Genomic DNA, 115343 nt, shown 5'->3' with positions numbered 1-115343 from the left:
TATCACAAATACTTCTACATCTTCTTTAAACATACAACCTAATCCACCCAAAATTACAATTGCTCCTTCTGTTATTTCAGTCATCGGTGTTCATATGGAAAAAAATAAGTTGAAAGTAAGAACGGGACAAAGCACTGAGTTATCAGCTTCCGTTTTGCCAGTGCAAGCGACGAATACAGAACTTACTTGGACAAATATGAACGCTGATGTTATCACAATGTACCCAAAAGGGGATACGGTAACGATTACTGGAAAAAGTGCGGGAAGAGCAGTCGTAATTGTCACAACTGCTGAAGGAAAGTTCCGTGACCTATGCATGATTCATGTACAACCTTATATGACAAACCCAAAGTAAAAGAGTGGCCTCGTAGCCACTCTTTTACTTCACTTCAATGTGTGAATTTTTACTTGTAACGAGATTGATGAATTGTGCTTTATCTTTAGGAGAAATGATTTCTGTTTGATGCGCTCCGTAAACAATTTCAAGCCGATCAAATGATAAAGCATGAGCCGCAATTGGATTTTTCGTATTTGAAATTTGTTTTATATCTCGTATAAATATGCGGTTTTTAACGAGACCTGATCTAATTGTAATTGTTTCTTCTCCGACGATGTATTTTGTCGAAAACCAACTCCACATAAATAATATTGCTAATGGAATTGTAAAAAATAAAAGAAAATATTCTCTACCTGCAAATAGGGGAGCAAAACACGCTCCAATGACAACGAAAAAAATCGGATATAACCATACATCTTTTTTTGATGGGAATTCCATTTCCTCCCCCTTTCTATGCCCGTATTTTTATAAAACAAAAAGAGAAGTATTACAACTTCTCTTTTCTTCCCCTAATACTATAATTCCTGTGTATACGCCGGCTCGTTTACTACATTTTTTGCTGTTCGTTTTTGTTGCTGTAGTAAGAACACAGATACTCCAAACAATACGAGCATGCTACCGATAATTTGCATTGCATTTAGTCTTTCCCCGAGTAAGAAGAACGCTAGTATAGATGCTCCAACTGGTTCCCCTAAAATACTCATTGAAATTGTTGTTGCATTTACGTAGTTTAATAACCAATTATTAATGACGTGTGACACTGTCGGTACGACCGCAAGTAAAAGAAATACGGTCCAGTCCCACTTCGAATAACCTGTAAAAGGCACTTGCCATACTATATTATAAATTCCCATAAAGATACCTGCGAATGCAAAGACTGTAAAGCTGTAAATCCAATGTGATACTTTCTTTACTGTCGTTTGCCCGATAAATAAATAACCGACAACCGCTATTACACTTAAAAAGGATAATATATCTCCGTAAATTGCTTGTTCACTTAGCCCTAAATCTCCCCAACCAATACACATTACGCCTAATATCGCAATTCCCATTGTTGCAATAGCTGAGTATGTTGTTCTTTCTTTAAATAAGAAAAAACCTCCAATTAAAGATACGATTGGTTGAAGCGCTAAAATAATCGTCGAACTCGCAACTGTCGTATGCTTTAAAGATTCAAACCATAATAGAAAATGAAGTGCTAAAAAGAAACCAGATCCAATTAAAAATCCCCAATCTTTTATTTGAATCTTACTAAACTCATCCCGTTTTTTCCAAACGATAGGCAGCATAATAAGTACGATAATCCATAATCGATACATACTTAATATGGAAGATGGTGCTGAGGACATCTTTACAAAAACTGCTGCGAATGAAATGGCTATAATGGAAATAGCTAATGGTAGTGCGATTGATTTTTCTTGTTTCAAATTCCGTCTCCCCTCTCACCTGTCAAAAATCCCACTTCATTATATCCGTTTTCTTTCATAACTTAAATACTAATTTTTTAGATTCTTCGTACCATTATGGTAAAATAGAAATGAAGGCACCTATTAGTGGATATTTCTTTTTCACTACAAGCGTCGCTCTTACAATCATTACAGTAAATTTTTATTTAGGGGGATCCACATGAATCAAACAATAGGGAGAATTGAAGAAATTTCATTTTATAGCGCATCACTTCAAGAAGATGTTACACTTCTCGTTTACTTACCGGTAAATTACACACCACTGCACAAACATACAGTTGTCATTGCACAAGATGGTAGAGATTACTTTCAGCTTGGTAAAGCGCACCGTGTAATTGAGCGCCTTCGTGAAACTGAAGAAATTGACCGTACAATTATTGTCGGTATTCCATATAAAAATGTACACGATCGTAAAGAAAAATATTTCCCAAATGAAGTAAAAAACGCTGCTTATATTCGTTTCCTCGCTCATGAACTTGCACCATATATCGATGAAAACTATCCAACGTACCAAATGGGAAAAGGGCGTGTGTTAATTGGTGATTCTCTTGGTGGAACAGTTTCCTTCATGACTGCACTTATGTATCCGCATACATTCGGTAAAGTCGTTATGCAATCACCATTTGTGGACGAAACCGTGATGAATTTAGTAACAGAGTTCAAAAATCCGGAGGCGTTAGAACTTTATCACGTCATTGGAACAGAAGAAACAGCTGTAAAACGCACGGACGGACAAGTATCTGATTTCGTAGGGCCGAACCGTAATCTTAATACGCTTCTAACAGATAGAAACTTCATTACACATTACGAGGAGTTTGAAGGTAATCATACGTGGAAATATTGGCAAACTGATTTACCGAAAGCTTTCTCTCATATGCTATCAATGAAATAATAGAGAGCAGTATTCAGAATAATTTGATATAATAGATTAAGAGAGGTATTTTCTCAAAATCTAACTAGACTTACAAAGGGAGGAATTGGAACATGAAATTAGGTATTGTAATTTTTCCATCTAAAATGATTCAAGATAAAGCGAACGGATTGCGTAAACGTTATGATCCGCATTACGCATTAGTTCCGCCACATATTACATTGAAAACACCCTTTGAGACGCAAGATGAACAATTAGAATCGATTGTAAACGAGTTACATACAATCGCAAGTAAAACGAACCCTTTCACCCTTCATGTTGGGAAGGTTGGTTCATTCGCACCTGTTAATAATGTTCTTTATTTTAAAGTAGAAAAAACACCAGAACTTACTTTCTTAAATGAGGAAATGCATAACGGGTTCTTTACACAAGAACGCGAATACGCTTTCGTACCTCATTTAACAATTGGACAAGGCTTATCAGATGCAGAGCATGCTGACGTATTAGGTCGATTACGTATGAAAGATTTCTATTATGAACAACCAATTGATCGCTTCCATCTTCTATATCAATTAGAAAACGGAACATGGACTGTACACGAAACATTCCACCTTGGAAAGGGGAACAACTAATTTGCACGCACAGATCGTACAAACAGACGAACAACTAAGAGATGCATTCTCTGTACGTAAGCAAGTATTTGTGAATGAACAACAAGTTTCTGCCGAAGAAGAGTATGATGAGTTTGAAGAAACTTCTATACACGTTGTTATATATGATAATGATGTTCCTGTTGGTGCTGGACGTTTTCGCACCATTGATGGGATTGGAAAAATGGAACGTATTTGCGTACTAGCTTCCCATCGTAAAAAAGGTATTGGAAAAATTGTTATGGATGCACTTGAAGCATATGCGAAGGAAAACTCGCTACCAAAATTAAAGCTGCATGCTCAAACACATGCTGAAGATTTCTATAAGAAACTTGGATATGTAACGAACTCTGATGTATTCATGGAAGCAAATATTCCTCACATCGTTATGATAAAAGAATTGTAATTTGAAAACAGGAGGTGTCCCCTCCTGTTTTTTACATTGCTATTTTCTTTTTCTTCCGCTAAAGTTAAATGTTGATGCTATAGTTTTGAAGGTGAATATATGACACAAGAAAAATTTTCACAAAAATCATTAACGCACGCTGATATCCCGCGTGCAACATATCATATTCCGAAAACATCTACCCATTTAATTATGGAAGAAGATGCAGATGCAGCGTATTTCCGCGCTCTCGAACAGCAAAATGTCTTTTTAAACGAAAAACAATTAGAGGCCGTACGAACGACAGAAGGTCCTGTTCTTACATTAGCTGGTGCCGGAAGCGGGAAAACATCTGTTTTAACAACTCGTGTAGGTTATTTAGTAAATGTAAAACAAGTTCATCCGCGCAATATTTTATTGCTTACATTTACCCAAAAAGCGGCTGAAGAGATTCGAAATCGTGTAGCGAATTTACCCGGTATGAATCACGCAGCAAGTAGCTACGTTGTTGCTGGTACGTTCCACTCTGTCTTTTTAAAATTGCTTCGTAGTCAAGGATATAATCAGCAAATTTTAGCAAACGAAAAACATAAACAAATTATGATAAAGAAAATTTTAAAAGAATTACGCTTAAAAGACGATTATGATGCTGAAACGATGCTCGCGATGATTTCACTTGAGAAAAACAAATTGAATCGTCCGAAAGATGTAAAAGCAAAAACACCTGTTGAACAAGAATTTAAAGAAGTATACGAGCGTTTTGAAGAAGTGAAACAACGATATAATTATATCGATTTTGATGACATCTTATTAGAAACATATTATATGTTAGAAAATAATGCTCCTTTGCTTACCCAATTACAACAACGGTTCCACTATATTGAAGTAGATGAGTTTCAAGATACATCGTATGCACAATATGAAATTGTAAAATTGTTAGCCACGCCAAGAAATAATTTATTTATCGCAGGTGATGACGACCAAGCGATATACGGCTGGCGAGGAGCAAGTCACCAAATTATTTTATCTTTTCCAAAAGAGTTTGATAACACTACGATTATCGCCCTTAATACGAATTATCGATCCAATCCTTTTATCGTCGGACTTGGAAATGAAGTTATCAAACTAAATCAAGAACGGTTTGATAAAGAGCTATATTCTGTTCGTGAAGAAGGTGTACAACCTTTTTACGCAAGACCTGCTACGACTCTTGATGAAGCAAATCAAATTTTGCAGCTCATTCAAGAAAAAGTAGATAGTGGTGAACGAAATTATAAAGATTTTTGTTTGCTGTATCGCACACATTCTGTAAGCCGTTCATTACTGGATCAGCTTACCATTCACAAAATCCCGTTTATTAAGCACGGTGCGAGCCAATCATTTTATGAACATTCATTAATTAAGCCTGTATTGGATCATTTACGACTAGTGATTGAACCATTTCGATTAGAATCACTTTCAAACATATTGCCAACGATGTATATCGGGCGTGATGATTGTATTTCATTTATTGAACGTGAACAATGGAAATATGGTGAAGGTCGTTTCCCTTCTCTTCTTCATTTCTTATTATTAAATCCGAGCTTAAAACCTTTTCAAGTGAAAAAGGTAAATGAGCGTATCGATTTTATTAAATTTATAAAAGAATTAGAACCGAAAAAAGCATTAAAAGAAATTATTCATGGTAAAGGAAAGTATTTAGAGTACTTACAAAGTAACGATCGTTCTTCCTTTACGATGCATAAAGATATACAAGAAGAAATGTTAGAAGAATTAATGGAGTCGGCAAATCGCTTCACTGATATTCCAGCTTATTTACAATTCATTGATGAAGCAATTCAAGGTCAAAAGGAAATGGAAGCATTAAAAACAATGCCGCAAAAAGATGCTGTTTCACTTATGTCTATTCATAACGCAAAAGGCCTTGAATTTCCATGCGTCTTTTTACTTGGAGCGAGCGATGGTATTCTGCCCCATACTTCTTCTTTAAAAGATGCAAATGATCGTGTTACAGAGACTTCTGAAGCTTTAGAAGAAGAACGCCGACTACTTTATGTCGCAATTACACGTGCGAAAGAAGAATTGTACATTTCTTCTCCACAATTTTTTAGAGGAAAAAAATTAGATATATCTCGCTTTTTGTATACTGTACGAAAAGATTTACCTGAAAAGACATCCACTACATAAGGATGTCTTTTTTTCATATTGCATTATGTACATCCCTACTATATAAATTCCTTGTTTTTATCATAAGAATTAACGTAATATCAACCATATTCCGTTCATATTGTAATAGTGTATGTCAGAACTCACGATAAGGAGTGAACATAATGAGCTGCAATTGTAACGAAGACCATCATCATCATCATCACGATTGTGATTTCAACTGTGTATCAAATGTCGTTCGTTTTATACATGAACTACAAGAATGTGCAACGACAACATGCGGATCTGGTTGCGAAGTTCCATTTTTAGGAGCACATAATAGTGCATCTGTAGCAAATACACGCCCTTTTATTTTATACACAAAAACTGGAGAACCTTTTAAAGCATTTGCACCAACTGCAAGTCTTTCTAGCTGCCGATCTCCAATTTTCCGTGTGGAGAGTATAGATGATGATGATTGCGCTGTATTGCGTGTATTAACTGTAGTATTAGGTGATACTTCTCCTGTACCACCTGATAATGATCCGATTTGTACATTTTTAGCTGTACCAAATGCCAGATTAGTGTCAACCTCCGCTTGTCTTACTGTTGATTTAAGTTGCTTCTGTGCTATTCAATGCTTACGTGATGTTTCTATACAAAGCTAAATACTGATTTAAGCATGGATTGGGTGGCAGAATTTTCTGCCACCCAATCCATGCTTAAAAGGTATTATTATGTATTTTTTATAAAATTGGGAACTTGTCTAGAACATAGAACCTGTCCTTTTCATTAACTGAAAGTAGAAACAGATAAAGGAGTGAAAAACATGTTCTCTTCTGATTGCGAATTTACTAAAATCGATTGTGAGGCGAAACCAGCTAGTACACTACCTGCCTTCGGTTTTGCTTTCAACGCGTCTGCACCTCAGTTCGCTTCATTATTCACACCATTACTATTACCTAGCGTAAGTCCAAACCCAAATATTACTGTTCCAGTAATAAATGATACAGTAAGTGTCGGAGATGGCATTCGAATTCTACGAGCTGGTATTTATCAAATTAGTTATACATTAACGATTAGTCTTGATAACGTTCCTGTTGCACCAGAAGCTGGTCGTTTCTTCTTATCATTAGGTACGCCAGCTAACATTATTCCTGGATCAGGTACAGCAGTTCGTTCTAACGTTATCGGTACTGGTGAAGTAGACGTATCCAGTGGTGTTATTCTGATTAACTTAAACCCTGGCGATTTAATTCAAATTGTACCAGTTGAGTTAATTGGAACTGTAGACATCCGTGCTGCAGCATTAACAGTTGCACAAATTAGCTAGTAAAAAGCGGTATTTCTCCTTTGAAATACCGCTTTTTATATTTATAATAAAAAACACTCACAGTAACATGAGTGTTTCATTCTTCATAGTGTTTAATAGTATTCTTCTTTTTCCCGCAATTACATCCCTTTTTCTTCACAAATCCTTGTTGTTGCAATTGTTCTTGATATGCCTGTTGTTGCAATTGGTGTTGTTGCTGCATGTGATACCATTGCTGCAGGTCATATGAATTTTGCCTTGGATTATTGCTCACAGCAAACATCTCCTCTACTGTCAATTCTGTCTATTTACTATATGAACAACTCTTTATTTCCGTTCCCTCATTCTTTTAAACTCCGCTTTTTCTCGTATTATGAAAATATATTATTCTCCCATAAAGTATCCTGTAATCGTTTCAATGATTGCTGCTGCTCCTGCAATAGCTAATAATGCAAGTAACGGCTCTGCAACGATAGGGATCCAATTATATAAAACTAATAAAAAAGCACTAACCCATACACCTGTACACCAATAACAGCTTAATAATTCGCCAATCCACTTTCTTAATCCTTTACCTTTTACTTTTGTAAAAGTTGATACACTTCCATCTGGCTCTGTAATCTCTAATTCATCAATAAACGGTCTTCGCAAAAAAGCTGTAATTTTATCATACACAATTAAACGGGTGAGCCTAAAAGCTGCTAACGCGAAAATAAAAAATAAAAGCCAACTTGTAAACAGCATGATTCCACCTTCCCTTATTCTCTCTTTCGCCTATTTAAAAAAAAAGGTCTTGAGGTTGTGACCAAATCTCCTCAACTCCAATATCTTATTAATGTAAATACAAACAAGAAGATAAGGAGTGACATTAATGAGTTGTAACGAAAATAAACACCATAGCCCTTCTCATTGTGTAGTTGACGTTGTAAAATTCATCAATGAATTACAAGATTGTTCTACAACAACGTGTGGATCTGGTTGTGAAATCCCATTTTTAGGAGCACACAATAGTGCTTCAGTAGCTAATACACGCCCTTTTATTTTATACACAAAAACTGGAGAACCTTTTGAAGCATTTGCACCAACTGCAAGCCTTTCTAGCTGCCGATCTCCAATTTTCCGTGTGGAAAGTGTAGATGATGATAGCTGTGCTGTATTACGTGTATTAACTGTAGTATTAGGTGATACTTCTCCTGTACCACCTGATAATGATCCAATTTGTACGTTTTTAGCTGTACCAAATGCAAGATTAGTATCGACTAACACTTGTCTTACTGTTGATTTAAGCTGCTTCTGTGCGATTCAGTGCTTACGCGACGTTTCTATCTAATAAGTGAAGTAAACTAAAAAACTATTAGGGTGGTAGAAGATTTCTACCACCTTTACATATTTAAAATCCGGCCATACTAATCGATTGGATATCATCTATAGACAACTTAATATCTCTCATACTATTTTGCGGCATAATGGATACAATGCCATTACGATACGATATGATTGATCCAATATAAGAAACTGTAGCCGTTTTTATTCTGCACCTTACTTTCGGAATGTAATGAGGACGATTTAATAAAAAATGAATTTTTTCATCATTATTCATATCCTTAAATGATTTATTATATGGAACAGTTCTCACTGACTCTTGCTGCTCTTGTACTTGTTCCTCTTCTTCTATCGTTTCTTCTACTTGCTGCTCTTCTTGTTGTTGTTCTTGTTGTTCTTGTTGTTCTTGTTGTTCTATTACCTCTTCCACAGCACTACTTACAACATTTTCGTTTCTATTACTTTCCTCTTTTCGATCATCATTTTCAAAGTTTGTTAAAATAATTCTTTTTATTTTCGGTGCAGCAAGTTCTAAACTTACTTGTGCAATATATAACAACGGTTTTCCAACTGTTGAACTTTTATTTTTATTCTTCACACCCGTCCCTCCCACTTCCATACGTAGCTGAATAAATCGTGTACTATTATAGTTATATTCATAACGTGGTAAGAACTTTCGTTAAAAATCGTTCTTTCTAAGAACAAATAAAAAGGACAATCTCAACATGTAGAGATTGTCCTTTAAAAATTCATATTATATTTATCCTAGGATATGATATCCTGAATCAACGTGAATGTTTTCTCCTGTTACGCCGCGTGCTAAATCACTGAATAAGAATACGGCTGTATCCCCAACTTCTTCCGGAGTTGTTGTACGGCGAAGTGGTGCGCGCTCCTCAATTTCTCTTAAGATTGAGTTAAAGTCACCTACACCTTTTGCAGATAACGTACGAATTGGCCCTGCAGAAATCGCGTTAACGCGAATGCCATGTTGACCTAAATCGTTCGCTAAATATTTCACGCTCGCTTCTAATGAAGCTTTCGCAACACCCATAACGTTATAGTTTTTCACAACGCGCTCGCCACCAAGGTATGTTAACGTTAAAATATTTCCGCCTTCTGTCATTACTTTCTTCGCTTCTCTTGCTACAGCTGTTAAAGAGAATGCACTAATATTTTGTGCAAGTAAAAATCCATCGCGAGAAGTGTCTACAAATTCACCTTTTAAGTCGTCACGATTTGCAAAAGCAATACAGTGCGCTACACCGTGAATTGTACCAACTTCTTGCTTGATTGTTTCAAAGCAAGCTGTAAGTTCTTCATCATTTGTTACATCACAAGGTAATACAAGTGATTCTTGTCCTTCTAATGTGTCCGCTAATTCACGAACGTTTCTCTCTAAACGTTCTCCTGCATATGTGAAGATTAATTTTGCACCTGCATTATGCAAAGAGCGAGCAATTCCCCACGCAATACTTCTTTGGTTCGCAACGCCCATAACAACAAATGTTTTCCCTTGTAATAGTTCCATGATATATCCTCCCAGAATTACTTATACTTGTTATTAGTACCTGATACTATAATTATAGTACCATAAAACCTCTTAAAGGCAAACAAAAAAGTCATTAACTTAAATTTTGTTAATGACTTTTTGTTTCTATAAAAAACCGCTCTAATCCTTCTTCCCAAGAAGGCATTTGTAAAAAACCATTTAATCGTAGCATGTTATGTTGAAAAACAGAATATTTCGGTCTCGCTGCTGCCGCCCCAAATTCTTCCGTTGAAACAGGTAATACATTCACTTTCATATTTGCATATGAATATATTTTCTTTGCAAATTCAAACCAAGAGCATGATCCTCTATTTGATACATGATACGTACCGTATAAAGAAGTATGAATGAGCTTATTAATCATCACATTTAAATCCGCCACATAAGTAGGAGAACCAGTTTGATCTGCTACAACAGATACTTCTTCTCTTTCTTTCCCTAATCGCATCATCGTTTTCACGAAATTATTTCCATACTTACCATATAACCACGATGTGCGAACGATAAAATATTTATTATGTAACTCTTTGACGAATTGCTCTCCCGCATACTTAGAGGCTCCGTATATATTTATTGGCGCCGGATTATGAAATTCATCATACCCTTCCGGTCTGTCGCCCTGAAATACATAATCAGTACTAATATAAACTAATTTCGCCCCTACTAATTGTGAAGCCACCGCTACATTTCGAGCTCCTATTGCATTTATTCTATACGCAAGATCTTGTTCTTTCTCAGCATGATCAACCTTCGTATACGCTGCACAATGAATAATGATATGTGGCTTTATTTCTTGTACCACTTGCTGCATTCGGGATATATTTGTTATATCTAGTAACTTTTTATCAAATGGATATATGTCATATTCTTCAGGATTTAGCTCTTCTTGTAGTTGCTTTCCCAATTGACCGTTTGCTCCTGTTATGATAATCCGTTCTTTCATTTATATGCCCCTTACTTTTCTTTTAGTGGTTTCCACCATTCCTTATGATGTTCATACCATTCCACCGTTTCTTTCAGCCCTTGTTCAAATGTATACTGAGGCTCCCAATCTAGCTCATTCTTCATCTTTTGTGCATCAATCGCATAACGACGATCATGACCTAAACGGTCTGTAACATATTCAATATCTTTTTTCGTTTTTCCTAAAAGAGTGATAATTTGTTCCACAACATCTACATTTGTCTTTTCATTATTTCCACCTATATTATATACTTCTCCTACACGTCCCTTATGCAAAACAACGTCAATCGCACTACAATGATCCGTTACATGTAACCAATCTCTTACATTTAATCCATCGCCATATAACGGTAGCTTCTTTCCTTCTAGCGCATTCGTAACCATTAACGGAATTAATTTTTCCGGATATTGATACGGCCCATAGTTATTGGAGCAACGCGTTACTATAACTGGTAATTGATACGTTTTATAATAAGATAAGGCTATCATGTCAGCGCTCGCTTTGCTTGAAGAATACGGACTATTTGGAGCTAACGGGGTTTCCTCGGTAAATCGACCTATTTTCCCTAAAGAGCCGTACACCTCATCTGTTGATACTTGCACAAGTTTAATATGCGGATATTTTCTAACTAATTCTAATAAGGTGACTGTCCCAATTATATTTGTATCATAAAAAGGAATCGGATTTTCAATACTACGGTCCACATGTGATTCAGCTGCGAAATTGACAATTACTTGTACGTCACGTTCCTTAATAACATGCTCCACCAGCTCTCCATTTTGAATTTCCCCTTTTACAAAAGAGTAATTCGGATGATCTTGAAGAGACTTCACGTTATTTAAATTCCCGCTATATGTTAATGCATCGAAATTAATAATTTTATATGTTTCATAGCTTTGTAACATGTAATGAACAAAATTACTTCCAATAAATCCGGCCCCACCTGTTACTAATATATTCATAAACAACTCCCCTACTCAAAAGCTATCTTTACAGTCCTGAAGTGACGGTAATATTCTATCTTTGTCAGACAAAATAGGACTTGTTACTGGCCATGGAATTGCTAATTCTTTATCGCTCCAAAGTACCCCTGAGTCATGATCAGCACTATAATACTCATCTACTTTATACATAACAATCGTATGCGGAACAAGCGTACAAAATCCATGTGCAAATCCTTTTGGCACTAATAATTGCCGATGATTATCCGCACTTAAAATATATCCTCTCCACTGCCTAAACGTGGGTGAATCTTTTCGCAAATCAACGATAACATCATAGATTGCTCCTTGCATAACTTGAATAAGTTTCGTTTGTGCTTTCGGATTTTTTTGAAAGTGCAATCCCCGAATCGTTCCCGCTTCTGCTGAATACGAAACATTATCCTGTACAAATGAATACGTAATCCCTAATGTTTCTAGCACCTTCTTATTATAACTTTCAGTAAAAAAGCCACGCTCATCTCCAAATAACCTCGGTTCTAACAATTTTGCGTCGGTAAAGTTTGTTTCTACAACTTTCATATTCTCACCTATTCTCCGTTAAACTGTTTCCCAAAGTTTATATCACGCGCTAACGTATTCGCCTTTTGAAGAGAAACATGAGTTCCCGCATCCGTCCACCAACCGCTCATTTCATTGTAAGTAAGTACCCCTCGTTTTAAATACCAATTATTAATATCTGTAATTTCAAGTTCTCCCCTTGCGGAAGGTTTCAATTCTTTTATATAAGAAAAGACTTTTTGATCATACAAATAAATTCCCGTGACTGCATAAGAACTTTTCGGCTCTTTCGGCTTTTCTTCAATTTCAATTATTTTTCGGTTTTGAATATTTGCTACACCAAACCTCTCCGGATCATCTACAGATTGCAGCAGTACTTTCGCACCTTCTTTTTGATTTGCAAACTCTTCAACGTACGGACGAATGTCATCAGAAAAGATATTATCCCCTAATATAACTACCATACGATCTTTTCCGACGAAACTCTCACAAAGCCCTAACGCTTGCGCAATTCCGCCAGCCTTATCTTGCACACGATACGTAAAGGACACGCCAAACTCTTGACCGCTTCCTAAAAAACTAACAACATCTCCCATATGCTCTTTACCTGTAATAATCATAATATCTGTAATCTCGCATTGTTTTAGCTTATATACCGCATGATAAATCATTGGATAACGTCCAACAGGAAGCAAATGTTTATTCGTTACTTTCGTTATTGGATATAATCTCGATCCCGTTCCACCAGCTAAAATAATTCCTTTCATCCTGCATCTCTCCCTTATGATGGAGATAGTATATCTTTGTAATGTTCTACAAACACTTTCCGATATTTCTCATATGTATCCGCATCAAACTCATCCCCATTGTAGTGAATACACCATAAATTCGCTTGATTAGGGATACCAATTAAATAACCCGCCTTTTGAAACTCTAAAGACTGCGAAACATCATAAAAGTGAAATCCTTGAAACAAGTCTTCTCGCCACGGAATATCATATTGTGTGGCCATTAATAATCCATCAATTGCCTGAACTGACATAAATGATTGATTCCCATAAAACAGCTGGTCTAAATTTAATAATTGATAATTCTGTCTTCTGTACTCAATCACTTTCCCTACTAAATTTTTCCCTTCCCACCATATCCCGTTGCTCGGTAAAAACTGGGCTCCAGCTACGCCAATTAAACCGAGTTTTTCATTATCTTTAAAAAGAGAAATGAGTGTATAAAACATATCTCGATTAATAAGATACGTATCTTGATGTATATAAACCTTATACTTCGCGGGATATGAAAGTGCTCGGTTGTATGCACTTGCCATACTTTTCGCATCTCGTATCGGAAAAATTTGTACGACATAACCAGGGGGAACAAAAAGATTTCTTATTTGTCTCTCACATTGTTCAAACAGCTCTTCATTATTTATACAAACAACGACTAATATTGTATGATCTTTCATTTTGTAGCCCCTCTATTCGTCTTGATTTACATCTGACATATAGTGCTCCACAAATATCTTTCTATACTTATCATAGTTGGTCATATTCACATCAATATGATAGTGAATGCACCAAGCATCACGCTGTACAGGAACCCCAACTGTATAACCTGCTTTTCTAAATTCAAATGATTGAGACACATCATAATAATCAAACCCATCAAACAAATCTTCTCGCCACGGAATATCGTATTGCGTTGCCATTAATAATCCGTCAATACATTCAACGGGCATAAATGTTTTTGAGTCATGATACGGCTTTTCTTGACTAGCCATATAAAATAAATCATTCATATAACCAATTACTTTTCCAACAACTCCTCTGCCCACATTCCATATTCCATTTGGAGGAACATATTGGGCTCCAACCATACCAATCATTCCAAGATGTTCATGTTCTTGAAACAATTGCAGTAATCCATATAAAAATCCTACATTTACAATGAAAACATCTTGATGTATATACACTTTATATTTTGCTGGATGCGAAATTGCTTGATTATATCCGCTCGTCATACTTTTTGCATTCCGAATCGGCATAAACTGTACCGTGTATCCGGGAGGAACTGGCAATTGTAATATATGTCGCGCACATTGTGCATACAATTTCCGATCATTTATACACGTAACAAATAATATTGTTTTATCTGCCTCACTCATAATTGTGACTTTTCTGCTTCAATAATATATTGAAATACAACCGTCTCAGCCATGAAGCCACTTCCAAGACGATATTTTTTACAAATTCCATATAATTCCTCAATAAGCGGTTCATACATTTTATGATCAACATATACACGATCTACTTTACTAATCGAATAACCTGCTTTTAAAAACATTCGTAGCATTTCATTAAATGTAAAGAAGCGAATATGTGTTTTATCTAATAAACCATATTCTGTATACGTCCAATTTCCAGCGAGTAAAGGGGCTAATACTGAAATGTGCGAAACGTTCGGTATACTAGCCAAAATTACACCATTTTGCTTTATATATGGTTTTACTTTTTCTATTACAGCCCATGGATCAAATAAATGCTCTAATACGTCACCAAATATAACGCAATCAAATTGCTCCTCCTCATACGGCATATCCATTGTTTCAATATCGCCTAAAACAACATGATCTAGCTTTTCTTTTGCTTGTTCTGCCGCCTCTGGGAATGCCTCAATTCCTGATACACGTGTGCCATTTTCTTTTATGACAGCTCCTAATGCACCACTTGAACAACCGATATCAAGAACTTCTTTCCATTCTTTTTTTATATGCTTTAATAAATTCGGATTCACAGCATTATAATAATGTCCAGACTTTTCTTCATATAAAGAATTTTTTGGGGAATTCATTTCACACACTCCTTATGCAAATTGAATTTGAAATATAAACCTCATATGAAGTCTATAGATGTAACCAACACGAGTTATATTGCCGATACTTTACTATATAGCCAATCTATTAGAGTTAGAATCATGATAAATCATTTCTAAAAAACGCAACCTATAACGATTTATATTGTTTATCAAAAACACTTCGAAAATATTTGCGGTTATATTCAATTGCAGCATTATTCGGAACATAAGAAGCTGCCAATTCATTGTAATAATAAGCTTTATCTTGTTCTCCTAACTTGCTATAACAAATACACATTTGTAAATAAGGAATCCATGTGTAACTAGCTGGACTATGAAAAGGACTCTCTGTTGCCATTGTCACTTCTGTTGCAAGTTTAAACCAAAAAATTGCTTCATTGTATTTTTCTTGTTCCATATATATATATCCTATTCTTGTACAATTCTCTCCTCTAGGGAGATCATACCGAAATGACTTTACACACGATTCAACTGCCTTTTCCCACATTCCAATCTTTGCATAGCAATCTCCTAATTTACCACATGCATAAATTTTCTCTTCATACCAACCTTCGTCTTGATTAAGAAATGCTTCATATAATAGAACTGCATCATCATATTTTTGATTATCCATAGATTCATTCGCGTAATAAAACAAATCTCTCGGACTCAATTCTTCCCCAGCTGCTACAGCATCTTGAAAAATTTTCAAATTACGGTTCGTTACTTGCTTTTCTTTCTTATGTGTAATCGCAACATTACTATTAAAAATCTCACCAAAAATAGCTAAATACTCATGTACTTTTCCAAACCATTGAAATTGTTTTTCACGCTTTACAAGCCGATATCTTTTTGTACAATATAACGGTTTCCCGTTAGAATCCATTACAAGATGATAAGGCATCGAAACAGCATCAACATTAGGATCTAACTCTCTTTTTAATAGATTCAATGCCTCCTGCGCATCTTCTAATAACACATCATCGGCATCTAGCCATAATATATATTGTTGCGTTGCTTTCGAAAAAGAAAAATTTCTAGCTGCCGCAAAATCATTAATCCATGGAAAGTCATATATGTTAGAGGTATATTGAGCTACAATTTCTTTCGTTCGATCAATGGAACCTGTATCAACTATAATAATTTCATCAACAATTTTTTCTACTGCATCTAAACATCGACCAATTGTATTTTCCTCATCTCGAACAATCATACATAAACTAATTGTAATTCCTTGCTTGGTCAACATAATCACCCTCTTCCAAATCAATCATATGTTATACATACAATAAACTTTCCACTTTTTTAACTTGCACAAGCAGTTTAAGATTTCTTTTCAATAATTCAAATGTCCGTGTCATTTTCTTCTGGTTTTGCATCTACTATATAATGAACGCTTTATGGAGGTGAATTTATGTCAAATAATAATTATTCAGATGGATTAAATCCCGATGAATCTTTATCAGCTAGTGCATTTGACCCTAATCTTGTAGGACCAACATTACCACCAATACCACCGTTTACCCTTCCTACCGGGCCGACTGGACCGACTGGACCGACTGGGCCAACTGGGCCAACTGTACCGACTGGGCCGACTGGGCCAACTGGGCCAACTGGGCCAACTGGACCAACTGGGCCAACTGGCGACACTGGTGCTACTGGACCGACTGGGCCAACTGGTGACACTGGCGCTACTGGACCGACTGGGCCAACTGGCGACACTGGTGCTACTGGACCGACTGGGCCAACTGGCGACACTGGCGCTACTGGACCGACTGGGCCAACTGGCGACACTGGTGCTACTGGACCGACTGGGCCAACTGGCGACACTGGTGCTACTGGACCGACTGGGCCGACTGGGCCGACTGGGCCGACTGGGCCGACTGGACCATCTGGGCCGACTGGACCATCTGGATTAGGACTCCCAGCAGGATTGTATGCCTTTAACTCAGCTACAGTTTCTTTAGCTCTTGGAATTAATGATCCAGTACCATTTAATACTGTTGGATCTCAGTTTGGTACAGCAATTTCTCAAATGGATGCCGATACTTTCGTAATTAGTGAAACTGGGTTCTATAAAATTACTGTTATTGCTTATACAGCGGCAGTAAGTTTATTAGGAAGTCTTGCAATTCAAGTTAATGGCGTGACAGTACCGGGTGCGGGCACAAGTTTAATTTCACTTGGAGCTCCTATCGTTATTCAAGCCATTACACAAATTACGACAACACCATCACTCGTTGAAGCAGTTGTTACAGGAATTGGATTATCACTAGCTCTTGGTACAAGTGCATCAATTATTATTGAGAAAATCGCTTAATTTTGTACTTAGCAGTAAGACTGATATCAGTCTTACTGCTTTTTCATTTGTAAATTCAATCATTAAATCTTTCTTTTCTACATAGTCATAATGTTGTATGACATTCCGCAGGAGGCACTTATATGGAAAATAAATCTGCTGTTCAGCTTTATCTTGAATTATTAAAGAAAACAATTTTATTTGAAATATGGTTAGAATACGAACCGTACTTACCTGCTTCGTTACATATATCTAAAGAGCTATCATATGAACCAGTTACAGTTCCGCTTCCTTTATTTCTTAAGCAGTACGTAGAAAATCACAATTTAAAAATCGTTGATCCTAACGTTTCAAAAAGTGAGCGTCAAGGTGGTAAGGATTGGCCAAGAGCAGCACACAGTATGGTTGGCCGCAAACGTATGAATCAATTACATGAGGCTATGGAAACTGTTGTCCGTGAAAATATAGAAGGTGATTTTATTGAAACTGGTGTATGGCGCGGAGGATCTTGCATTTTTATGAATGGTTTTTTACAGGCAAACAATATTACAGATCGTACTGTGTGGGTTGCTGATTCGTTTGAAGGTTTGCCAGCACCTAACTTAGAACAATACCCGAAAGATTACGGTGATTATTTACACACATTCGATTACTTACGAGTTTCTTTAGAAACAGTGCAAGAAAACTTTAGAAAATACGATTTATTAAATGATCAAGTAAAATTTTTAAAGGGTTGGTTTAAAGATACATTACCTTCAGCACCAGTAGAAAAAATTGCAATTGCTCGCCTTGATGGTGATATGTATGAATCAACGATGGATAGTCTTGTAAACTTATACGATAAAGTTTCAACAGGTGGCTATATTATTATTGATGATTACGGATTAGTAACATGCGCAGAGGCTGTAACTGATTTCAGAAAGGAAAGAAACTTACAATCCCCTATTACTAAAATTGATGATTTCGGTATTTATTGGCGAAAAGAATAGAATATAACTTTATTTTTTGAGGGGTCCTATTACACTAATTATTTATAAAAACTAATTGTGTAAAGTTCCCCTCACTATAAATGATTAACTTATATACAAGAGAAATCCCCTACTTTACTACAAGGACGGAGTGAATGTATGAACGAAAATGAGAAAAAAATCACATTAATTCCACCCCCAGAACTCGTTCAATATGTAGGTGGTAATTTTGAAGAAGTTGGAAAAGAGTTTATGCAGTATTTTATTGAAATTGGCAATTTAAAATCAAATGAAACAGTGTTGGATGTAGGCTGCGGCATTGGCCGAATGGCGGTTCCATTAATGAACTATTTAAGCGATGATGGCACTTATTATGGATTTGACTTATTCAACGAAGGAATTGCATGGTGCAAAAATAACATTTCAACACGCCGTAACAATTTCCATTTTGAACATGTCGATATATATAATCAATTCTACAATCCATATGGAAAAGAAGATGCTTCCCAATACAAGTTTCCATATGAAGATGAATCATTCGATTTTATTTTTTTAACGTCTGTATTTACCCATCTCCTTCCGAAAGAATTAGAACATTACGTACGTGAGATTGCACGAGTTCTGAAAACAGATGGGAGATGTTTTATTACTTTCTTTTTAATTAATCCTGAATCATCCTATTACTTAAATGCAGGACTAAGTACGTTAGGTTTTTATCATCAAATTGACAATTGTTATGTTCTAAATAAAGATATCCCAAACTTCGCAGTTGCCTATCCTGAGGAAGATATTCGTACTCTATTAAATAAGTATGGGCTAGAAGTACAGACTCCCCCCCATTACGGTTCATGGTGTAGCAGAACTGAACACACAAGTTACCAAGATATTATTCTTACACAAAAAATTTCTGAAAGGTAGTTATATATGAATAATATAAAAAATCCGCCGCTCGTTTCCATCCTTATTCCCACCTATAACCGACCACATTATTTCAAAATTGCTCTAGAAAGTGCATTAGCACAAACATATTCAAATATTGAAATTATTGTAGGAGACGATAGCACAAATAATGAAACAGAAAAATTAATATACAGACATTATTTACATAAACATAAAAATATAACGTACATTCGAAATGCTTCTACTCTAGGACAATTTCATAATGCCCTTATGCTCTTAGAACAGTCAAATGGGGAGTACATAAATTTCTTAATGGACGATGATATATTTTATAATAATAAAATCGAAAAAATGATGTTTCATTTCCAACAAGACTTAAATAAAAATCTAGCGCTTATCACATCCTATCGTACTTGGATTGATGATAATGGAGATATAATGGAACAACATCCCTCGATGAAAAAATTATATGAGGAAGATACGCTACTAAATGGGAAAGATTTTGGAAACCGTATGCTTATGGCAGGACAAAATATTATCGGCGAGCCTACAATCGTACTCTTTAGAAAAAGCCTATTAACGGAACCTTTCGGCACTTTAAATGGCAGAAAATATGGTTGTAGTGTCGATATGGCCTCTTGGATAAGTTTACTTTCAAAAGGTGATGCAATGTATATAACTGAGCCCTTAAGTTCATTCCGCCTTCATACTGGACAGCAAGTACGTCACAAATTCCTTGAGGGCTGCGAAGATTTTTCTCAGCTCGTTTTAACCTCGAAAAGGTATGGTTTCTTACAAGACGCCAAGTATTATAAAAAAGGGTTGATAAGAGCTTACGGATGGTATAAAAATGCGACCAAATTTTACGATTTATTTCCAAACCTCATTCCAGATAAAAATACACATGCACGACTTTCTTATTGTTTAAATATTATTACAAAAGAACTTCGGGAAATATAGTCCATCACACGGTAGGTACTATTCCTTCCGTGTGATGTATGACTTCCCACAAATAGTGGAATAAATGTATGCATAGTCTGCTTGTATATTATTTTTATCATGACATGATCCATATACTTACTAGGCGATAGAAAGGAATACATACATTGAAAGATCCAAATTCTCAATATCAAATAGACTACGTATTACTATTCATCTTATTTGCCATTGGGACTGTTAGTTGCTTTGCAATTGCAAGTGCACAAGCCTCTTTACCACCATTTTTGCAAAATGTAAATTTTGTATTAAAGCAAATCCAATGGTACTTCATTGGATTTATAGCTATTGGTATGATTATGATTATTGATTTCGATCGTTATCAAAAAATTGCTTGGTATTTATATAGCTTTGCATTGATATTACTGATTGGACTGGAATTTCAAGTACCAGGTGCCGTTACAATAAAAGGCGCTACCGCTTGGTACAGGCTCCCAGGCATCGGAAATTTCCAGCCTTCTGAAATTATGAAATTGTTTTTAATTATCGTCACCGGACGAATTATTGCAAATCACAATGAGAAATATTTTTACAGAACAATACACGCTGATTTTTTATTACTCGGAAAAATATGCGCAACAAGTTTGCCACCCCTGCTCCTTATTGCAAAGGAACCTGATTTAGGAAACACGATGGTAATTTCAGCTATGCTCGCAGCGATGATACTAGTTTCTGGTATACGCTGGCGGTTTATTTTCGGATTAGTTTCCGGTATTTCTGCAGCTGGCGTTACATTAACGTATATTTTTTTTACGCATACAAAATTCTTTAAAGCACACATTTTACAAGAATACCAACTCAATCGCTTCTACGGCTGGTTAGCGCCATACAAATATGATGCGCAAGGCTATCAATTAAGACAAGCTTTCTTAGCTACTGGATCAGGAGAAATGCAAGGAAAAGGTTGGGAAAATGGACAAGTATACTTTCCAGAACCACATACAGATTTTATTTTCACCAATGTCGCTGAGCAATTCGGCTTTTTAGGCGCAAGTGTCATTATTGCACTTTTTTTCCTACTTATTTTCCGCATGATTCATATCGCTTTAGAAAGTAATGACCCTTTCGGTAGTTACATCTGCGCGGGCACAATTGGAATGTTTACTTTTCAAGTATTTCAAAATATCGGGATGACCATCGGATTACTGCCTATTACAGGAATCACATTACCCCTTATGAGCTACGGAGGAAGTTCCTTGCTCACATACATGATAGCGATTGGATTTGTTTTAAACGTTCGCTCAAGGACGAAAACCTTTATGTTTAACTGAAGCATAGAAACGATATATTTTTATCTCTATCCTTTTTTAGATATACTAATGAAAAATATGATGGAGGTTTAAATATGAAATATGACATTATAGGAGATATTCATGGATGCTTCCAAGAGTTTCAAGATTTAACGATGAAACTCGGATATAACTGGAATAATGACCTGCCGATTCATCCTGATCAACGCAAGCTTGCTTTTGTTGGTGATATTACAGATCGCGGTCCTCATTCATTACGTATGATTGAAATTGTGTGGGAACTTGTCATAAATAAAAAAGTAGCTTATTACGCTCCGGGAAATCACTGTAATAAACTATACCGATTTTTCCTTGGGCGCAACGTGACAATTGCTCATGGACTCGAAACAACTGTTGCTGAATATGAAGCACTGCCTTCTCATAAACAAAACATGATAAAAGAAAAATTCATCACACTTTACGAGCAATCCCCTTTCTATCACGTACTCGATGAAAAAAAGTTAATTGTTTGTCACGCTGGAATTCGGCAAGATTACATAGGAAGACAAGATAAAAAAGTACAAACTTTTGTATTATATGGCGATATTACAGGAGAAAAACATGCTGACGGCTCACCTGTCCGTCGCGACTGGGCGCAGGAATATAAAGGAACAGCTTGGATTGTATATGGACATACACCCGTAAAAGAACCTCGCTTTGTAAATCATACAGTTAATATTGACACTGGCGCTGTATTTGGTGGCAAACTAACCGGACTACGTTATCCTGAAATGGAGACCATTTCCGTTCCTTCTTCCCTGCCTTTTGTACCTGAAAAATTCCGCCCAATTTCATAACCCTTATTTAAAGTGTACGAGGGATTATCTTTTCATTTAGGCGGCTCTCATAAAAAACTAGGTAAAGTAATGAAAAAAAGATGCACGAAAGTGCATCTTTTTTTCATTACACGGCATATACTGTCGCAGGAGGTGACAGAATGAAGAAAAAATCTTCTAAACAAAAAAGAAAATGCCCGCCTTTTTATCTACCCATGTACGGAATTAACAACTGGTGCAGCATTCGAGCTGCAGCTTTAGAAGCACCGGAAGGACAAGAGGCTTCCACAAAAAACAAAGCTAAACCAAAATATGTCTCTTTAGAAAATGCTGTAATGAGCCGCATTATTAATAATAGAAAAACAAAGATGCAGCAAAAAAATAAACCTCTCTCTACTCACACTGAACAGATGGTGCCTTCTGAGCAAATAGAGAAAAATACAGAAGAAAACATCCCTGTAGCAATAAATAAAAAAGCGGAAGCAGAAATTCCAGCTGCTATTATCAATCAGGTGAAGAAAATAAAAGAAGCATTAGCACCGTCCAATACTATACAAACAGAAAAGACGATCATAATTCAAACCCCTACACCTGAAAATACAAAAGTAAAAAAAGAGGGACGGTATGCCTATGCAGAGGGGCTTCACTCTCACGCAGAGGGTACAGCTTCACATGCAGAAGGGCTTCTTACTCACGCAAAAGCCTCTTTCTCTCATGCAGAAGGATCGAAAACAAAAGCAACTGGACATAGTTCCCATAGTGAAGGAAGTGAAACGACAGCAGGCGGCTCTTATTCTCATGCGGAAGGTAAACATACAATCGCTTTAGGCGAAGCAGCACATGCAGAAGGAACCGCGACTATTGCTAACGGATTCTCTTCTCACGCGGAAGGTAATCATACATCAACGGCTCATTTTGCAGGTAGCCATATTATGGGGCGCTTCGGTACAGCAGAAGAATCTTATTCTTGGTTTATCGCAAACGGCACAAATGAAACTGACCATAATATCGGTGCAAAGTGGCTTGCTCATAACGGCGAAATGTATATTGATGGCGCTTCTTACAATGCAAGTGGAACTGATTTTGCACAAATGTTTGAAACAGCAGACAATACTCTTATTGATGTAGGTTATTTCGTTACATTTAGTAATGAAGAAAAAATTCGAATCGCTACTTCAAACGATTCATTCATCTTAGGTATATCTAGTGCAACCCCCGCTCTTATAGGAAATAGCGGTGCTTTAAGTTGGCAAAAACGCTATAAAACAGATACCTTCGGAAAACGTCAATATGTACGTACGGAATCGCAAGACATACAACCTCTTTTAAATACAGAATGGGATCCAGCTTGCAAATATATAGCAAGAAAAGATCGTACCGAATGGCTTCCTGTCGGATTAATTGGACAAATGTTAGTAAGGGATGACGGCACTTGCGAAACGCATGGATATTGTCGTCCAAATAACGATGGCATTGCTACCAAATCCGAAAGTGGCTTTTTCGTTATAAAGCGCACGGGTGAAAACCAAATTTTAATATTATTCCGCTAAGAAAAAAGGGAACAAAATTCTTCGTCACATAAGAATTTTGTTCCCTTTTTAAGTATGTCTTAATACCGCTTGCATATCGTTTGGAATCGGTGTAGTGAAAGACATTTCTTTCTCTAAAATAGGATGATAAAACGTCAAGGATGTACTATGAAGTGCTTGTCGTTTCATTTCATCCCTTTTTCCTCCATATAAATCATCGCCAAGTAGCGGATGTCCTATATGCGCCATATGTACACGAATTTGGTGCGTTCTCCCTGTATCAAGCTCGAGCGATACATGCGTCTTATGATTGGCGCTATCAACCACTCTAAAATGAGTAACTGCTCTTTGCCCCTCCTCACAAACGGTTCGCTCAATAATACTATCCGATTTTCGTCCAATCGGTGCGTCAATCGTTCCTTCTCGTTCTATCATCTCACCATGAACGAGCGCTTCATACGTTCTTTTCACAGCTTTTTGTTGATGCTGTTTCGATAAAAGATGATGTACGAAACGATTTTTTGCAATAAGCATAAGCCCTGAAGTATCACGATCTAACCTTGTTACGATGTGCACCGTACTTGCAAGATGCTGCTTATCATAATGAGATAAGAGCGCATTCGCAACACTTCCTGCCGGATGTTCTCTAGACGGAATCGTTGACATGTTCGCCTCTTTGTTTATGACAAGAACTGCATCATCTTCATATACAATACATAAAGGGATATCTTCTGCTATCATCCCTTCACTTCTTTCCTCCACTGGAAAAAAGACACGTATTTCCTCACCAGCTTGCAACTGATGACGAACGCTCGCATGTTGACCATTTACTTCAATAGCTCCGCCATGAAACTTTATATCCGTTAATGCGGCTTTAGAAATCCCTTTCGTTTTTAAAAATTCTCTAACTAAAGTTCCCTCTTCGGCCGATTCTATATCCCATTTCAATGTAAATCTGTTCAAATATATAAACCCTTTCTATTTATCTGCAACAAACGAGTCACGAACTCGTTTCCAGAACGGGAATGGACGGAAACGAACAAATCGTACTTTTTCGTTTGCAACGCGATACTGAATTGATTTCACATCTTGATGAACCATCGTTAAATGGTCCACCGTAATTTGTAAGTTCATTCCTGCAGCTGGCTTCAACACACATGTATGATGTTTCGGTAGTACGAGCGGCGAACCTACCGTACGAAACACACGGTTATTAATAGATGCCATTTCTGCAATTTGAATCGCTTCAATAGAAGGGTGAATAATTGCTCCGCCAAGCGCCTTATTATACGCAGTACTTCCCGAAGGAGTAGAAATACAAAGGCCATCTCCACGGAACGTTTCAAAGTACTCTCCGCGTATTTCCACTTCTGTGACTAATGTACCTTCTGCACTTTTCACAGTCGCTTCATTCATCGCTAAATACTGCGACTCTTTACTCCCATTCACATAGCGAATTATCACTTCTAAAAGCGGATATTCCACCACTTGGAATGGTGTTTTAGCAATTGCAATTACTAATTTCTCTACTTCTGTCGGTAACCAATCTGCATAGAAACCTAAATGACCTGTATGTACACCAACAAATGCCGTTTCAGCCAATCGATTATTATAGCGATGAAACGCATATAAAAGCGTTCCATCTCCCCCAACAGAAATTACAATATCGGGTTCCTTTTCATCCATTATAAATCCGAAATCTAGCAAGTATTCTTTCATCGTGCTTGCCAGTGCATCTGATGATTGATCTCCCTTTGACATAATTGTAAATTTCATCGCCCAACACCCTTTAGTTTATGATTCGGAATCTTTCGTTTCTTGCTTTCTTGAAAAAGCTTTCTGCGCTTCTTGAATTTCAAGACGGATAGAAGACATTTCTTCATCTAATAAAAATGCTGCTTCCGCTGCACGTTGCAAGCGTATTTTTATATCTTCAGGAAAACGTCCACTATATTTATAATTTAAAGAATGCTCAATTGTTGCCCAAAAGTTCATTGCTAGCGTGCGTATTTGGATTTCTACCAATACTTTTTTTTCACCCTGAATCGTTTGAACTGGGTAGCTAATGACAACGTGATAAGAACGATAACCACTATCTTTCTTTTGCGTGACATAATCACGTTCTTCCACAATTTCAAAGTCATTTCGTTTTCGAAGATATTCTACAACAGGCTTAATCTCATCAACAAATTGACACATCATACGAAGGCCTGCGATATCTTGCATATCTTCTCTTAGCCGGTCTAGCGGTACATTTCTCTTCTCCGCTTTATCAATAATACTTGCAACCGACTTTACCCTTCCTGTTACAAACTCAATTGGAGAATGCTCTGTTAACATTGCAAATTGAGTACGCATTCCTTTTAGTTTCACTTTCAGCTCTGCCACCGCTTGGTGGTAAGGTGCTAAAAATTCTTCCCAATTTCGATTCATTTCAACCACCACCAAAATCAATCCATTTGCTTATAGAAATACTTTTTCTACAGCAGTTACTAGTTCTTCTCCGTAATTTGCATTACCTTCAATATTTTCAACTAAATATTCTACTTCTTCTTTTAATCCTTCTAATTCCATTTCAATGTCATTCACGCGAACGAACATAACCACATCGTTATTCATCGCTTCATGCATTGCTTCCCAGCATGTGTGCGGAATACTTACATAAATGAAAGAAGATTCGTTTTCTAAGATATATAAAAATGATAAATTGTCTGAGTCTACAAGTACGTGATTACGTGCACTTAACTCCTTTACCGCTATTTCACTATTTTCCGCACAAAAAATAAGAGCATTCTCTCTCTTTTCTACGCTCTTAACTTGGATTTTATTTTGCATGCTCTAACTCCTCCATCTCAACTTCCTGTCTTACTTAACAGTATTATTGTATCATAACATGGACGCAAACAAATAAAACATTGAACCAAATTTGTGAAAAAGCGATAATGTGTAAAGAATTATTTTTCAAAAGGAGCGCATACAATGACACAAGAAATTGAAATTGAATTTAAAAATATTGTTACAGAAGAAGAATTCGGTACATTATGTAAATCATTCTCTATTGAAGTATTTACGAAACAGGTGAATCATTACTTTGAAACACCGAACTTCTCGTTAAAAGAAGCTGGCTCTGCACTTCGTATTCGTCATAAAGGAGAAACTTATACATTAACATTGAAACAACCTGCAGAAGTCGGCTTGTTAGAAACACATCAAGTCGTAACAGAAGACGAAGCAAAAATGATGATGGAAACAAACGTAATCATTCAAGGGGCTGTAATGGATCAACTACACAAATTACAAATTCCTGTTTCTGCTTTAACTTATATGGGTAGTTTAACAACTGAAAGAGCCGAAACGTTATTTGAAGGCGGAACGCTTGTCTTTGACCATAGTTTCTATTACAATCACGATGATTATGAAATTGAATTTGAAGTGCAAGATGAAAAAACAGGCAAAGCTGCATTTATGCATTTATTAAAGCAATACGACATACCAATCCGTCATACAAATAATAAAGTAAAACGCTTTTTCCTTGCCAAACAAAACAAAGCACGCTAAAGTGAAAATTCCACTAGTGAATACGTTCTACTAGTGGATACATCTCACTTTTTAAAAGGAAAAGTTTCATTTACATCTGTAGAAGAAGCAAAGGGCGTTATGAAGGCTATTTATTTGCCCTCCCTAACATTCCATTGCTACAATAGATATACATTTCATGGAAAAAGGAGTTTATAAAGGATGAGCAAGCAACCGATGACACCATTTGAAGCAATTGGCGGTGAACAATGCATTGCAATATTAGTAGATACATTTTATTCCTATGTCAGGAAGCACCCTGACCTATCTCCCATCTTCCCGGATGATTTAACAGAAACCGCTAGGAAGCAGAAACAATTTTTAACACAATATTTAGGTGGTCCTAATTTGTACACTGAAGAACATGGTCATCCTATGTTAAGAGCACGCCATCTCCCGTTTGAGATTACACCAAAACGAGCAGAGGCTTGGCTATCATGTATGGAGCAAGCAATGGATGACACAGGAGTACACGGTCATATAAGAGAGTTCGTTTTTGAACGTTTAGCATTAACTGCTCAGCATATGGTTAATACTCCAAACGAAACAGGTGAAATATAATGGATAAACAGGAAGCAAAGCATATCAATATGCCATCTCCTTCCGCATGTGAGCATAAGTCTGTAGAAGCATATTTATTTATTGATCCACTTTGTAAAGATTGCTGGGAAATTGAACCTTTTATTATTAAACTATGGCTGGAATACGGAAAATACTTCTCTATTCGTCATATCGTAACAGGAAAAGTGGACGGAACGAACGCTTCCTCACACAAATGGAATAAACCTGCTAATATTCGATTTGTGTGGGAAAAGACAACAAGTTTACAAGGGTTTTCATGTGATGGAAAAGTACATATGCAAGAGGCATCGTCAACACCATATTTAGTTTCGATGGCAATTAAGGCAGCGGAGTTGCAAGGCCGAAAAGCAGGTTCGAAATTTTTGCGAAAACTCCAAGAATACATTTTCCTTGAAAATGTATCAAATCCTGACTGCGAATTATTACTTGCATGCGCAAAAGATAGCGGTATTGATGTAGAAGAATTTAAAAAAGACCTATATTCCGCTAGCGCAAAAAAGGCTTTCCAATGTGACTTGAAATTCACAAATGAGATGCATATTACAGAAATACCTTCTCTCGTATTTTTTCATGCGAATTCAGATGAAGAAGGTATTAAAATCGCTGGAACGTATTCCTATGACGTGTACGTACAATTATTAAAAGAACTTGTAAAATGTGAAATTGAACCAGAACCATTACCGCCTTTAGAAGTGTTACTAGAAGCAACACAGTTTATATCTTCAAAAGAAGTAGCATTTATATATGACTGCTCGCAACAAGAGATCGAGCGTGAACTAAAAAAATTACAACTGAAACGAAAAGTACAAATGATTGACGTAAAATGTGAGCGTTATTGGAAATGGATAGCAAAAGAAAAAGACCTGGTGTAAACACCAGGTCTTTTTCTTTACGGCTTATAAAAATATTAAAGGGGATGGGAGAAATTTTCACGTTCAAACAAAGGGGTATATGTTTGTATGTGAATTCGTTCACGCTTATTATATTACAAGATTCGACGTCAGATGACAACCCCTTTTGTCGAATTTCACACTTTTGTCACATTCTAAACGTTTTCATTTTTGAATAAGCTATAAAAAAGCTATTTTGGAGGTGTTTTGTATGAAAAAAACGTATATTTTGCTTATCATTTTAGCTGTCATCGTTTCTTTTTTCTTGTACATCCTCTCTCTACTACAAGCTTTCCCTAAAATTATTGCTTTCCCTCTTTTATTTGGAGCCATTGTCATTGCTCTCTCTTATTTCAACCATAAAAAACGCTTTAAAGGGTTTTAATGAACTGTAAAACTGCCTTCTAATTTTAAAAAAAGAAGACAATTCGCTTTATTCTTTCGACAAATATCGACAAAATAACATACAGAAAAGACGAGGTAAATTCCTCGTCTTTTCTATTACTTCTCTTCAAATAATAATGCTTCTAATTCATTTAATTTCTCTTCAAATACTTGAAGCGCTTCTTTTACTGGTTCTGGAGATGCCATATCTACTCCAGCTTTTTTCAGCACTTCAATTGGGTAATCTGAGCTTCCTGCTTTTAAGAACTCATTAATGTAACGTTCTACTGCTGGTTGCCCTTCTTCTAAAATTTGTTTAGATAGAGCCGTTGCTGCACTAAATCCCGTTGCGTATTGGTATACGTAATAGTTGTAGTAGAAGTGCGGAATACGAGACCACTCTAAACCAATTTCTTCATCGATTACTAAAGCATCACCGAAATATTTCTTATTTAAATCATAGTAGCTCTCTGTTAGCATGTCTGGCGTAACCGCATGTCCCTCTTGTACTTTCTTATGAATAATATGCTCAAACTCTGCGAACATCGTTTGACGGAATACAGTACCACGGAATCCTTCTAAATAATGATTTAATAAATATAGACGTTCTTTCTTATCTTCTGTCGTTTTTAATAAATAATCGTTTAGAAGCGCTTCATTACAAGTTGATGCTACTTCCGCAACGAAGATTGAATAGTCACCGTATACGTGCGGCTGCGTTTTTCTTGTGTAGTAACTATGCACCGAATGACCAAACTCATGAGCAAGTGTAAATAAATTATTTACATTATCATGCCAGTTCATTAAAATATAAGGGTTTGTTCCATATGCACCAGATGAATATGCTCCGCTTCGTTTCCCTTTATTCTCATACACATCTACCCAGCGATTTTCATATGCTTCTTTTAAAATATCAACATACTCATCACCAAGTACATGTAAAGACTTTACTAACATGTCTTGTGCTTCTTCATACTTCACATTCATTTTCACTTCTGGTACAAGTGGTGTATATAAATCATACATATGAAGCTCATCAAGTCCTAGTGCACGCTTACGAATATCAATGTAACGATGTAGCAAGTGTAAATTATCATTTACAGATTCAACAAGTTGATCATACACCGCTTCAGGAATATTATTATTACTTAATGCAGCTTGACGTGCAGAATCGTATTTACGAACGCGCGCATTGAAATTATTACGCTTCACAGCTCCGCTTAACGTACTTGCAAATGTGTTCTTATATTTTCCGTACGTTTCATATACAGCTTTGAACGCATCTTCGCGTACACGACGATCATCACTTTCTAAAAACTGAATGTAACGACCATGTGTAATTTCTATTTCTTCTCCATCCTCGCCTTTAATAGATGGGAATTTCAAATCCGCATTATTCAACATACCAAATGTATTACTTGACGCGCTCATTACTTCAGATGCTTCTGCTAATAAAGCTTCTTCCGCTTCAGATAATACGTGCGGACGTTGACGCGTAATTTCTTCTAACGCATGCTCATATACACTTAAGTCTCTATTTTCTTTCAAGAATGTTTGTAGTGTATCTTCTGAAATCGATAAAATTTCAGGCACAATATACGCTGTGCTACTCGATACTTGTGAATATAAATTTGTTGCGCGGTCATTTAATGCTTGATACACAGAGTTTGTTGTATCTTGATCGTAACGCATATGTGCATATGTATATAACTTACCTAATCGCATTGAAATTTCATCTTCATATTGCAATGCTTCAAGTAAATTGTTCGCAGAGTCACCAAGTTTCCCTTTAAATTCAGTTAACTTCGGTAATAACTCTTTAATAGCTTGGAATTCTTTTTCCCATTCTGCATCTGTTTGGAAAATATCTTCTAATCGCCACGTACTTGATTCTTCAATTTCGTTGCGATTTGGTAATGTTTTTGCTGTGTTTTGTTCAGACATCCTTTAAGCCCTCCTTTAAATATCTCTACTTACATACAATTCGATTTTTCTTATGTAATTCCTTCACGATCAGTCTTTATTATATCCCCTTTTCCTTCTCTCATGTTGTACTTTGCCTCAAATAAAGACAAGGCATACGCTAAGCAAATTTCATCATATTTCATAACTTCCCCCTCTGTTTTTAATATAACGATTCCCCTTATTTTCCGGTACTTATAAATACCTACTCGCTGCAACACACCTACATAACATAAAAATGTCATATATTCAGTAACTGCTACTTTCCATATATGCTGTGAAAAGTACGGGAGCATACGCCTTTTCGTATACTTTTTTACATACATACACGCATACCCGAGGGAAATACAATCACCTACCGCAAGCTCGCCTATACACTTCATATATAGAAAGGCTTGCCATATAAATGGATTAGTTTGAAAAGCAAATGCGGACGGAAGCGGCACACCAATTTCAGAAGGGAAATTTGCTGGGGTACATTTACATTGATATAAGAGGCGTAATAGTGACTTATGATTGTAATTCCAAATTGGCAAAGCATTTTGCCGAAAGTAGCTCTTTCGTTTTCTCCATTCCTCTCCTAATGTTTCTTTTCGAAAAGGAACAGGAGAAAAGAGCATTTCAAAAGTAGTCGTTTCAGTTGGTAAGTATATAATATGTGAAAAAGAGACGCTTGTAGAAAATGAAGTGAGAAACGCGCATTTCATAAATGATTTTTGTTTCGAACAGAAGAAAATAAGAAGTGGCTGAGGATAAGATTGTAAGGAGAAAGCCATAAGTGAGGAGAATTTCATCCAATATGTAGCGTGCTTTTTTAATTGATTTCCACCAATAATCCAAATGACTTGTATACCAGCTCGCCAATATGAATAGGTTCGTTTGTACAACTGCTCTACGGAGAGATTCGAGCATTGATATTCAATCGCAATTTTTCTACCTGCCCTCTCTACAAAAATATCAGGTCGTTGCTGAATCTCTGGAAGATAATGCTCTATATCTACATGAAAATCTTGCCGTTTGAACCACCTATATAACAATTCTTTACCGTGCATATGATACATAGATTCTGCTTCATAAAAGGCAAGGCACATATCCATTTTCTTACGAGCAAAATGCCAGCTTTTTTGTTTCCCTAATTTCATTTGCACTTCCTTCCCGCAAGCTATGCAAAAGAAACTTTCCCTTTTACGCATACGGTGTAAAAGCTCTTCATCATGATGATAGAGTAGATGAATTTTTTCTCCGTTTTCTCTTTTGGCGATAAACATTGTAATCACACCCTTTCAGCTCCTTATATTCTACAATTTATTACAAATTCCTTTAAAAAAAGAGATGTCCCAATTTCGGACATCTCTTTTTATAATAAAGGCGATAATAATCGATACGTTGATTCAACAATTCGTCTATGAAGACGCCTTTTATGAAAACGATCAACATGAATTTCACTGGATTCTTCTATATCCTCTTTAAAATCTTGAACAAGTTTTCGAATGCTATCTGTATCATATAAAAAAGCATTTACTTCAAAGTTCAAATGAAAACTTCTCATATCCATATTAGCTGTCCCGATTGAAGCTAAATCAGAATCGACAATAACAACTTTACTATGAAGAAAACCTTTTTCATATTCATATATCTTTACCCCTGCATCTAAAAGCTCTGGGAAGTACGATCTCGATGCATAAAAGACAGTGCGCTTATCAGGCTTACTCGGCATTAACAAACGAACATCAATACCAGCAAGCGCAGCTACCTTTAAAGCGGATAAAATATCATCATCCGGAATGAAATACGGCGTCGCAATCCAAATGGATTTCCGCGCGGAAGCAATCATAGCAAAATATAAATGTTTAATTGTTTCCCATTTATTATCCGGTCCACCTGCAACGAGCTGCACGCCTCCCCAATGATCTCCCTCAACTGCTTTCGCTTGTAAATATTCAGGGGCTAGTACAGCCTCACCAGTCATATAAAACCAATCTTGAAGGAAAATAAGTTGCAAGCTTTGAACAGCTTCACCACGCAAATATAAATGCGTGTCTCGCCAAAAGCCGAAGTACTTATCCTTCCCTAAATATTCATCACCAATATTTAATCCACCTACAAATCCTTCATTTCCATCGATAATCACGATTTTTCGGTGGTTTCGATAATTAATCTTATCGTTTAAAATCGGAAAGCGCACAGGAAAGAACGGGATCATTTCGACACCTGCATCGTTTAATTCTTCAATATACGAATTCGATAATCTAAAGCTTCCAACCGCATCATATAAAAAACGAACGACTACGCCTTCTTTTGATTTTTGTATTAAAATATCTTTAATTTCAGTTCCAAGCTTATCATCACGTACAATGTAATATTCCATATGAATGTGATGTTTCGCTCGTTTTAATCCATCTAAAATAGACTGAAACGTTTCATCTCCATTTGTTAATGTTCTCGTTTCAGTTTGAAATGAAATATTTAAAGCGCCTAAACGATCCGCTAAACGAAATAACAGCTCTTGATGCTTATGATTGCGCAAAATCCGTTCCTCGTAATCTTCATGCCCCTTATATTGTAAAAACGCTTGTTCATCGAGCAACGCCTTCTTTTGGAACATTCTCTTCCTCCGAAAGTTCTGTCCGAATAATAAATAAGCGAAGAATCCAAATACCGGAAAAATCCCTAACACAATGAGCCATGTAAGTGTTTTAGACGGGTGACGGTTCTCTAAGAAAATAACGCAGCCAATTAAAAATGCAGATACCGTAAATAAAATACTAATAATACCTAAAATCGAAACATCTTTTATTCCGATTACATCCGAATAAAATGCTACGTCAATAAACATACGTAACGAAACAAATAATGCGAACAATAATAAAACAAAGAAAATCAACTTTAACGTATTTTTCATCTCTTACCTCCTTACTAAGAAAGCTTTCCTATTCTTCATATAAAAAGCCGATTTCATACTACAGAAATCGGCCTACGTTTTAGCAGGAAAATTATTGCGAATTGTTTCAAGCGCATGCTCTTTCACAATTTGTTTTCCATACTCACTTACACGATGAATTGTTAAAGTTGATTCTTCTCCGTATTCTAAAACAATACTTAATACGCGATCAATTTCTTCTTCATCATGTAGCACTTCATCGAATTCCACATATACATAATAGCGGTCCTCAAATGAATACAGCTCATCTTTTATATCTTCAAAGATAAGACGGTGGCTTAATGAAATGACATCTTCAAAATCATTAAACTTAATTAAAAAGCCAAACGTACCATCTTCGTTAAAGTTTGTTCCTGCTTGTTCTTCTACCTCTTCCACTAATTCTTGCTGGAATAATGATTCAATGCCTTCATCTAGCGGAATGTCTATAATTTTATCTACACCTATAGGTAGTTCTAACTTTTGTCCATCCTTTGAAAGCTCTGCTTTCGTTACAAGTACTTCAATCCCTTTATCGACTGCTTGCACTTGAATCCATAACGGTCCATCAATAAAGAAATCGTCATGATCACGAGCTTCGTCCATCATTTCCCAAAAGAGCTCTTCGCTTCTTTCGCGGTCGTACCAAATCTCCTCACGATTAAAGCCTCTGTCCTCTATATCAATGTACGTAATAAAAAATTTCATCGTATGGTCATTTATTCTTTCAATATCCAAAATACAACTCTCCCTTCCTGCTTAGAATTGTTATGAAGGGATTCCCCACTCATATGACAAATCAATAGATTCTTGTACTCTCATTTTATGATAAGATTCTCCAGAATGGAAATAAAATCGATTTATTTTACAAAAATAGTTATATGCCTATCTTCATTCGACGTTCTACATATATATATCATTATAGCGATTTCTGACTCATAAAAAATTTGGACATACATTTCCACCTTCCCCCGTACACTGTACTAAAGTGAAACTTTTATTAGAGAAGATGATTTAGTCTCTCACTTCATCACATACATATAGTTCGCTTATTAAAACATCATAAATGGAGGCAGACGAATGGACTTAGAGTTTTTAACATCTGTACTAATGATTGTCGGTATCGATGTTGTATTAGGTGGTGACAACGCAATCGTCATCGCACTAGCTAGCCGAAATTTACCTGAATCGAAACGAAATAAAGCCATTTTGATTGGTACTCTTTTAGCAATCGTACTAAGAATTGTCCTTACTATACTAGCTGTCTATTTACTCGACATTCCATTTCTGCAACTGATTGGCGGGATTTTACTTACATTAATTGCAGTAAATTTACTCACTGATAATAGCAACGATCTTTCTTCTATTCAAGGAAAAACAACTTTATTTCAAGCTGTTCGTACAATTGTATTCGCGGATCTTGTTATGGGATTTGACAACGTTATTGCCATTGCAGGGGCAGCTCACGGAAGATTTTTACTCGTAATAATCGGCTTACTCATTTCTATCCCGATTATTATTTGGGGCAGCAAACTCATTTTAATACTTATGGAACGCTTTCCATTCCTTATTTATTGCGGGGCAGCGATTCTCGCCTATACAGCAGGAAAAATGGTCACACATGAAGACAGACTTGCAACTTTTTTTCATAACAACCCAGGTTTCACTGCAAGCATTCCTTACTTATTTATTTTCACCATTTTATGCATCGGTATTATCGTTCAACAAGTTCGATTAAGAAATGTAAAACATTAAAAAAAACCTTCTACTATATAATAAGTAGAAGGTTTTCATATTATTATAATTAATTTACAAGACGCTGTGCTTCACGTAATTGGAACGTTCTTACTGTACGTGGTAAGAAACGGCGGATTTCGTCTTCATTGTAACCTACTTGAAGGCGTTTCTCGTCAATCATAATTGGACGACGTAAAATCCCTGGATAGTCACGAATCATCTTATATAAATCTTGAAGTGGTAAAGACTCTAAGTTTACATTTAATTCTTGGAAAACTTTCGAACGAGTAGAAATAATCTCATCCGTTCCGCTTTCTGTCATACGTAAAATCTCTTTAATTTCCTCAATCGTTAATGGATCTGAGAAAATATTACGTTCTGTATAAGGAATATGATTTTCCTCTAGCCATAATTTCGCCTTTCTACAAGACGTACAGCTTGGAGAACTATATAATGTTACCATACAAAGCTCACTCTCCTTAAAGAGTACAAATTCTGTACTAATTACAGTTTAAATTTCTAAATTCAGCACTTTTTTGCGATACCTTGTCTTATAATAAAGTGCAAAAAATCGCATTTCATGTAAGCAACAACATTTAGCAAACAACAATTACTTTTAATAAGTAACTTCTATAATCATTATACAATAGATTTTGCAAGAAATATACAGTAAATTTCCTTCTAATTGAGAAAACTCTTCCGTGTATTCCACTGCTATGTAACATGACTACAATCATCTCATCTGTTCTTTAACAATAACACTCAACCCTATTAACGCTTGCTTTTCATAGATTTTTCATATGATTTATAGTTATTTCCTCATAGTCTTTCCTATGAAAAAGAGAACGTTTTCTTACCTTTTCTTGATAAATCAATTATGGAATGTAAGACTATACAAGTGAGAATCAAAAAGAACGTTTGTTCTCATTTTAACAAACATCCCCATTCATGTCTATACGATTTGGAAAATATATTAAATATTTTTCTGACATTTCTTTCTTTTTTATCTTTTATCTCATACAATAAACATACAGACAGGCAAAGGGGGAATTTGCAAATGATTGCTTTTTTTATTGATTTTGTCACTGTTGCTGCCCTCATCATCGGAATAACAGCATTGATTGGTGTCATTACAAATAGCATTGGTGAAAAACTCTTTGGCGGAAAAGAAAAGATGAAGTTTGTTAATAAAAGTTTGGATGTACAATCCGGCTGGAACGATGTCGGCGGGAAAGGTATTTATAAGAAACGTACGTATTAAAAAAAGCAGGCAATCACCTGCTTTTTTCTTATTTCTCTACTGACGCCCATTTAAAGCTTAAATCGCCGCCATATTTATGGTTGTACATATTTTTAATTGATTCTCTTTGTATATATGCTCTACCACGTTGATATACTGGAACAATCGCAGCGTCATCAAGTAACATTTTCTCTGCTTCTAGTAAGTTTTTCCAACGGGCATTTACATCGCTTCCATCTTTCTTCGCTTTCATAATAATTTCATCATATTTTGGATTAGAGTATTTCATTTTATTTTGTGATCCGTCCGTTACGAACATATCAAGGTATGTAACTGGATCTGGGAAGTCTGCACTCCATCCAGAGAATGACATGACATAATCGCCTGCATCTTCTAATTTTAGTTTTTGCGCGAATGGTTGTTGTTTAATTTTCACTGTTAAACCTGGTAAATTCTTTTCTAACTCACCTTTTAAATATTCACCCGTTTTCTTCGATAATTCAACGTCTTCATTTAATAGCTCTAATTCGATTTCATTTTTACCAAGCTCTTTTTTACCGGCTTCCCAATATTTCTTCGCTTCTTTCACGTTTGGTTTTACAATATCTCCATTTACAGCACGGAAATCCTTTTTATCCGGTCCTTTAATGAAGTTATCAGGAATTAATCCTGTTGCTGGCTTAGAACCGTTATTTAATAATGTATCAACGAACGGCTTACGTTCAAAAGCAAGTGAAATTGCTTTACGAATATTTTTATTTGCTAAAGCTGGATCTTTTTGATTTAAACGAAGGAAGAATACAGATGTATCTTCTACTGTTTGGAAATCTGGTTTTCCTTTATATTTATCGATGAACTCTGCTAATAACGTCGCTCGATCGACTGCGTTTGTTTCATATAAATTAATCGGCGTAGACGTATCTTTAACAATATTAAAGTTTACTTCCTCAATCTTCACTTCTTTATTGTCCCAATATGACCCGCTCTTTGTCATTTTAAAGCTACGTTCATGTTGCCAATCACTTAATGTAAATGGCCCGTTATAAAGTGTTGTATTCGCTTCCAAACCAAACTTCGTACCTTGCTCTTTTACAAACTTTTCATTCACAGGATAGAAAATTGGATATACCATTAAATCTACAAGGTATGGAATTGAATTGTCTAATTCCACTTCTAATGTGTAATCATCAATCGCTTTTACCCCTAATTGATCCGGGCTCATCTCTTTTTTATTAATTTTCTCTGCATTTTTTATATCATACATAATGTACGCTGATTTCGCAGCCGTATCTGGGTTAATTGCTCTTTGCCATGCGTATACGAAATCTTTCGCTGTCACAGGCTCACCATTTGACCATTTTGCGTCTTCGCGTAATTTAAATGTATATTTTTTACCGTCTTCTGACTTCTTAAATTCCTTCGCTACACCAGGAACTAGCTTATCATCTTTCCCTAAACTGTATAAGCCTTCCATCGTATTAGTCATTACTCTTGAAGAAACTGCATCAGCTGATAACGCTGGATCCATCGTTGGAATTTCTTGTGTTTCAATTAAGTTAATAACTTGCTTCGCACCGCTTTTCCCGCTATCCCCTTTTGCGTTCGCTTGCGGCTCATCTTTTTGGTAGCTACATGCCCCTAACATCATGCTCATCGCTACTGTTGATACTACAAAAACTGGCATCTTTTTTTTCATACTTCCACCCTCCACAAAAATGTTAGCCCTTTCATTTTCAAACAAATAGAAATATATATATGTTCTAACAATTCATATTATACACACAAATATATTTTTTGTATATTTATATTTCTATTTTATTAAAATTTTCTGTTTAAAAATAAACCTTTGTAAACGTTTCATATTGCTGATTTTCCTTACTAAAGTGTTGAAAAATGATATTTTTATACTTTTCTAAATTATCAGAGAAAAATAAATTTTATATCTCATAATACTTTGTGCATAATTATCCTTTTCTTTTTATCATAAAATAGCGCCCCCTTCATAATAAAGATATGTAGGTTAAAATGAGTGCAAAGGATAAGAAAGTATGTTACGATACACCTTGCTAAAAATAGATATCGGTAAAGAGGGGACGGACATGACAGCAATTCAGGCAAAAAACGGGCCGGCAGAGAAATTAAGTTTATTCTTATTAACATGGCCTATTTTTCTAGAAGTTTTTCTTTTTATGTTGATGGGGATCGCTGATACTTTCATGTTAAGTGCATTATCAGACGATGCTGTATCTGGGGTTGGTGCAGCGAATCAATACCTCCATATCGCTATTTTGGTACTAGAAGTCATCGGGAACGGCGCTGCTATCGTCGTATCTCAATACCTCGGTTCCAAACGATTTATGGAAGCATCTAAAATATCAGCCTTGGCTGTTACATTAAATTTAGTGGTCGGACTCGTTATAAGCGCTGGTTTTCTTTTATTTTCAAAACATATGATGATGGCAATGAACTTACAAGGCGATGTACTCATGTATGCACAAAGCTATTTATCCATCGTCGGAGGAGCTATTTTCCTTCAAGCTATTATTAATTCATTAGCCGCAATTATCCGCGTACATGGCTTCACAAAGCAAGCGATGTTTATTTCACTTGGAATGAACATTATTCATATCGCTGGAAACTACGTACTTATTTTCGGGAAATTCGGTTTCCCAGAGCTCGGTGTACAAGGTGCTGCCATTTCTTCTGCTGTCAGCAGATTAATCGCACTTATCGTTTTCTTCTGGTTACTGTACCGCGTTATGGAATACCGTGTGAAATTACAATATTACTTCACCTTATCAAAAGAATACATCGGAAAAATTTTAAAGATCGGGATTCCATCTGCATTTGAGCAGGTTATGTATCAAGCTTGCCAAATTGTCTTCTTATACTATGCAACATACTTAGGAACAGAATCATTAGCAGCTCGACAATACGCTACGAACATTTCTATGTTCACTTATTTATTCGCTATTGCAATCGGTATGGGAACAGCCATTATTATCGGGCGCCTCGTTGGCGGTGGCGAAAAAGACGAAGCGTATGAACGAGTATGGAAAAGTGTAAAATGGGCAATTGGTGTCACTTTATGTATGGTCGCTCTCGTTATTACGTTCCGCACACAATTAATGGGATTATTTACAGACAATCCGCACATTATTGCGTTAGGCGCAAGCGTTCTTTTACTAAGTGTACTACTTGAAACAGGGCGTACGATGAACATCGTCATTATCAATTCACTTCGCGCAGCTGGCGATGCAAAGTATCCCGTTTTAATCGGCGCATTCTCTATGGTGTTAATGAGTTTACCACTCGGTTACTTTTTCGCCTTCCATTTAGATATGGGGCTCGTTGGTATTTGGTTAGCAATTGCTATTGATGAATGGACGCGTGCCATTATTATGTTCTTCCGCTGGAAAAGTAGAGCATGGGAGCGTTATGCACTCGTTAAACCTGAAGAACAAGAGGAGATTGTTTCTGTTCAGGTACAGTAATACTCGTTTAATTGAGATGCAGTCATTTGTAAATGAAATTTGTATTGGAAAAAAGCTGTTCTAACAAATTGTTGGAACAGCTTTTTTAATTATACTTTTCAATTTCTATCTTCAATTCGTCAATATTCTTATTAGAAATCGTATCCGATATTGTATGATCCAATTGATTTTTTAAAATATATGTTTGGTTATCTTGTTTCTTTTTAACACTCAATCTCTCTTCGTCTACATGTAATAAGTTTGACTGTAAATACGCTATATCATTTTCATCAAACATTATGGAAAATGGTTCAATTGCACCAAAGTAATGATTCATATTTTCATCTTTTTTCAAAAATAACATATATCTCTTCCCCATCTCCGGTTTTATATAAAGAGGGTCTTCATTTACAATACTATTCGAATCATCGATTTCAATTTGTTCTGCGTATCGATAATTAATTTTCACTCTATCTTGTAAGGGATCTCCTTTTAAAACTTCTTTTACGTTAAAATTGTATAGATGCCCCTCTACATAATTCTCCTGATCTTCTTGACTAATGTCTTGTGGATTACGCGCCATATTCCAAGTTGAATCAAAGCCATCATAATTGCCTATTGCAACTACATCGGCTTCCTTAACCATGTCTTCTAATCTACTTGTGGATGGAAAATCTTTAGTTATTAAAATTGTTTTATCTTCGACTTCTCCAAAATAAATACTATATCCCCCTATACATAAGAAAATTGCAAAAGGAACTGCCAACAAAATGAATTTCAATTTTTTATTCATTATATATCCCTCCTTACTTTCACTTATAAATTGCATTTACACCATTCACATCATCTTTTTGAGGAACATGCATTTTAGTACGATCTCTATCACTATTCATAATAGATGTCCCTCTATTATGATCGAGTCCTAATGCATGTCCTAATTCATGAACAGCCGTACTTTTTGCGACATTTGATTTCGTGATATTTGTATTACCTGCATTAATGTCTCCAGAAAACTTCGTAACAATTTTATTATTTAGTTGAACAATCATTCTTCCATAATATGTGGACGAGGATTCATACCACGAATTTAATGTGTGCCCCGAAGATCCGTGATAAAAGAATTTGGCATTAGCTGCACTATTTTGCCAAGATGAAATAGCATCCTGCCAACCACTCTTTATTACACTGCTTCCCGATAAACGGTCACCCCATTTAAAACTTTGGGTCTTTGTCGATAATTTGTATCCTGTCTTTTCATACGCATGTGACACATTCAAACTACTACCTACTATGAATACTATTCCAATAGCGACGAACATCGAAATAATTTTCTTCAGCAAATTACTTCCTCCCCATTATTTTTAATAGATACTCGTTCTCTTTCATAATTCTATAAATCTTTTAGTTTACTATACAAAAACGCTTCTATTTCAAAAACACATCATGATGTATATCTACATATTAGTACTATCTCTTTCACCAATCAAAATAATAAAATTAGCTTTTCCTACTAAAAAAAACACTTATTTTCTAGTCTCAAAATAGAAATAAACTTATAAAAAATTCATTTTTATAAGTTTAGATTAAGTAACAACTATTGAGATAAACTAATTTTAAAGCAAATCTATCCTGTCATCCCTTCCATCAATAAAAAAGCCAATCTTCCGTAAGGAAGATTGGCTTTTTCTTATTGATAAATCTCTTTATATTTCTTATATTCCGCTTCAGAACATAGTACGAAATGCCCTGGGCGAATTTCGCGCATTGTTGGTGCTTCACTACCATAATCATGCTGCGATGGATCGTATACGATACGTTTACGATTGCGCTCATAATCTGGATCTGGAAGTGGAATTGCTGATAATAGTGATTTTGTATATGGATGAATTGGATTCGCATATAACTCATCACTTGTTGTTAGCTCAACGATTTGACCACGGTACATTACGCCGATGCGGTCACTAATATATTTTACCATCGATAAATCATGGGCAATGAATAAGTATGTTAGGCCCTTTTCTTTTTGTAACTTTTTCAGTAAGTTTACAACTTGCGCCTGGATTGATACGTCAAGTGCTGAGATTGGCTCATCGGCAATGATAAATTCAGGTTCTACAGCAAGTGCGCGAGCGATACCGATACGTTGACGTTGTCCACCTGAGAATTCATGCGGGAAACGGTTTGCGTGCTCTTTATTTAAACCGACTGTGTTTAATAATTCATGAACACGGTCCATACGCTCTTTTTTGCCTTTTGCTAATCCGTGAATATCAATACCTTCTGCAATAATATCCCCTACTGTCATACGAGGGTTTAATGATGCATATGGATCTTGGAAAATCATTTGCATTTTACGGTTGAACTTCTTCAGCTCTGCACGTGATTTTTTACCATGTACATTTTCACCATCGAATAACACTTCACCAGCAGTTGCATCATATAAACGAATAATCGTTCTTCCAGTTGTCGATTTACCACAACCTGATTCTCCTACAAGACCAAATGTTTCTCCGCGGTAAATATCAAATGAAATATCATTAACCGCTTTGACAACACCACCACTCACGTCGAAGTGCTGCTTTACATTTTTTACTTCAATTAATTTCTCACGTTGTTTAGTCATGTTGTTCACCTGCTTTCATTTGAAGAATGCGTTTTTCAACGACTGCCGGCGGTCTTACTTCTGGAGCCTGCTCGTGAAGTAACCAAGTTGCCGCATAGTGTGTATCACTTACTTTAAATAAAGGTGGGTCCATTTCAAAATCAATTTTTAATGCTTGTGGGTTACGTGGTGCAAAAGCATCTCCCTTTGGTGGCTTCAGTAAATCTGGAGGCGTTCCAGGGATTGCATATAACTCTTCTTCTGAACCATCTAAACTTGGCATAGATGCGATTAAACCCCAAGTATATGGATGTTTTGGATTGTAGAAAATTTCATCTACAGTTCCGATTTCAACAACTTTACCAGCGTACATAACTGCTACGCGGTCCGCAACGTTCGCCACTACACCTAAGTCATGCGTAATGAAAATGATTGCTGCTTCTGTTTTTTGCTGAATGTCTTTCATAAGTTCTAAAATTTGCGCCTGAATTGTAACGTCTAACGCTGTTGTCGGCTCATCGGCAATCAATAATTTCGGGTTACAAGCTAACGCCATCGCAATAACTACACGCTGTCTCATACCACCTGAGAATTGGTGAGGATATTGTTTTAAGCGAGCTTCTGGATTTGGAATACCTACAAGGTCGATTAATTCTAAAGCAACTTTACGTGCATCTGCTTTACTCATCCCTTGGTGTTTAATAAGGCCTTCCATAATTTGATTTCCAATTGTCATCGTTGGGTTTAATGATGTCATTGGATCTTGGAAAATCATCGCGATATCTTTACCACGCACTTGTTGCATTTCTTTTTCTGTTAATTTCGTTAAGTCACGACCTTCAAATACGATTTCACCATTTTTAATACGTCCAGGAGGATTGGGAATTAATCCCATTAACGCTTTAGAAGTAACTGATTTCCCAGAACCAGATTCTCCTACAATCGCTAATGTTTCTCCTTTTTTCAAATCAAAAGTAACGCCGCGCACAGCTTGTACTTCACCTGCATGTGTATCAAAGGAGACTTGTAAATCTTTTACCTCTAACAATGTTTTCATCTTTGCCTCTCCCCTCTTTTACTTACGCATTTTTGGATCTAACGCGTCGCGTAATCCGTCTGCCATTAAGTTAAACGCTAAAATTAATATACTGATGACAACCGCAGGGATGAACATCATATGCGGATACGTTTGAATTGATTTATAACCGTCATTTACAAGAGAACCAAGTGATGCGAATGGTGGCTGGATACCTAAACCGATGAAGCTTAAGAACGCCTCACCAAACACCGCTGTTGGAATTGTAAACATTGTCATTACGATAATTGGTCCCATTACGTTCGGGATTAAGTGTTTTACAATTAATTGTGTATTTGTTGCACCTAATGTACGAGATGCTAATACGTATTCTTGGTTTTTTAATTTTAGGATTTGTCCACGAACGATACGCGACATCCCTATCCAACCTGTAATTGCCATTGCGAGTGTAATTGACCATATACCAGATCCCATAATGATTACCATTAAAATAACGATGATTAAGTATGGAATACCGTTAATAATCTCCATAATACGTTGCATAATGTTATCTACTCTACCGCCATAGAACGCTGAAATACCTCCATATGCAACCCCAATTACTAAGTCAATCGCTGCTGCTAAAAGAGCGATATATAATGATACACGCGTACCTTCCCATGTTCTTGTCCATAAATCGCGTCCAAGATCATCTGTACCAAACCAGAAATACTCTTTAATATCACGTTTTTCATATTGATCAACACCATATTGATCTGTACCGTCAAATGGTAGCCAATGAACATTTTCAATAACAGGAATTTTCGGTGGTAATTTCGCACGACCTAAGTCTTGCTCTTTATACGAGTGTTTGCTTACCATCGGTCCTAAAATTGCTAGTAATATAATAAGCGTTAATAAAACGAAACCGAACATTGCTCCTTTATGTTGGAACAAACGTCTTCTTACATCTTGCCAAAACGTTAAGCTTGGACGGGCAATGACTTCATTATCCACATTATTTTGATTGGCTTGTTGAAATAAATCTGGAGATAATTTTTGTACATCTTTCATCATTTTTTCCCTCCCGCTAAACGAATTCGAGGATCAATAATTCCGTATAAAATATCAACAATGAAAATAACTAAAATGAAGATTGCACTATAGAAAATTGTAGTTCCCATAATAACTGTATAGTCATTCACTGTAATAGATTTTACGAACTGTTCCCCTAGTCCAGGTACAGCATAAATTTGCTCAATAACTAATGTTCCTGTAATTAAACCTGCAACCATTGGTCCTAAAATTGTTACAACTGGAATTAACGCGTTACGAAGTGCGTGTTTAATAATAATAACGCCTTGGCTAATTCCTTTCGCTTTCGCTGTTAAAATGTAGTCAGCTTGCATAACCTCAATTAACTCCGCACGAGCGAAACGTGCAATTGTTGCGATAACTGCCATCGATAAAGCAATTGTAGGCATTACTGTAAACTCTGGTCCTTTCCAAAATGCTACTGGGAACCATCCAAGTTTTACCCCTACGAAATATTGTAGTAATGCGGCGAATACGAACGATGGTACCGACATCCCGAGTACGGAAATAATTGTCGCCCCATAATCGACCCACGTATTGTTACGAAGCGCCGCAACGATTCCTAAAATTAAACCGATAAATGTACCTAATATAATCGCTTGTAAACCAAGTTGTGCTGATGGTCCAATGCGATCCACAATCATATCTGTTACTGGACGGTTATCATATTGGAATGATACCCCTAAATCACCTTTTGCTAAGTTACCTAAGTAACGTGCATATTGAACTGGTACTGGATCATTTAAGCCATATTTTTCAAGAATGATTTCTTTTTGTGCCGGTGATAGCTTCTCCTGGTTTTTAAGCGGAGAACCCGGAAGTAATTTCATCAAAAAGAAAGTCAGTGTAGTAATTAAAAATAATGTCAAAGCCATGTACACGAAACGTTTTAATACATAACGTCCCATAGTCAAGCACCTCCCCGTTTTTCTCAAAAGCAATAAGATAGTTTAAAATATTCTTACTTTTATTTTTTTAAAATAAGAGCATATGCCCATCATAGGCATATACCCTTATTCATGATGGAAACCATTTTTAGTTTTTGAGTTCAACCCACTTATAGCTAAATTCCCCGCCATATTTATGTTCTAATAGGCCAGTAATTGAACCACGTTGTAAATATGCTTTTCCAGGTTGATATACTGGAGCAATCGCTGCATCTTCAAGCAATTGTTTTTCTGCTTGTAATAATGCATCCCAGCGAGCTTGTACATCAACTTCTGTTTTCGCTTTTTTAATTAAATCATCATACGCTGCATTTGCATAATTTACTTTGTTTTGCGCATTACCTGTCGTATACATTTCAAGGAATGACATTGGATCCATATAATCTGGACTCCATCCCGCATATGACATTGCATAATCTCCACTTGCTTCAAGTTTTAATTTTTGTGCAAATGGCTGCATTTTTGTTGGAACTGTTAAACCTGGTAAGTTCTTTTCGAATTGGCCTTTTAAATACTCTCCGATTTTTTTTGCATCATCAGTATCAAAGTTTAATAGCTCTAACTCTACTTTGTCTACACCAAGTTCTTTTTTACCAGCTTCCCAGTATTTTTGCGCTTCTTTAATATCCTCTTTTATAAGCTTTCCGTTTTCTTCACGGAAGTCTTTTCCATTCGGACCTTTTGCTAAGCCTTTCGGAACAAAACCATATATCCCCTCTGAACCATCGTTTAAGATCACTTTTCCGATATTTTCACGTTCAAAGGACATTGCAATTGCTTTTCGGATATTTTTATTTGCTAAAAATTTATTCTTTTCATTTAAGCGAATAAATTGTGTAGATGGTCTCTTAATCGTTTTAAAGTCAGCATCTGATTTGTATTTATCTACAAACTCTGATGTTAAGACTACACGATCAATTGCTTTCGTTTCATATAAATTTATAGCAGTTGAACGATCCTTAACAATATTGAAGTTTATTTCCTCAAGTTTTACTTCTTTATTTTCCCAATACGTTGGATTTTTCTTAAGTTGGAAACTTTGTTCATGTTTCCATTCATTTAATACGAATGGACCATTATAAAGTGTCGTATTGGATTCTAATCCAAATTTTGCTCCTTGTTCTGTTACAAACTTTTCATTCAAAGGATACAATGTTGGATAGACTGTTAAACTTACAAAATAAGGAACAGGGTTATCTAATTCCACTTCAAGTGTATGATCATCAATTGCCTTTACACCAAGTTCTTCAACTGGTAATTCTTTTTTGTTAACTTTCTCCGCATTTTTAACATCAAATAGTATGTAAGCAAACTTGGCACCCGTGTTTGAATCTACAGCTCTTCGCCAAGAATAAACGAAGTCTTTCGCTGTTACAGGTTCACCATTAGACCATTTCGCATCTTCACGTAACTTAAATACATACTTTTTGCCATCCTCTGATTTCTCATAAGATTTAGCGACACCTGGAACAAGTTTATCGTCTTTCCCCAGACGATATAATCCTTCCATTGTGTTATTCATGATGTTAGAAGATGTTGCATCTGTTGATAACGTCGTATCCATAGTTGGGATTTCAGCTGTCTCGGTTAGATTTAAAACTTGCTTGTTTGAGGATTTTTCTTTTGCGCCTGCTTTATTATCCTCTTTTTGGTAACTACAAGCTCCTAACATACTGACAGTCAACGTCGATGCAAGTAATAACGGTATCTTTTTCTTCATGTTGTGTTGCCTCCCCTAATTGCACTTCCTGCACCCTCACTTGTAAAAAAGTAGAATTGAAAGAATAATCTCCAAGTTTCTACAATTTTCATTATACATATAATATAACAATTGTGAATATAGTTTTTTGTTTTTTTGTTAAAATTTTTAATAAAATGTTTATATTTTTATTTTTTTGTAAAGGGATACGTTAACATTGCTACCATCATCTTGAAATCAGACCTTTAATTGCGTATAATTTTCAAAAAATTAATTATAGTACATATTATAGCTTTTATAGTATAATAATTCTAGTAATATTTTGACGGAGGGGAACATTTTGAATAAAGTTTTTTTTCATACTTGTATACTAATTTTCATGGCGATAATCGCTTCTAGTATTGGCGCATTCCTCGTTTCATCGCAGTTTTTGTTGAATTTTGTCAACATCTCGTTTTATATCGCACTATTTTTTATTCTTGTTGGCGGTTTTTTATTCATATTTCAAAATGGATTTTTCAATGTAACAATTTACGCCTTTCAAAGAGTGTTTGGTACGAACAAAAAAATTGAGTCCTTAATTGAAGAAGTAGAGGAACCTGTCGATAAGAAAGAACGTATTTATAAAACATATTCATTCAAATGGACGTATCCAATTTGCATTACCGGTATCGTTCTTGGGTTGTTCTCGACCCTCATTAGCTTTACTATTTTGATGTAGTTTGCAAACACTATCCCATATGATATAATAATCAGCAAAACATTTTGTTATAAAACTTTAGTTCTTTCATATTAAAAGAGCTCAAGTAACAATAAATAAATTTATATGTATGCGATGATAAAGAAGAGTACATATTGAGGCAATTTCAGAGAGCTTGTGGCTGGTGTGAACAAGTAATTGTACAGTATGGAATGGGCTTTTGAGCACCAAACCGAACCGAAAGTAGTAGGCTTTGGCGTTATATCCAAACGTTATGATGGATTAGAGAGATTTCACAGTAGTGAAATAATTAGGGTGGTACCGCGGTCCATTCGTCCCTATAGTTTTTTGGGATGAATGGGCTTTTTTGTTTGCCTTCTCTTCCCTATCACGCATTCAAATTTAGGAGGAATTACTTATGTCAGTTATCTTTTCTGGTATTCAGCCGAGTGGAACGATTACACTTGGAAACTATTTAGGAGCTATGAAGCAATTTACAGAGCTTCAAAATGAGCACGACTGTTATTTCTGCATTGTAAACCAACATGCGATTACAGTACCTCAAGATCCCGTACAACTTCGTAAAAACATCCGCAGTCTTGCTGCACTTTATGTAGCATGCGGCATCGATCCTGAAAAAGCTACTTTATTTGTACAGTCAGAAGTACCAGCACACGCTCAACTAGGATGGATTATGCAATCAGTTGCTTACGTTGGAGAATTAGAGCGTATGACGCAATATAAAGATAAAGCATCAGGTAGAGATTCCGTTCCAGCTGGATTACTTACGTATCCACCATTAATGGCTGCTGATATTTTACTTTACAACACTGAAATCGTACCTGTCGGTGATGATCAAAAACAACATATGGAACTAACACGTGACCTAGCAGAGCGTTTCAACAAACGCTTCCGTGAAGTGTTCACTGTTCCTGAAATCCGTATTCCAAAAGTAGGCGCTCGCGTTATGTCATTAACAGAGCCTACGAAGAAAATGAGTAAATCTGATCCGAATCCAAAATCAATGATCAGCATGCTTGATGAACCAAAAACAATTGAAAAGAAAATTAAGAGTGCTGTAACTGATTCTGAAGGTATTGTGAAATTCGATAAAGAAAACAAACCTGGCATCTCTAACTTATTGACAATCTACTCTTCATTCTCTGGAAAAACAGTAGAAGAAATCGAAGCAATGTACGAAGGAAAAGGATACGGCGACTTCAAAGGCGACCTAGCACAAGTAGTCGTAGAAGCAATTCGTCCAATCCAAGACAAATATAACGAACTAATCAACTCACCAGAACTAGACGAAATTCTAGACAAAGGTGCCGAAAAAGCAAACCGCGTTGCATTCAAACAACTACGCAAAGTAGAAAACGCTATGGGATTAAGTAGAAAACGTAGGTAACATATAAAGCGGCGGCAGCTCGTTCAGCTCTGACTGGCTAAGGTTCTTTCGCATAGAAGACGCTTTTTGTCTTCTTATGCGGAAGGTTCTTAGACACGAAGAGCTAGCTGCCGGAGCTGGATTTCATAAAAAGCGGAAGCGGCTCGCTTAGAATGTGAGGGGGATGGAGCTCCTGACGTAGAGGCGTTTTTTGCCTCGCAGGAAGGCGCGAAGCCACCGAACATTCTTGCCGCTGGAGCTGGATTACTATATAAAGCGGAGGCGACTGTTTAGCCCTGACGGCTAAGGTTCTTTCCCACAGAAGGTGCTTTTTACCTTCTCGTGCGGAAGGTTCTTAGACGCGAAGGGCTAGGAGCCCGAGCTAGATTTCATAAAAGCGGAAGCGGCTCGCTTAGAATGTGAGGGGGATGGAGCTCCTGACGTAGAGGCGTTTTTTGCCTCGCAGGAAGGCGCGAAGCCACCGAACATTCTTGCCGCTGGAGCTAAGCTACAACAAATTAAAAAAACCGCCAATTGGCGGTTTTTTTAATTTACCTTTTGCTCGTTTTCCATTTCCCATAACTTTTCAAAAAATGGCTGTCCTTTTACAAGACGCTCGCATAATTGTTCGTGCTTCTCAGACCAGCCTGTTTTCGCTTCATCATACAGTTTAGCCCAAATATCTTCAAATTCCATATGTTGTACCATTCCGTATGATGATGGATCCCACTCTGTGAACCAATAGCGAATTTCTGCTGTGTTTTTCGTTGTATGTAATTGATCTAACGCCATAAATAATAATTGTTTCAGCTGTCTTTCTTTACGAGTTAAGCCATTCATAATGAAAGGTGATGGTGATAAAATATGATGTTCTTTTTCCATTTCTTCTACTTGGAACTCATACTTTTCTGCTTGTACGTTTTCTACCATCTCATATACCATCTGCTCTTGGCGCGGTATAAGTCTGCTCTTTCGAATTGGCACATTGTAACCAATTGTGTCAATCGCAATAATTCCTTTTCCATCTGTAACTACAAAGCAATACTCTTGCTGCAAACGTTCATGATTTTTACGAATATAAGCCTTATGATGTACGTCTTCCAACAATTTTTGCGGAAGCTCTAACAATTCGTCCTCGATGTAATGATATAATGTGGAATCTACTTTTAATAATGGCACTTGATCTAATAGCTCAATCGTATCATCTTTTCGCCATTCGTAAAAATGACAAACGTTATACCCATTCTCTTCACCTTCAAACCAATTTACCCATACATCATGTAGATATAACATTCACTACCCCTCACTTCACTACTGTTTGTATCAATCATTATGTTCAATTTTTCTTAACTTTATTCCACCTAAGGAAATATATTCTAATTATTATTTTTTCTTCTATTAATACTAAAAAAAACAGGAAATAGAGCTCCTGTTTTTTTATATATGAAATGTATTTGCTTTATTTAATATTTCTTTCGCATCTATAGATAATAAAGAAATTGTATCTATAGATGCGGAAGTTACACAATCTTTGACAATATGAAATCCGAGTGCATAACCAAGCATCTTCGGATAAGAATGAAATCCATTTAATAAAATGTCATGCTCCCTTGTTCCTCGTTTTATACTTATCCTTTCATGTACAACGTTTTTCCAATAATAAATAGCCTCATCTTTTGAAAGATACGTCGTCCACGGTGCATTGTTTTTTTCTGAGTACCTTTCTGCTACTGCTTGCTCAGCTAGCCCTTCCATAATCATCGTATCAAGTAATGTGTATTCTGTTTCTTTCGTCTCAATTTGATGCAACCTGCATATGTGATGATATTCATGCGCCAATAACACTTTTAACTCTTCCACCGAATTCCGTCCACATACGAATAAGAAAATAACGTGACGCATAGATAATCCTGCCCTACCGTTATACTCTTCTTGTACAGTTCGATTATAGGGATCTGATAATAAAATAAAGACAGGGACATCTGGACCTTTTAACCAATCTTTCAGTTTCTCATACTCCGTACGAAGCTCTCTCCAAATCTCCTTTTTCTCTAACTCTTTAATTTCTTGTTCTCCTCGCATAACCGGGCGATACATACCTTTAGAAATTAAAAAGCGATACAACCTTTCTTTTGGCAGCGGGATATACTTCGTAAATTTCTCACAGAGCTTTTCTGGCCGTCCATAATATAGATGTAACCACTCAGCAGTTTCAACAATCCCCATCTTTATCCCTCCTTTTTCTTATGTATATGCAAAAGGAGAAAAAGGCGTAAAAATAAATAAGGAGTTTTTTCGCAATATATTGCGAAAAAACTCCTTATTCTATCTATTATTTATACGATTTAAATACTAATACTGCGTTATGACCACCGAATCCTAATGAGTTACTTAATACTGCATTTACTTCTTGTTGTCTCGCTTTATTCGGTACGTAATCTAAGTCACACTCTGGATCTGGTGTTTCATAGTTAATTGTTGGAGGAATTACTCCATCTGTAATTGATTTAATTGAGAAGATCGCTTCAACAGCACCAGCTGCTCCTAATAAGTGACCTGTCATTGACTTCGTTGAGCTAATCGCTACTTTATACGCGTGCTCACCGAACGTTTCTTTAATTGCCATCGTTTCATACTTTTCATTCGCATCCGTACTTGTACCGTGCGCATTAATGTAATCAATATCTTCTGGCTGTAGACCTGCATCTGCTAAAGCTTGACGCATTGCACGCACGCCGCCTTCACCGCCAGGAGCCGGCATTGTAATATGGAATGCATCACCAGTTGCACCGTAACCAGCGATTTCCGCATAAATGTGAGCACCACGAGCTAATGCGTGCTCTAATTCTTCAAGAATTAAAATACCTGAACCTTCACCCATTACGAAACCGCTACGGTTTTTATCAAATGGACGACAAGCTGTTGCTGGATCTTCATTGAATGTTAATGCTTTCGCTGAGCTAAATCCTGCAAATGCCATACTTGTTAACGGCGCCTCTGCTCCGCCTGTAATCATTGCGTCAGCATCACCGCGCTGAATCGCTTTAAATGCATCACCAATTGAGTTTGCACCAGATGCACAAGCTGTTACAGAACAAGTATTGATTCCCTTCGCCCCTGTTGCGATCGATACTTGACCTGCTGCCATATCTGGAATCATCATAGGTACAAAGAATGGGCTCACGCGGCGCGGGCCTTTCTCAGTAAAAATCTTAAATTGTTCTTCGTATGTTTCCATACCACCAATACCAGAACCAATCCACACACCAATTCGAGGTCCGTTTTCTTCTGTAATTTCAAGCTTTGCATCCTCAACTGCCATTTTCGCTGCTGCTACTGCATATTGTGTAAAGCGATCCATACGGCGCGCTTCTTTTTTATCAATATATTTCTCGACTTCAAAGTCGTTAATTTCTGCTGCTACTTTTGCTGGAAATAGTTCCGGATCAATTCGTGTAAGTCGTCCGATTCCAGATACACCCTTTTTAATGTTTTCCCACGCTGTTTCAACATCTGTTCCGATCGGTGTAACAGCTCCTAGTCCTGTAATTACGACCCTCTTTTTTTCCATACAAAATACACTCCTTTTTTTCTCTCAGTCCTTATTTACCCCAACGAAGAGCGACTGCTCCCCATGTTAATCCGCCGCCGAAACCAACAAGTATGATTAAATCTCCATCTTGAATACGTCCATTTTGCAATTCCTCGACCATTGCAATTGGAATAGAAGAAGCTGATGTATTACCAAACTTCTCAATTGTCATACTCATTTTTTCTTGTGGTAAATTTAATCTCTCTCTTGCAGATTCCATAATACGAATATTCGCTTGATGTGGTACTAAGAAATCCACATCCTCTTTTGTAAGACCAGCTTTATCCAGCACGCGAAGACAAGATTCACCCAGTTGACGAACAGCAAATTTAAAGACTTCTCTGCCATTCATCATAACATACTCGTCTTGATAAAGATGCTTACCGCCACTTCCGTCTGCTCCTAATTCGAAAGATAGAACTCCTCTTCCTTCTGAAACAGCTCCCATTACGATAGCACCAGCTCCGTCTCCAAATAATACTGCTGTATTGCGATCATTCCAGTCTACAATTTTAGATAGTTTATCACTACCAACTACTAATACATTTTTATAAGTTCCCGTTTGAATAAATTGCTGCGCTGTAATCATCCCGTACATAAAACCAGCACATGCTGCACCTACATCCATTGCAGCTGCATGTTTCGCTCCAATCGCTTCTTGAATGACACAAGCTACTGCCGGGAAAGCACGATCTGGCGTTACCGTCGCTACTAAAATAAGATCGATATCCTCTCCGCTAATTCCTGAATCTTCAAGCGCTTTTTTAGCAGCCTCTACGGCCATATATGAAGTATCTATTGTATCATCGGCAATGCGTCTTTCCGCAATCCCTGTTCTCGTACGAATCCATTCATCGGATGTATCCATTATTTTCTCTAAATCGTGATTTGTGACTACTTTTTCCGGCACATATCTTCCGATCCCTAAAATGCCCACGTTCACATCGCAGCCCTCCGTTTTATATCAATTATTATGACTTGGTACTAATTTTAAAACATAAATGTAATTTTGTCTAGAATATATTTCAGCTAAAACATAAAGCGAGCGCATTATTCACCTTATTATTTATGAAAAGAAACAGAAACATACCTTTCCCTGTTTCTTACGAAATATAAAAAGGCCCGAACCGCTTCTATCCGCGGCTCGAGCCCCTCTCCCATCTAAAAAGATGCTTTTATTCTTTGCTTTTATTCTTTTTCTGCTTTCCCAAGTTCATATGCTTCGTTCATAACTTTCATCAATAACTCTAATACTGGTTGTGCTTTCTCCATATCAAGCGCAATTCCATTATCGTCTAAAATGGCCTTTGCTTCTGGTAAATGCTTCATTGCGATTTGTAAAAATTGCATGCTTTTCTCATTCATATTACGTTCTTCCTCTCCATTAAAACTTTCACATACATAGTGTAACACGCTCGCTATCCTTCGTATAACTCTTTATATTTTTTCATATGTGCCAATTGTTTATTTAAACCGTATTCTAACGGAGTATTTCTTTTTATCGAAATCACCTCTACAGCTTCCTCTCTTTCTTCTTCATCCTCTTTATTTACTTTATCCTCTGCACGTAAAAGATTCATACCTTTTTTCCATAATGATTTTTTGCCACTAAGTAAATTGTATATACCGAGATACCCTTCGTTCATTCCATTTTCCCATAAGTATTCACATACATCTTCAACGTACAGTAGATCACTGGCGTTTTCCTCAGTCGCATAATGGCACTCTTTCTCACCCAGTTCTGATAAAATAAGCTGATGATACATCATAAAAGATGGTTGCCATGGACCGTATAATGTAGGAACTCGAAATACACTATATTGTACCTCTCCTTTTTTCAAGCCTTCTTCTACTTTCGAAAATAGACGTTTATTTTCGGACTCATCTGCGTTTCCTACTTCAATAGAAGAAATTAGATTTAATTTCACTTTATGTTCTTCACACAGTCGTATAATTCGCTTTAAATACTGTAATATAACTCTTTCATTCCGAAAGCCACTTTTTTGATTTGGCTCATATAAGCAAAAGTAAACTGTATCGAACGTCTCTTCTTCTACCGATCTCCACCCATCTTCATCTCTTATCGAGTAATACGTAAATAACGCATTTCGCCCAATTAACAATAACTTTTCTTCATTAATTTTTGTCATATTCTCGAATTCATCAAAATCAAGACCGTACACTTCTACTTCTTCTGCAATCATTTTATTCACAAGGTGATAACCTACAAACGTAAGTGCACCTATAATTAGCACGCGTTCCATACCACCAACCCTTTCTCCTTGAAACAAATAGCTCCTCATTTATGTATATGGGAGCCTCACAATTCTTCTTCATATTTTTTAAAGAAATCAGTCGTTTGCCTAACCATTTTATATTTCACATCTTGCAGATGGAATAAGACAGAAGTATCACATTGATTGAATTGCCTCATTTTCTCGTATTTACGTAACAACTGTTTTCTTCCTCTTTTTTCTTGTGTTGATACGAAAACTTTAACAGGTACACAAGATGGAAGAAGCGTAAATGATTTCTTATTTATTTTTGATTCCAATTCTTCTTCTTTGGAATCATACGCCAAACTTAATTCCTTCACGAGTCTCTTGTAAAAAAACTTATGCTCTTTCTCAAACTCCACATATTCTGGTAAATCTAAACATGGATTTAACATAATGACAGAGCGTATACATTCAGGGTATTTGTTCATCATTTCAAGTGCTACAAGTGCCCCCATACCATCCGCCATAATGTGCATTTTCGCATTCAATGTCTCTTTTCTCAAAACAACGTCATATAAGCGTTTTGCTAGACGAACAGATTGGTCGTTTCCCCAATGTCTTCCGTATAAATTAGAAGAAAAGACCGTGTAGCCTTTCTCAATAAGGCCATGTAAAAAATAAGATCTACCCGCATGCTGTGTCCATAAACTTGTACCATTCTCAATAAAGTAGTTGTAATCACCAAGAAGCATTACAGAAAATCCATTTGGCTTCTCCGGTAAATAAATGACACATGGTTCTTTTTCTAAGTAAAAAAAACGTTCCGTAATACTCATTTTTCCCCCGCCTTATTTTCTAAACGTATAAAAGTACTCTTTTATAATGTATGAACAGAATGCAAATTTGCGTTGAAAAATCTACAAATATTTTTCTATATTCTTTTTTCAATTGTGTTACAATAAGGACAGATTGAACGAATAGAGGTGTAAAATATGCGTTTCATTTGGGCATTAATTTGGTCGTTCTTGCTTGTACATATGATGAGCTACGTAATCGGCTCTATGACTGGCGGTACATACGATTTTAACCAAGCGTCTATTTTCTCAGTTGTTCTTGCGGTATTAGTACTAGCAATTTCAGCTGCAATTCCAAACGAGCCAGTAGAACAACACTAAAAAAAGAGTCCGGATTTTATCCGAACTCTTTTTTATTTTACTTTACATGCACGACTAATTCGTTATTTTCTACATCCACAACTACATGACTGTTATCAGTAATCGTTCCTGCAATTAATTCTCTCGCTAATTTCGTCTCAACTTGACGCTGTACATATCGTTTTAACGGACGAGCTCCGTACATCGGATCAAAGCCCGCTTCTACAACAAATTCTTTTGCTGCGTCTGTTAATTGTACTGTAATATGACGGTCAGCTAAACGACCTTGTAATTCTTTTACAATTTTATCAACAATACCTTTAATTTCATTCGTTGTAAGAGGTTTGAATAAAATAATCTCGTCGACACGGTTTAAAAACTCTGGTCGAAAATGTCCTCTTAATTGCCCCATTACAAGTTCTCTTGATTCTTCTTTAATGGAGCCATCTTCTTCTAATCCATCTAACAAATGAGCAGATCCAATATTTGACGTCATAATAATAACCGTATTTTTAAAGTCTACTGTACGTCCTTGCGAATCTGTAATGCGCCCGTCATCTAACATTTGTAATAAAATGTTGAATACTTCTGGATGTGCTTTTTCGATTTCGTCTAATAAAATAACGGAATACGGTTTACGTCTTACCGCTTCTGTTAATTGACCGCCCTCTTCATATCCAACATATCCAGGAGGCGCACCAATTAAGCGTGACACAGCGTGTTTCTCCATATACTCAGACATATCGATACGAATCATTTGCTCTTCACTATCGAATAAAGACTGCGCTAACGTTTTTGCAAGTTCTGTTTTACCAACACCTGTCGGTCCTAAAAAGATGAAGGAACCAATTGGACGGTTCGGGTCTTTAATACCAGCGCGTGCACGAAGAACTGCGTCTGATACTAGGCTTACCGCTTCCTCTTGTCCGATGACACGCTCTGATAAAATTTGCTCTAAGCGTAGTAATTTCTCACGTTCACCTTCAACGAGTTTCGCGACAGGAATACCAGTCCAACGTGAAACAATATCAGCAATCTCTTCTTCACTTACTTCCTCACGTAATAAACGATTTTCTTGTTTATTATGTGCGCCCATTTCTTCCGCTTCTTTTAACTCTTTTTCAATCGCAGGAATTTTCCCATGGCGAAGTTCCGCTGCTTTATTTAAATCGTAATTCCCTTCTGCCTCTTCTAATTCACGGCGCAGACGCTCTAAATGTTCACGTAAGTCACGAACCTTGTGAATATCTTCTTTTTCTTTCTCCCATTTCGCTCTCATACCAGTTGCAACTTCTTTTAAATCCGATAATTCACGTTGCAACGTTTTGAGGCGTTCTTGGCTACCAAAATCCTTCTCTTTTCCAAGAGCCGCTTCTTCAATTTCCAGCTGCATAATGCGGCGCGTTACTTCATCTAATTCTGTTGGCATAGAATCAATCTCTGTTCGAATCGTTGCACACGCTTCGTCAACAAGATCAATTGCTTTATCTGGTAAGAAACGATCCGAAATATATCGATCTGATAAAACAGATGCTGCTACAATCGCGCGGTCATGAATATTTACACCATGATAAATTTCAAAACGCTCTTTTAAACCACGTAAAATGGAAATTGTATCTTCAACAGTTGGTTCTTCTGCTAATACTTGTTGGAAACGTCTTTCTAACGCTGGATCTTTCTCAATATATTTACGATATTCATCGAGCGTCGTCGCTCCAATACAATGCAGTTCACCGCGAGCAAGCATCGGTTTTAACATATTCCCTGCGTCCATCGCACCTTCTGTTTTACCAGCGCCGACGATTGTATGAAGTTCATCAATAAATAATAAAATGCGGCCTTCACTCTTTTTAATTTCATTTAATACAGCTTGCAGGCGCTCTTCAAACTCACCACGGAATTTCGCTCCAGCTACAAGCGCACTCATATCTAATGCAAAGATGGTTCTATCTTTTAATCCTTCAGGTACATCCTTCTTCACAATACGCTGCGCTAATCCTTCAACGATTGCTGTTTTACCAACACCTGGCTCCCCAATTAAAACCGGGTTGTTTTTCGTTTTACGCGAAAGAATGCGAATTACACGGCGAATTTCACTATCTCGGCCGATTACAGGGTCAATTTTCCCCGCTCTTACTTCTGCCACTAAATCACGGCCATATTTTTCTAACGCTTCATAAGTTGCTTCTGGATTTTGACTAGTCACTCTTTGATTCCCCCGAACTGTCATTAAAGACTGTAATAAGTTATCTTTCGTAATATGAAATCTTGTGAATAATTGATTGATATCGCCTTTTTCTTCAGAAAAAGCAAGCAATACATGCTCAACTGAAATGTAGTCATCTTGCAATTTCTCTGCTTCTTTTCCTGCTCTTACAAGTAGTTGTTGCAGAGCACCTGTTATATATAATTTGCCTGCTTCTGCACCGCTTCCCGTTACAGAAGGCTTTTTCTTAATTAAACTTTCCGCGCCTTGTTTTAACGCTTCTATATCGACATTCATTTTTTGAAAAATACGTACTGCTAACCCATCTTGCTCTTCTAATAATGTAAACAAGAGATGAACAGTATCTACTTCTTGATGATGATGAGATACCGCTAAAGATTGGGCACTCATAATCGCCTCTTGTGTTTTTGTTGTCATTTGATTTAAGTCCATCTTTACAGTCCTCCAAATGTTTGACTTTCTTTGACCTTTGATTTGATTATACGCCAACTGACTTTTTTATACAATAATTTTGCTTATGTATTTTCAAACTTATTATTTGAAAAAGAAAAAGGGAACATTCATTGTACAATTGAAAAACATACGGTAAATGAAATTATAACGTGTAACGACAAAAAAGCCGCAATAATGATTGCGGCTTCTGTTACGGTTTTCTTTTATATGTCCACTGGCGATTATGATTCGTGTTATCTGGAAACTTCTCACCAGCAGTTAGTTTTACCATTTGCGGATCTTTCACCATACTTCCCGTTTCACCAATTTCTACGTAAATGCCATCATTCGGCGCTTTTTGTCCAGAACGAAACCTACGATTTTGTCCCATTTCCATTCTCCTTCCATGACTTCTTTGCCTCATTAGTATATCCATTTTAAAAGAAAGCTTTTCTGTCATGTTTAGGAAACAAGTACTATATTTCGCCCTTGTACATATACATGAATGACACAAGCTTAGGAAGGGATTTCTTTCCTATTTGTAGAAAAAAAAGAAACCAACCTACTATAGGCCAGTTTCAAAGGAGAGTCAAACATATACGAGAAGATTACATGTTCATTATAAGCCTCATCATGCGAGCGATGTAACCCTTTTCACAATTTGTCCATAATGAAAGAAACATTGTTTGAACTTTCTAAAAAGATGTTGACTTTTCTTAATTTCCAGCGAGAAATAGTAGACACCGCATCGCTTTGCGACGTAAGATGGATATATAGTGAAGTTTCCATCTTTGGTGGTCTCACCCAGATTAACCTCTTATTTCTGCATATTAAAACGGAAATACAGATAGAAACAAAAATACATTATTATAAGAGGTGAAATTATGAACAAACAACATTTAATCGCATTAGACTTAGACGGCACTTTATTAACAGACAACAAAATAATTTCCACTCGCACAAAACATACAATTGCAAAGGCAAAGGAACAAGGACATATTGTTGTCATTTCAACAGGACGTCCATTCCGCGCTAGTTTTGATTACTATAAAGAACTTGGTCTAAATACACCAATCGTAAACTTTAATGGCGCTTACGTACATCATCCTCTTGATTCAAAGTGGGGTACACATCACTCTCCTCTTGAGCTAGCAACAGCACAAGAAATTGTCCGAGCTTGCTTTGATTTTGGCGTAAAAAATATATACGCTGAAGTAATGGACGATGTGTATGTTCGTGAAATTGATGAAGATAAAAAACATATTTTCGAATTCGGTTCTCCAAAGATTTTTACAGGAGACTTATTAAATATTTTAAACGATCATCCAACTTGCTTATTAATTGACGCACATGACGAGCATTCCAGTGCAATACGTCAACATTTAACTGATATGCACGCTGAAGTAATCGACCATAGAAAATGGGGCGCACCTTGGCCAATTATTGAAATTGTAAAAAGCGGATTAAATAAAGCTGTTGGACTACAAAAAATTTCTAGCCATTACAACATTCCACAAGAGCGAATTATCGCTTTCGGTGATGAAGATAACGACTTTGAAATGATTGAATTTGCTGGCCACGGCATCGCAATGGGAAATGCCATCCCTGAATTAAAATCACTCGCAAACCATACGACGTTAACGAACGAAGAAGATGGTATTGCCCTATATTTAGAAGAGGTTCTTGGATTGTAATCTAAAAATTCCCTGCTTATAGTTTCTCGCCAAACGCTCATACTATAATTAGACGCAAAAGTCAGTGCGTCGATTGTTTTCAGCTAAATAAAGGGGGTTTTTCGAATGGGTAAAAAGAACAAATCAAAACGTTTTATCCAACAAGGAGCCGATGCTGTTATGAAGCATGATGCAAGATTCCCGTACAGAGGTACATTAGCTGAGGCAGAAAAAGCGAGAAGTAACTCTTCTTTTGGAGGGGTCTAAATGGGGAACTTACTATTCCAACAAGCTAGAGATGCTGTTGCAAATGCCGTATCTTGTTCAAGCGGCGCCGAGCAACAAGATCTCGTATATAGAGCAAAAAACGCGTTGCACTCTGCTTATGCAAACTCTTCAACAGCTGAAAAAGTTCAGCTACGTGAAATGCAGGAGCAGTTGCAAAACATTACGAATTTGCATTAAAAAAGAGGACCAGCTTTGGTCCTCTTTAATCTTTTCGAAACAATCCAAACACCCCAACTGTTTGCAGTACGTTTGTAAATGCACCCGGGTCCACTTGTTTAATAACCCTCTCTAATTCATACAGTTCGTAACGAGTAATAACAATCATTAACATTTCCTTATTTTCATTCGTATAAGCACCTGTTGCCGGTATAGTTGTAATCCCCCTCACTAAGCGTGAGTGAATCGCCTTTCGTACATCCGCCCCATTCTTCGTAACGATTAATGCCGTAATCTTTACATGACGCGTATGAATTGCATCGATGATTCGCGTTGACACATACAAAGTTACCAAAGTATATAATGCTTTTTCCCATCCATACACATAGCCAGCAGCAATAATAATCAGTGCATTAAAGAAGAAAAAATACGTACCGACAGGCTTGTCTTTAATCTTTGATAAAATCATAGCGATTATATCTAAACCACCTGTAGAAGCCCCCCACTTCAACGCGATACCTACACCTATTGCCGAAATAATCCCGCCAAAAATCGCATTTAATATGATGTCGTTCGAAACTGCTCTAACTGGGATAATTTCTAGAAACAAAGTCATAAATATAACGCAAAGAAAACTAAAGAAAGTAAAGGCCTTTCCAACCTTTTTCCATGCTAAAATAACGACGGGAATATTAAATAAGCTAAACAATACCCCTGTTGATATATGAATGGATAAAAAGTCACCTAATATTTGTGATAACAATTGAGACAATCCAGCAAAACCACTTGCGTACACTTTCGCTGGCGTTAAAAATAAATTCATTCCAATCGCATTTAACAAACCCGCGACAATTACAACGATTAACTTCTTTATAAGTTCGGCATAATTCAACTTCAAATCCATTTCTAATCCACCCTTATTATTCATGAATGCACTGCTATACATAGTCTTTACGAAAAAGGAAATGATAAACGTACAACGTTTAGAAATGGAGTTGATACATATGCCACATACGAGTGATAACGACAAAAAAGCACGCGATAATAATGCAAAGCGTACGCAAAAAAATGAGCAAGAACAAAAAAATATTCAGCAAGGTAAGCGTGCCTATTCTAAAAAGACCGATCACCTTTGATTCCATCGTACATCAACAATATTGTTGATGTACTTTTTTTACATTTCATAGGAAAAAACATTAAAAATTCACTTCATGTTCACTTCTATATTCTACAATAGCGATAACATATTCGGATGAGGTGTTGGCATGAGAGGGAAACACATTTTCATTATTACTGCACTACTAAGTATATTAATGCTATCTGCTTGTGGACAAAAAAACGACTCAGATACAGTCGCTACAGCAACAGACTCAACCATTACGAAGGGCGACTTCGAAAAACAGTTGAAAGATCGTTACGGAAAAGACATGCTGTACGAAATGATGGCGCAAGACGTTATCACAAAAAAATATAAAGTATCTGACGATGATGTAGATAAAGAAGTAGAAAAAGCGAAAAATCAATACGGAGACCAATTGAAAAACGTATTGAAAAACAACGGTTTAAAAGATGAAGCTGATTTCAAAAATCAAATTAAATTCAAACTCGCTATGAATGAAGCGATTAAGAAAAGCATTACAGAAAAAGACGTGAAAGACCACTATAAACCAGAAATTAAAGCGAGTCATATTTTAGTAAGCGATGAAAACGAAGCGAAAGAAATAAAGAAAAAATTAGATGCTGGTGCTTCATTTGAAGAATTAGCAAAGCAAGAATCACAAGATCTACTATCAAAAGAAAAAGGCGGAGACCTTGGATACTTCAATTCAGGCAAAATGGCACCTGAATTTGAAACAGCTGCCTACAAACTAAAGATCGGACAAATTAGCGATCCCGTTACATCACCAAACGGTTATCACATTATTAAATTAACTGATAAAAAAGATTTAAAGCCTTATGATGAAGTGAAAGACTCTATTCGCAAACACTTGGAAGAAGAACGTATCGCTGACCCTATATTCAGCAAAAAACTATTACAAGACGAATTGAAAAAGGCAAATATTAAAATAAATGATAGTGACTTGGAAGATACGTTTACTCTTGTGAATGAGCAAGGGAATTAAAAAAAGCACCGCCTTATTTTTATAACAAAATAAGGCGGTGCTTTTTATTTAATTTATTTCTTAAAATACGTCCAACCTTCTTCTTGGTAAATCTTCTCTTCTTTCATCATTTTACCAAGCGCACGCTTAAATGCAGCTTTACTCATGTTGAAGCGTTCTTTAATGTCTTCTGGGTGGCTCTTATCCCAAAACGGCATTGCTCCGCCTCGTTCTTCCATATATGCATAAATTACAGCAGCATCATCTTCCATTCCTTCTTCTTTACGAGGAAGAAGTGAAATGTTAATTGTACCGTCATCTTTCACGTCGATAATACGACCAGTTACACGTTCACCGATGCGGACTTGTTCTTTTCTTTCCGTATGGTGTAAGAAAGCACGGAAATGCTCATCAGTTAGTATGAATGAACCAACTTGAAGTGAACGATACACACGTCCATTTACGTTTTTATTACGCATAGATGGCGTCGCATCTACGATAATTTCCTGCATATCACTGTCTCTTGCTGGAAGAGCGATAAGGCGATCACGATTCGTTAATTTTAGCGTACAATATAATTCATCTCCAACTTCTGGCCATACCGGCATGTAAATTGGGAACTCATCAGCTGGGATTAGTATATCTTTTGATACACCAATATCAACAAACACACCTAAACTAGGAATAACTTCTACAACCTTTACCCAGTTCCAGTCAAAAGTTGTAATAAGTGGCTCCTTCATTGTTGCCGAAACACGATTTTGATGATCAAGGTATAAGAATACATCAATCGTATCGCCTTCTGCAATTTCTCCAGCTAATTCGTTTTTATGTAGGAAGATTTCTTCTTCTTCATTCCCAACCATATATCCGATTTCCGTTTCACGTAAAACAGTTACCTGTTCAATCGCTCCTAATTGTAAATACATATTTTTTAATTCCCTTCTATATATATAAAATTAACTTTTTATCTTTTTATCATTCCAAACAAAAGTTAATTATAACACGATTCTTCCTTTATTTGTCCAACTGCCCAAAATTCACTATAATAAAATGAGGTTACATGAATATAAGTATGAAAACACTTAAGTCTAGACTCGTTTTCAGCTATACTTTAGTATGTACAGTACATAAAAAGATTAGAAATTTATTTGGAGGTGCTAACTATGGCAAAAGATAGTTCTTTTGACATCGTTTCGAAAGTAGAATTACCTGAAGTAACAAACGCAATTAACATCGCATTAAAGGAAATCCAAAACCGATATGACTTTAAAGGAAGTAAAAGTGATATTAAATTAGAAAAAGAAGTACTTGTTTTAACTTCTGACGATGAGTTCAAATTAGACCAAGTAAAAGACGTTCTAATTTCTAAACTTGTAAAACGTAACGTTCCAATTAAGAACTTAGATTACGGAAAAGTTGAAGCTGCAACTGGTAACACTGTTCGCCAACGCGCAACACTTCAACAAGGTATCGATAAAGATAACGCGAAAAAAATTAACAACATCATTAAAGAAATGAAATTAAAAGTAAAAACACAAGTACAAGATGACCAAGTACGTGTTACAGCAAAAAGCCGTGATGACTTACAAGCAGTTATCGCTGCAGTTCGCAGTGCTGATTTACCGATCGACGTACAATTCATTAACTACCGCTAAAAAGAAAAACATCCTCTACACAGAGGATGTTTTTCTTTTTAGCGGGTAGGGAAACTCACAATCGGATAGTTAGAATAGGGATTTGATTATTATGCATAGAAAATCGGCGCAAGACCACTCTCCCCGCTCAAATGTAACAAATTATGAGTATAAGAATATTTTCCACCCTTTCATGTAATGTAAAATTAGTAAGGAATTTGTTTTATGAAAAATATTCATTAAAAAAGAGTTAGAAGTGGTTATTTGAAAAAATTAATACTATGGTTTTTATTAACTACATTCTGTCTACATATTGCAGGATGTTCTAATAATATGACTACACTCAAGGATAAATCTAAAACTTCAACACCAGCGAAGTGTAAACACATCAACAAAGCTTGGTATAAGAAACATATGTAATGCAATAATCGAATCACCTTAATTTTAATACTATATAGACGGAAATATAAATTATTAACAAGGATACAAACTTCAAGAATTATTTTAGAATCAAGTGTATAGAAAATAATAAGATGTTTATAAGCGTAAAACCTACAGAGATTTTTCCTGTGGGTTTTGTTCTATGTATAAGTAATTTTCAAGAATTTATAAATGTTTTTTTAAATATTTTTCTTTAATCCTTTTTATATAATGCTCTTTTTCTGTTAGTTCAAATATAAATAATGCTTTTTTCATGTTATCAACAACATCTTCTTCATTATGTTCTTTAAGCCTTAATAAATTCCAGCCCTTTAAATAGTATAGTTCACCTAATAGATATAACGTATTTAAATTAATAGCTAATTTGATGCCCTTATCAAGGTATTTCATTGCCTCTTCATGTTGATATGCCTGACCTAAACAGTTCGCTAAATTAAAAATGATTTTTAATTTAATTTCTCTATCTCTAGGAAAATCTAACTTATTAAAGTTAGTTAAACATTTTCTTAATATATCAATACTTTTTTCGTATTCTTTGTTTTCCGCATAAAATATAGACATTGTCTGCATAATATCTATTTCCCTTTCTGATAAAAAATCAACATTGGTTAACGTTAGTTTTAATGCATTATTTAAAAGATCTAAAGCCGTTTTTGTTGATCTATTCACCATAAATATAGCAATTGCTTCATGCCATAGTAGAAATTGTTTATCTTCTTTTGTCCGGAAAGCATTTTCATCTTTTTCTTTTTTTACTATCTCATAAAGTTCTGTATATTGTTTTTGCTTTATGCAATCTCTTATTACACATTTTACATTTTCTACATATTTCAATCTTTTATTTTGAGTTAGTGCAAATATATTATTCGGATCAATACCAAGTCTTTCAGATAGTTGATATAACAATATACTTGATGGAAAAATCATACCTTTTTCTATTTTGCTAATTTGACTTTGTGAACATATTCCATGACACAATTCAGATTGTGATATATTCTTTTTCACCCTAAGTTCTTTAATGGTAATACCCAAATCGTAAAATTCCATTTTTCCTCCTCAAACGTGTAACCCTTAATGAGTATAAGACTATTTTTCATCCTTTAATGTAATGTAAAATTCGTATAGTTGCAATTATTGTTTGTTCTAACATACTTTTCACTTCTTTGCTCAGCTGCATTTCGAGGCGAGAATCTTACTTCACAGAAAAACAGACTAGGGAGAAAGTTTTCCCCTTAGCCTGTCCCACCGAGATTTCGCATTCATTAAGAGCAACACCATATTGCTTTATCAAATGATTTTTCAGGAATGTATACTTTATCATTTTCAATTTTGTATTTTATATCGTTTCTCTTCAGAACTGCCGTATCAACAGAATGAACACTATCGCCCCACCGAACAAATTCTCCTTCATCACGGTTGTCCCAAAAATAAAAACTTACGAATAGGATAAGAACACATACGCATAGAGCGAACCACTTCTTTTTCCGCAAATACCTCACCACCTTAAACTGAAGAAGAATTACTAAAAAAACGCGACTCATTTCCGTCTCTTTTTAACCACAATTAAAAATGCAATAAACAATACGTTCACACCGACGATTAAAGAAATAAATAGCCAATTCACGCCTGTTTCCCCGTTAACTTTATACACATTTGATTCTTCACGCTTTAAAACAAGATAAAAGTTTCCGTTTTCTTCTCTTATAATTTCATCTTCTAACAATCCTCTTAACTCTTGTTTTTCGCCAATTGCACTTACAGGTAAAGCAACCTTTTGTGTTTCTTTCGTATTATTAATCGCTACTACTGTCACTTCATCTTTATACTTTCTCTTTATTACACTCATTCCATTTTGATCGTATAGAAGCTCAAACGTACCCCTACGTAAAGATGGTCTCGCTTGTCTAAGCTCACCGAGTTTCGTTATGTGCTGCATAAATTTTTCATCTGATTTGAAATCCATTAATCGTCTATTATCCGGAGTATCTCCTCCATCTAATGCAATTTCAGTTCCGTAATAAAAATTCGGAATGCCTGGTGATGTTAATAAATACGTGAGAGCTAGTTTCAAACGAGGTGGCGGATAATTCATATTCTCTTTTGCAATACGAGCAAATCTTTTCGTATCTTGATTATCTAAAAATGTAGCGGATTCTCCGTCTTTTTTACTCACATCATATAAAGGTTTCACTGATACATCCGCTTTAGAAAACGATTCTACTATTTTTTCGTTGTATTCACTATCTTCTTTTGTCATAATACGAAAATCTTTCTTTATCGCTTGCATATCTTTTTGCACATCATTCCAGAAAGAACGCGACTTTTTTTCACTATGTATTACATAACTTGCATCTAAATCGACTTCTTTGATCCACCATTTCATCGCGTCGATGACTTGTCGTTCATTCTCTCCAAACGGAAATTGAAGTACAACTTTCATTCCTTTTGCGTGAGCTGCTTGTACAAGTTCTTTCACATCATTTTCTGTTCCGAAATGTTCATTTACCTTTTGAAAATTGTGCGCGTCTAATCCATCGTACTTTCCACTTTCAAAAAGCGGAGAAAGCATAACAGTGGTAAATCCCATTTCTTTTATGTAATCCAGTCTTTTTATAATCCCTCTTATATCTCCGCCTTGATACCCTTCTAAATTACCAACTTCTAACTGTTTGTCATTTTTCGGTTCTCCATTATTAAAGCGATCAATCATAATAGAATATATAACTTCATCTTGCCACTCTCTTTTTTCATCTGCAAACGTATGTATTGGTACAAATAAAACGACAGCTAAACAAAAATAAATGAACAGTTTCCTAGTATGTATTTTCCCCACACGCATCCCCCATATTTTTTAATTGTAAGAATATTATACCAATTATCCAAACGAATCGCATACGATGATTTCATTCTTCTCAAATTATCTCACGTTAGATTTTCTAACACGAATCAAAAAGTTTTCTGAATTTTTAGTTGATTTTTCTTTTTATTTCGAATATGATATGAAACATAACAAATTGATGTTATTTTTTCTAACATTATAGGAGGAGAGAAAATGAATACGGGAGATACTGTTTTTATGTTTGTAACGACAGTAATGGTCATGTTAATGACACCAGGATTGGCACTTTTTTATGGGGGCATGGTTCGCAGTAAAAACGTACTTAGTACGACAATGCATAGTTATAGCGCAATGGCTATCGTTTCGATTCAGTGGATTGTAATTGGTTATTCTTTATCATTTGGAACAGATTGGCACGGACTTATCGGTACACTCGATTGGTTCGGTTTAAACGGAGTTACCTACGCACCAAATCCAGACTACTCATCTACTATTCCTCACAATTTATTTATGATGTTCCAGCTTATGTTTGCTATTTTAACTCCCGCTTTAATTTCAGGTGCATTCGCCGAAAGAATGCGATTTTCAGCTTTCCTTGTTTTCATTCTTCTATGGACAACACTCGTTTACAATCCTGTCGCTCATTGGGTATGGGGCGTTGGCGGTTGGCTAAGAGAACTTGGTGCGTTAGACTTCGCTGGTGGTAATGTCGTTCATATTACATCTGGTGTCGCTGGCCTTGTATTAGCTATTTTCCTTGGGAAACGAAAAAACATAAACGGTACTTCTCCTCACCATTTACCATTTACGATGTTAGGCGCAGGTTTACTATGGTTCGGCTGGTTCGGTTTTAACGTCGGTAGCGCATTATCTTTAAATGATGTAGCTTTAACTGCATTTATTAATACAAATATAGCCGCTGCTGCCTCCGCATTAACTTGGATGCTTTCAGAATGGTTCTTTCAATCAAAACCGACTGCGATGGGAGCTGCTTGCGGAGTCGTTTCCGGTTTAGTCGCTATTACACCAGCTTGCGGGTTCGTTACACCTTTCTCCGCTCTTCTTATCGGAGCGATCGGCGGCGTATTATGCTTCGGAGCGGTCTTTTTCTTAAAAACAAAATTCGGATACGACGACACACTCGATGCATTCGGATGCCACGGCATCGGTGGAACTTGGGGCGGTATTGCGACAGGACTATTTGCAACTACTACTGTAAACGGCGATGGTGCGAACGGATTATTTTACGGAAACGCCGCTCTACTGTTCAAACAACTTGTAGCAATCAGCGCAACATATGCATTCACGATCATCATGACGTATGCCATTATTAAAGCGATTAACTTCTTCCTCCCTGTTCGGGTTGATGAGCACGAAGAACATATGGGACTTGATATTTCGATGCACGGGGAGAAAGCTTATGAATATACGGAACGAGTAAACTAAAAAAGAGATGCAATCTATTCTTAGTAGATTGCATCTCTTTTTATTGTAGTTGTTAGCGTTGTATACCCCACCTAGTATTCTGGAGAATATATCAGCGATTATTTCACTATATCGACGTTTCGACACGATATATCGATTCACCAACAAATTCCAACATGACAAAACTGAAGAATACCCCGGCGTAAGTTACGAATCACCGTATTTACTTTTATTCAAACTTAATATAATAAGAAACGCAATCGCTATTACAGCTAAAAAGCGAACTGGATTAAACGGTGTTCCTACCGTTTCATTAAAACGATGATAAATAAACGGGATCATCTCAAGTACCATTAGCCCCATCGCGATTTTAAATGTCTCAGCCATCGCTTTATTTTTTATAAACGTAGCACGTTCATCACCTTGTTTCCCAATTGCTACAAACATTTTTATAATAGCAAACACTACAAATAAAAAGACACTGAGCGCAATAATGAAAATCAAAACATCCATCAAAAAACACCTCGCATATGTAAAACTTATTTGACAAGAGTATAACATCTTTCGAACCTAATGTAAAACATCTTTTACAAACAAAAAAAGACGACCGTTTAACAGTCGTCTTTTCCTATTTATTTCGGAGCATTTCCCACATATTGCGTAATATCAACATTTAAAGATTGCGCTAAACGCATTCCGTACTCTTGATCTGCACGGAAGAAGTTACAAACGGCTAGTAATTTCGTGCGCTCATTTACGTCTTTTAAGTCATTTGTTAAGTTTGCAATTAAGTTGTCTTGCTCTTCTTTAGAGAATGAACGGTAACGCTCACCTGCTTGTTTGAAGTCATTTGGTTTGTCAATTTTTTCACGAGATACATAGCCTTCAACTTTCATAGTTGAATCGCGGTAAGTCGGGTCTTCAACTGGATTTTCAGCATGACGGCTCGGTTCGTAGTTGATTGTAGATGGGTTTTGATTGATTTGCATTGCACCATCACGTTGTTGGTTATGAACAGCTGCATATGGGCAGTTTACAGGAATTTGTAAGTAGTTTGCACCAAGGCGGTAACGCTGTGTATCTGGGTAAGAGAATAAACGACCTTGTAATAATTTATCTTCAGATGGTTCAATACCATTTACAGTTGCACTTGGAGAGAACGCCACTTGTTCTACTTCTGCAAAGAAGTTTTTCGGATTACGATTTAACGTCATTGTTCCTACTTCGATTAACGGGAAGCGATCTTCCGGCCATACTTTCGTTGGGTCTAATGGATCAAAGTCTAAAGAATCCGTTTCTTCTAGTTGCATCACTTGTACGTGTAAATCCCACTTTGGATAATTTCCTTTTTCGATTGCATCGAACAAGTCACGAGTTGCATGGTTGAAGTCTTTCCCTTGTACTTCTTGCACTTCTTTTGCATTTAAGTTACGTACAGCTTGCTGTGGTTTCCAGTGATATTTAATATAGACGATTTTACCTTCTGCATTAATCCATTTAAATGAATGGACACCGAAACCTTCCATTTCGCGATAGCTTGCTGGTGTACCGTAATCAGAGAACACCCATGTCATCATATGTGTAGATTCTGGACTTAACGTCATGAAATCCCAGTAACGATCTGGCGTTTGAATATTTGTATCAGGTGCTGGTTTTAAAGAATGCACCATATCAGGGAATTTAATTGCATCACGAATGAAGAAGACCGGTAAATGGTTACCTACAATATCGTAATTTCCTTCTTCTGTATAAAATTTAACAGCGAACCCGCGTGGGTCACGAGCTGTTTCTGGAGAACCTTGACCATGAATAACCGTTGAGAAACGAACAAATACAGGCGTTTCAGTTCCTTCATTTTGTAAAAATGCTGCTTTCGTATATTGCTTCATGCTGTTTTTCGTTACGAATACACCGTGAGCACCTGCACCACGTGCATGCACAACACGCTCCGGAATACGTTCACGATCAAAGTGAGCTAGTTTTTCTACTAAATGATAGTCTTCTAATAATACCGGTCCACGGCGACCAGCTGTACGAGAATTTTGATTGTCTCCAACTGGAGCACCTTGGTTTGTTGTTAAGCGATTATTTGGATTCATCTAGGGGGATCCTCCTCTTTCTTTCATGGTAATTATTATTTATTTAAAATTATTATAAACTAATTATTATTCAAAACTAAATTCTTGTCAACTATTTCCTTCATTTTTTTGGAAACAATTTCAGCTAAGCAATCAATAAATACAGATTGTGAATTTGGCATATTTGGTCTAAAATATGCGGCATTTAATTCATCAGTAACAACTTTACACTCATAATCGTTGTCATATAAAACTTCTAAATGCTCTGCGACAAAGCCAACTGGGCAATATATGAAAGATTCATATCCATGCTCTTCAAATAAATCTCTCGTTAAATCTTGCACATCTGGACCAATCCATGGATCCGGTGTATTTCCAGCACTTTGCCAACCCGTTGTGTAGTTTTGAATATCGGCAGCCTCCGCAATTAAATCTGCTGTATGCTGCAATTGCTCCACATACGGGTCACCTGCCGCAATAATTTTCTCTGGTAAACTATGCGCTGAAAAAATTACGACTGCTTTCTCTTTATCTTCAATCTTTGTAAATGTTTCTTTTATTTGATCTGCCCAATAGGAAATAAATTTCGGTTCATCGTACCATTGTTCAATCGGTTCAATAACAGGACCACCGATTTCTTTTGAAAGACGAATCGCACGGTCATTATACGCTTTAATGCTAAATGTAGAATAGTGTGGCGCTAATACGATACTAATCGCCTGCTCAATTCCATCGCGCTTCATCTCTTCTACTGCATCTTCTATAAATGGAGCAATATGTTTTAAGCCTAAGTAACAAGTAAATTCATACTCTGTAAACATATTATTCATTGAATCTGTTAATTTATGCGCTTGCTCTTTCGTAATTTTTGCAAGTGGTGAAATTCCACCAATCGCTTTATAGCGCCCGATTAAGTCTTGGAGTGATTCTTCGGAAGGTTTACGACCGTGGCGAATATGTGTGTAGTACGCTTCTACATCATCTAATGATTCTGGCGTTCCATACGCCATTACGAGTAAACCTATTTTTTTCTTTGCCATCTATATAACACCTCGATTTTGTAAATGAGAATCTTTTTCAAGAACATTTGTTTCCAATTATAACAACTAATAATAAGTACGTCAAAATAATTATTCTAAATAAGTATTTTTTCTAATATGATTTTGAATTTTATTTGACAATTTATTTAATAAAAAGCGACTTACATAAAAGTAAGTCGCTTTTCTTCTATTCTTTAATATTTACCCCGTATTCCTTAAACCAAACATGAATTTGCGCTAAATGTGCTAAAAGTTGAGGGCCTGTCATTAATTGACCGAACCAAGGTGATTGAAATGCACTGCCGCCTGACTCAATTAACCCGCGCAGTTGCTCTTTATCAAATAGTTCGTGTAAAATTGATCCTTTATCCGTTAATAAATCTTGTAGCCATACTGTGACTGCTTTCGTATAGTGCGGATTATGCGTTTTCGGATACGGACTCTTCTTTCTATATAAGATGTCATTTGGAAGTAATCCTTCTAACGCTTTACGCAATAGACCTTTTTCGCGGTTTTTATACATTTTCATTTCCCAAGGAATATTCCACGCATATTCGACAAGTCGGTGATCCGCAAACGGAACGCGCACTTCTAAGCTTGCTCCCATGCTCATACGGTCTTTTCTGTCTAATAATGTTGTCATAAACCATATCATGTTCAAGTAAAATAGTTGTCGTCTCTTTGCTTCAATTGGGCTTTCTCCCTCTAAAATAGGAACTTCTTGAATGGATTCTTCATAGCGCTGCTGTACATATTGTTGTAAATTTAATTTATTTCTCCATTCTTTCTTTAACAGTTGTTCACGCGCTTCTGTAGAGCGCATCCACGGAAACGCACTCGATTGTAAATCATCTTCTCTATAAAACCAAGGATAACCACCAAATATTTCGTCTGCACATTCCCCAGATAAACCGACGACAAAATCTTGTTTAATTTCACGGCAAAACCATAATAATGACGAATCAATATCTGCCATACCAGGCAAATCACGAACGAGTACAGCTTCTGTTAAATACTGCGCTAATTTTTCATTTGAAATGACGCAGCGATGGTGAATCGTTTCAAACGTATCCGTCATCAAATGAATAAATGGCGCATCTGAATTTGGCTGAAATGCATTCGCTTTAAAGTATTTGTCATTATCTTCATAATCAACAGAGTATGTGTGTAATTGCCCTTTTCCTGACCGTGCGTATTCTTTCGCAGCAATTGCTGTAATCGCACTCGAATCTACACCACCTGATAGAAAAGTGCACAGTGGTACATCAGAAACGAGCTGCCTTGTAATCGCATCTTGTAATAAAAAGCGTGTCTTCTCTACTGTTTCTTCAAAGGAGTCTTCATGTTTTTTGCTTTCCACATTCCAATATCTCCATATACATAAACCGTTCTTTGAAAATGTCATCGCATGACCTGGACGTAATTCTTTTATACCAGCATAAATACCGTGACCAGGTGTTCTAGATGGTCCAAGGCCGAATATTTCGGATAACCCTTCTAACGTTACTTCCGCCTTCACATCAGGATGAGCCAATATCGCTTTTAACTCTGAACCAAATAATAACCGCCCACTATCATATTTAAAAAATAGCGGCTTTACACCTAATCGATCTCGCGCAATAAATACTTGTTCTTTCTGTTCATCCCATACAGCAAACGCATATATACCGTTTAAATGATCGACACATTCTTCTTTCCATTCAATATACGACGCTAATAGTACTTCCGTATCAGAATGACCTTTAAACGTATATCCTCTTCTTAATAGTTCCTTTCGAATATCTTCCGTATTATACAGTTCGCCGTTATAGCAAATCGCATAATTCGTTTCATCTTTTAAACAAGTCATCGGTTGTTTCCCACCCTCAGGATCAACTACAATTAACCGTTTGTGCCCAAATGCAACATTGCCTTTAATCCAAACTTTATTATCATCTGGGCCACGCTTCGCTAACGTCTCAGCCATCTTCGTAACGACGTCCCGCTCTCCTTCTAATGAGCGTTTATAATCCACCCATCCTGTAATCCCGCACATATAAATCATCCTTCCATCTTATTTCTTTTCTTGAACGTGCAGTAATCCCCACCCTAAGGGGTGCGGATCAAAAAATGAAAAACTTGACGATAACCTACTATCCACATATGGAATAGCATTTTCACTCAGTAAAACGTGTTTTATTGTATGCCCACCTATGTCTAGATGTGTCTAGTTATAAAGAATGCGCGAACTGTCTATAACAGAAGTAACTACTTTTCATAAAGGAGAAATCATGTATGATACAACGTAACCATATTTTATATAACCAGCCTCGTGCTCATACGGTCGGTAATGTAGAATATATAAACAATGAATGGGTATTCTTTGATGATGAGAATGATGAAGCATTTTTATTAGAAGATATTGCCGAAGATGGCTTTGAGATTTTATATAACAACAACTGGCTACCAGCTCGTTTCTATGAACAAGATGTATTACAAATCGCCAACGAACAGCATCACCTGCAAAACGGGGAAATGATACGAATTCGAAAGAAATTACTTCTCAGCTATACGGAATGGCTCGAGGAATTACCTGACTCTGTCTTTACATTATTAACGGAATCATTGCAATCACTTCATTACTCTTTATATGATTGCATGTATTGTCATAATTATTTATCTTTCTTACCGAAAGAGGAAGCGTGCGAAGGAGTAAATATTCTTTTGTTTGATAACGAAGAGATGATTTGTACACTGCAGCACCATTTCGTTCGTCACGCTACGTCAAATAAAAATATGTTTCGTTTTACGAAAGTAAACGGAGAAGAGTTGCATATCGATGCGACATAAAACTAAAAAACCACCTTATCTCCCAAACAATTGAGATTATAAGGTGGTTTTATTTTTTATTAGAATACTTGCCAGCCAATCGGTAATTTCAGTCCAAGGTAAAATACTGCTACTAGCGCAACAATAAATAGCCCCCAAACTGCCCCTGTTGCTTTGTTCTTGCTCATTTTCACAAGAACCATTTCCATTCCACCGATAACTAAAATACCAGCTATCATTTTTAAACCATACCACATGTGCATGTTACTTGTTGCAGTCTTCATAATACCCATGTACAACATGAAACCTGTCACAATAATGATAATGTACATAAGACGAAGCCCCATATGTACACCTTTTCCTTTTCTTCCTGCTGAATAAAGTGAATACGCAACGAAGAATAAAATTAAACCTAACGCCCATGCTGTAATATGCATATGTACCATCGTATCCCTTACCTCCTCTTTTCACACTTTTTCACTCTATATGATAACATGTTCATTTATTTTCAGGAAATGTTTCGCTTTTTTACATTTAAATGCTATAATATTTAGAGTATTTACAAACTTCTTGTAATAACAAAAGGGGGAACAATCATGATTCAAACTAAGGATATTATCGAACTTACAGACACATACGGAGCAAATAACTATCACCCACTTCCAATCGTTATTTCTAAAGCAGAAGGCGTTTGGGTAGAAGATCCTGAAGGAAACCGCTATATGGACTTATTAAGTGCATATTCTGCAGTAAACCAAGGTCATCGTCACCCAAAAATTATTAACGCTTTAATTGACCAAGCTAATCGTGTTACGTTAACTTCTCGTGCTTTCCATAGCGATCAATTAGGTCCTTGGTACGAAAAAGTTGCGAAACTAACTAATAAAGAAATGGTACTTCCAATGAATACAGGTGCAGAAGCTGTTGAAACTGCAATTAAAACAGCTCGCCGCTGGGCTTATGATGTGAAGAAAGTAGAAGCAAACCGTGCTGAAATTATCGTTTGTGAAGATAACTTCCACGGACGTACGATGGGTGCTGTTTCTATGTCTTCAAACGAAGAGTACAAGCGCGGATTCGGTCCAATGCTTCCTGGTATTATCGTAATTCCTTACGGTGATTTAGAAGCGTTAAAAGCTGCTATTACACCAAACACAGCTGCATTCATTTTAGAGCCAATCCAAGGTGAAGCAGGAATCAACATCCCACCAGCTGGTTACTTAAAAGAAGCTCTTGAAGTATGTAAAAAAGAAAACGTTTTATTTGTAGCAGATGAAATCCAAACAGGTTTAGGCCGTACTGGTAAAGTATTTGCTTGTGACTGGGACAATGTAACTCCTGACATGTACATACTTGGTAAAGCACTTGGCGGCGGCGTATTCCCAATCTCTTGCGTAGCAGCAAACCGCGACATTTTAGGCGTATTCGAGCCAGGTTCTCACGGTTCTACATTCGGTGGTAACCCACTTGCATGTGCTGTTTCTATCGCAGCTCTTGAAGTGTTAGAAGAAGAAAAATTAACAGAGCGTTCTCTTCAATTAGGTGAAAAATTAGTTGGGCAATTAAAAGAGATTGATAACCCAATGATCACTGAAGTTCGTGGTAAAGGTTTATTCATCGGTATCGAATTAAACGAGCCAGCTCGTCCTTACTGTGAACAACTAAAAGCAGCTGGTCTATTATGTAAAGAAACACATGAAAACGTAATTCGTATCGCACCACCTCTAGTAATCTCTGAAGAAGATTTAGAGTGGGCGTTCCAAAAAATTAAAGCAGTATTATCGTAATAATAGAGAGGTTGTCCTACATGTTGGGACAACCTCTTTCTTTTTATATTGATTTATACTAAAATAAAATTGTAATTTTCTGTATTTTAAAATCGTAAAGGAGATTCGATATGTTATTAAGGTATGGCAAACATATTAACTATTTGGCTACATCTTTTCTTTTAGTTACATTCTTTGGCTTCCTACTTTCCGTAACATCGCTTAGTCACTACTCCACTTCTACTACATTCACACTACTGAAAGCATCATTTTGGACTGCTGTTATTCTTACTATCATTGGTTTTGGACGAGAAAAAAGCGCACTTACCGTTATACTATTTGGCATTTGTACACTTGCATTCATTGGTCTTTACACTTTTTCGGTTATCGATTACCTCTATAATCCAAGGCCATAGAAAAGAGCTATCTTCGATAAGATAGCTCTTTTCTCATTTCACGACATTTCGCAAAGTACCAATTCCTTCTACTGTAATGACCACTTCATCACCCGCATGTAAAAACTTCGGTGGTGTGAAACCTTTTCCGACACCAGCTGGCGTTCCTGTTGCGATAATATCTCCTGGTTCTAACGTCATTCCTTTACTTATCGTTGAAATGATTTCTTCTATTGAAAAAATCATTTTATTTGTATTTGAAGTTTGCCTTACTTCCCCATTTACTATCGTTTCAATGTGTAACGCATTTGGCCTACTAACCATTGATTTATGAATTAAATACGGTCCCATTGGACAAAATGTATCGAAACTTTTTCCAAGGAAAAATTGTTTATGCTTCCTTTGAATGTCGCGAGCAGTTATATCATTTATAATGGTGTAACCAAAAACATGCTCAAGTGCTTTTTCTTTTTTTATTTGTTTCCCTCGCTTACCGATGATGATAGCTAGTTCCCCTTCATAGTCTAATTCATTCGTTGCGTGGGGATGACTATTAATTTTTTCATCCATTCCAATAACTGTCGTTGGCGCTTTCGTAAAGATCATTATGTTTTCTGGAATTGACTCTACTCCGCCCATTTCTATCGCATGTTCACGATAGTTTTTTCCAACGCACAAAATATTCTTTCTTGGCCTTGGAATCGGCGCTAATATTTTCACCTCAGTTAACGGATAATATGCGGTTTCCCCATGCTCTTTTGCCCAATGGACAATATCACATATTTTTTCAAAACATTCGGTTCCTCTTTCAATACACTCTAACATTGTAATCGGAATCGTAACCTTTTCCCCTTTTTGTCTTTGCGCTTCTCTTACATGCAATACCTTTTCTTCCTCTTCATCCACAATACCTACAAATACCTTTTCATCTTTTTTCGCCGTTACCAAACGCACTATTTCCACTCTCCATCCTAAAACTCATACCATTTAATTGTATTCGCATCCGTAAGAAAAAAACCTTCTCATGCACGCTAATTTTTACAATATTCTTCTCATATCCTATTCGCTACTGCTTTATATTTGGCATAAAATGTAGAAATTTTACTTTTTTTAGCGAAGGTGTTTCTTTTTTATGGGGTTTTTGTATAATATGTACTACATATATACTAAAAATTTCATTTAGAGATGGAGCCGATTTCAATGTTTGAGCAAGCGATTGAAAAAAAACGTGAAAAAATGATTTATTTTGCTGAACGCTACGGAATGACTTCTCAAAAAACAGTGGATTGTAGCCAAGAACTGGACAGGCTCTTAAATGCAATTTGGCATGTACATACGGATTTTCACCCTAATCAAACACTCGATACACACACACAATAACGTGTGTGTTTCTTTTATTTCAAAAAAATACACATTTTATTGAAAACGCCCATAGAATAGTAGAAAAGAAAATTTTAAAAACGAAAGGTGTTTTGTATGCCAGCTATGGTCGGACATATTCGTATCGTCAATATTGGATCAAGTGGTATTTTTCATATTGGAGATGTATTTGCGATTAGGCCTATTAGTTATTCACGCGCTTTCGCCGGAGCCGGCTCCTTTAATGTTGGAGATAACGTTTCTGTCTACAATTATCAAAGCGCAACAACTGTTAATGATTCAGATGTAGTTGACCAAGCGATAATTGGTTCAACTTAGAGGAGGCGATTGTATTGAATTTTTACGTAAACCAAAGCATCATCATTAACAGCATTAGAATTGATAGCATTACAACCTCTTCTGTATTCCAAATTGGTACTGCTGGAAGTATTAAAGCCCTATCTAAATTCTCAAATACTGGTGGATTTACAGAACCCCTTCGCCCATTACAGGCGAAAGGACAAATTATTTCTATCAAACCATCAACTAGTTCTTCTTAAGACATCCTCGTCATAAATATATAGCAGGAATATATTTACCCTCCCTATTGAAAAGGAGGTTTCACAAATGAATCAAGATATATATACTTACTTACACCAACTTCAACAAGCTCTTCAAATACAACAAGCATCCATCCTGAATTTAGAGGATCAAGTGCGCCAACTACAAGAAGAGCTTAACGAATTAAAAAGTCGCCCCTCCTCTTCTATAGGAAAAGTGGAATACAAATTCGATCAATTAAAAGTAGAAAATTTAAATGGCACTTTAAATATTGGCTTAAATCCATTTTCAACAAAAGGACAGCAAATTGAGGATTTTCAAGTTGATACAGAAACTTTGAAGGTCAATCCTGAAACTGAAACAAATCCAGACTTTTATCAAGGAATCCTTCAAGAAATGCATCGTTACTTAGATGAAGAAGCATATAATCGAATTCTCCATTTTGAACAAGAAGAGAGAACGCCGCTCGATGAAATGTATCGACAAATGATGGTGGATGACATAAAAAAACAGATGGAGCATAGACTTCCTTATTATTTAACACAAGCGCAATCCTATGAAGGGATTTCAACAGATCCAGATTATTTACGAGATATCATTATTCAAGCAATGAAACACGATATTGACAAAGCCTTTCTATCTTTTATTCAACACATACCGGGCAATTTCCGAAAGGAGTAAGTATGTATGAATGTTAACGTTGTAAATCGTGAATTAAAAGTCGGTCAGATTAAAATGAACGGTGTATCATCATCCGCACTCTTTTTAATTGGGGATGCGAACCTCCTCATACTATCTTCTATTCTTGATACACCATTTGAAACTGTTACCGAGGGGCCATTTGTACCATTAGTCACAGATGTCCCTCCTACTCCAGGTTAAGGAGACTGAGAAATTATGTTACATCATGTATCAGTTGTCCAAAATGTTTCGATTATTTCTTTAGGGATTACTGCCGTATTTCAAGTTGGAGATGCAAACCAAATGGAGTTAAAAAGTAGGGCTCTTGCCGTCCACAGAGAAATTCCTTGTTATATAAAAGGCGAAGGTCGCTTCGATGCATTTGAAATATTTACAGATGAACACGTCACCATCCCAACGCGAACGACAGATGTAAAATTAAACATTGTAAATGAATGCCCTTTTATTGAAGTAAACAATGTTGAATTACGATCACTTTTAAATTCTGCTTGCTTTCAAATCGGAAACATTGATTATGGTTTTAATAACTCTCGTATTATGCAAATCCGTCAATATATTACGGATGAACCTTCCGCTCCATAATTCATATAGTAATTAAAAAGCTTAGAAAAGTAGGTGGATGGTATGCCCTCTGTTGTTGGAAATCTTGTCGTTCAAAACAGTAATGGCTCTTTTAATTTAGGGGATTTCTATAACGTATCTCCGAAAGAAAATACGAAAGCTTATAATGGATCTGGCGCTTCCAATGTTGGATTTGTCGTGAATACGTTTAGCGGCGTTAGTGCAACAAATACGTTTGATTCTGATGTGGCGGATCAGGATCAGATTGGAACAGCGTAAAAAAAAAGTAGGAGATATTCTCCTACTTTTTTCTTATTACAATTTCATTTTATTTAAACGATAACCCAGCTTCCTCCAAAGCCTTTCTAAGCTTCGGCATAGATGCAGGACCCATACCATGCAGTTTTAAAATTTCTTTTTCACTATACTTTGAGAGTTCTTCTATTGTGTGAATTCCATGATGCTCTAGCGCATTTCTTGCTGGTGATGAAAGAAGTGAAAGAAATCCTGTTTTAGGTTTCTTTTCTTTCTCGCAAATCGGGCAAGTTGGACAATCACTACTTTTATAGTATTCATGACCTTTTTCACACGTTCTTAACGTTTTTTCCGTTGCCATTTTCAAGTCCCTCTATTCTTCAATTTTTACAACATGATTGCCATCAAAGAAGTATAAGCATTTCTCTTTCACAGGATGTTGTAAGCTTTTCTCAAGTGCCTTTGCATACAACGAAAGCTGTACTTTGTATCGATCTTCTAAAATTGGTTTTGCCTGATCGAATCCGCCTGGGAACTTCCCTTCAATCGTATCCGTTTTAAAGTCGATTAAAGTGATGCCGTCTTCCTCTTCAATCATGCAGTCAATAACCCCTTGGACAAGAATTGATTCTCCGCTCTTCCCTTGCCAATCTTGATATGCTTCTTCTGCTGCAAGCATCATCGTAAATGGTACTTCACGCTCCACACTTTTCGCCGCTAGTACCCTTTTACCTAGGTCACTATCAAAGAATGAAATGACTTTTTCGATGGCTATTTCTTCGGCTTGTTCGAATGTTAATAGTTCTTTATTAACCATGCCACTAATTTGCTCCCGAATCACTTCTTCTGTAATCGGCTTCTTCAAATCAACATGTTGCATGACAGCATGAACTGCTGTACCTCTTTCAGCGTACGTTAATCCTTTTTTCTCCATAAAACGAGGACGCGTTTTAATTGGCGCACGCATTTTTTTAATAAAGGCGTTATCGCTACCTTCTTCAGATTGATAATTTCTCTTTATTTCTGTAACAGATTGCTTCGCACGATGAGATGTCGCTTCCTCATATCCATACTTCCACATTAATCTATCATACACTTCTTCTTTTCGTTCACTTTGCAGGGGAACAGCTTTTTTCTCACGAAGTGCTTCTAGTAATTCTTGTTTCTCTTCTTGAACTGGTTCTGGCGCAAGTAATGTGTTACCGTCAACAACTTCTACTTTCCAGCTCGCACTATATCCATAAATTTCATCCGGAACACTTCCTTGACCTAACTCAAGAAGCATTTCACTATCACGATGTCTATATAATGAAGGTGCAATCCAGTCTAAGTAGCAAGACGCCCCGGCACGTATATGGTCTGGTAATAACCATTCACTATGCTCTCTTGCATCAAGCCATTTTTCCATTTCTTTATTTGCATCCTTAACTGTTCCGATTAAAATTAACTTCTCTTTTGCACGTGTTAACGCTACGTATAATACACGCATTTCTTCCGCGATTAATTCCATTTTCATTTTACGCTTGATCGCTAATTGCGATAATGTCGTATACTTAATTCGTTTACGAGGATCGATAAATTGGGAACCGAACCCGAAGTCTTTATGAAGTAAGAAGCGTTTCATTAAGTCTTGTGTATTAAAACGACGACCAAGTCCAGCTACGAATACAACTGGGAACTCTAGTCCTTTACTTTTATGAATCGTCATAATACGAACGACATCTTCTTGTTCACCTAAAGCTCTCGCCGTACCCATATCGTCACCGCGTTCTAAAATACGCTCAATAAAGCGTAAGAAGCGGAATAATCCTCTAAACGATGTTGCTTCATATTGTCTTGCGCGGTCATAAAGTACACGCAGGTTTGCTTGTCTTTGCTTTCCGGCTGGTAAACCGCCAACAAAGTCGTAATAACCAGTCTCACCGTACACTTTCCAAATTAAATCAGAAAGAGACTGTTGACGCGCGAATTCACGCCATCCTTGCAGTAAGTTATAAAACCACTCTAATTTATCATGTAACTCTTGTTCTTCTTCAAGCGGTTCCCCTTTTAGGAATGAGCTCATTACTTCATAAAACGAACCTTTCTTCCCATGAGCACGAAGCGTTGCAAGTTCTTCATCATTTAATCCAACGATTGGTGAACGAAGCACAGCTGCAAGCGGAATATCTTGCATCGGATTATCGATCACTCGGAAGACGTTCATCATAATATTTACTTCTGTCGCTTCAAAGTAACCAGTCGCAAGATCAGCGTATACTGGAATTCCTTGCAGTTTTAACTCTTCCATAATTTGCGGCGCCCATGGCATGGAGCGAAGCAAAATAACGAAGTCTCGATATTGTACAGGGCGCATACTATTCGTTTTACGGTCATACACTTCATAACCTGAATCAACCATCGCTTTAATGCGCTGCGCCATAAGGCGAGCTTCAAGCTGGGCTTTTTCGACTTCTGCACCTTCTTCTCCGTCTATTACTTCTTCTTCCGTTTGCTGAATGCATAGTAGTTCCGCCGCTACATCTTCACCTTCTGGATAGGTAGCACCTAACTTCAATTCAGCGTCAGCATCGTAGTCGATTTCTCCGACTTCTTCGCCCATAATTTGTTTGAAGATAAAGTTCGTACCTGCTAACACTTCATGACGACTACGGAAGTTTTTTGCCAAATCAATCTTCATTCCGCCGCCTAATCCTTCTTGCGTGAAGCGTTTATACTTTCCTAGGAATAAGCCTGGTTCTGCTAGTCGGAAACGATAAATCGACTGCTTTACGTCACCAACCATGAATAAGTTTCCTTCCCTCTCAGAATCTTTCGTTACGAATTTAATAATCGATTCTTGTACGAAGTTCGTATCTTGATATTCATCGACTAGTACTTCAGCAAATTTATTGCGATATTGAAGCGCTACTGCAGATGGCTTCATTTCACCATTTTCACTTTGTTCACTTAAAATTTGTAAACAGAAATGCTCTAAATCTGTGAAATCGACCATCCCTTTATCACGCTTCATCGCTTGGAAACGCTCTGTAAATACTTTTACAAGTTGCACGAGTTTTTCTAACACTGGATGCATATCTTGAAAATCTCGTAAGAAACTTTCAGGTTTGCGGCTAAATAACTCTTCTTGTAATTTCTTCACTTCATCTTTCGCTTTATTACGAAGAGAGTCTACTTGTTTTACAACATCCTCGTTGTAATCACTTTTCTTAATACGCTTTAACGTTTGCCACGATACGTTTTGCATCGCTTCATACACGCTTGTCCACGATTCACAAGCTGCTGACGATAACGTTCCAAGTAAAACTGCATCAGCTTGCAAGGTTTCAACGCGAGGCGCTGGACCGTCAGGAAGCATTGCGAGTTCCGTCGCTTTACGAATATGCTGTTCCGCTGTTTCAAGCTGGAATTTCACATCTTCTAATAAGTAAGACGCGTACACTAAATCTTCAATTGTCTTTCCTTCTACGTCGTATGCTTCTACTAATTTATCGAGCCATTTTTCCGGATTTGGATGCGCTCTTGATTCTGTATGCAGCGCTAAAATCATACGCTGTAAGTCATCATCGCTACGGTCACTCGTATAACGATCAACGAGTTCAAAGAATATCGTATTATCTTCAATTCCATACTCTTCTTCTAATATGTCATCTAGCACTTCTTCTTTTAATAATTCATTTTCCGTTTGATTCGCAATACGGAAACGAGGATCAACATCAAGCATGTAATAGTATCCTCTAATAACTTGTAAACAAAATGAATGGATTGTCGAAATAGAAGCTTTATTTAATAAGCTAAGCTGCTTTCTTACGTGCTGCGACCCTGGCTCATCAATTAATACTTTTTCTAACGCTTCCCCAATTCTGTTTTTCATCTCTTGCGCCGCTGCATTCGTAAATGTTACAACGAGCAGGCGGTCGACATCGACTGGGTTTTCTTCACTTATAATCTTTTTAATAATACGTTCAACTAATACTGCTGTTTTCCCTGATCCAGCTGCTGCTGCGACTAAAATATCACGTCCGTTCGCTACAACGGCTTTCCACTGGTCATCTGTCCACTGACTACCTTCTGGTTTTTTAGGCCAATTTTCAATCATTCTCCGCCAACCTCCTCTCTAATTTTCTCCATCGCTTCGCTATCTTTCATATCTTTTAACGTACGGAATTGATTATCTTCAAGTGATTCATCGAACTGACAAACAGATTTGAAGTTACAGAACGTACATGCCGCTTTATTCCCTTTTTTGTAAGGAGCAATATCGATCACGCCTTCTGTAATGTCTTTTCCGATATTTTCAAACGTATGGTGTACGTATTTTTGCAATACGTTAAACTCTTGTTCACTTGCAACGCTTGAACGCGCACTAAAGCTACCGTCTTTTTTCAGACCAGCAGAAATAATATCTGAGCTTCCTGTTGAAAGTTTGTTATCCATTAAACGAACAACGTCAGCGTCTCCTAGTACGAGCCCTTTCATTTTGAATTTCTTTAAAATTTCTTTCTCAATTTCTGCTTCAGATGCGTCACCTTTCATCTCAACGATCGGGTTATGAATATGGAAGTACAGTACACCAGCCGGTGATGCCGTGCCACCTTTTTTCATCCACGTATGTGCATTTGAAGTAACAACATCTAAATACGTTAACATTTGAAGTGCTAATCCGTAATACACTTCCGTTAAATCTAACGCCTTTGAGCTTGATTTATAGTCAATAATACGGAGGAACGTCCCGTTTTCATCTTCTGCCTTATCAACACGATCAATACGGCCGACAACTTCCATCTTCACACCATTTGGTAATGAGAATTCCATTGGCGGAAGCGATCCTGTACCGCCCATACCGAATGGTACTTCTAAATCAACTGGTACGAAACCACTTGATTTCGCGTGCTCACGAAGAATGATTGACGTACGGAAAATGATTTGTTGTAGTTTTTGTTTTAAATAGAAATGACGATTTGAACTTAATAAAATTTGTCTTTGTAATAACGGTGCAATCTCTTCTATTACTACAGCCGAAAGATGCTCACACTCTTTTATTGATAAATCTGCCCAAGTACGGTTTTCACGTAATAGCCTGTCTGCAATTCTCTTCAGCGCTGCATGGAATAGTTCTCCAATATCTGGCGCATCAAGTTTGAAAATATCACGCTCTCTTAATGCTAAACCGTGCTGCGCGAAATGAGCGTACGCACAACGGTTAAATAATTCCATACGAGAGACGCTTCCTTTTATTTTGTCTCCGTATAAATCTCTACTTACAACTGTACTTAGCTTTTGCGCACGATTTCGGTAGAATAAGCTTGATAATACGCGGCTACTTTTTTGCTTCCATTCATCTGAAGTAACGTAGAAGTTATATACATCCCACCAAAAATCTAAATTCCCTTCAAATCCGTATCGCTTCCACGTTTGAAGTTGCTGCATAACGTAAGATAACGTTACTTCTGGCGTTGCTACGTATGAGATTTGTTCCGAACGGGATAAATCATTTACGTCATTCGTAATAAATGTATCTTTCACATCAGGGAACATTCTTTTTATTTTCTTAATAAAGCTAGAAGCAAGTAACGTCTTCCCTTCCTCATCTGCTAGCGGACAAGAAATGTATAATTTCTCAGTTGCTCTCGTTACCATTTGGTACATAACGAACTGTTCTTCTAATAAAGTTTGTCTCGTCGTTGGTGCGAGTTCAATACCTGCGGCGCTAAGAACATCTCTTTCCTCATCAGAAAGCATACCTTCATCCATCGGTGCTGCTGGAATCACACCTTCATTCACGCCAATGACAAATGTTGCTTTCACATTTGATAATCTTGAACGATCAATATTCGCAATTAACACTTGGTCTAATGACGGCGGAATGTTGGCGAATTGAAGCGCCTCAAGACCTGTAGACATAACGTCTGTGAACATAGAAAGTGACATTTTTTCTTCGCCAAGCATCTCTACGAACGTATCAAGAAGACTCATTACTTCTTCCCATACTTGTTCATGATCTGTCGCAAATAAGAAATCTCCACTCTCTTCTGCACGAATACGTAATGCTTCTAGTTTTTTCGGAACGTCAAGCTCTTCTAAAAATAAGTAAACAGCTTCGCACATTTGCATAACTGTTCCCGCACGCTTCAGTCTTTTTTGCATACGAATAACTGGCGTTCTTACAACGTCACGCAATCGATTTATTTTCTCTTCCATTTCACGTTCACTGTCTGTAATCATCCCGTCCGTATCGTCAAGAGAACGATAGCGGCGATACATCCACGGATCTTCAGAAGTCCATCTCTTCCCTTGTACACCGTACGCTAAACAGTAGTTTTCAAACTCATCCATCTCTTCACGCATCGTTTCTTTTCTTACGTCTAATGGATATAAAAGCTCTGTTTTCACGCAGCGAAACACTGCATCATAACGCCAATTCCCGCTAATAATCTCGAGTGCAGAACGAATACATTCTACTAGCGGATGATGTGACATCGGGCGTTTTTCATCGATGAAATGCGGGATATTATAATCTGTAAATAGCGTTCGCATTACATCGTAATAACTTTCCCCGTTACGAAGAAGAACCGCGATATCTCGGTAACGATAGTCTTCATCTGCCACAAGTCTACGAATTTCACGCGCAACGCCTTCTACTTCAGCTCGTAAATTCGCTGCTGTACGAATCGTTACACTTGTTTCTCCGTGAAACTTTTCATTTGGACGAGCTTCGTAATGCGTTTCTAAATGCGCTAATGATTGCGAATGAAAACGCGGTTGTTCCATAAGTGGAATCGTTTTTTCAATTTCTATCTTCTCTTCACGTGCTACTTGTTTTATTTTTTCATACGTTAACGTCGTTTCATAAAATAAATCTAGTTCATTTACTGGCTGCGCTAACGTTTTTTCATCTAGTGTTAACGTAATTGTAACTCTCGCGCCGCAAATCATAAGCTGTCTTACAATTTCTAGCTCTTGCGGTGAAAACGAATGGAAGCCATCTATATAAATTTCAGCTCCCTTTACATATTCAGACTGTGGAAGCTTTTCGACTAGTAATTGCAAATAGTCTTCTGAATCTAAATACTTTCCGATTAAAGCACGTTCAAAATCATCATATAGTAGTTGTAAATCATACACTTTATTCGCTAATAGCTTTTGCTCGGCACTGCTACTATGTGCATCTAATTGTTGCCACATTTCATATACGTTAGATGGCGTCACATTGTAACGTTTAAACTCCGCAATCATACTACCAAGATGTTCAAAAAAACCGTTTTGCTCCGCTGCTTTTTGGAACACTGATAATCCATCTTTACGAGACTCTACAATTTTACGAAGTAACATATGTACGCCCGCTTCATCAATGTGAAGGCGACTCGCTCCGCCAACTTCTTGCAGTACCTTCCACGCTAATCGTGAAAAACTAAAAACTTGTGCCCGAATAGAACCTCTAACATCCTCACTACCAATTAACGCCTGCTGCGTTTGGAATGTCATCTGTTCTGGCACAAGATATAATATTGTTTCCCCTCTTGGACGTTGCTTTAACTCTTCTTGCACTTCGTGTAAACAAAGTGTACTTTTTCCACTTCCCGCTCTACCAATCACAAATCGAAGTGACATGTAACCCCACCTTTCACTTACATAACGAACGTTAGTTTGCTACTATAATTGTATTATAGGACACGAAAAAAGACAAACGGAGTAGTTTGTCTTTTTCTATACTTCTACCTATTATATCAACCTTTTGAAAAATTCGTTTGCACCTCTTGAATTGGCCAATATCGTAAATCAACTTTACCGACAACTGTATCAGCTTTTACAAATCCAAAGTGTCTACTATCCCAGCTCCCCAGGCGGTTATCGCCCACTACAAAAATATATCCAGGTGGCACCGATTTTTCTTTCGTTAACTCTTCTAGTTTAAAATCACCTGTTAGTTGTCGTCCATTTATCTCTTTCTTATACGTTTCTAAATAAGGTTCATCCACGAATTGTCCGTTTATATATAATTTATCATGCTTATATTCAATTTGATCTCCGGGTAAACCGATAATTCGTTTTACGTAGTCCTCTTTTTTATTCGCATGAAACACAACAACATCAAACCTGTTCAAGTCCCCCACTTGATAACTCACCTTATTTACAACGAGCATATTGCCATCTTGCAATGTCGGCATCATTGACTTCCCCTCTACAACGTACGTCGAAAAGAAAAACGTTCGAAAAAATACAGCTAATAATACACCAATTAAAATTGTTCGTATCCACTCTATGCCTTCTTTTTTCAAAGTTTTCTTCATTCGCTTCTCCCCTTATCCTTTAATAATGAAGCCTGCAATTGCAAAGAAGACTATTCTTAATGTAGTTCTAACTTTACTTCAATTTTCTTACCGACATACCATAAAATAAAAATACCAATTGCTACAATAACTGATTTCACCGGATTATGAATAAATGACATTAAATCATGGCCGATATACGTTAAAATAAAAATCATCACAAGCTTTCCGAACGCAAGCGCAAGGCCAAACTGTTTTACACTAATGCGTGATAGACCCGCGACAACATTTATAAGCGCAGACGGTGTAAACGGAAAACAAAATATGACGAAAATCGGCGCGAAACCTTTTCTTTCAATCCATCCCATAGCCTTTCGCACTCTCTCATGCTTATTTACAAAAGAAAAAAAACGACTTCGGCCAAAATGGCGGATAATGAAAAAGACAAGTAAGGCACCCATTACTGATCCAAGCCAAGAATAAAGAAAGCCGAGCCAAAATCCAAATGCAACAGCATTCGCCAATACAAATACGATGAGTGGCAATGCCGGTATCAACGCTTCTATCATCGGTAAACCAATACCAAGCAGTGGTCCGAAAGCTTTATAACTTTCAACAATATGATCCATATTTTCTGGTGAAAAATACTCTTTGATTGTCTGAAAATCCATTCTACACTTTACCCCTTTACTCTAAGTACTACCTCTACTGTATCATTGCCTATATGAAAGAGGAAATGGTAGATACGACATATGGAGATGTAATTATTAAGTTTCCATATCTTTCATGAGAATTCCTTCATTATTATGCTATGATAATCTATCAATATTCGACAGGATATGAAGTTAATTTAGACAACGTACCCAGATTATCAATCAATGGTTATTATAAAAAAGAAGAAAATACAGAAATTTATATTTTGAATTTTTAGAATTTTTTACGAAGCTTACAGCGTGATGGTATATAATAAAATCAAAAAGGATGAGTTCCCCCATCCTTTTCCTCTCAAACATCCTCTTCTTTAACAAAATACACTTTCTCATAAGCTGGTCTTAATGTCGATTCATCCCTTTGATCAATCTCTTTAAAACAAGGGTTCCCTTGTTTTTTTCTACGATCTTCATATTCAGTACGCAATTTTGCTGTACGATTTTGTTGATTTTCAAAACTACTTTTTGATATTTCTAATTTCACAGCAAAGCCATTTATAAATCTAACAATGACATTTCCATCTTTTAACTCTTTATTACTTTCAATATAAAAATGAGATAACCAAGCGCACTCTTTTCTAGAGTATGAATAAGTAGGAAAAAAATAAAGTTGATCTGTCGGACTAATCGCAATCGGTGCTTTATGTGTAATATGAGTTAATTCTTTCGTTCCTTCTTTTCTACCTAAGAAACTAGAGCCATGCTTGCGGCAACTTCTCTCTATAATATCTAGAGGCTTTTGAAATACGAAAAAAGAATCTTCCATCTCAACAACTCGTGTAACAATTTTCTTCTCACTTAGAATAACTGGAAGTAAGGCCATTGTATTTTTATTTACCACATAGTTTTCGACATAGCGTTCTACTTTACTTTCCATATTCTACTGTCTCTCCTTTTTCCATTTATATTAGCAGCTGCATATATAATTTTAGCATCTATGAAAAGGAAACGGTTTACAAATTCCGCTTTTTTACAATACTTTATCATTTGTCAAATATCTTTTAAATTATAAAATAAACATATAATAATTATAAGATAAAAGACCTATACAAAATGTATTTATACTACCTATAAATATTTACAACTACTTCCTCATTTTGCATCATTACGACAATTAACTTTGCTATAATTAAAATAAAAATCCAATATATGGAGGTCCACTATGGAAGAAAAAGAAATGCAACCAACGATTCAAATGAAAAATAGTAGCATTGTAATCGTAAAAAACTCAGCTAGCATTATATTCGGACTATTTTTCATTCTACTATTCTTCGCAAAGCCTCTTCGTAAATCGAAATGCTCTGAATGTAAGAAACGGGAGAAGAAACAAGTTGAAAAAGAAGAGTAAAAGGCCTTCCAATTTCGGAAAGCCTTTTACTCTTCTTCATTTTGTATACTTTTCCATCGTATATTACAACAAAAAAAGGATGGCAGCTGCCATCCTTTTTTTCATAATAAACTATAAAATTATAGTTTGATTACGTTTTTAGCTTGAGGTCCACGGTTACCTTCTTCGATTTCGAAGCTAACTTTTTGACCTTCTTCTAAAGATTTGAAACCTTCAGTTTCGATTGCAGAGAAATGTACGAATACATCGTTTTCGCCTGGAACTTCGATGAAACCGAAGCCTTTTTCGTTGTTAAACCATTTTACTTGTCCTGTTACTGCCATGATTATTTCCTCCTAAGAAAATACAAATTTTTAATTTTTTAGTCTTCCTGTCTAAAAAAAGAATCCACACATTATCAAATACGAAACATAAACTAGTTCTCACATACTTTTTCTCGTTCGTTTTCAGCACTTGATAACATATGGATTGCTTAATTTAACTATTCAACTGGGACTATCATAGCACATTAAAATAAAATGTACAATCTTTTTTGAAAATAACTGACAAATTAAATTGATTGTACATTCGTAAATATTCGATTTTAATACGTGCAGGATTCACTATAAAATGAACACACACATCATTTGAATGCGTTCACATCCCTTATTCTGAGGTGTTACAATATAATCACGAGTTCGCACTAATGGAGGGAATTATATGTCAAACTACACAAACGAAGAAAAGCTTACTGGGGGAAATGTATCAAATGTATATCGTTCTGAAAATACTGTTCGGCGAGAATCAAAGCCTGGCAGTGCAAAAATTCATACATTATTACAACACCTAGAAAACAAAGGCTTTCATCACGCTCCAAAGTTTTTAGGGGTAGATGAAAAAGATAGAGAGATTTTATCCTTTATTGAAGGAGAAGCTGGGAATTATCCGTTAAAAGAATATATGCGGTCTAATGGTGTTTTAAAAGAAATAGCGAAGATGCTTCGCCTTTATCATGATGCGGTAAGTGATTTTCCGTTATTAAATGAATGGAAACCGATGGATCGTACTCCAAATGATATTGAGGTTGTATGCCATAACGATTTTGCCATATATAATATTATTTTTCATGACGAAAAACCAGTAGGTATTATTGATTTCGATGTTGCTGCTCCTGGCCCAAGAATTTGGGATATCGCTTATACGCTTTATACTTGTGTTCCTTTAAGCAGAATGCATTATACAGAATCAGGTGAGGCAGTTCATTATGAACCTGCACAACATGCTGATCGTACGAAAGAAAGAGTGAAATTGTTTGTCCAGTCCTACGGGAAAAGTATGGACGAAGATTACATAGGTATGGTACTACTACGCCTAGAAGCTTTATGTACGTATATGAAAAGGAAGGCGCAAGAAGGCGACGTAAATTTCCAAAGAATGATTGATGAAGGACATTTAGAGCATTATGAGAAAGATATACAATTTATTCGCGATTATGGAGCTGAGTGGATTTAATCATATTGTCTTTTTTTGTCGAATCGTCGATATATTGAACAAATCGTTGATATATTTCAAGTTATGGTAGATATATCGAAAAAATCGTTGATATATTTTTATTTGCTCCTCGAATCGTTCAAAAAATAATAAGGGGCACCCTTCAAACAGGTGCCCCTTCCTTTTATTTCGTAAACTGCGCTTCTTCTGTAGATCCTTTTAGCGCTGTCGTTGATGAAGTACCACCTGTAATGACTTGCGCTACTTCATCAAAGTAACCTGTTCCTACTTCTCGTTGGTGACGAGTTGCAGAGTAGCCGTGTTTTTCTGCTGCGAATTCTGCTTGTTGTAGTTCAGAGTACGCTGCCATGCCGCGCTCTTTATAGCCGCGTGCTAATTCAAACATGCCGTAGTTTAATGAGTGGAATCCAGCTAGTGTTACGAACTGGAACTTATAACCGTAAGATGCGATTTCTTTTTGGAAGCTCGCAATTGTTTTCTCATCAAGTTTTTGTTTCCAGTTGAATGAAGGTGAACAGTTATATGCAAGCAATTTCCCAGGGTGCTCTTTATGAATCGCGTCTGCAAATCGTTTTGCATCTTCTAAATTTGGTTCAGACGTCTCGCACCAAACGAGGTCTGCGTATGGTGCGTATGCTAAACCACGTGCAATTGCTTGATCAAGACCTGCTTTCGTACGGTAAAATCCTTCCGGTGTTCTGTCCCCTGTAATAAACGCTTTATCAACAGGATCGATATCGCTCGTAATTAAATCAGCTGCATCCGCATCTGTTCTTGCAACGATAATTGTCGGCACTCCCATTACATCTGCCGCAAGGCGTGCCGAAATTAAATTACGTACCGCTGTTTGCGTCGGTAGTAATACTTTTCCGCCTAAATGCCCGCATTTTTTCTCTGAAGATAATTGGTCTTCAAAGTGTACACCTGACGCACCTGCTTCAATCATACCTTTCATTAGTTCAAATACGTTTAATTGTCCGCCAAATCCAGCTTCTGCATCTGCTACAATCGGTACGAAATAATCTGTATCACCGCTTCCTTCCATATGCTGAATTTGATCCGCACGTTGCAGCGTTTGATTAATTCGTTTTACTACAGCAGGTACGCTGTTCGCTGGATATAAACTTTGGTCTGGATACATATGTCCAGAAAGGTTCGCATCAGCTGCTACTTGCCATCCACTTAAATAAATTGCTTTTAGTCCAGCTTTCACTTGTTGCATCGCTTGGTTTCCTGTTAATGCGCCAAGTGCGTTAATGTAATCTTCCGTATGAAGTGATGACCAAAGCTTTTCAGCACCGCGGCGCGCTAACGTATGTTCAATATCAATTGACCCGCGCAGGCGAATTACATCTTCTGCTGAATATGGACGTGTGATTCCTTTCCAACGCGTATCTAGTTCCCAGCTCTCTTGTAATTTCTCGATTCTTTCGTTTTTCATTTGTTCCATCCCCTTTTCATTTTTTATCCCACTATTTGCCGGGCTGTAAGACTCCCACCTCAAAATTCAGCGAATGCAAGGAAGTTAGGTGGGAGCCAACTGCCCGTAAAAGTCCAATTGGTGAGGGCTAATAATCAATGGGCGATACCCCTCTCCCCACTGATTAAAGTTTCACTTTATAAAATTTCATAACCCGGTAATGTTAAAAATGGTACGAATTCATCATTCCTAACGAGATTTGTAAATAACGTTGTCGCCTCTTGGAATCTTCCCTTCTTAAAGGCTTCTTTACCAATCTCTCTTTCTATTTTTGCTAGTTCTTCTTCTTTTAGCTCTTCCATCAATTCAAGCGTAATATTACGACCATCATGTAGCTTTCCGCCTTCATGACGAATCCATTGCCATACTTGTGCTCTAGAAATTTCCGCTGTTGCCGCATCTTCCATTAAGTTATAAATTGGTGCTGCTCCCCGTCCACTTAACCAAGATGCGATATATTGAATGCCTACGCTAATATTTAGGCGAAGTCCCTCTTCTGTAATCGTTCCCATTGGTACTTCTAATAAATCCTTTTCTGTAACATGTATCTCTTCACGTTTTCTAAAAATTTGATTCGGTGTTTTCATAATGTGATTAAATACTTCCATCGCGACTGGTACAAGTCCCGGGTGGGCAACCCAAGTCCCGTCATGACCGTCTAAAGCTTCGCGCTCTTTATCTGCACGCACTTTTTCAAAAGCCGCTTCATTCGCTTCTGGATTGTTTTTAATCGGAATTTGTGCTGCCATTCCTCCAATAGCTGGCGCATTACGGCGGTGACACGTTTGAATAACTTTCAAAGAATACGCGCGCATAAACGGCGCCGTCATCGTGACTTGCGCTCTATCTGGAAGTAAAAATGCATTATGATTACGGAAACCCTTTAAAAAACTGAAAATATAATCCCATCTTCCGCAATTTAATCCAGCAGAATGATCTTTAAGCTCATACAAAATTTCATCCATTTCAAACGAAGCGTGAATCGTTTCTAGTAGCACCGTTGCTTTGATCGTCCCGTTTGGAATACCGATATATTTTTGAGCAAATACGAAAATATCATTCCACAACCTTGCTTCTAAATGGCTTTCCATTTTCGGTAAGTAAAAGTATGGACCGCTTCCTTTTGCTAGAAGAGCTTTCGCATTATGGAAAAAATAAAGCCCGAAATCTACTAAGCTACCAGACATATTCTTCCCTTCAACTTGCATATGTTTTTCTTCTAAATGCCATCCTCTTGGACGCACAATTAATACAGCTGTTTTACTATTTAAACGATATTCTTTCCCGTTTTCATTTTTATGTGAAATCGTTCCCTGCACAGCATCTCGTAAGTTTATTTGACCTTCAATCGCATTCTCCCAAGTTGGTGAATTCGAATCTTCAAAATCCGCCATAAAAAGATGTGCTCCTGAATTTAAAGCATTAATAACCATCTTTCTATCTACTGGCCCAGTAATCTCTACGCGGCGATCCTCTAAATCTTTTGGCAACTTGGCAATTGTCCAATCCGCTTCACGTATGTGCTTCGTTTCTTCTAAAAACTTCGGAAACTCTCCTGCATCAATTCTCTTTTGTTTCTCCGCACGCTTTTGTAAAAGTTCTATGCGGCGCTCATTGAAATTCTCATGTAGTTTCTTTAAAAAACTAAGCGCCTCAGGTGTCAATATTTCGTTGTACGCTGGTAACATTTCTCCGGGCAATGTAACCCGTGAAGTTTGCGTCGACATATTAGCATCCCCTTCTTAAACTGTTTTATAACAGATTTGTTTTTATGTTTTATATTATATAACAAATCTTCAGAAAAGGAAGTTTTTTTTGAAAATTTTATTGTTTCTTTATGCAACTGTATTCTTTCACCGGCATTACACATAAAAAAAGAAGCCAGTGTTATACAACACCGACTTCTTTTTTATTATTTATTCAAACATTGATTTAAATAAGAACTGCGCATATTGTTCACGTGTTACCTTCATGTTCGGAGCGAAGTTACCCTTGCCATCTCCTACTGAAATACCATTTGAACCTACTGCATTAATCGCATTTTCTGCCCAATGTCCTTTTGGTACATCTTTAAATCCTTGTGTTCCTTTTACTTCTAATCCAAACGCTTTCGTAAGAACTTGCGCCATTTCTGCACGTGTTAACGTAGCTTTTGGTCTGAAGTTTCCATTCTCGTCACCTGTAAAGATACCTAATTCTGTTACTGCTAACACTTCAAAAGGAAACATCGTTGATTTGTCATCAACAATATCATTGTATGGGCTTTCTAATACCTCATCTTCGCCAAATTCTTCATCAAGATCCAGTGCACGATAAATTAAAGCGGCTACTTGTTCACGAGTTACGTTATTTCCAAAACCGAACACACCATTTCCATAACCAAGCATAATTTCTTGTTCTGCTAAAGTTTGAATTGCTTCATAAGACCAATGTCCTGCTGGTACATCTTTAAAGATTACCTGGCTTGCTTGTTGTGGCTTTGCAGCTAATTCAGCTTTTGCTATTGTCCCTTCAGCACTAAATGCTACTCCCCCCATAATTGTTAAAGCTGTTGCTACTTTTAAAAACTTTTTCTTCAAAGTACTCTCTCCCTAAAAACATATTTTTTTCTAATATAAAGAATTAATGGAAGCGTAACAATACAATTCCCATGTGATTTTTGTCTAATTTATGAACTATATTTCATATACTTTTATTTACACTCTATTAACAATAAAGTTACTAAACCTTATATTTAACCAATAAAAAGTTACTTTATTCACCTTATTATTATCCATTAAATCCTAATAACTAAATTACGAATAGCAAATCGATATACTTATAAATAATTTAAAATAAGAAAAAAGCGTGGAATTCCCGCGCTTTTTTCTTGATATATATTATGTTGATATAATTTAAACATCCTTATATTTTAACTTTTATTCATAATCCTCATCTTTTACTGGAAAATAAAAAACAGCTTTATTTAAAAACGTTGCATATTGCTCACGTGTTACAACTTTATTCGGTTCAAATTTCCCATTTCCTGTTCCTACTATGACATGATTAGACTGCAGTGCACTAATCGCATTTTTTGCCCAATGATTATTTGGCACATCTTTAAATGTATGATTCTTCTTCACCTCAAATGTAAATGCCTTCGTAAGAATTTGCGCCATTTCTGCACGTGTTACAGGTGCTGCTGGTCTAAAGTTCCCTTTTTCATCACCTTGAAAAATACCATGCTCTGTTAATACTAAAATTTCATCTAAAAACATTGTTGCCCTCTCAGAAATATCTTTGTATGGATTTTTTAAAGGTCCTTCTTTTTTCAAATTCAATGTACGATAAAGTACTGCTGCTACTTGTTCTCGTGTTACATTATCTCCTACACCAAACTTACCATTTCCATATCCTAACATTACTTTATTGTATACTACGTCCATTATATCGTCATATGCCCAGTAGTTTACTGGAACATCATCAAACACAATCATTTCTGGATATTCTTCTGCCTTTACATTCGGGACATTCGTACTTACAAACAAGCCGCCCATAATAGTTACCGTTGCCATTATACGTAACATGTTCTTCTTCATTGCCCTCTCCCCTTTATCTCCATTTGGAAAAACGGAAAATAATAGACTGAAATCCTTTCCAATATTACATATGTTGCCTTCGCACCCATTATGCAATATATTACATTTAAAAAATCTATTATTGTGAAAATCACTACTAAAGGAGAGCCAATTCGCTCTCAATTTCAATCTTTATACCGAATTGTGCGCAAATCACTTCTCTTTCTTATGGTCATTTATAGGTGTTTCTATACATTAAATATTCTACTTTCTAAAAAAGAAATCCTTCACATTTTAAAAGTTCATTTTCTAGACAAAAAACGATAATATATGTTGGTACGCCTTATATATCGACGTTTCGACAAAGGATATCAACTGAACTGTAAAATATGAAACTATCTATTAATAAAAGCCCATAATGAGCGGAGGATGTCTCCTCTACAAATTATGAGCTTTCTCTTTCTCTATTCCATTTTCCCTGGAGAATTATCAATTGCTCTTTGTAAAAACTTCGCAAATTGCCCGCGTGTAACGCGCATTTCAGGCTCGAACTTGCCATCTCCCGTTCCAACGACAACTTTATTAGACTGTAATGCACTAATTGCATCTCTTGCCCAATAGTTTTCTTGTATATCTGTAAATGTATGCGGACGCTTTGTTTTCAACTCATATGCTTTCGTTAAAATTTGTGACAACTCTGCACGAGTCATTGTTGCTTTCGGACGGAAATTCCCATTTTCGTCTCCTTTAAAAATACCAAGCTGTGTTAAGCGTAAAATTTCGTAAGGGAACTTAGTTGATTTCGCACTAATATCTCCATATGGATTTCCATTAAGCGCACTTCCTTTTACATGAAGTGCGCGGTATAATACGGCCGCCGCTTGTTCACGTGTTATATGATCTTCTACACCAAACTTACCATTTCCATATCCATACATAATTCGATGATATACTAAATTCGTAATTTCATCATATGCCCAATGACCTGTTGGTAAATCATCAAATTCTATCATAATATTAGGGCTAGATTTCTGGATAACATCTGTATTTGCTGACACACCATTTGCACCTACAAATATTCCTCCCATTAATGTTAACGATGTCGCTATCTTTACTAGCTTTTTCATCTCTCTCATCTACCTTTTCCTTTATTTTCCTACCATTTATATTGTACAAAAAATAAGGGGATTTTCAATAGAATGCGAATTAAATTATTTAAAATTCAGAATACAAATTTTCTTTTATCGCTATTTTTTCCTCCTTCGTTTTTCGAAAAGTAAATGCCATCCCTACAAATATAAGAACAATCCCTACTATTTGCATACTAGTCGGTCTAAACCCGGTAAAGACTGTATCTAATAGTATTGCAACCGCTGGATCTAAGAACACTAATACAGAAATTAATCTCGTCGATAAATCTCTTAAACTGTCAAAAAATAAGTAATATACAAATCCAGTATGTATAAGACCTGTCGCTGTAATCATCATCCAGTTCATCTCTGTTAACCCTTGAAACTTGCCAAAATCTACGAATGGTAGCAATAAAAATATACCTAAAAAAGTTTGTAAAAATGTCATCGCATATGCGCTCGTATGCTGAATTCCTTTTCCTAATAAAGTAGTAAAAGCATAAAATAATGCTGCAAGAAGTGCCCATACCATTCCAGACGACATCAATTTTTCGAGCGATAGACTTCCATCTACTCCAGCTACTAAAACGGTTCCGATAAAACAAATGACAATGGACATAACTGCAAACACTGTAAGTCTCTCTTTAAATACAATACTACCAATCATTAATACGATAATAGGTGCAAGATGGTAAACTGAAATTGCAATTGTAATCGACATAACTTCAAACGCTTTAAATAGAAATACCCAGTTAAAAACGAGAAATACACCACATGCTAAAATTTGAACAACTTCTTTTTTATTCCATTTCTCATTTTTATACTGTCCTGTTACGAGCCAACATAATGCTAAAAATATAGTCGCACAAATGCAACGAACGAATACTAATTCAAAAGACGGTAAACCTGTTTGAACAGAAAAAAATCCAATTGATCCGAAAATAGACATCGAAAGGATCATTTTTATAGCCGGCATTGATTTTTTATTGAACACCCTTTCTCTCCTCCTATAACCTATCTTTTAAAAATGAGAAATCTCCAAAACATTACGTATTATTATATATTACAATCGGAAAATTGTAAAAAATTAGAATATAACAAGTGACAGCTGCACAAAATTCCCATAAAAAAATCATCCTTTTTTATATAGGATGATTTTTTTATGGGAATTTCTCTATGTTAAAACTTAAATATACTACTACTTTTGAAGAGTAAACTGAGCAACTATTTGTTTTAATTCTCCTGCTGCGTTATGCATATGTTCAATTGAAACCGAAATCTCTTGAACAGATTTTTCTTGTTGTTGAATAGACTCTTTTACCCTATCAGTTCGGTCAGATGATCTTTGGGAAATTTGAGCTATGTCTTCTGCAGAAGCCGAAATCTCCTCACTGCTCGCTGCAATTTCATCTGTAGACATAGATACCGTTTGAATTTGCTCAGATACTTGCTGTACTTTTTCTGTAATTTTTCCAAATACTTTTTCTGTATGTATTACTACTTGTGTACCTGCCTGTACCTCATTATCTACTTTCCCCATCATATCTACGGTATTGCTCGTTGTTCCCATAACTTGAGTAATAAGCTTCTCAATTTGTTTTGCAGAATTACTAGATTGCTCCGCTAATTTCCGCACTTCATCTGCCACGATTGCAAACCCTCTACCACTTTCCCCAGCACGGGCAGCCTCAATTGCGGCATTTAATGCTAATAAGTTAATCTGAGAGGCAATACCTTGCATAACATCAATGATTTTAACAATTTCTTCTGATTGTTCTTTCATAGTCTCTACTTGTTTAACACCGCTATGTACTGAATTTTGGATTATATTCATCTGTTGAATCATTTGTTTCATTAACTTATTACCACTCTCTGCATCTAATGCTGATTGAGCAGACAATTCATTTACAGATGATGATGTATTCACTATACTCTGCATTCCTTGTGTCAACTCTTCCATCGCACCTGCAGTTTGTTCCATTGCTTGCATTTGACTCTCTGCACCATTTGCAACTTCTTCAATATCCATCGTTATTTTCTTCGCCGCACTGTTAGATACTTCTGATGCAGATACCACTCCGTCTGCATGTTGGAATAAAAGCCGAATATTATTATCTACTTCTTTCATATTTGTTCTTAACCCTGTAATCATTTCATTAAAATCACTTACTAATACACCTAATTCATCTTTAGCATTGTACTCACCATGTACAGTTAAATCCCCATTTTTTGCTCTTTCCATCATACGACTAACAGTTTGTAAAGGAGCAACTATAAGCTTACCAACAATATAACTTACTATGCATATAATGATTGTAGTAACTACTACAAGAATGATAAAAGTGACAACAGATCGATCTATCATTTTTTGAGAATCTTTAAATACTTGATCAGCTAAGTTTGAAACATACGATTCTAGATCTACCGCATATCCAGCTAACTCTACCCCCTTCGGTTTTAATTCCTTCTGAAATTCGTTTACCATTTGTGGCTCGTTTGTTACCTTCGCTTTTTCAAACAAATTTTTATATGCATCTATATAACTTGGTAAAAATTTCTTCATCTTCTGAAACAGTTCATCCTCTTGCTTACTTAAATTAAAGCCATCATCATATTCTTTTAATAAAGACTCATATTTTTTAAGATCCTTTTCAATATTACCAATAATACCTTCTTTATTTGCCCCCTCATTTTGTGACGCTGTAATTAATTCTAGCAAGTTATATTCTAGTGAATTTTGTGTACGAAGCATTCCTTCTAGTAAAATTGCAGAATATTGATAATCATCGACTACAACCTCTGTATCATGCTTAATCTTATTAATAGAATTAATTGCTACGCCGCTCATAATTACCATGCTCAAAACTGCTAATGAAATAAGCGATAGTAATTTATATTTCACTTTTAAATTTTGTAAAAAATACATTTTTTCACCTTTATTCCTTTATATATAGATTTTTAGAATTTTATAGCTTATTATTTACAAAATCACAATAAAAAGCAATGATAAATATTCCCAATATAAACTTATATCTCTATAAAAAAGAAGTAGCATAATAGCTACTTCTTTTTGCTTTGTTTCTCATATTGTTCAAACGTATGAATTCTTTCGAAAATTGGTGGATGTGTGTATAAGAAAAACTTCACTAACGCAGGTGGATTTACTTGGCTTAAACTCGTTTTTGATAAATATTGAAACGTTTTTACACCAGATTTCCCGTCCTTCGTCATATCTAAAGCGTATTGATCCGCTGCTCGTTCTTCTATACGAGAAACATAGTTTGTTGCTGGCTGTGATGCAAAAGAGAGTACAGAAGAAATTAAGAAAAATAAAGGTAAAATCGAAAAACATGCTGCTTTTGAAATTTGCAACGTATTCCCCCATTTTCGAATACACATATTGATAATACGACTAATGAGAAACATCCCTATAAACGATAGCAACATATAACTCGCTACGCCCCAATATATATGTTTCATAACATAATGCCCCATCTCGTGGGCCATTATAAATAAAATCTCTTTATCTTTTAATTGCTTAAGCGTTGTATCCCACATTACAATACGGGCGTTAGGGCCAATTCCTGTTACATATGCATTTAATGCATTCGTTTTCTTCGACATATTTACTTCATATACATGTTTAGCAGGAATGTCAGCTTTGTCTGCTATCGCTAAAATTTTCGTTTCTAATTCTTTATTTTTCAGCGTCGAAAAATCATTATAAAGTGGATCAATCACGACCGGCTGTATAAATGTTAAAAAGATTGTAAATGGAACAGAGAGTGCCCACCCTGCTAGCCACCATCTCTTCGGGAATTTACGGATGAGCCATAAAAGAACGGTAACTACAATTAACATAGTCGCATAACTTTCCCAAAAGCCGATAACGTGATCTTTTATCCAGCTTTGTGTACTTTGCGTTGAAATGCCGTAATCAACGGACACTTTTCGGCTAATCCATTGCATCGGCAGGGCAAGAACTGTTGTGAGTAGCGATAAATAAAAGAAATAAATCGCAACTTGCAGGACACTTATTTTCGTCGTTTCCTTCGACCATTTCTCAAACTTTCTTGAAACACCGAGCACAAGTACAAATAATAAAATAATCCATTCAAGAGGCGTCGCTAAAAAGTACAGTAAATTTTTCACGCGCGAATAATCTTGGCTTAGCGTAAGCTCTCTTGCATTCATAAACGTTTCTGGATCTGCACTCGTTCCTTTATACATGTCCGGAATCAGTTCATGATTCCATCCAAATAAATACCAATATATAAGCAACGCAAACCCAACGTACAAAAAAAGCGACCACCCAATAACCTTCCTCACGCTATTCCCTCCTCTATGCTGCCTGTCTATTATTATTGTAAGTTCGTACATGCTAAATTAGAACAAGCTTATTATGCGAATTGCTCGAGAACCTTCTATTTATATAAAAAAACTCTTCTACAAAAAGAAGAGTTTTACCTACCTTTAGACACTTTCTTCGGTTCATAATCTGGGATAAGAAATATACTTACAACCCAACATATTAAACCAGCACCTTTTATATAGCGTATATATTCATAGTCTTGAAAAAATAAAGTCGTTACAATAAGCGTAAAAAATCCAATTAAAACTAGTACGTATCCTATTTGCTTCTTAGATAACATAACGCGCCCCCTTAAGGAAGTACATCCATTAATAAGCTAAAATCTTGCAGAGAAAAAGAACTATATTTCATAATACCTTGTACTGTTAATAGTAAAATTAGACCGGTCACACACATATAATTAATGCTTTCTTCACTCTTTTTTTCAGCAACTATTCCGCCACTTATACATAATATCCCTAATAAATGGAGTGCTAAATACATAAAGAAATACGCTTCCTCCCAGCGAAGAATAACATTGACTGTCGTTATCAGCACAATACTAAGCAAAATCAAATAAAAAAACTTATTTGATGATATTGTTTCATTCATATAATTTTATACATCCCTTTCAATCATTTTCTTCATCTTACTTGCCCTCCACTACGTCTGAAAAACTCTTTTCTTGCTCTACATATATAGCTGGCATTTCTTTATTCCAATATTTGCGGTTAACAAATAAAAAGATGAGTACTAAATTTAATCCCATTATAAAAATAATAAGTCCCGGAAAGAACGTCGTATAATTTGAGAAATCTGCCAAACTCATTATCTCTTCTTTATTTATTAGAAATGAGACGCCGATTACAAGCGCATTGTTTAACATGTGAATAGCAATTGGCATGAGTAAGCTATTCGTACGAATATATACGATTGATAGTACAACGCTAAATACAACTGCACCTAGGAAATCAACGTGTAATAACGCAAACAATATCGCTACAACAAAGATCGCTATACTCGTTCCCCATTTTGCCGCAAAGCGTTGCAGTAAAAATCCCCGAAAAACAAATTCCCCAATAATTGGTGCGATAAATACGACCATAATTACTTGATAGACATATCCCCCTGTACTATCTATAATTGGTTCACGTAGTGCATTCATAATAAAATCCGGTGTAATCCACGCAAAGCTATACATGTACAAAATAAGATACCCATAACTAAATATGCATAACATAATCGCAATGTATAAAACTTGCACCAGGTTAAATGTTTCATTTTTATTAATAAATAATGAAAAGGAAACACGGTGCTTTCTATACTCAAAAAAAATCCACGTAATCGGCAGAATATAGAATATAAGAATATTTATAAAAGTAGAATTTTGCATATGAAATGTATTTTCTATCAATTCATTACTGGCTCTTGCTACTAAAGTTAATAGTGCAAATACAATTAAAAAATATCTTGCTCGCATCGTTTGAAACGGATTCACACTCATCTCCTCCCCTATGTTCTTTTATCATATCATTTGATTCTTAATTTTTTGAGAAAGAAAACCTTAAAATTTCCTTAAAAATTCCATAAGTTACAGAAAGATGATATGATATTCGAGGAAATTAGGAGGGATTTTTATGTATGAAGCAAATATTTTGCTCGTTGATGATGAAACAGCAATTTTACAATTACTAACCACCATTCTTGAAAAAGAAGGTTTTTCTCATATTACAACTGCAACATCCGCTGAAATAGCTTTATCTCTCACCGAGCAAAACGATTACGATTTAATTATTTTAGATGTCATGCTTCCTGGACAATCTGGTTTTGATATTTGTCCAATCATTCGCCAAAAAACAGATTGCCCTATCTTCTTCCTCACAGCTAAAACATCTGATTTAGATAAAATATCTGGATTTTCACACGGTGCAGATGATTATATTACGAAGCCATTTAATCCACTTGAAGTAGTAGCTCGTATGAAAGCACAACTCCGTAGACATATGAAACAAGCAGTACCACACGAACAAAAAGCACACGCCAGTTCATTTGGCACATTTGAAATTGATCGATATTCCGCAGAACTTACAGTAAATGGACATGTTGTCGAATGTTCCGCCCAGCTATTTCAGCTACTACTCTTCTTTTGCGAGAATCCAAACTACGTATTTTCGAAAGAAGAAATATATGAAAAAGTTTGGGGAGCACCTGCCTATAACGGCGATGATAATACCGTTATGGTCCACATTCGAAAACTACGTGAAAAAATTGAACAAGATCCAAGTAAACCAGAATATATAAAAACTGTGCGCGGACTTGGCTATAAGTTCATTACAAAGTAGGGTGACGATATGAACTTTAATAAACGACTTATTATCCAGTTTATTATGCAACACGTATTTGTTTTAGTTACATTACTGATTGCTGTAGTAGCGGCTTTCACTTATTTGATTTTTCTTGTTACGAGTACTTCATACGAACCAAACATTCCAGATGCTGATAATTTTATGATTTCAAGATATATCTCTTCAGAAGATGGCGACATTTCGTTGAAGGCTGAAGTAAAAGACTTAATTAAAGAGAAAAATGATTGGATTCAAGTTGTAGAGGAAAATGGAAAAGTTCTCTATCACTTTAATACACCAAGTGACGTGCCAACATCTTATACGAAAGTATCTTTATTCTCATATATACAGAATCACATAGAAAGCCCTTATACATTTACATATTGGGAAATTGAATTAGAAGAAAAGAACGTACTTGTTATTTACGGCGGTACGTTAAAAAGCAATGTATTACTGAAAACGATCCAAAAGGAGCACCCTTCTGTATCTACGGATACGTTCGCATTAACAGAAGAAGAAAAACAGTTACTTTCTAAAGAAAAGGCTACTCTTCAAATCTTTAATAGTGGCGGTGAAGAAGTATTCTCCTATCCAGATGGAAAGAAAAAACCGTTTTCTGTCATACAAGCTGCTCTTAGCGAAAAGGAACCGTGGAATCATAAAGAAAACACGTCTAGCTTTTACGACACAAATAGCAATCATCTTCTCGTTGTAACTGCCAAAAATGAGTACTACTACCCAGATGATGAAATAGACGATATATTTACTAAAAAGTTTCTAATCGGATGCGGACTAATCCTTCTTATCGTATTTGTTTATTTAGTCATTCTTTCTATTTGGTACGGTAATAAATTTGGAAAACCATTATTACATGCGATGCGCTGGCTTAAAAATATAGCTGGTGGAAAGTACGAAGAGCCTGTTAGTAAAAAAGGGAAACCTGTCAGGTTCCGGCGATCTGGTAAAGAGAAATGGTCATTCCGCTTATTTAGTGATGTAACAAATTCACTTGAGCACCTTTCTATTACACTCAAAAAAAACGATGCAATGAGGCAAGTATTGCAGCAAACACGTGAAGAATGGATTACTGGACTCACACATGATTTAAAAACGCCACTTAGCTCTATATATGGCTACGCATTATTACTAGAATCAAAGCAGTACAACTGGACCGATCGTGACATTCAACAATTCGGCAGCGTTATGAAAGAAAAATCTCAATATATGACGACATTAATTGATGACTTAAGCTTAACGTATCAATTAAAAAATAACAGTCTTCCTGCGCAGCACGTAAATATTGAAATGAATCAATTCGTCCAAAAAGTATTATTACAATTCATTAATAATCCGACACTTCAAAATCAAAATATTGAATTCGTACCAAGCTCAAATAAAATTCAATATTTCATTGAAGAAAAATGGTTCCAGCGTATTATCGAAAACTTACTCGTAAACGCTGTAAAACATAATAATGAAACGACTAATGTCATCGTAAAACTTTCGCAAAACGCCACTTCATTTACACTATCTATTTCAGATAATGGAAAAGGAATGGACGATAAAACGAAAGAGCTTTTATTTGAGCGATATTACAGAGGAACAAATACAGAAGAAAGCAACATCGGAACTGGACTTGGCCTCGCTATTACAAAGCAGCTCGTCCATGCTCATAATGGAACGATTTCTATCGATAGCGAACTTGGAAAAGGAACGACGATTATTCTTGTGTTTCCGTTTCGTTCGTAGAAAAGGCGCTATGTGGCGTCTTTTCTTTTTTGATGAATGAACCCTATTTTCTCGATAGTTCAGTGATTTTTCAATTATATCGATTTACCGAAAATAACAATTCTCTCTCCTTACCATACAAAATAACCTTTCATAACTCACTATGAAAGGTCACTCCATATTTCAGCTATTTTCCTACTAACACAAACACATTCTCATCAGGTGCTTCCATTACCGCAACGTGTCCTGATTCTGTTGGAAATGGTTCGCGGATCCATTTTACATCCTTATTATCTTTTAAACTTTCATACGTTTGTTGCACATCTTCTACTAATACTTCGACTTCCATAAAATTAATATCTGGATGATTGCTTATTACTAACTCCGAACTTTTCTCATCTGGAAACTTCAATCCGATTAACGTCCAAATAACCCCTTCTTCTAATTCTCTTTCTATAACCCAGTTTTGCTTCATTCCCATTTCTTTATAAAAAGAAACGGATCTTTCTATATCCTTCGTATGTATAGATACACATTCTAGTTTTTTAAACATCGTCCCATTCCCCCTTTATAAAAAAGCGAACCATTTCTCAATGACTCGCTCTCAATCTATTACTTCTTCTTCACCGGTATCCAAAGCTCTACTTGAGCGAACTCACTCTTATCTTCATGGCAGCGCTCATCGTATAGTTCAAACTCTGTAACGCCGCAATGTTCGTATCCTGAATGCGGGAACCATTCTGAGAATACAGCATTCCACGTTTGGTGAATAGACGATACCATTTCTTCATGAGGCACTTTCGGCGTTGTAAATACGGCATATGTTGCTGCTGGGAAAGTACGCTTTGCAACTTCATTTGGTACATTTTCAAAGTCTGTAACTTCCATTCCAATTATATAAGTGAAGTCCCCTGTTTCTAAATTAAAATCAGTACATAATCCAAGCTCTACCCATTGGCTCGTATCTTTACGATTCGGAATTGTCGTTCCAAGATCTTTCTGTAAATATTCTTGCCAAAATGCTGGGATGTCTTGATGGTTTTTCCCTTCTTTACTTGTCGTCTTCAGTTCATAACCCGCCACTAAAAATTCTGGTTTATTTACAATACGATATTCCATTTGTATGCCTCCTAAATACGGATTTAATTTTCTTTGTTTTACATTTACGCTGTAATACATCGGTGTTTCAATTTCTTGTTTTCGATATTCACTTGGTGTCATTTGAAATAATTTTTTAAAGGCTCTCGTGAACGTTTCATGAGATTGAAAGCCATGCTCAAACGCGATATCAATAACTTTTTCATCCGTATGAGAAAGTTGATAAGCTGCCCGGGCTAACCTCCTCTTTCGAACATACTCCATTACTGTATCGCCTACTAACGCCTGAAATACACGATGAAAATGCGACTCAGAAAAACCAGCAATACGTGCTAAATTACGCAGCGTCTGTTTTTCCATTACATCTTCCTCAATATAATCAATGGATCTTTGAATTTGTGTTTCATAGCTTTCCATCTCTGTTCACCCGCCTTATATGTATTATGATAAAAGAGAATACAATCCAATTCTTGACGTTTTTTACTATAATTTTAAAAACAAATGTAACTTTTTTACATGTATTTCGTTGTTATGTATGAAGGGAGGGAAATGTAGTGAAACGCAAACAATCATTAGAAGAGATTTACTCCGAACATATGCAAGATTTATTTCGCTATCTTCTCTCCCTAACCGGAGATTCCCACTACGCGGAAGATCTCATGCAAGAAACATTTTATCGAATGCTCGTCCATATTGACTATTATAAAGGAGAAGAAATTAGGCCGTGGTTATTTACAATTGCCTACAACGCCTTTATCGATTGGTATCGAAAAGAAAAAAGATATAAAACAACGACAGTTGAAGAATTCCATTTACCAAACGTGCCAAGTACAGAGCACTCTTATTTCGTAAAACATGAGATTGCTAGTTGGTTAAACAGCTTATCTTCTCTTCCCCTTGAAAGACGAAATGTCCTGCTACTACGAGATTACTACGGATTCTCGTATAAGGAAATAGCAGAAATGACTAGTCTCTCACTAGCGAAAGTGAAAATTGAATTACACAGGGGACGAAAAGAAACGAAAAGCATAAAGGAGTGATCAGGATGGGTTGTACAGAGTTTAAAAAGCTATGGGAGAAATACGAAAACGGAACGCTCACGCATGATGAACAAGAGCAGTTAGAAAGTCATATTGAGACATGTGAAGAATGTGAGGCTTACTTAGATGAGTTGCTTTCGCAGAGTGAACCAATAAAGAAAAGACTACCACCACAAAATCTTAAAGTCCCGTTTTGGAAAATAAAATGGAAACAGCGTTGGCAAACCGTTAGTTTTGTCCTTGCTGTTTGTATAGCAATCTATTTTGTTGGTCATTTCTCATCTTCCCTTTACTTCTATTCGAACAATATGAAAAACTTAACTGGAGTAGATAAGATTCCAGCACTCGCACTAGAAGCGACAATGCCAAATAGTCGCTCCGCTGGAGGCAGTACAAAGATTAAACCCTTTTTCCGTACAGAAAATGAAATGAATTTATTTAAAACGGTCGGAAAAAAAGAAGTTCAAATCGGTACAGTAACAACGAAAAGTTTTTTATCTTCTGTAACTGTTACAAATAAATCGTGGGCAAACACATTGAATTACTCCAATCTTTCCTTTGTTCATCCAAAAATCAAGCAAGGTGATCATTTGAAAGAATCATCTAAAAAAGTTTGGGATACACTTGGAAAAGTACATGAGGGAACCGTTGCAGAAGTAGCGCTATCTTTTGACAAACCTTACACATTACAAGAATTAGAATCTCTTTTATATAACGTATTTGAAGCACAAGAAATGCCACCAACTCCTATTTGGTACGCTTTAGACACAGGGCAAGAAAGAATAAACGCAAATGATTTTATCCTACATGGCGGAGAAATGATTGGATTTCCAGAACATATAAATCTCCCTGATAGTGAAGCAGAACAACCGAAGACAAAAGAAGATGAAGTAATAGAAATGATGCGCATTCTTTCTGAACATAAAAAAACTGTAAGTAAAGCTACTTGGACTCGTGAAAAAGATCTGAACTTAGATAAGCGCTATCAGTACGTAAAAGATAACGGCGTTAAAGTATACGGCATGGTCATTACTGGCCCCTCGAAAGAGTTATTAAAATTACAAAACTCGCCTCACGTTCGTTATGCGACTCTTGGAGATATTGAGGTTTGGAATTGGTTTGATTATTAATGAAAAAAAAGAGAGCATCAAGAAAAGATGCTCTCCTTTTTTATTCCCTCTCCACAAACTTCCAAACTAAAAATGCTGCACATAGATAGGAAAGCCCAATAACTAAAAAACTATAGCTTGCCCCTCTGTACCAATTGGATGATTCATTTAAAAGGATTCCCATAATTGCTATACCGACTAATGCACCAATTTGACGATTTACATTTAAAATTGCCCCAGCCATATTTCCATTTTCACGATCGGCAGATTTCATTACAATTGTAGTCATGGCAGGTACTGCTATACCGATTCCAAGGTTAACAATACTATAAATGATTGCAATTCCTATATAATTCACATTTTTCACTAGAAACATTAATAATACAGATCCTATACTAGCTATAAATAACGCTATGAATAATAACGATTTTGAGCTAAACTTAGTCACCATTTTTGCAAATAATATATTCCCAATAACAAATACGCTCATCATCGGCAATAGTTGTAATCCTGCTACAAACGGGCTTGCTCCATATGCTTTTTGTAAAAAGAGTCCAAACATAAATATGCCGCCAAATAACGCAAAGTTTATTAGAAATCCAACTATATTCGCCGAGGTAAATGTCTCGTTTTGGAACAACACTCTTGGCACAACCGAGTTTTTTGACTTTCGTTCTGCATAAACAAAAAGAATAGCGGTTAATACCGTCCCCACTACGCCTCCTAAAATTTGAGGCGAGGACCATCCATAACTTGGACCTTCAATTAGAGTAAACGCCAATAATGTTATTGCAATTATACCGATTAGATGATTCGCTACATTTATTTTCTCCTTTTTCGGTAAAACATTTGGAATAATTACAAAAGCCATTAAAATACCAATCATCCCGATTGGAAGGTTTATAATAAAAATGCTTCGCCAACCAAATGTATTTACTAAAAGGCCACCAATAAAAGGACCCGTACCAGAAGCAATAGATACAATTGCAGACCATATACCAAACATTTTAGCTCTCTTCTTTTCATCCGGAAATGATACTACTAATAAACTAAGTGAACTTGGCATAAATAAAGCCGCTCCAACACCTTGAATTGCTCGCCCTATAAAAAGAGCGTCCCCAGTTGTAGCAATCGCACATAAAAGAGATGCGAGCACAAAGATAATTAAACCAATCATATATACTTTTTTTGCTCCAAATCGATTGGCTAATGCCCCTCCAGCCAATAATAATGCCGCAAAAGATAAAATATATCCGTCGACAATCCATGCCGAACTATATAATGTCAGTCCTAATGTTTCTTGAATATTCACCACCGCAACATTTACTACTGTCACATCTAAAGTTGCCATAATGAATCCCATTGCCAAAGCGATTAAAATGATAATACCCGAGTTCTCCTTTGTTTGAACATCTAAATTTCTACTAGCCACTCCACTCACTTGCTTACTCCCCTTTCAAAAATTAGTAATTTACCTATATATTCCTTTAGGACTATAATAAATAAAGTACTTCATTTATAAAAGTACTGATTTTTTATATAGTACCTATACTTTTATATAGTAAGGAGTGTTTATATGGAAAATACAAATGAAGAAACTTTATTAAAATGCCCTATTGAAAAAACAATGTCTGTAATAGGCGGAAAGTGGACTTTCTTAATTTTAAGAGATTTGTTTTATAGTCCTAAACGTTTTGCTGAGCTTGAAAGATGCCTAAACGGTATTAGCCCACGCACTCTATCTCTTCGCTTAAAAGAACTTGAACAAGAAAATATTATAAAGAGAACGATCTACTCAACTATGCCACCTCATGTGGAGTATTCACTTACAAAAAAAGGGGAGACACTCCGTCCTATTTTTGACGCAATGAAGGATTGGGGAAATGAGTGGAAAATATTAGATGAATAAAAAGAAGGTATCATCTTATGTGATGATACCTTCTTTCTATTAATCTGAAATCACTTTCACATACATCCCTCTCACCGCTTGTTCATAAGCGATTTCACTCATCTTCCTTATGTTTTCTGACACAGCAGACGCTGGAACAACCTCACCTTCAAAAAGTAACAGAGGATTAATAAGGCGGACTTTATTTTTCTGATACAAATCATAATCGTTTCTATCTTCTTTTACTTCTACATTTGGATGAACTTTTCTTAATAAAGCTTCCACTTCTGGATTGTTACATTGCTGTAATTTCACTATAAGCTCGTCATCTTCAAGAAGGAAATCGTCTGCATGAATGATCTTTTTATGAAGAGCCAACTTTAACGTTTTCGCTAACATATCATTTCCGTATATATTCATTGGCTTCATAAAGAAATCAATTACCTCTTTGTAATACGTTTTTGTAAACCATTCTGCAATTTCGATATTTTGAAGCACCATTTTCCCGTCCACTTCGATGACATCCTCTAAAAAGCTATGAACCTCTTCTAAAGAAATATATCCGTATGTATACATATCTCGTAACGTATAATCCACTCGGTCTGCACATAATTCTGGCGCGGACCTTTCGAGTAACGTCCACTTCGAATCATCTAATAAAATATCTTCATAGTTATAACCATGCTTCGCAAGAATCGCTGGAATTTCTGAGTTTTTCACAACAGAGCTAAATATTTCTTCATGATAACTTTCATTTTCGCTATCAAAAACGTAATCAATCACGTGAGAAAAAGCGGTATGCGATACGTCATGTAGTAAACCCGCAATTTGTTCTTCTACTGAACAACCTAGTTTTTTAATTAACAACATAACACCAACTGAATGATCAAAGCGCGTTACATTCCAGTTTTCGTTTATTAAGTAACTCGCTCCGTTTTGATGAACGCCTTTCAATCTTTGCACAGGCTTGCTTAAAATTAACTCTTCTACTACTTGATCCACTTTAAACTCACCGTAAATAACATCTGATATAACCACTTATAATCCCCCTTTATCCCGCTTTAATGGGCAGTAAGACCCCCACTGATTACAGTTTCACTTTATTTCAGCAAGGTCTTTTAATCGTACCTTTTTTATAAAATCAATACCAATATAAATTGTAAATCTAAATATATTGATACAAAATTATAAACGTTGTATATTATATATGTCTGTTATTTCTTTTAATTTATTTATTTTTATTGAGCGCTCCTTATGTGGAGCCTTTTTTTATTGAAAAATGTGGGGACTTTCATTCCAAATCGTGAACAGAACGCTAGAAATAGAAACGTACATATTCCGGTGAGAAAAAGGAGAACATTTCCAGTTTTATCATCTCCCGACAGAAAACTCCCACCTCAAGGAATGGGTAGGACATGTTCCAATGAGTAGGTGGGAGCTGAATGACGGTTAGGCAACAGCCTAAAGGTTCTTCTTGCTGAAGAATCAGTATAAGGTACCGGTATCGTAATCAGTTCGTTCCTATAGAAAGAAAATGTTATAGCTCAGAGGCATTTTTACATCTGCAAAATTGTTTCATTGTAAAAGTTCTTTCATTTGTATTTTTTTGAAAGAGACAGAGGACTTTCGACAAAAAAAGAAGAAATAATACGTGATCAGTATTATTTGGTTATATCATGATATCGTTCCCATTCATATCATGAAAAAGATTGTAAACAAATAAAAAAAGGAAGTGAGGTGAAAAGCGGTGCTTATCCATAAAGCC

At 36.3% G+C, this 115343-nt stretch carries 123 protein-coding genes, 1 pseudogene and 1 other annotated feature (1 of these 125 running past the window's edge); of the genes and pseudogenes, 49 read left to right on the top strand and 75 right to left on the bottom strand.

Going from position 1 to position 115343, the window contains the following annotated elements; genetic code table 11:
- A protein-coding gene (locus VF726_RS00620; RefSeq protein WP_440165079.1) for an Ig-like domain-containing protein crosses the window boundary here: on the top strand, positions 1 to 355 show its 3' portion. 44 nt of this gene lie to the left of the window's left edge; only the last 355 of its 399 coding nucleotides appear in the window; its start codon lies beyond the left edge, outside the window; the stop codon is at positions 353 to 355.
- A gap of 24 nt (positions 356 to 379) precedes the next feature.
- Here VF726_RS00620 and VF726_RS00615 read toward each other — a convergent pair whose 3' ends face one another.
- Both VF726_RS00615 and VF726_RS00610 read right to left on the bottom strand, forming a co-directional pair.
- Positions 380 to 775: a PH domain-containing protein gene (locus VF726_RS00615; RefSeq protein ID WP_440165077.1), complete on the bottom strand. Its 396-nt coding sequence runs from the start codon at positions 773 to 775 to the stop codon at positions 380 to 382.
- Between the two features lie 77 nt (positions 776 to 852).
- Positions 853 to 1764, bottom strand: coding sequence for a DMT family transporter (locus tag VF726_RS00610; protein WP_440165075.1), 912 nt, complete (start codon positions 1762 to 1764; stop codon positions 853 to 855).
- Between the two features lie 199 nt (positions 1765 to 1963).
- Here VF726_RS00610 and VF726_RS00605 point away from each other — a divergent pair, with 199 nt between their 5' ends.
- The 6 genes from VF726_RS00605 (at position 1964) to exsF (ending at position 7187) form a co-directional block, all read left to right on the top strand.
- Complete coding sequence (locus VF726_RS00605; protein WP_440165073.1) at positions 1964 to 2695, top strand: alpha/beta hydrolase; 732 nt, start codon at positions 1964 to 1966, stop codon at positions 2693 to 2695.
- Between the two features lie 92 nt (positions 2696 to 2787).
- A complete protein-coding gene (locus VF726_RS00600) occupies positions 2788 to 3306 on the top strand; it encodes a YjcG family protein (protein WP_087957795.1) in 519 nt (172 codons plus the stop codon).
- 1 nt (position 3307) lies between these two features.
- Positions 3308 to 3730, top strand: coding sequence for a GNAT family N-acetyltransferase (locus tag VF726_RS00595; RefSeq protein WP_048526727.1), 423 nt, complete (start codon positions 3308 to 3310; stop codon positions 3728 to 3730).
- A gap of 99 nt (positions 3731 to 3829) precedes the next feature.
- Entirely contained in the window at positions 3830 to 5896 is a 2067-nt protein-coding gene (locus VF726_RS00590; RefSeq protein WP_440165069.1) for an ATP-dependent helicase, read from the top strand.
- A 143-nt stretch (positions 5897 to 6039) separates the two neighbouring features.
- Positions 6040 to 6522, top strand: a complete 483-nt coding sequence (gene cotY, locus VF726_RS00585) for a spore coat protein CotY (RefSeq protein ID WP_440165067.1) — start codon at positions 6040 to 6042, stop codon at positions 6520 to 6522.
- A gap of 161 nt (positions 6523 to 6683) precedes the next feature.
- Entirely contained in the window at positions 6684 to 7187 is a 504-nt protein-coding gene (gene exsF / locus VF726_RS00580; RefSeq protein WP_440165065.1) for an exosporium protein ExsF, read from the top strand.
- Between the two features lie 76 nt (positions 7188 to 7263).
- Here exsF and VF726_RS00575 read toward each other — a convergent pair whose 3' ends face one another.
- On the bottom strand, positions 7264 to 7449 hold the full coding sequence (locus tag VF726_RS00575; protein ID WP_440165063.1) for a cytochrome C oxidase subunit III: 186 nt from the start codon (positions 7447 to 7449) through the stop codon (positions 7264 to 7266).
- A 101-nt stretch (positions 7450 to 7550) separates the two neighbouring features.
- Positions 7551 to 7910, bottom strand: coding sequence for a DUF1360 domain-containing protein (locus tag VF726_RS00570; protein WP_000899662.1), 360 nt, complete (start codon positions 7908 to 7910; stop codon positions 7551 to 7553).
- 127 nt (positions 7911 to 8037) lie between these two features.
- On the opposite strand from VF726_RS00570, the gene exsY reads away from it, so the two are divergent.
- Positions 8038 to 8496 carry an exosporium assembly protein ExsY gene (gene exsY / locus VF726_RS00565; RefSeq protein WP_440165061.1) on the top strand — a complete coding sequence of 153 codons (459 nt, stop codon included), beginning with the start codon at positions 8038 to 8040 and terminating at the stop codon, positions 8494 to 8496.
- 60 nt (positions 8497 to 8556) lie between these two features.
- On the opposite strand, the gene VF726_RS00560 is transcribed toward exsY, so the two are convergent.
- From VF726_RS00560 to VF726_RS00515, 10 genes are all read right to left on the bottom strand, one after another.
- On the bottom strand, positions 8557 to 9108 hold the full coding sequence (locus VF726_RS00560; RefSeq protein WP_440165059.1) for a spore coat CotO family protein: 552 nt from the start codon (positions 9106 to 9108) through the stop codon (positions 8557 to 8559).
- A 141-nt stretch (positions 9109 to 9249) separates the two neighbouring features.
- On the bottom strand, positions 9250 to 10020 hold the full coding sequence (gene fabI, locus VF726_RS00555; protein ID WP_000421885.1) for an enoyl-ACP reductase FabI: 771 nt from the start codon (positions 10018 to 10020) through the stop codon (positions 9250 to 9252).
- Positions 10021 to 10129: 109 nt separating this feature from the next.
- A complete protein-coding gene (gene rfbD, locus VF726_RS00550) occupies positions 10130 to 10984 on the bottom strand; it encodes a dTDP-4-dehydrorhamnose reductase (RefSeq protein ID WP_440165056.1) in 855 nt (284 codons plus the stop codon).
- A gap of 11 nt (positions 10985 to 10995) precedes the next feature.
- Positions 10996 to 11967 carry a dTDP-glucose 4,6-dehydratase gene (rfbB, locus tag VF726_RS00545; RefSeq protein WP_440165054.1) on the bottom strand — a complete coding sequence of 324 codons (972 nt, stop codon included), beginning with the start codon at positions 11965 to 11967 and terminating at the stop codon, positions 10996 to 10998.
- Between the two features lie 15 nt (positions 11968 to 11982).
- Positions 11983 to 12528, bottom strand: coding sequence for a dTDP-4-dehydrorhamnose 3,5-epimerase (gene rfbC, locus VF726_RS00540; RefSeq protein WP_440165052.1), 546 nt, complete (start codon positions 12526 to 12528; stop codon positions 11983 to 11985).
- 8 nt (positions 12529 to 12536) lie between these two features.
- Positions 12537 to 13274 (bottom strand): sugar phosphate nucleotidyltransferase, encoded by a 738-nt coding sequence (locus VF726_RS00535; RefSeq protein WP_440165050.1) that lies wholly within the window; start codon positions 13272 to 13274, stop codon positions 12537 to 12539.
- A 14-nt stretch (positions 13275 to 13288) separates the two neighbouring features.
- Entirely contained in the window at positions 13289 to 13969 is a 681-nt protein-coding gene (locus tag VF726_RS00530) for a glycosyltransferase family protein (protein ID WP_087957774.1), read from the bottom strand.
- A 12-nt stretch (positions 13970 to 13981) separates the two neighbouring features.
- On the bottom strand, positions 13982 to 14668 hold the full coding sequence (locus tag VF726_RS00525; RefSeq protein WP_151631295.1) for a glycosyltransferase family protein: 687 nt from the start codon (positions 14666 to 14668) through the stop codon (positions 13982 to 13984).
- On the bottom strand, positions 14665 to 15354 hold the full coding sequence (locus VF726_RS00520) for a class I SAM-dependent methyltransferase (protein WP_242255568.1): 690 nt from the start codon (positions 15352 to 15354) through the stop codon (positions 14665 to 14667). Before VF726_RS00520 ends, VF726_RS00525 begins: the two co-directional genes overlap by 4 nt.
- 151 nt (positions 15355 to 15505) lie before the next feature.
- Positions 15506 to 16606 carry a glycosyltransferase gene (locus VF726_RS00515; RefSeq protein ID WP_440165047.1) on the bottom strand — a complete coding sequence of 367 codons (1101 nt, stop codon included), beginning with the start codon at positions 16604 to 16606 and terminating at the stop codon, positions 15506 to 15508.
- 165 nt (positions 16607 to 16771) lie between these two features.
- Between VF726_RS00515 and VF726_RS00510 the strand changes: the two genes are divergently transcribed.
- From VF726_RS00510 to VF726_RS00480, 7 genes are all read left to right on the top strand, one after another.
- Positions 16772 to 17677, top strand: a complete 906-nt coding sequence (locus VF726_RS00510) for a BclA C-terminal domain-containing protein (RefSeq protein WP_440165045.1) — start codon at positions 16772 to 16774, stop codon at positions 17675 to 17677.
- A gap of 122 nt (positions 17678 to 17799) precedes the next feature.
- Positions 17800 to 18645: a TylF/MycF family methyltransferase gene (locus VF726_RS00505; RefSeq protein WP_440165043.1), complete on the top strand. Its 846-nt coding sequence runs from the start codon at positions 17800 to 17802 to the stop codon at positions 18643 to 18645.
- A gap of 138 nt (positions 18646 to 18783) precedes the next feature.
- Complete coding sequence (locus VF726_RS00500) at positions 18784 to 19542, top strand: class I SAM-dependent methyltransferase (RefSeq protein WP_440165041.1); 759 nt, start codon at positions 18784 to 18786, stop codon at positions 19540 to 19542.
- A gap of 6 nt (positions 19543 to 19548) precedes the next feature.
- The gene (locus VF726_RS00495; protein WP_440165039.1) at positions 19549 to 20484 is read left to right on the top strand and encodes a glycosyltransferase family 2 protein; all 936 of its coding nucleotides are present in this window, start codon (positions 19549 to 19551) and stop codon (positions 20482 to 20484) included.
- A 146-nt stretch (positions 20485 to 20630) separates the two neighbouring features.
- Positions 20631 to 21791 (top strand): FtsW/RodA/SpoVE family cell cycle protein, encoded by a 1161-nt coding sequence (locus VF726_RS00490; protein WP_440165037.1) that lies wholly within the window; start codon positions 20631 to 20633, stop codon positions 21789 to 21791.
- 74 nt (positions 21792 to 21865) lie between these two features.
- On the top strand, positions 21866 to 22606 hold the full coding sequence (gene prpE / locus VF726_RS00485; RefSeq protein ID WP_144613550.1) for a bis(5'-nucleosyl)-tetraphosphatase PrpE: 741 nt from the start codon (positions 21866 to 21868) through the stop codon (positions 22604 to 22606).
- A 140-nt stretch (positions 22607 to 22746) separates the two neighbouring features.
- Positions 22747 to 24135 carry a peptidase G2 autoproteolytic cleavage domain-containing protein gene (locus VF726_RS00480; RefSeq protein ID WP_440165034.1) on the top strand — a complete coding sequence of 463 codons (1389 nt, stop codon included), beginning with the start codon at positions 22747 to 22749 and terminating at the stop codon, positions 24133 to 24135.
- Positions 24136 to 24183: 48 nt separating this feature from the next.
- Here the strand turns inward: VF726_RS00480 and VF726_RS00475 are convergent, their stop codons facing one another.
- Genes VF726_RS00475 through VF726_RS00460 form a run of 4 tightly spaced genes read right to left on the bottom strand, consistent with a single transcriptional unit; the run spans position 24184 to position 26949 of the window.
- Positions 24184 to 25077: an RluA family pseudouridine synthase gene (locus VF726_RS00475; protein WP_440165032.1), complete on the bottom strand. Its 894-nt coding sequence runs from the start codon at positions 25075 to 25077 to the stop codon at positions 24184 to 24186.
- Between the two features lie 15 nt (positions 25078 to 25092).
- Entirely contained in the window at positions 25093 to 25890 is a 798-nt protein-coding gene (locus VF726_RS00470; RefSeq protein ID WP_071757027.1) for an NAD kinase, read from the bottom strand.
- 18 nt (positions 25891 to 25908) lie between these two features.
- Positions 25909 to 26547 (bottom strand): GTP pyrophosphokinase, encoded by a 639-nt coding sequence (locus tag VF726_RS00465; RefSeq protein WP_001081480.1) that lies wholly within the window; start codon positions 26545 to 26547, stop codon positions 25909 to 25911.
- Positions 26548 to 26577: 30 nt separating this feature from the next.
- Complete coding sequence (locus VF726_RS00460; protein ID WP_048553937.1) at positions 26578 to 26949, bottom strand: hypothetical protein; 372 nt, start codon at positions 26947 to 26949, stop codon at positions 26578 to 26580.
- Positions 26950 to 27093: 144 nt separating this feature from the next.
- Here VF726_RS00460 and VF726_RS00455 point away from each other — a divergent pair, with 144 nt between their 5' ends.
- The 4 genes from VF726_RS00455 to VF726_RS00440 all read left to right on the top strand — a co-directional run bounded on the left by VF726_RS00455 (position 27094) and on the right by VF726_RS00440 (position 29547).
- Positions 27094 to 27672, top strand: coding sequence for a CYTH domain-containing protein (locus VF726_RS00455; protein ID WP_440165029.1), 579 nt, complete (start codon positions 27094 to 27096; stop codon positions 27670 to 27672).
- Positions 27673 to 27852: 180 nt separating this feature from the next.
- A complete protein-coding gene (locus tag VF726_RS00450; RefSeq protein ID WP_440165027.1) occupies positions 27853 to 28251 on the top strand; it encodes a globin domain-containing protein in 399 nt (132 codons plus the stop codon).
- Entirely contained in the window at positions 28251 to 29144 is an 894-nt protein-coding gene (locus VF726_RS00445; protein WP_440165025.1) for a ClpXP adapter SpxH family protein, read from the top strand. The genes VF726_RS00450 and VF726_RS00445 overlap by 1 nt, the downstream gene beginning before the upstream one ends.
- A 229-nt stretch (positions 29145 to 29373) precedes the next feature.
- A complete protein-coding gene (locus VF726_RS00440; RefSeq protein WP_440165023.1) occupies positions 29374 to 29547 on the top strand; it encodes a hypothetical protein in 174 nt (57 codons plus the stop codon).
- A gap of 116 nt (positions 29548 to 29663) precedes the next feature.
- On the opposite strand, the gene pepF is transcribed toward VF726_RS00440, so the two are convergent.
- The 4 genes from pepF to mecA form a co-directional block, all read right to left on the bottom strand.
- Entirely contained in the window at positions 29664 to 31490 is a 1827-nt protein-coding gene (gene pepF / locus VF726_RS00435; RefSeq protein ID WP_440165021.1) for an oligoendopeptidase F, read from the bottom strand.
- Between the two features lie 50 nt (positions 31491 to 31540).
- The gene (locus VF726_RS00430) at positions 31541 to 32785 is read right to left on the bottom strand and encodes a competence protein CoiA (RefSeq protein ID WP_440165019.1); all 1245 of its coding nucleotides are present in this window, start codon (positions 32783 to 32785) and stop codon (positions 31541 to 31543) included.
- An 80-nt stretch (positions 32786 to 32865) separates the two neighbouring features.
- Positions 32866 to 34410 (bottom strand): cardiolipin synthase, encoded by a 1545-nt coding sequence (locus VF726_RS00425; RefSeq protein WP_440165017.1) that lies wholly within the window; start codon positions 34408 to 34410, stop codon positions 32866 to 32868.
- A gap of 72 nt (positions 34411 to 34482) precedes the next feature.
- Positions 34483 to 35166, bottom strand: coding sequence for an adaptor protein MecA (gene mecA, locus VF726_RS00420; protein WP_087957739.1), 684 nt, complete (start codon positions 35164 to 35166; stop codon positions 34483 to 34485).
- 342 nt (positions 35167 to 35508) lie between these two features.
- Here mecA and VF726_RS00415 point away from each other — a divergent pair, with 342 nt between their 5' ends.
- Positions 35509 to 36183: a TerC family protein gene (locus VF726_RS00415; RefSeq protein WP_440165015.1), complete on the top strand. Its 675-nt coding sequence runs from the start codon at positions 35509 to 35511 to the stop codon at positions 36181 to 36183.
- Between the two features lie 49 nt (positions 36184 to 36232).
- Here the strand turns inward: VF726_RS00415 and spx are convergent, their stop codons facing one another.
- Together spx and VF726_RS00405 are read right to left on the bottom strand one after the other, a co-directional pair.
- Entirely contained in the window at positions 36233 to 36628 is a 396-nt protein-coding gene (gene spx / locus VF726_RS00410) for a transcriptional regulator Spx (protein ID WP_000258267.1), read from the bottom strand.
- 461 nt (positions 36629 to 37089) lie between these two features.
- Positions 37090 to 37296 carry a dithiol-disulfide isomerase gene (locus tag VF726_RS00405; RefSeq protein ID WP_440165011.1) on the bottom strand — a complete coding sequence of 69 codons (207 nt, stop codon included), beginning with the start codon at positions 37294 to 37296 and terminating at the stop codon, positions 37090 to 37092.
- On the opposite strand from VF726_RS00405, the gene VF726_RS00400 reads away from it, so the two are divergent.
- Positions 37223 to 37426 (top strand): hypothetical protein, encoded by a 204-nt coding sequence (locus VF726_RS00400; protein WP_440165009.1) that lies wholly within the window; start codon positions 37223 to 37225, stop codon positions 37424 to 37426. The two genes, VF726_RS00405 and VF726_RS00400, sit on opposite strands and share 74 nt — an antisense overlap.
- Before the next feature lie 28 nt (positions 37427 to 37454).
- On the opposite strand, the gene VF726_RS00395 is transcribed toward VF726_RS00400, so the two are convergent.
- Positions 37455 to 39101 (bottom strand): peptide ABC transporter substrate-binding protein, encoded by a 1647-nt coding sequence (locus VF726_RS00395; protein ID WP_440165007.1) that lies wholly within the window; start codon positions 39099 to 39101, stop codon positions 37455 to 37457.
- Between the two features lie 352 nt (positions 39102 to 39453).
- On the opposite strand from VF726_RS00395, the gene VF726_RS00390 reads away from it, so the two are divergent.
- A complete protein-coding gene (locus VF726_RS00390) occupies positions 39454 to 40899 on the top strand; it encodes an MATE family efflux transporter (RefSeq protein ID WP_440165005.1) in 1446 nt (481 codons plus the stop codon).
- An 85-nt stretch (positions 40900 to 40984) separates the two neighbouring features.
- Here the strand turns inward: VF726_RS00390 and VF726_RS00385 are convergent, their stop codons facing one another.
- From VF726_RS00385 to VF726_RS00355, 7 genes are all read right to left on the bottom strand, one after another.
- Complete coding sequence (locus VF726_RS00385) at positions 40985 to 41671, bottom strand: cardiolipin synthase (protein ID WP_440165003.1); 687 nt, start codon at positions 41669 to 41671, stop codon at positions 40985 to 40987.
- Positions 41672 to 41690: 19 nt separating this feature from the next.
- Positions 41691 to 42197: a matrixin family metalloprotease gene (locus tag VF726_RS00380; RefSeq protein WP_440166669.1), complete on the bottom strand. Its 507-nt coding sequence runs from the start codon at positions 42195 to 42197 to the stop codon at positions 41691 to 41693.
- A gap of 368 nt (positions 42198 to 42565) precedes the next feature.
- Complete coding sequence (locus tag VF726_RS00375; protein ID WP_440165001.1) at positions 42566 to 43501, bottom strand: ABC transporter ATP-binding protein; 936 nt, start codon at positions 43499 to 43501, stop codon at positions 42566 to 42568.
- Positions 43494 to 44537 (bottom strand): ABC transporter ATP-binding protein, encoded by a 1044-nt coding sequence (locus VF726_RS00370; protein ID WP_000854348.1) that lies wholly within the window; start codon positions 44535 to 44537, stop codon positions 43494 to 43496. Before VF726_RS00370 ends, VF726_RS00375 begins: the two co-directional genes overlap by 8 nt.
- Positions 44538 to 44555: 18 nt before the next feature.
- Positions 44556 to 45572: an oligopeptide ABC transporter permease gene (gene opp3C / locus VF726_RS00365; protein WP_000974099.1), complete on the bottom strand. Its 1017-nt coding sequence runs from the start codon at positions 45570 to 45572 to the stop codon at positions 44556 to 44558.
- On the bottom strand, positions 45569 to 46498 hold the full coding sequence (opp3b, locus tag VF726_RS00360; protein ID WP_000534165.1) for an oligopeptide ABC transporter permease: 930 nt from the start codon (positions 46496 to 46498) through the stop codon (positions 45569 to 45571). The genes opp3C and opp3b overlap by 4 nt, the downstream gene beginning before the upstream one ends.
- Before the next feature lie 127 nt (positions 46499 to 46625).
- Positions 46626 to 48257, bottom strand: coding sequence for a peptide ABC transporter substrate-binding protein (locus VF726_RS00355; RefSeq protein WP_098344749.1), 1632 nt, complete (start codon positions 48255 to 48257; stop codon positions 46626 to 46628).
- A 319-nt stretch (positions 48258 to 48576) separates the two neighbouring features.
- Between VF726_RS00355 and VF726_RS00350 the strand changes: the two genes are divergently transcribed.
- Positions 48577 to 48957, top strand: a complete 381-nt coding sequence (locus VF726_RS00350) for a DUF3899 domain-containing protein (protein ID WP_071758296.1) — start codon at positions 48577 to 48579, stop codon at positions 48955 to 48957.
- Positions 48958 to 49062: 105 nt separating this feature from the next.
- Positions 49063 to 49279: a binding site (T-box leader), on the top strand.
- Positions 49280 to 49354: 75 nt separating this feature from the next.
- Entirely contained in the window at positions 49355 to 50344 is a 990-nt protein-coding gene (gene trpS, locus VF726_RS00345; RefSeq protein ID WP_098254665.1) for a tryptophan--tRNA ligase, read from the top strand.
- 525 nt (positions 50345 to 50869) lie between these two features.
- On the opposite strand, the gene VF726_RS00340 is transcribed toward trpS, so the two are convergent.
- The 7 genes from VF726_RS00340 to VF726_RS00310 form a co-directional block, all read right to left on the bottom strand.
- Positions 50870 to 51616, bottom strand: a complete 747-nt coding sequence (locus tag VF726_RS00340) for a YjbA family protein (protein WP_440164996.1) — start codon at positions 51614 to 51616, stop codon at positions 50870 to 50872.
- A 144-nt stretch (positions 51617 to 51760) separates the two neighbouring features.
- Positions 51761 to 52549, bottom strand: coding sequence for a DUF2268 domain-containing protein (locus tag VF726_RS00335; protein ID WP_440164994.1), 789 nt, complete (start codon positions 52547 to 52549; stop codon positions 51761 to 51763).
- 106 nt (positions 52550 to 52655) lie between these two features.
- A complete protein-coding gene (fabF, locus tag VF726_RS00330; protein ID WP_016088900.1) occupies positions 52656 to 53894 on the bottom strand; it encodes a beta-ketoacyl-ACP synthase II in 1239 nt (412 codons plus the stop codon).
- A 31-nt stretch (positions 53895 to 53925) separates the two neighbouring features.
- Positions 53926 to 54858 carry a beta-ketoacyl-ACP synthase III gene (gene fabH / locus VF726_RS00325; protein WP_440164992.1) on the bottom strand — a complete coding sequence of 311 codons (933 nt, stop codon included), beginning with the start codon at positions 54856 to 54858 and terminating at the stop codon, positions 53926 to 53928.
- A 245-nt stretch (positions 54859 to 55103) separates the two neighbouring features.
- On the bottom strand, positions 55104 to 55280 hold the full coding sequence (locus tag VF726_RS00320; RefSeq protein ID WP_048527481.1) for a ComZ family protein: 177 nt from the start codon (positions 55278 to 55280) through the stop codon (positions 55104 to 55106).
- Between the two features lie 53 nt (positions 55281 to 55333).
- Positions 55334 to 56206 (bottom strand): NAD-dependent epimerase/dehydratase family protein, encoded by an 873-nt coding sequence (locus VF726_RS00315; RefSeq protein WP_440164989.1) that lies wholly within the window; start codon positions 56204 to 56206, stop codon positions 55334 to 55336.
- Positions 56207 to 56235: 29 nt separating this feature from the next.
- Complete coding sequence (locus VF726_RS00310; protein WP_147807464.1) at positions 56236 to 56970, bottom strand: alpha/beta hydrolase; 735 nt, start codon at positions 56968 to 56970, stop codon at positions 56236 to 56238.
- Between the two features lie 156 nt (positions 56971 to 57126).
- Here VF726_RS00310 and VF726_RS00305 point away from each other — a divergent pair, with 156 nt between their 5' ends.
- Positions 57127 to 57309, top strand: a complete 183-nt coding sequence (locus tag VF726_RS00305; RefSeq protein WP_001211116.1) for a YjzD family protein — start codon at positions 57127 to 57129, stop codon at positions 57307 to 57309.
- Between the two features lie 37 nt (positions 57310 to 57346).
- Here the strand turns inward: VF726_RS00305 and clpB are convergent, their stop codons facing one another.
- Positions 57347 to 59947 carry an ATP-dependent chaperone ClpB gene (gene clpB / locus VF726_RS00300; RefSeq protein ID WP_440164985.1) on the bottom strand — a complete coding sequence of 867 codons (2601 nt, stop codon included), beginning with the start codon at positions 59945 to 59947 and terminating at the stop codon, positions 57347 to 57349.
- Between the two features lie 211 nt (positions 59948 to 60158).
- Positions 60159 to 60338 (bottom strand): YjzC family protein, encoded by a 180-nt coding sequence (locus tag VF726_RS00295; protein WP_000531421.1) that lies wholly within the window; start codon positions 60336 to 60338, stop codon positions 60159 to 60161.
- Between the two features lie 493 nt (positions 60339 to 60831).
- Between VF726_RS00295 and VF726_RS00290 the strand changes: the two genes are divergently transcribed.
- The 3 genes from VF726_RS00290 to VF726_RS00280 all read left to right on the top strand — a co-directional run bounded on the left by VF726_RS00290 (position 60832) and on the right by VF726_RS00280 (position 62085).
- Positions 60832 to 61641, top strand: coding sequence for a Cof-type HAD-IIB family hydrolase (locus VF726_RS00290; protein ID WP_048545178.1), 810 nt, complete (start codon positions 60832 to 60834; stop codon positions 61639 to 61641).
- A 105-nt stretch (positions 61642 to 61746) separates the two neighbouring features.
- Positions 61747 to 61887, top strand: a complete 141-nt coding sequence (locus VF726_RS00285) for a hypothetical protein (protein ID WP_000516816.1) — start codon at positions 61747 to 61749, stop codon at positions 61885 to 61887.
- Positions 61888 to 62085 carry a DUF3813 domain-containing protein gene (locus VF726_RS00280; RefSeq protein ID WP_000527393.1) on the top strand — a complete coding sequence of 66 codons (198 nt, stop codon included), beginning with the start codon at positions 61888 to 61890 and terminating at the stop codon, positions 62083 to 62085.
- 25 nt (positions 62086 to 62110) lie between these two features.
- Here the strand turns inward: VF726_RS00280 and VF726_RS00275 are convergent, their stop codons facing one another.
- On the bottom strand, positions 62111 to 62968 hold the full coding sequence (locus tag VF726_RS00275; protein WP_071758300.1) for a YitT family protein: 858 nt from the start codon (positions 62966 to 62968) through the stop codon (positions 62111 to 62113).
- 100 nt (positions 62969 to 63068) lie between these two features.
- On the opposite strand from VF726_RS00275, the gene VF726_RS00270 reads away from it, so the two are divergent.
- Together VF726_RS00270 and prsA are read left to right on the top strand one after the other, a co-directional pair.
- On the top strand, positions 63069 to 63200 hold the full coding sequence (locus tag VF726_RS00270) for a DUF3941 domain-containing protein (RefSeq protein WP_001120851.1): 132 nt from the start codon (positions 63069 to 63071) through the stop codon (positions 63198 to 63200).
- Positions 63201 to 63329: 129 nt separating this feature from the next.
- Positions 63330 to 64187, top strand: a complete 858-nt coding sequence (gene prsA / locus VF726_RS00265) for a peptidylprolyl isomerase PrsA (RefSeq protein WP_440164979.1) — start codon at positions 63330 to 63332, stop codon at positions 64185 to 64187.
- 53 nt (positions 64188 to 64240) lie between these two features.
- Here prsA and VF726_RS00260 read toward each other — a convergent pair whose 3' ends face one another.
- Positions 64241 to 65095 (bottom strand): CvfB family protein, encoded by an 855-nt coding sequence (locus VF726_RS00260; RefSeq protein WP_440164977.1) that lies wholly within the window; start codon positions 65093 to 65095, stop codon positions 64241 to 64243.
- A 237-nt stretch (positions 65096 to 65332) separates the two neighbouring features.
- Here VF726_RS00260 and VF726_RS00255 point away from each other — a divergent pair, with 237 nt between their 5' ends.
- On the top strand, positions 65333 to 65824 hold the full coding sequence (locus VF726_RS00255) for a YajQ family cyclic di-GMP-binding protein (protein WP_001040146.1): 492 nt from the start codon (positions 65333 to 65335) through the stop codon (positions 65822 to 65824).
- A 585-nt stretch (positions 65825 to 66409) separates the two neighbouring features.
- Here the strand turns inward: VF726_RS00255 and VF726_RS00250 are convergent.
- The 3 genes from VF726_RS00250 to VF726_RS00240 form a co-directional block, all read right to left on the bottom strand.
- Complete coding sequence (locus VF726_RS00250; protein WP_440164974.1) at positions 66410 to 67291, bottom strand: helix-turn-helix domain-containing protein; 882 nt, start codon at positions 67289 to 67291, stop codon at positions 66410 to 66412.
- Between the two features lie 215 nt (positions 67292 to 67506).
- On the bottom strand, positions 67507 to 67734 hold the full coding sequence (locus VF726_RS00245; protein ID WP_440164972.1) for a hypothetical protein: 228 nt from the start codon (positions 67732 to 67734) through the stop codon (positions 67507 to 67509).
- A 47-nt stretch (positions 67735 to 67781) separates the two neighbouring features.
- A complete protein-coding gene (locus tag VF726_RS00240; protein WP_440164970.1) occupies positions 67782 to 69083 on the bottom strand; it encodes an alpha-amylase family glycosyl hydrolase in 1302 nt (433 codons plus the stop codon).
- A gap of 213 nt (positions 69084 to 69296) precedes the next feature.
- Here VF726_RS00240 and VF726_RS00235 point away from each other — a divergent pair, with 213 nt between their 5' ends.
- Positions 69297 to 70529 (top strand): ammonium transporter, encoded by a 1233-nt coding sequence (locus VF726_RS00235; RefSeq protein WP_440164968.1) that lies wholly within the window; start codon positions 69297 to 69299, stop codon positions 70527 to 70529.
- 186 nt (positions 70530 to 70715) lie between these two features.
- On the opposite strand, the gene VF726_RS00230 is transcribed toward VF726_RS00235, so the two are convergent.
- From VF726_RS00230 to asnB, 4 genes are all read right to left on the bottom strand, one after another.
- Positions 70716 to 71021, bottom strand: coding sequence for a hypothetical protein (locus tag VF726_RS00230; RefSeq protein WP_440164966.1), 306 nt, complete (start codon positions 71019 to 71021; stop codon positions 70716 to 70718).
- A gap of 119 nt (positions 71022 to 71140) precedes the next feature.
- Complete coding sequence (katB, locus tag VF726_RS00225; protein ID WP_440164964.1) at positions 71141 to 72607, bottom strand: catalase KatB; 1467 nt, start codon at positions 72605 to 72607, stop codon at positions 71141 to 71143.
- Positions 72608 to 72666: 59 nt separating this feature from the next.
- Complete coding sequence (gene hemH / locus VF726_RS00220) at positions 72667 to 73626, bottom strand: ferrochelatase (protein WP_440164962.1); 960 nt, start codon at positions 73624 to 73626, stop codon at positions 72667 to 72669.
- Between the two features lie 187 nt (positions 73627 to 73813).
- Positions 73814 to 75661, bottom strand: a complete 1848-nt coding sequence (gene asnB / locus VF726_RS00215; RefSeq protein ID WP_440164960.1) for an asparagine synthase (glutamine-hydrolyzing) — start codon at positions 75659 to 75661, stop codon at positions 73814 to 73816.
- Between the two features lie 239 nt (positions 75662 to 75900).
- Between asnB and VF726_RS00210 the strand changes: the two genes are divergently transcribed.
- Positions 75901 to 76455 carry a DUF2777 domain-containing protein gene (locus tag VF726_RS00210; RefSeq protein ID WP_048559584.1) on the top strand — a complete coding sequence of 185 codons (555 nt, stop codon included), beginning with the start codon at positions 75901 to 75903 and terminating at the stop codon, positions 76453 to 76455.
- A gap of 59 nt (positions 76456 to 76514) precedes the next feature.
- On the opposite strand, the gene VF726_RS00205 is transcribed toward VF726_RS00210, so the two are convergent.
- Positions 76515 to 76880, bottom strand: coding sequence for a YisL family protein (locus VF726_RS00205; protein ID WP_000233490.1), 366 nt, complete (start codon positions 76878 to 76880; stop codon positions 76515 to 76517).
- A 150-nt stretch (positions 76881 to 77030) separates the two neighbouring features.
- Here VF726_RS00205 and rocD point away from each other — a divergent pair, with 150 nt between their 5' ends.
- On the top strand, positions 77031 to 78221 hold the full coding sequence (rocD, locus tag VF726_RS00200; RefSeq protein ID WP_000616654.1) for an ornithine aminotransferase: 1191 nt from the start codon (positions 77031 to 77033) through the stop codon (positions 78219 to 78221).
- Positions 78222 to 78331: 110 nt separating this feature from the next.
- The gene (locus VF726_RS00195; protein WP_440164957.1) at positions 78332 to 78616 is read left to right on the top strand and encodes a hypothetical protein; all 285 of its coding nucleotides are present in this window, start codon (positions 78332 to 78334) and stop codon (positions 78614 to 78616) included.
- A 33-nt stretch (positions 78617 to 78649) separates the two neighbouring features.
- Here the strand turns inward: VF726_RS00195 and VF726_RS00190 are convergent, their stop codons facing one another.
- The gene (locus VF726_RS00190) at positions 78650 to 79549 is read right to left on the bottom strand and encodes a fumarylacetoacetate hydrolase family protein (protein ID WP_440164955.1); all 900 of its coding nucleotides are present in this window, start codon (positions 79547 to 79549) and stop codon (positions 78650 to 78652) included.
- 246 nt (positions 79550 to 79795) lie between these two features.
- Between VF726_RS00190 and VF726_RS00185 the strand changes: the two genes are divergently transcribed.
- The 7 genes from VF726_RS00185 to gerPF all read left to right on the top strand — a co-directional run bounded on the left by VF726_RS00185 (position 79796) and on the right by gerPF (position 82057).
- Positions 79796 to 79975, top strand: a complete 180-nt coding sequence (locus VF726_RS00185; RefSeq protein ID WP_000462840.1) for an aspartyl-phosphate phosphatase Spo0E family protein — start codon at positions 79796 to 79798, stop codon at positions 79973 to 79975.
- 96 nt (positions 79976 to 80071) lie between these two features.
- Positions 80072 to 80293, top strand: coding sequence for a spore germination protein GerPA (gene gerPA / locus VF726_RS00180; protein WP_001111188.1), 222 nt, complete (start codon positions 80072 to 80074; stop codon positions 80291 to 80293).
- 14 nt (positions 80294 to 80307) lie between these two features.
- Positions 80308 to 80514 carry a spore germination protein GerPB gene (gerPB, locus tag VF726_RS00175; protein WP_087957704.1) on the top strand — a complete coding sequence of 69 codons (207 nt, stop codon included), beginning with the start codon at positions 80308 to 80310 and terminating at the stop codon, positions 80512 to 80514.
- Between the two features lie 67 nt (positions 80515 to 80581).
- The gene (gene gerPC, locus VF726_RS00170; protein WP_440164952.1) at positions 80582 to 81196 is read left to right on the top strand and encodes a spore germination protein GerPC; all 615 of its coding nucleotides are present in this window, start codon (positions 80582 to 80584) and stop codon (positions 81194 to 81196) included.
- A 6-nt stretch (positions 81197 to 81202) separates the two neighbouring features.
- A complete protein-coding gene (gerPD, locus tag VF726_RS00165) occupies positions 81203 to 81397 on the top strand; it encodes a spore germination protein GerPD (RefSeq protein ID WP_001102342.1) in 195 nt (64 codons plus the stop codon).
- Between the two features lie 15 nt (positions 81398 to 81412).
- Positions 81413 to 81799, top strand: coding sequence for a spore germination protein GerPE (locus tag VF726_RS00160; RefSeq protein ID WP_440164949.1), 387 nt, complete (start codon positions 81413 to 81415; stop codon positions 81797 to 81799).
- Between the two features lie 42 nt (positions 81800 to 81841).
- On the top strand, positions 81842 to 82057 hold the full coding sequence (gerPF, locus tag VF726_RS00155; protein WP_001141570.1) for a spore germination protein GerPF: 216 nt from the start codon (positions 81842 to 81844) through the stop codon (positions 82055 to 82057).
- A 49-nt stretch (positions 82058 to 82106) separates the two neighbouring features.
- Here the strand turns inward: gerPF and VF726_RS00150 are convergent, their stop codons facing one another.
- The 6 genes from VF726_RS00150 to VF726_RS00125 all read right to left on the bottom strand — a co-directional run bounded on the left by VF726_RS00150 (position 82107) and on the right by VF726_RS00125 (position 91890).
- Entirely contained in the window at positions 82107 to 82394 is a 288-nt protein-coding gene (locus tag VF726_RS00150; protein ID WP_440164947.1) for an RNA polymerase alpha subunit C-terminal domain-containing protein, read from the bottom strand.
- Between the two features lie 12 nt (positions 82395 to 82406).
- Positions 82407 to 86132: a helicase-exonuclease AddAB subunit AddA gene (gene addA / locus VF726_RS00145; protein WP_440164944.1), complete on the bottom strand. Its 3726-nt coding sequence runs from the start codon at positions 86130 to 86132 to the stop codon at positions 82407 to 82409.
- Positions 86129 to 89644, bottom strand: a complete 3516-nt coding sequence (gene addB / locus VF726_RS00140) for a helicase-exonuclease AddAB subunit AddB (RefSeq protein WP_440164942.1) — start codon at positions 89642 to 89644, stop codon at positions 86129 to 86131. The genes addA and addB overlap by 4 nt, the downstream gene beginning before the upstream one ends.
- Positions 89645 to 89760: 116 nt before the next feature.
- Complete coding sequence (lepB, locus tag VF726_RS00135) at positions 89761 to 90324, bottom strand: signal peptidase I (protein WP_048567025.1); 564 nt, start codon at positions 90322 to 90324, stop codon at positions 89761 to 89763.
- Positions 90325 to 90380: 56 nt separating this feature from the next.
- Entirely contained in the window at positions 90381 to 90974 is a 594-nt protein-coding gene (locus VF726_RS00130; RefSeq protein WP_000347517.1) for a TVP38/TMEM64 family protein, read from the bottom strand.
- Between the two features lie 334 nt (positions 90975 to 91308).
- On the bottom strand, positions 91309 to 91890 hold the full coding sequence (locus VF726_RS00125; RefSeq protein WP_440164938.1) for a competence protein ComK: 582 nt from the start codon (positions 91888 to 91890) through the stop codon (positions 91309 to 91311).
- Positions 91891 to 92175: 285 nt separating this feature from the next.
- On the opposite strand from VF726_RS00125, the gene VF726_RS00120 reads away from it, so the two are divergent.
- Complete coding sequence (locus tag VF726_RS00120; RefSeq protein ID WP_440164936.1) at positions 92176 to 92361, top strand: hypothetical protein; 186 nt, start codon at positions 92176 to 92178, stop codon at positions 92359 to 92361.
- A 119-nt stretch (positions 92362 to 92480) separates the two neighbouring features.
- On the opposite strand, the gene cspA is transcribed toward VF726_RS00120, so the two are convergent.
- Positions 92481 to 92684, bottom strand: a complete 204-nt coding sequence (gene cspA, locus VF726_RS00115; RefSeq protein ID WP_000301522.1) for an RNA chaperone/antiterminator CspA — start codon at positions 92682 to 92684, stop codon at positions 92481 to 92483.
- Positions 92685 to 93060: 376 nt separating this feature from the next.
- Here cspA and VF726_RS00110 point away from each other — a divergent pair, with 376 nt between their 5' ends.
- Positions 93061 to 93852: a phosphotransferase gene (locus VF726_RS00110; protein ID WP_440164934.1), complete on the top strand. Its 792-nt coding sequence runs from the start codon at positions 93061 to 93063 to the stop codon at positions 93850 to 93852.
- A gap of 163 nt (positions 93853 to 94015) precedes the next feature.
- Here the strand turns inward: VF726_RS00110 and aceA are convergent, their stop codons facing one another.
- From aceA to VF726_RS00050, 12 genes and pseudogenes are all read right to left on the bottom strand, one after another.
- Positions 94016 to 95293: an isocitrate lyase gene (aceA, locus tag VF726_RS00105; RefSeq protein ID WP_166704139.1), complete on the bottom strand. Its 1278-nt coding sequence runs from the start codon at positions 95291 to 95293 to the stop codon at positions 94016 to 94018.
- Between the two features lie 176 nt (positions 95294 to 95469).
- A complete protein-coding gene (gene aceB / locus VF726_RS00100) occupies positions 95470 to 97059 on the bottom strand; it encodes a malate synthase A (protein WP_440164933.1) in 1590 nt (529 codons plus the stop codon).
- A 189-nt stretch (positions 97060 to 97248) separates the two neighbouring features.
- Complete coding sequence (locus tag VF726_RS00095) at positions 97249 to 97911, bottom strand: S-layer homology domain-containing protein (RefSeq protein ID WP_440164932.1); 663 nt, start codon at positions 97909 to 97911, stop codon at positions 97249 to 97251.
- A 339-nt stretch (positions 97912 to 98250) separates the two neighbouring features.
- Complete coding sequence (locus VF726_RS00090; RefSeq protein WP_440164931.1) at positions 98251 to 98910, bottom strand: S-layer homology domain-containing protein; 660 nt, start codon at positions 98908 to 98910, stop codon at positions 98251 to 98253.
- A gap of 443 nt (positions 98911 to 99353) precedes the next feature.
- Positions 99354 to 100025: an S-layer homology domain-containing protein gene (locus tag VF726_RS00085; protein WP_440164930.1), complete on the bottom strand. Its 672-nt coding sequence runs from the start codon at positions 100023 to 100025 to the stop codon at positions 99354 to 99356.
- A gap of 79 nt (positions 100026 to 100104) precedes the next feature.
- Positions 100105 to 101013, bottom strand: a complete 909-nt coding sequence (locus VF726_RS00080) for a DMT family transporter (RefSeq protein WP_440164929.1) — start codon at positions 101011 to 101013, stop codon at positions 100105 to 100107.
- Positions 101014 to 101217: 204 nt separating this feature from the next.
- On the bottom strand, positions 101218 to 102009 hold the full coding sequence (locus tag VF726_RS00075; RefSeq protein WP_413226576.1) for a methyl-accepting chemotaxis protein: 792 nt from the start codon (positions 102007 to 102009) through the stop codon (positions 101218 to 101220).
- A 156-nt stretch (positions 102010 to 102165) separates the two neighbouring features.
- Positions 102166 to 102945 (bottom strand): annotated as a pseudogene (locus VF726_RS00070) (MCP four helix bundle domain-containing protein); the annotation flags it as partial.
- Between the two features lie 134 nt (positions 102946 to 103079).
- Positions 103080 to 104348, bottom strand: coding sequence for a M48 family metallopeptidase (locus VF726_RS00065; RefSeq protein WP_212955097.1), 1269 nt, complete (start codon positions 104346 to 104348; stop codon positions 103080 to 103082).
- 134 nt (positions 104349 to 104482) lie between these two features.
- Positions 104483 to 104671 carry a hypothetical protein gene (locus tag VF726_RS00060; protein ID WP_440164928.1) on the bottom strand — a complete coding sequence of 63 codons (189 nt, stop codon included), beginning with the start codon at positions 104669 to 104671 and terminating at the stop codon, positions 104483 to 104485.
- Positions 104672 to 104682: 11 nt separating this feature from the next.
- The gene (locus VF726_RS00055) at positions 104683 to 104982 is read right to left on the bottom strand and encodes a hypothetical protein (RefSeq protein WP_440164927.1); all 300 of its coding nucleotides are present in this window, start codon (positions 104980 to 104982) and stop codon (positions 104683 to 104685) included.
- A gap of 37 nt (positions 104983 to 105019) precedes the next feature.
- Entirely contained in the window at positions 105020 to 105874 is an 855-nt protein-coding gene (locus VF726_RS00050; RefSeq protein WP_440164926.1) for a lysostaphin resistance A-like protein, read from the bottom strand.
- 133 nt (positions 105875 to 106007) lie between these two features.
- Between VF726_RS00050 and VF726_RS00045 the strand changes: the two genes are divergently transcribed.
- A complete protein-coding gene (locus VF726_RS00045) occupies positions 106008 to 106712 on the top strand; it encodes a response regulator transcription factor (RefSeq protein ID WP_440164925.1) in 705 nt (234 codons plus the stop codon).
- A gap of 9 nt (positions 106713 to 106721) precedes the next feature.
- Positions 106722 to 108464: a sensor histidine kinase gene (locus tag VF726_RS00040; protein ID WP_440164924.1), complete on the top strand. Its 1743-nt coding sequence runs from the start codon at positions 106722 to 106724 to the stop codon at positions 108462 to 108464.
- A 166-nt stretch (positions 108465 to 108630) separates the two neighbouring features.
- On the opposite strand, the gene VF726_RS00035 is transcribed toward VF726_RS00040, so the two are convergent.
- Positions 108631 to 108996, bottom strand: a complete 366-nt coding sequence (locus tag VF726_RS00035; RefSeq protein ID WP_440164923.1) for a VOC family protein — start codon at positions 108994 to 108996, stop codon at positions 108631 to 108633.
- Positions 108997 to 109055: 59 nt separating this feature from the next.
- Positions 109056 to 109958, bottom strand: a complete 903-nt coding sequence (locus VF726_RS00030; RefSeq protein ID WP_440164922.1) for an AraC family transcriptional regulator — start codon at positions 109956 to 109958, stop codon at positions 109056 to 109058.
- Positions 109959 to 110095: 137 nt separating this feature from the next.
- Here VF726_RS00030 and VF726_RS00025 point away from each other — a divergent pair, with 137 nt between their 5' ends.
- Both VF726_RS00025 and VF726_RS00020 read left to right on the top strand, forming a co-directional pair.
- Positions 110096 to 110581 carry an RNA polymerase sigma factor gene (locus VF726_RS00025; protein ID WP_440164921.1) on the top strand — a complete coding sequence of 162 codons (486 nt, stop codon included), beginning with the start codon at positions 110096 to 110098 and terminating at the stop codon, positions 110579 to 110581.
- Between the two features lie 5 nt (positions 110582 to 110586).
- On the top strand, positions 110587 to 111711 hold the full coding sequence (locus tag VF726_RS00020; RefSeq protein WP_440164920.1) for an anti-sigma factor: 1125 nt from the start codon (positions 110587 to 110589) through the stop codon (positions 111709 to 111711).
- Between the two features lie 40 nt (positions 111712 to 111751).
- Here the strand turns inward: VF726_RS00020 and VF726_RS00015 are convergent, their stop codons facing one another.
- Entirely contained in the window at positions 111752 to 113131 is a 1380-nt protein-coding gene (locus VF726_RS00015) for an MFS transporter (RefSeq protein WP_440164919.1), read from the bottom strand.
- Between the two features lie 135 nt (positions 113132 to 113266).
- On the opposite strand from VF726_RS00015, the gene VF726_RS00010 reads away from it, so the two are divergent.
- Positions 113267 to 113599 carry a winged helix-turn-helix transcriptional regulator gene (locus VF726_RS00010; protein WP_060629890.1) on the top strand — a complete coding sequence of 111 codons (333 nt, stop codon included), beginning with the start codon at positions 113267 to 113269 and terminating at the stop codon, positions 113597 to 113599.
- Positions 113600 to 113638: 39 nt separating this feature from the next.
- On the opposite strand, the gene VF726_RS00005 is transcribed toward VF726_RS00010, so the two are convergent.
- Entirely contained in the window at positions 113639 to 114616 is a 978-nt protein-coding gene (locus VF726_RS00005; protein WP_440164918.1) for an HD domain-containing protein, read from the bottom strand.
- Positions 114617 to 115343: the final 727 nt, after the last annotated feature.

Source organism: Bacillus sp. Brlt_9, from assembly GCF_051948935.1.
Taxonomy (GTDB): domain Bacteria; phylum Bacillota; class Bacilli; order Bacillales; family Bacillaceae_G; genus Bacillus_A.
Note: the sequence above shows the minus strand (reverse complement) of the source record. Positions and strands in the feature narration are given on the sequence as shown.

Coding starts and splice junctions, on each gene's coding strand:
- VF726_RS00440 (WP_440165023.1), top strand. CDS start 29,374: ATGAAAAAAACGTATATTTTGCTTATCATTTTAGCTGTCATCGTTTCT.
- VF726_RS00425 (WP_440165017.1), bottom strand. CDS start 34,410: ATGAAAAATACGTTAAAGTTGATTTTCTTTGTTTTATTATTGTTCGCA.
- VF726_RS00400 (WP_440165009.1), top strand. CDS start 37,223: ATGATTGCTTTTTTTATTGATTTTGTCACTGTTGCTGCCCTCATCATC.
- aceB (WP_440164933.1), bottom strand. CDS start 97,059: ATGTCGACGCAAACTTCACGGGTTACATTGCCCGGAGAAATGTTACCA.
- VF726_RS00255 (WP_001040146.1), top strand. CDS start 65,333: ATGGCAAAAGATAGTTCTTTTGACATCGTTTCGAAAGTAGAATTACCT.
- spx (WP_000258267.1), bottom strand. CDS start 36,628: ATGGTAACATTATATAGTTCTCCAAGCTGTACGTCTTGTAGAAAGGCG.
- VF726_RS00450 (WP_440165027.1), top strand. CDS start 27,853: ATGAGCAAGCAACCGATGACACCATTTGAAGCAATTGGCGGTGAACAA.
- hemH (WP_440164962.1), bottom strand. CDS start 73,626: ATGGCAAAGAAAAAAATAGGTTTACTCGTAATGGCGTATGGAACGCCA.
- fabF (WP_016088900.1), bottom strand. CDS start 53,894: ATGGAAAAAAAGAGGGTCGTAATTACAGGACTAGGAGCTGTTACACCG.
- VF726_RS00205 (WP_000233490.1), bottom strand. CDS start 76,880: ATGGTACATATGCATATTACAGCATGGGCGTTAGGTTTAATTTTATTC.
- VF726_RS00500 (WP_440165041.1), top strand. CDS start 18,784: ATGAACGAAAATGAGAAAAAAATCACATTAATTCCACCCCCAGAACTC.
- VF726_RS00510 (WP_440165045.1), top strand. CDS start 16,772: ATGTCAAATAATAATTATTCAGATGGATTAAATCCCGATGAATCTTTA.
- VF726_RS00460 (WP_048553937.1), bottom strand. CDS start 26,949: ATGCAAAATAAAATCCAAGTTAAGAGCGTAGAAAAGAGAGAGAATGCT.
- katB (WP_440164964.1), bottom strand. CDS start 72,607: ATGAATCCAAATAATCGCTTAACAACAAACCAAGGTGCTCCAGTTGGA.
- VF726_RS00405 (WP_440165011.1), bottom strand. CDS start 37,296: ATGACACCAATCAATGCTGTTATTCCGATGATGAGGGCAGCAACAGTG.
- gerPC (WP_440164952.1), top strand. CDS start 80,582: ATGAATCAAGATATATATACTTACTTACACCAACTTCAACAAGCTCTT.
- VF726_RS00020 (WP_440164920.1), top strand. CDS start 110,587: ATGGGTTGTACAGAGTTTAAAAAGCTATGGGAGAAATACGAAAACGGA.
- VF726_RS00290 (WP_048545178.1), top strand. CDS start 60,832: ATGAACAAACAACATTTAATCGCATTAGACTTAGACGGCACTTTATTA.
- VF726_RS00090 (WP_440164931.1), bottom strand. CDS start 98,910: ATGAAGAAGAACATGTTACGTATAATGGCAACGGTAACTATTATGGGC.
- VF726_RS00210 (WP_048559584.1), top strand. CDS start 75,901: ATGATACAACGTAACCATATTTTATATAACCAGCCTCGTGCTCATACG.
- addB (WP_440164942.1), bottom strand. CDS start 89,644: ATGTCACTTCGATTTGTGATTGGTAGAGCGGGAAGTGGAAAAAGTACA.
- VF726_RS00575 (WP_440165063.1), bottom strand. CDS start 7,449: ATGTTTGCTGTGAGCAATAATCCAAGGCAAAATTCATATGACCTGCAG.
- VF726_RS00235 (WP_440164968.1), top strand. CDS start 69,297: ATGAATACGGGAGATACTGTTTTTATGTTTGTAACGACAGTAATGGTC.
- VF726_RS00040 (WP_440164924.1), top strand. CDS start 106,722: ATGAACTTTAATAAACGACTTATTATCCAGTTTATTATGCAACACGTA.
- VF726_RS00395 (WP_440165007.1), bottom strand. CDS start 39,101: ATGAAAAAAAAGATGCCAGTTTTTGTAGTATCAACAGTAGCGATGAGC.
- VF726_RS00505 (WP_440165043.1), top strand. CDS start 17,800: ATGGAAAATAAATCTGCTGTTCAGCTTTATCTTGAATTATTAAAGAAA.
- opp3b (WP_000534165.1), bottom strand. CDS start 46,498: ATGGGACGTTATGTATTAAAACGTTTCGTGTACATGGCTTTGACATTA.
- VF726_RS00530 (WP_087957774.1), bottom strand. CDS start 13,969: ATGAAAGATCATACAATATTAGTCGTTGTTTGTATAAATAATGAAGAG.
- VF726_RS00390 (WP_440165005.1), top strand. CDS start 39,454: ATGTTACGATACACCTTGCTAAAAATAGATATCGGTAAAGAGGGGACG.
- VF726_RS00375 (WP_440165001.1), bottom strand. CDS start 43,501: ATGACTAAACAACGTGAGAAATTAATTGAAGTAAAAAATGTAAAGCAG.
- VF726_RS00050 (WP_440164926.1), bottom strand. CDS start 105,874: ATGAGTGTGAATCCGTTTCAAACGATGCGAGCAAGATATTTTTTAATT.
- VF726_RS00560 (WP_440165059.1), bottom strand. CDS start 9,108: ATGGAAGTGGGAGGGACGGGTGTGAAGAATAAAAATAAAAGTTCAACA.
- VF726_RS00470 (WP_071757027.1), bottom strand. CDS start 25,890: ATGAAATTTACAATTATGTCAAAGGGAGATCAATCATCAGATGCACTG.
- VF726_RS00515 (WP_440165047.1), bottom strand. CDS start 16,606: ATGTTGACCAAGCAAGGAATTACAATTAGTTTATGTATGATTGTTCGA.
- exsF (WP_440165065.1), top strand. CDS start 6,684: ATGTTCTCTTCTGATTGCGAATTTACTAAAATCGATTGTGAGGCGAAA.
- aceA (WP_166704139.1), bottom strand. CDS start 95,293: ATGAAAAACGAAAGAATCGAGAAATTACAAGAGAGCTGGGAACTAGAT.
- VF726_RS00355 (WP_098344749.1), bottom strand. CDS start 48,257: ATGAAGAAAAAGATACCGTTATTACTTGCATCGACGTTGACTGTCAGT.
- VF726_RS00525 (WP_151631295.1), bottom strand. CDS start 14,668: ATGAGTGAGGCAGATAAAACAATATTATTTGTTACGTGTATAAATGAT.
- clpB (WP_440164985.1), bottom strand. CDS start 59,947: ATGGACTTAAATCAAATGACAACAAAAACACAAGAGGCGATTATGAGT.
- VF726_RS00110 (WP_440164934.1), top strand. CDS start 93,061: ATGTCAAACTACACAAACGAAGAAAAGCTTACTGGGGGAAATGTATCA.
- VF726_RS00310 (WP_147807464.1), bottom strand. CDS start 56,970: ATGAGTATTACGGAACGTTTTTTTTACTTAGAAAAAGAACCATGTGTC.
- VF726_RS00480 (WP_440165034.1), top strand. CDS start 22,747: ATGAAGAAAAAATCTTCTAAACAAAAAAGAAAATGCCCGCCTTTTTAT.
- rfbD (WP_440165056.1), bottom strand. CDS start 10,984: ATGAAAGAACGGATTATCATAACAGGAGCAAACGGTCAATTGGGAAAG.
- fabI (WP_000421885.1), bottom strand. CDS start 10,020: ATGGAACTATTACAAGGGAAAACATTTGTTGTTATGGGCGTTGCGAAC.
- VF726_RS00270 (WP_001120851.1), top strand. CDS start 63,069: ATGCCACATACGAGTGATAACGACAAAAAAGCACGCGATAATAATGCA.
- VF726_RS00280 (WP_000527393.1), top strand. CDS start 61,888: ATGGGGAACTTACTATTCCAACAAGCTAGAGATGCTGTTGCAAATGCC.
- VF726_RS00380 (WP_440166669.1), bottom strand. CDS start 42,197: ATGTTCGTCGCTATTGGAATAGTATTCATAGTAGGTAGTAGTTTGAAT.
- prpE (WP_144613550.1), top strand. CDS start 21,866: ATGAAATATGACATTATAGGAGATATTCATGGATGCTTCCAAGAGTTT.
- VF726_RS00320 (WP_048527481.1), bottom strand. CDS start 55,280: ATGAATGAGAAAAGCATGCAATTTTTACAAATCGCAATGAAGCATTTA.
- VF726_RS00045 (WP_440164925.1), top strand. CDS start 106,008: ATGTATGAAGCAAATATTTTGCTCGTTGATGATGAAACAGCAATTTTA.
- cotY (WP_440165067.1), top strand. CDS start 6,040: ATGAGCTGCAATTGTAACGAAGACCATCATCATCATCATCACGATTGT.
- rfbB (WP_440165054.1), bottom strand. CDS start 11,967: ATGAATATATTAGTAACAGGTGGGGCCGGATTTATTGGAAGTAATTTT.
- VF726_RS00600 (WP_087957795.1), top strand. CDS start 2,788: ATGAAATTAGGTATTGTAATTTTTCCATCTAAAATGATTCAAGATAAA.
- VF726_RS00010 (WP_060629890.1), top strand. CDS start 113,267: ATGGAAAATACAAATGAAGAAACTTTATTAAAATGCCCTATTGAAAAA.
- VF726_RS00305 (WP_001211116.1), top strand. CDS start 57,127: ATGCGTTTCATTTGGGCATTAATTTGGTCGTTCTTGCTTGTACATATG.
- lepB (WP_048567025.1), bottom strand. CDS start 90,324: ATGAAGAAAACTTTGAAAAAAGAAGGCATAGAGTGGATACGAACAATT.
- VF726_RS00185 (WP_000462840.1), top strand. CDS start 79,796: ATGTTTGAGCAAGCGATTGAAAAAAAACGTGAAAAAATGATTTATTTT.
- VF726_RS00195 (WP_440164957.1), top strand. CDS start 78,332: ATGTTATTAAGGTATGGCAAACATATTAACTATTTGGCTACATCTTTT.
- VF726_RS00370 (WP_000854348.1), bottom strand. CDS start 44,537: ATGAAAACATTGTTAGAGGTAAAAGATTTACAAGTCTCCTTTGATACA.
- VF726_RS00060 (WP_440164928.1), bottom strand. CDS start 104,671: ATGTTATCTAAGAAGCAAATAGGATACGTACTAGTTTTAATTGGATTT.
- opp3C (WP_000974099.1), bottom strand. CDS start 45,572: ATGATGAAAGATGTACAAAAATTATCTCCAGATTTATTTCAACAAGCC.
- VF726_RS00445 (WP_440165025.1), top strand. CDS start 28,251: ATGGATAAACAGGAAGCAAAGCATATCAATATGCCATCTCCTTCCGCA.
- VF726_RS00285 (WP_000516816.1), top strand. CDS start 61,747: ATGGGTAAAAAGAACAAATCAAAACGTTTTATCCAACAAGGAGCCGAT.
- gerPF (WP_001141570.1), top strand. CDS start 81,842: ATGCCCTCTGTTGTTGGAAATCTTGTCGTTCAAAACAGTAATGGCTCT.
- pepF (WP_440165021.1), bottom strand. CDS start 31,490: ATGTCTGAACAAAACACAGCAAAAACATTACCAAATCGCAACGAAATT.
- VF726_RS00075 (WP_413226576.1), bottom strand. CDS start 102,009: ATGCAAGCAATGGAACAAACTGCAGGTGCGATGGAAGAGTTGACACAA.
- VF726_RS00150 (WP_440164947.1), bottom strand. CDS start 82,394: ATGGCAACGGAAAAAACGTTAAGAACGTGTGAAAAAGGTCATGAATAC.
- VF726_RS00415 (WP_440165015.1), top strand. CDS start 35,509: ATGGACTTAGAGTTTTTAACATCTGTACTAATGATTGTCGGTATCGAT.
- trpS (WP_098254665.1), top strand. CDS start 49,355: ATGTCAGTTATCTTTTCTGGTATTCAGCCGAGTGGAACGATTACACTT.
- VF726_RS00295 (WP_000531421.1), bottom strand. CDS start 60,338: ATGGGACAAAATCGTAGGTTTCGTTCTGGACAAAAAGCGCCGAATGAT.
- VF726_RS00535 (WP_440165050.1), bottom strand. CDS start 13,274: ATGAAAGGAATTATTTTAGCTGGTGGAACGGGATCGAGATTATATCCA.
- VF726_RS00495 (WP_440165039.1), top strand. CDS start 19,549: ATGAATAATATAAAAAATCCGCCGCTCGTTTCCATCCTTATTCCCACC.
- VF726_RS00340 (WP_440164996.1), bottom strand. CDS start 51,616: ATGTTATATCTACATGATGTATGGGTAAATTGGTTTGAAGGTGAAGAG.
- rocD (WP_000616654.1), top strand. CDS start 77,031: ATGATTCAAACTAAGGATATTATCGAACTTACAGACACATACGGAGCA.
- VF726_RS00085 (WP_440164930.1), bottom strand. CDS start 100,025: ATGAGAGAGATGAAAAAGCTAGTAAAGATAGCGACATCGTTAACATTA.
- VF726_RS00120 (WP_440164936.1), top strand. CDS start 92,176: ATGGAAGAAAAAGAAATGCAACCAACGATTCAAATGAAAAATAGTAGC.
- gerPA (WP_001111188.1), top strand. CDS start 80,072: ATGCCAGCTATGGTCGGACATATTCGTATCGTCAATATTGGATCAAGT.
- prsA (WP_440164979.1), top strand. CDS start 63,330: ATGAGAGGGAAACACATTTTCATTATTACTGCACTACTAAGTATATTA.
- VF726_RS00035 (WP_440164923.1), bottom strand. CDS start 108,996: ATGTTTAAAAAACTAGAATGTGTATCTATACATACGAAGGATATAGAA.
- VF726_RS00055 (WP_440164927.1), bottom strand. CDS start 104,982: ATGAATGAAACAATATCATCAAATAAGTTTTTTTATTTGATTTTGCTT.
- VF726_RS00260 (WP_440164977.1), bottom strand. CDS start 65,095: ATGTATTTACAATTAGGAGCGATTGAACAGGTAACTGTTTTACGTGAA.
- VF726_RS00570 (WP_000899662.1), bottom strand. CDS start 7,910: ATGCTGTTTACAAGTTGGCTTTTATTTTTTATTTTCGCGTTAGCAGCT.
- VF726_RS00230 (WP_440164966.1), bottom strand. CDS start 71,021: ATGGATGTTTTGATTTTCATTATTGCGCTCAGTGTCTTTTTATTTGTA.
- VF726_RS00275 (WP_071758300.1), bottom strand. CDS start 62,968: ATGGATTTGAAGTTGAATTATGCCGAACTTATAAAGAAGTTAATCGTT.
- gerPD (WP_001102342.1), top strand. CDS start 81,203: ATGAATGTTAACGTTGTAAATCGTGAATTAAAAGTCGGTCAGATTAAA.
- VF726_RS00030 (WP_440164922.1), bottom strand. CDS start 109,958: ATGGAAAGCTATGAAACACAAATTCAAAGATCCATTGATTATATTGAG.
- VF726_RS00125 (WP_440164938.1), bottom strand. CDS start 91,890: ATGGAAAGTAAAGTAGAACGCTATGTCGAAAACTATGTGGTAAATAAA.
- VF726_RS00160 (WP_440164949.1), top strand. CDS start 81,413: ATGTTACATCATGTATCAGTTGTCCAAAATGTTTCGATTATTTCTTTA.
- exsY (WP_440165061.1), top strand. CDS start 8,038: ATGAGTTGTAACGAAAATAAACACCATAGCCCTTCTCATTGTGTAGTT.
- VF726_RS00520 (WP_242255568.1), bottom strand. CDS start 15,354: ATGAATTCCCCAAAAAATTCTTTATATGAAGAAAAGTCTGGACATTAT.
- addA (WP_440164944.1), bottom strand. CDS start 86,132: ATGATTGAAAATTGGCCTAAAAAACCAGAAGGTAGTCAGTGGACAGAT.
- rfbC (WP_440165052.1), bottom strand. CDS start 12,528: ATGAAAGTTGTAGAAACAAACTTTACCGACGCAAAATTGTTAGAACCG.
- VF726_RS00240 (WP_440164970.1), bottom strand. CDS start 69,083: ATGCGTGTGGGGAAAATACATACTAGGAAACTGTTCATTTATTTTTGT.
- VF726_RS00385 (WP_440165003.1), bottom strand. CDS start 41,671: ATGAATAAAAAATTGAAATTCATTTTGTTGGCAGTTCCTTTTGCAATT.
- VF726_RS00590 (WP_440165069.1), top strand. CDS start 3,830: ATGACACAAGAAAAATTTTCACAAAAATCATTAACGCACGCTGATATC.
- VF726_RS00605 (WP_440165073.1), top strand. CDS start 1,964: ATGAATCAAACAATAGGGAGAATTGAAGAAATTTCATTTTATAGCGCA.
- VF726_RS00465 (WP_001081480.1), bottom strand. CDS start 26,547: ATGAATCGAAATTGGGAAGAATTTTTAGCACCTTACCACCAAGCGGTG.
- VF726_RS00335 (WP_440164994.1), bottom strand. CDS start 52,549: ATGGGGATTGTTGAAACTGCTGAGTGGTTACATCTATATTATGGACGG.
- VF726_RS00455 (WP_440165029.1), top strand. CDS start 27,094: ATGACACAAGAAATTGAAATTGAATTTAAAAATATTGTTACAGAAGAA.
- VF726_RS00130 (WP_000347517.1), bottom strand. CDS start 90,974: ATGGATTTTCAGACAATCAAAGAGTATTTTTCACCAGAAAATATGGAT.
- asnB (WP_440164960.1), bottom strand. CDS start 75,661: ATGTGCGGGATTACAGGATGGGTGGATTATAAACGCTCATTAGAAGGA.
- VF726_RS00615 (WP_440165077.1), bottom strand. CDS start 775: ATGGAATTCCCATCAAAAAAAGATGTATGGTTATATCCGATTTTTTTC.
- cspA (WP_000301522.1), bottom strand. CDS start 92,684: ATGGCAGTAACAGGACAAGTAAAATGGTTTAACAACGAAAAAGGCTTC.
- VF726_RS00250 (WP_440164974.1), bottom strand. CDS start 67,291: ATGGAATTTTACGATTTGGGTATTACCATTAAAGAACTTAGGGTGAAA.